Source organism: Nostoc sp. (assembly GCF_036917375.1).
GTDB lineage: Bacteria > Cyanobacteriota > Cyanobacteriia > Cyanobacteriales > Nostocaceae > Nostoc.
On record NZ_JBALDN010000098.1, the window covers coordinates 1 to 103,979 of the forward strand.

Genomic DNA, 103,979 nt, shown 5'->3' on the forward strand with positions numbered 1-103,979 from the left:
AGTATTTGAACTGGATGAATCCACCTTTGATCTCCGTTAACGAGTATTTGAACTGGATGAATCCACCTTTGATCTCCGTCAACGAGTATTTGAACCGGATGAATCCACCTTTGATCTCCGTCAACGAGTCTTTGAACTGGATGAATCCACCTTTGATCTCCGTCAACGAGTCTTTGAACTGGATGAATCCACCTTTGATCTCCGTCAACGAGTCTTTGAACTGGATGAATCCACCTTTGATCTCCGTTAACATTCTGACTTTTTACATCATTTGAAAAAACCAGCAAAAGACCTAACCCCCCATCCCCTTCTTTTGTAAGGAAGGGCGAAAATTCAAAGCCTCTCCCCTTCTACACACAAATCGAATTACCCCCCTTAATCCCCCCGATGTATTGGGGGGAAAAAAGAAATCTAGTTCCCTCCCCAATACATACGGGGAGGGTTAGGGTGGGGTAAAACCCTGGTTAATCAGCTATTTCAGACTTGTGTGTACGCAGTAGCCCTTAGACGAAGAAAGGTCAGAATATTCATTTTTGCATCCCGTACATTTAGCTTTTTAATCCCCAAATACCAAATACCATGCAAAATCGTAACTCAACAGCTACAAGCACACTAGGAAAACCATTCGTCAGTGCAACCACCAACCGCAGACCTTTTCTAGAAATTAAAGACGTTACTAAAGTCTATCCCACAAAAAAAGGCCCCTTTACCGTACTCGACGGCGTTAACCTCAACGTAGAACAAGGCGAGTTTATTTGCGTCATTGGCCACTCTGGCTGTGGCAAATCGACATTGTTAAATATGGTATCCGGTTTTAACTTTCCCACCTCCGGGCAAGTCTTACTCGAAGGAGAACCAATCACCCAACCAGGCCCAGACAGGATGGTTGTCTTCCAAAACTATGCCCTGTTACCTTGGCGAACTGCTTTTGAAAATATCTACTTAGCTGTTAACGCCGTTTATCCCAACAAACCACAAGCTGAAAAAAGAGCGATCGTCCGCGATCATCTAGCAATGGTGGGACTGGCTGATGCAATGGAAAAGAAACCAATGCAAATGTCCGGCGGGATGAGACAACGAGTTTCTATCGCCCGTGCTTTGGCGATTCGTCCGAAAGTCTTAATTTTAGATGAACCTTTTGGGGCGCTAGATGCCATCACCAAAGAAGAATTACAGGAAGAATTGCTCAAAATTTGGGGCGATAACCGTTGTACAGTGCTAATGATTACCCACGACATCGACGAGGCACTATTTTTAGCAGACAAATTGGTAATGATGACCAATGGCCCCCACGCGAAAATAGGCGAAGTTATGGAAATTCCTTTTTCTCGTCCGCGCGATCGCAGCCGCATCATGGAAGATCCCCAATATTACCAACTGCGTAACTATGCCCTAGACTTCCTCTTTAACCGCTTTGCCCATGATGACGTAGGTTAAGACTATGCTGTGGGGGCGCAAGGTCTTGCGCCCCTACGACAGGTGTGGTTCAAATACATCAAAACTGCTGTAATCGTCATTCATTTTTCCAGAATAATACCAGATGCTGGCGGTAAGAACCCTACAACTACGTCTACAAGTTATAAAGTATGTGTAGAGCGAGTATGTTGAGAAAAAATCTGTATGACCAGCTACCCAGAAACCGTAACTAGTAACGAATCCGTTAATGATTTAATCCGCGAGACGACAAGCATTAACCATGTTGAGGTAATTGAAAATGTCATCGACTCTTTGGAACAAGATGACAGTGCGATGGTTAGCCACACTCCAGAGGGTGGTTATCAGTGGAAGTTCAAATATGGAAGTGTGGAAGTATTTGTCCAACTCAACGGCACAACCGATGAAGACACAATAACGGTTTGGTCTGCGGTGCTAAATTTACCTGCCAAAAATGAACCTAAGTTGATGCGATATCTTTTGGAGTTGAACTGCTCTAGTACTTTTGAAGCGCGTTTCGGTATTATTGAAAACCGAGTGGTTGTAATATCGACACGCACCTTAGCAGAATTATCTCCTGGCGAAGTGTCTCGGCTAATTACTGTTGTGGCAACGATCGCTGATAATAACGATGAAGCCTTACAAACTGAATTTGGTGCAACTTAAGGATTTTTAGATTTTAGATTGGGCTATTGCTACATCCGATGTATAGCCATCCAGTTTGGGCGAATCTGCAAAGAATTTTTTCTGTATACCAATTAAAAAGCGCTTGGGAGTGTTGCCGTGTTTCCACCCCAGGCGCTTTTTATTTTTAACTTGCTCCTCACACAAATAAATAGTATCACCGCTTCAATCAAAACGGGAGTCTAGTAAGTGACACTTTTAAAACTGCACTGTCAATTGAATTTGGTTTATATTCCTTTGACTTGACCCCATCTGCTTTTTGGGCGCGATCGCTCCAGAAAGGCAGTTTGCTTGACAGACGCGATCGCGTCCAGGTTATGTGTTGGCTTACTGATTTCATTACACAGCCGCTTTATTGGTAATCACCAGCCCTCAAAAGGTGAGTTAGGGAGGATCTAGCCTTTACAAGTCGTAACATAACTAATTAAATAATTATTAAAGATATATGCATCCTTTAATTAATGCCTGAAACTTTTTAGTAATCAATCAAACTCTCAAATAAATATTAGCACTCAATGCTTGCAAGTGCTAATTAATAGCTGAAGTTTAACGCCTATGATATAGACTAAAACTGCACTTTCTGTAGATGCTTTAGTTCCTTTCCAGATATTATTTTAGAAATAGAAAAAACTAAATATTTCCTGTAAGTAATATAAAATAGGGAGTAGTGGCATGAAATACACTTTTGATATTGTAGGAATATCTCCACTTTTGCAGTTTTTTAATCAGCAACAGCAAAACGGGCAAAAACCACCCCACCAAGGTGTGGAATACTTGGGAATGCATACGTGTACGCTAGATACGTTTTTAGAATCGGTAGAATCAGTTCCAGCAAAGTGGGATTGGAATTTGGATCAAGTGGTAGATACCGTGATTAAGTTTTGGTTGAATAACTCAGACAGTATTCGTTATTGGAAAGTGCGTTTAAATGATGCTGGTAAGGATAATTTACTAGTCACAAGGTTGGCGGATATAACCGCCTTACAAGCTGAATTTGAATCCTTACTAGATAAGGAGTGGTGAAGAGTTCAGTAGAATTGAAAAAGAATTCAGGAGGGGAGCAACCTCTGCTTCGCCTCCAGTCAAAATCAATTATTTACTCTGTTATTCTCATTTTCAAGTATTTTGAGAACTTGGAGATATAAATTTTCGACTCTTTTTGTCTGAACTTCACCAAATGACGCATAGTGAGTTAAGCTAGGAGCGCCATTTACTTCAATAATTGTATAATCTTCCATTGGTGAGGTTATATCACTAGCAAGAATATCCACCCCTGATAATCTCAATTCCATATCTTTTGTAATATTTACTGCTAATTTTTTAAAATCAGGATGGATATTTTCAGTGAAATCTATTGCCTCACCTCCAGTTGATAAATTTGCATTATCTAAAAGATAAACTATATTATTCTTAGGTATAACATTACTAAAATTTAGCTTCCGCCTTCGCAAGTTTTTTTTGATTCTGTAATCTTCAAAATCTATAATTTCTTTTCTACCATTTTTGATAAAAGTTTCCTGCTTCTGTTCCATAAGTTGCAAAACAGTAGATTGACCGTCTCCGATGATAAATAAGGGGATTCTTTGATATGCCGAAACGACTTTATCATCAAGTACTACGATTCTATAATCATTGCCACTATAGAATCGCTCAACAATCAATCCTGAGATTTTTCGCAATATTTTCTTAGCTACTTGATAATATTCTTGCTTATTATGAACCTTGGTAACAAACATCCCTTGGCTAAGATTAATCGGCTTGACAATTACAGGAAATCCCAACTCCTTAGCATAATAAAATCCTGCATCTATATTTCTAGGATTAGCTATCTCTTCACATAATTCGTCACTAAAAAATGTTTTTCCTTCAGTAACTTTATAGCCAAATTTATTCAGAAAAAAGTTTGAAACTGCTTTGTCTTTAGCAATTGCAACTGAGCCAAAAGAATTAATACTAAACCTGGTATTACGAAAAAAGGTTTTATTGCCGTTTTTAAATGTAATCAATCCCATAAAAGTGCATTCTGGATCTATTAAAACTAATGCTCCTATTTCTTCTGCTATTTTTTGAATTATTGATGTTACAAATGGTGTTTTCATTATCGATAACTATAATTCAATCGAAAGAATTTTAACTATTTTGTGACAATTAGTCAAGAATGTTTAGTTGAAACAATTGCACTATATTTTATCCCTAAAACTCTAGTCAAAAGCTGAAGTAAAATTCATTTTTAGATATTTAAATAAACTATGAAAGTTTAATTATTCTCAAGTAACTATAAAAAATGTAAATGCCTGCAATGTAGCTTTACTAATCACACTATATACAAATTAAGAGTGTGTACGTGCTGATTAATTCTATGTACATTATTAATTTTCTCTTCAACTTCTAAATAGTATGTTTTTAGACATTAATGTTTGTTTTACCACTGATGCGGACTTTACTTATGTGTATGCATACAAATAATGCAAACTCAATAATTGCCAAACTTTTTGCTTAAACATTGTTGTGTCCTGGAAACAATTGCAAATTAAGGCTTTGAGATTCATTGCCACCTGAAAATTTGAACTTAATTGGTCTAAAATATAGCGCTCAGTGTTGACAATTTATTAATAATCGAATAACAAGGTGGCAGCAGCATTAAAAAAAGCGTTAGTGCATTCCTACCTAGAAACTAATTAACGCCCTTCATTAAACTTCATACGGTTAACATAATTATGCCAGAAAATACGGATAACAAAACTCCTCAATCAGACAATCAGACTATTGCGTATAAAGAACGTCTCAATTCTTGGGCGATCGCTCGTCAACTTCCTAATACGCAACGGGAAATTGTTGCTCGCTTCCGCAGTCGTTCTGATGCCGATGGCTATATGCGGCACCTTCCTCAAGAAATACCAGATGCTTCCTACATGGTTGTTTTTGATTGTCAACGCCAAGAAGCTGCAATTTAAAGTACAAGCAAATGGCACTAACCCTTGTTTTTAATCCAATATGCTTGGCTTAAGGGTTATTGGTGTAGATAATTGGTCTTTTAAGACGCGATAAATCAAGACGCGATAAATCGCGTCTCTACAATCTGGTTTTGTTGCTCATTCTAGACTGTATTAGTTTTGAATCTTTATTACCCTTTTCTTGCGATCGCAGGTGTAGTCTACTTAAAATTTGCGCGAACCACTATATTTAATTTGCTTTCCAGCGAAAGCCTCAGATCCCCAACTTCTTGAAGAAAGTTGGGGATCTTTTGGTTTATAGTACCTTGTACCATATTTTCTGCCGTTATTGCGGATATGACTTGATGCACACCTTGGACACTGCATAGCGATGTCTACGATGGTCACTGAGCTTGTCGTTCGCGGAGCGTCTCGTAGAGAAGTGCGGGCTACGCCTACGCTCAAATTCATGCTTCAATTATGCAACGCCCAAAATTGATACCAAAATCCTTCAATCCTTGCAGCTTATGCTTAGAGGATATTGTGTGGCATTTACTGAACTAATTGAGTGTTATCTTACAGAGGCAGCCAGACTAGTGCAACATATCAGCACAGCGATCGCAAGTCAGGATATCCAAACTATATGGAAAACAGCACACAAACTCAAGTCCAGCAGTGCTTCTATTGGAGCGATCGCCCTAGCTCACCTTTGCAAACTATTAGAAGTACAGGCACGCAGCAGTAACTTAGAAAACAATTTAGAATTACTTTCACTACTGTATCAAGAATATGAACAAGTTAAAACTGCCTTAGAAAAAGAACTCGCGAAGGAAGTACCATGAAAGCCACTGCTCAAGAAAGCCAATCTTTAGTTTTAATTGTTGATGATGAACCTTTTATTCGCCTGATACTGCGGCATTTCTTAGAGCGGGAAGGCTATCAAATAGTGGAAGCTCAAAATGGCATAGAGGCAATAAATGTTTTTAACCAATTGCACCCTGATATAGTACTCCTTGATGCCATAATGCCAGATATGGATGGATTCGAGTGTTGTACTCAGTTGAAGCTTCTGGATTGTAACAAGCACACTCCAGTTTTAATGATTACAGGACTTGAAGATCAAGAGTCAGTTGACCGTGCATTTGCAGTGGGAGCAATGGATTTTATTACCAAACCGATTCACTGGCCAGTTTTGCGACAACGGGTAAAACGTTTGATTCAGCAATCTCAGTTACAGCAAAAACTGGAAGCCGTAAATCTGGAATTGCAACGATTAGTTACTATCGATGGATTAACTCAAGTAGCTAATCGCCGACGGTTTGAAGAGTATTTTTACCAAGAGTGGCAGCGTCTAAAACGCGAGCAACGTCCGCTTTCTCTGATTCTTTGCGATGTTGATTTCTTCAAATTATATAATGATACCTATGGTCATCGGGTAGGCGATCGCTGTCTTCAGAAAATTGCCCAAGCTATTAAAGATATTATTAAACGTCCCGGAGATTTAGTTGCCCGTTATGGTGGGGAAGAATTTGCTGTGATTTTACCTAACACAGACACCAAGGGGGCGGCTCATGTTGCTGACCAAATTTGTGATGCTGTCCGAGCATTAGCAATTCCTCATCAAAATTCTCAAGTTAGTTCTCATGTAACTATTAGTGTTGGGTTTACGACAGAAATTCCTCAGCCAGATTCTGACTTAGAAGAAATGATTGCCGGAGCGGATCGAGCGTTGTATCAAGCAAAGGCAACAGGACGCGATCGTTTTGTGCAAAATATTTTACTACCCGAAAGTACAAATTTCCGCTAATGTGCCAACATTCAGTTATCTGCCCAATGCCCCATGCCCCATTTAAAAATCTACACCTCGTTTAAGTTCTACACCTTGATTAGCATAGTGTTTGTGGCAATAAACCTCTGAGTGGACGCTAGCCAAGTCGAAGTATGCTGGTGGATTTTGGCAACGGCCAGTGATAATAATTTCGGTGTCGCGGGGTTTGCGGAGTAAAGCTTGGACAATGGGTTCAACGGGGAGTAATTCTAAGTCAACGGTAGGATTGAGTTCATCGAGAATAATAGTTTTATACAATCCAGAGGCGATCGCAACTTTGGCAATTTCCCAACCTCGTTCGGCTTCTACATAATCTAATTCTTGTCGGGAATTTCGCCAGACAATCGCATCTCCACCGCAACGCTGATGATCCACCACTTCTGGATATGACTGCTGCAAAGCGGCGATCGCGGCGTCTTCTGTGTAGCCGCTACCACCTTTAAGCCACTGCATAATCAATACACGGGTAGACCCTGGATGATTAATTCCCCTACCAATCGCCTGTAAAGCTTTGCCCAAAGCACTAGTAGACTTACCTTTACCAGCACCAGTATAAATTTCAATCCCTTCCAGGAAGAGAGCTTTGGCTGTTGGGTGGTGATGAGGTTTCATTTCTGAGTGCAAATCTGCAATATCGAGCAATTTTTGGGGTGCGGCGCGTCCAGTGGCGATGATTTCCAACTCTTGGGGTTTGGATTTTAATGTCTTTACGACTTCATCCACTGGTAGCAAACCCAAATCCAGAACTGGGTTAATTTCATCTAAGACGACAACTGAATATAAACCACTAGCGATCGCACCTTTGGCGACATCCCAACCCCGCATTGCTTCATCTCGGTCAAAGGTGGTAATTTCCTCCGGACCAAAAAATTCCGCTCTCCCGGTGCGAACCTGGTCAATTAAATGGGGAAACCCGCGTTGTAAAGCTGCGATCGCGCCATCTTCGTCATAATCACGTTCTGGCCCTTTTAAAAATCGCAGCAGTAAAACACGATTAGAATTGCTAGGCGTATTTATTCCCAAGCCAATGGAGCGCAAAACCACCCCTAAAGCCGCTTGAGATTTACCTTTACCCAGACCATCATAGACGTGAATTTGACCAATAAGCCGTTCTTGACGCACTTGCGCCGTCCGAATTCCAATACCGTTCCTTGTCATCTCTGGAAAAGCTATAACTATGGCAGTCTTTAATCTTACCTAACCTCTTGTACTCTCAGATAGAGAAACTACCCCTCTAACGCCTCTGTACAAGGGTCAGTTCGATCTATTAACAATATCAATAGAGGAATACTGGCACACCCGCATAGTAAAGGACAAGAACAATGGGATAATTTCCCCCATCACCCTTACTATCCCAGTTATACTCACTACAGTTAACCCTTACCCGTAACCATTTATGCTTGACAATTGGATGCTTCCCAGGGTTTTTCCCATTGGTGGATTTCTGTTTGACTTTTTATTTGTACTGATTGCCATCCCCATCGAAGCTTATGTTTTGCATTCTCGACTAAAATTTGACAAAAAAACCAGTACTTTTTATGCAATTTCTATCAATCTGTTTTCTAGCGTAATTGGTTGGTTCATATTTTTTGTATCAGAACCAATGTTACCAATACAGGTGAAATCAGAATTAATTAACTATATGTTTTTTAATAATTTTAAATCGCCAAATACACAGCCTTTAATTATTTTAACTGCTTGTATAATTTTTTTTACTACTTTTTTGATGAAATTTTTCATTTTAAGGGTCTTGTTATTCTCATTAAATGAATCATTTGCGAAAAAGGAAGAGGAAGAGGAACCTAAAACATCTCAGCGCCTGCAACGGCGTCGTTTTACTACCCTTAATTTTCAAAATACTAATTTAGTTACAACTATACTAATAGCAAATTCTCTAAGCTATACTGCAATAACTATTATTTTATTATTTCGTTCAAAATAGCAAGAAATTACTTGTTTAATTCCGAGGATAAATAACGATCGATCGGGTGTAAGGAGGAATATGAATACGCTACTAAAAGATGTATTTGGGGTTTTTAAATTTGCTGAAGGGCTTTATGCAGGAATTAGAAAATTATTAGTTCCACCCAAAGCTTATTCTTGGCAGACATTTATTTATCTGAGTATTTTTTCTTGGATACTCTCATATTGTGCTACAGGTTATATCAAAGATATAATTGCCTTTTTCGGTTGGTTATTTTTAATTGCTGGTACAGCTTGGTATACAACAGAAGATCCTTTGAGGGTTCCTGGTACTTTTATGCCAGTCGGGGCAGTAATCACTGGATTCTTAGTGAGTGTTTTTGCATTCGGAGATCAACGAGACGTAATTACACCCAGAACAATCGTTTTTTGGCCGACAATTTCAGCACTAATTACAGCAATACCAGAGTTTATTGAAGGAAATGACACCGAAGCAAAAGCTCGAATTCCTAAGCCACAAGACCGCCAAAGAATCATAATTTTAGTTGCTAGTAGTATGCTTCTAAGTTGCTGGATTCAGTTTCACTTTGTGACAGATAATTGGTTACGACAATATCCCAGTTTGCAAGCAGATACTTTCAAACATAGTACCTTTCTTGTCAGAACAGAACCGGCAGTAAAAATTCCCCGAAACGGCGTTGTAATTCTCCAGAGACTTCAACCAATAGTAGTAGAGCAAATAGCCCAAAGACCTTGGTCAGAAGTAGAGAAATGGTTGCTAGATGCGAAACAGCGGGTAGGGAGTCTGGGTAGGGAAATCATTAAAAAGAACCTGAGTAAATATGAAGAGAAGGAACTATGGCGCGTTGAACCGCGTGTAACTAATACTAAGTCTGGATATATATTAGATTTATTAAGTATTTGGATAGGCCCGAGTTCTAACCCACGGGGCTATTACTTAAAAAAATCTTGTCGCATTGAACCACTTGCAGCAGCTACTAATTCAGAGAATAAGATTACAGTTGCAGAAATTGAATGCGATCGCGCCAGTAAATTAATTTCTGGTTCACCGCCTCCGCAGCAGTGAGGAATGGGGCAGAGGGGCAGAGGGGCAGAGGGGCAGAGGGGCAGGGGGAAGAATAATAAAATTACCTTTTTATCTTCTGCCTCTTCCCAATGACAAATGACAAATACTTCTCTACGAGAGGCTGCGCCAACGACTTCGCTCAGTACAAGTGACAAATGACAAATGACTATTAACAGAATTTTTGTATTGGCAAAGAATGTATTTCAGGAAGTGGTACGCGATCGCATCCTATATATTATTGGTTTTTATGCGCTAGTACTCGCCACTGCCTTCCGCGTCCTTCCTGAATTTGCAGCTACGGCTGAAGATAAAATGTTTTTAGACTTTGGGATGGCAGCGATGAATGCCATCGGGTTAATTATTACAATATTTATTGGTACGGGACTAATTAATAAAGAAATTGAAAAACGCACTATTTTAGTATTAATTGCTAAACCTGTTAGTCGCAGCGAAATTATCGTCGGCAAATACTTGGGTTTATCCGCAGTCCTAGCTGTGCTTGTGGCCACGATGACAGTAATTTATCTGCTATTTCTGCAAATTGGTAATATTCCTCATCCGACAGCAAGCATTCTAATTGCTGCAATTTTCTTATTTTTGCAGTTGTCATTAATTACTGCTGTGGCTATTACCTTTGGTGTTTTTACTGCTTCTCTGCTTGCGACTGTTTTAACCTTTGCGGTATATTTAATCGGAAATATTACTCAAGATTTAGTACAACTTGGTCGTCTTAGCCGTAACCCTGGTATGGAACGTCTAACTCAAGCTTTGTTTCTTTTCTTGCCAGATTTATCTCGATTAGATTTGAAAAATGATGCCGTTTATGGTCTGCAAGCACTACCTGACACCACGGCACTGATTATGAATGCTACTTATGGCTTACTTTATAGTGCCATGTTGTTAGCGATCGCTATTGCAATCTTTTCACAACGTGAATTTTAGACATTGGGCATTGGGCATTTGTCATTTGTCATTTGTCATTGGTTATTAATTCTTCTCCCTCATCTCCCCCATCTCCCCTGCTCCTCGGTCACTGAGCGTAGCCGTTGGCGCAGCCTCTCCAAGAGTTGTGCTGCCCCTCTGCCCCTGCCTATCCAAACTGTATTGTTTACACATCTACAAGGGTTGAGTGCCTTGGCTAGATGCTTTTTGTGCAATAGTTTTCAAGCGAGTTGCTCTGCTTTTACGGATACGTTCACTTTTGCGAACTCCACCAGCCATCTCATATTCGCGGCTATCTTTGCCATATTTAAAGCCGATTCCCATAAGCATTTTTTCAGAGAAACCACCCAAGGTTTGTTCTAACTCTTCAATTTCTACTTTGGAAGAGTCAAGTGCACCCGTAGGCAATACTGTTCGGTTAAGCATTTTTAACTTGAAATTGGGTTTGGGGAAAAGGTTAAGGGGTAAAGGTTAAAGGTTTTTCTTTTCCCTTTTCCCCTTAACCGAAAGGTATTGCACCCGTAGGGACACGGTAGTTCCCATTGGTATCAACTTAAGCAAAAAGCCTTTTCAACTCTCATTTTCAACCAGAGGCTAGAAATGCGGCTCCTAGCGGCTCTCTCTATCGCCAGAAGATGAGCATTTGCAGTTTCCGACTGGAAACGAGACAATCTAAAAGCTAGTTCTAGGCTGGTTTTCACACTAAGTTGCAATGAGTATTGCTGTGCCTCTACTGCATAGTATATTTATGTGAAAATAGCATCTAAACTTGTACAACAAAATCTGATGCAGTAAGAGTTGGCGCACCAGTCAGAGTTGCAAATAGACCGCCACTACCAAAACCAGCCGCACTGCCATTTTGGTTGTAAAATAACTGTCCACTCACAGCATCGTAGATAATTTTCGCTGTGCTGGTTCCCCCATTAGAAATGATTTGAAAATCACTCTTGTTACTAAAACCTGTTCCAGCAGTTGAAGTAATAGCATTAAAAGTAGTTTTATCCAGGATAATTTTATCGCCTTGGGAACTGTTGAAGTCAGCGTAGACGTAGCCCGTCGTAGACATCGCATCTACACCAACAGCAGTCGCACCAAAGGCTGCATCGGTGTTGTAAACGAAATAGTCAGCGCCAGCACCGCCGACAAGAGTATCATTGCCAGCACCACCGACGAGAGTATCATTACCAGCACCGCCTCGCAATAGATCGTTGCCACTCAAGCCGTAGATAATGTCATTACCCCCTTGAGCATTAATCACATCGTTGGAGTTTTCAAAACCTGTGATGCTGTTATTCAGGTCATTGAGGAATGTAACTGTGTTTTTGTTAAACAGAGTAGTTTGAGTAGAGTTGGCATCGAAGACATCAAAGCTGTCGGCGATGTTGGTTTGCCCATCAAACTCTATATTGCCAATCGCAGGTGTTGCTCCAGAAGCAGGCAGATTATCGAGGGTTTCTAATTTGAAGTTTTGCAGAGTGACTTTGGTATTAGCAATATTTTCAAAGGTAACTTCTAAGTTGTTAGCATTTTGAGTTAATTGCAGATTTTCGGCAGTTAAACCCGAACCGATAAATTGTAAGGTATCCAAGGAAGCAATCTCTGCCACAGACGGCTTTGTGCCTTTACCAATGCCACTAAAATCGGTAATGGTGTCATTGCCATCGCCAGGGCGAAATACAAATCTATCTTGACGGCTGTTGCTCGTCAGGGTATCGTTACCAGGAGTTACGGTCGAGTTAAGGGTATCGTCACTGTTTATATTCGTCCTCCCAAACACCACATAGCTTTGCCCAGCAGCATTTTTGCCGTTAGGGTCGGCACCAGTTGCCCCGATAATCAGGTCGTCAATGCCATCATTGTTGATGTCTCCCGCATTGCTGACTGACTTCCCTGATAAGTCATTTGCTGCTATGCCGTTGATTATGAAGCCATTAGTGCCATTCAGGTCAGACAGGTTAAGGGTGCCGCTACTGCCTACATTCGTTCCCCCAAACACTACATAGCTTTGCCCAGCAGTTTGTTTACCGTTGGCGGTGGCATTATATTCCCCAATAATCAGGTCGTCGATGCCATCACCGTTGATGTCCCCCGCTTTGCTGACTGAGTAGTTTGAGAAGTCACCTTTTGCAATAACGTTAATAAAAAAGCCGTTAGTGCCATTCAAATCAGAGAGGTTGAGGGTGCCGCCACTGCCCAGATTCGTTCCCCCAAACACTATATAGGTTTGTCCAACAAAATCTTTGCCGTTGCGGGAAGCATATTTTGCCGCAATAATCAGGTCGTCAATGCCATCGTTATTGATGTCCCCTGCATCGCTGACAAAGGAGCCTGAATCGCTATCTTCTGCAATGCCGTTAATTATAAAGCCATTATTACCATTCAAATCAGAGAGGTTGAGGGTGCCGCCACTGCCCAGATTTGTTCTCCCAAACACTACATAGCTTTGCCCAGGATCATCATTAGAACTCTCGGGGTAGAACTTTCGTGCCCCAATAATCAGGTCGTCAATGCCATCGTTGTTGATGTCCCCTGCATTGCTGACTGAGTAACCTAAGTGGCCATATTCTGCAATGCCGTTAATGGCGAAGCCGTTAGTGCCATCTAGGGAAGAGACGTTGAGGGTACCGCCACTGCCCAGATTCGTTCCCCCAAACACTACATAGCTTTGCCCAGCTTCATATTTGCCGTTGGGGGAGGTAAGAATTGCCCCAATAATCAGGTCGTCAATACCATCGTTGTTGATGTCCCCTGCATTGCTTACTGACTCGTCTGAGTAGTCAGCTCCTGCAATGCCGTTAATGAAAAAGCCATTAGTACCATCCAGAGAAGAGAGATTGAGAGTGCCGTCACTGCCCAGATTCGTTTGCCCAAACACCACATAGCTTTGCCCAAGATAAGAATTGCCATTCGGGTTGGCATTTGGTCCCCAAATAATCAGGTCGTCAATGCCATCGTTGTTGATATCCCCCGCATTGCTGACTGAGTTGCCTAAAAAGTCACCTTCTGCTATGCCGTTAATCAAAAAGCCATTAGTGCCATTCAAATCAGAGAGGTTGAAGGTGCCGCCACTGCCCAGATTTGTCCCCCCAAACACCACATAGTTTTGCCAAGCAGAATCTTTGTCGTAGGGGTAGACAGCAGATGCCCCAATAATCAGGTCGTCAATGCCATCGTTGTTGATGTCCCCTGCATTGCTGACTAAATAGCCTGAAGAGTCACCTGCTGCAATGCCGTTAATTATAAAGCCATTTGTGCCATTCAAGTCAGAGAGGTTGAAGAAAGGGTCAGCACCCGCACTACCGACAAGGGTATCATTGCCTGCACCACCGATAAGAGTATCATTGCCTGTACCACCTCTGAGTATGTCATTGCCACTTTTGCCGTCGATGATGTCGTCACCCCCCTGACCATTAATCACATCAGCAGAGTTGTCAAAACCCGTGATATTGTTGTTGAGGTCATTGAGGAAAGTCACCGTGTTCTTGTTGAATAGCGTAGTTTGAGTGGAGTTAGCATCAAAGACATCAAAGCTGTCGGCGATGTTGGTTTGCCCATCAAATAGAATATTGCCAAGTGCAGTTCGTGAACCGCTTTCTGGGAGGTTATCCAGGTTTTCTAGTTTAAAGTTTTGCAAAGTGACTTTCGTAAAAGCCACTTTTTCAAAAGTCACTTCTAAATTGTTACCATTTTGAGTTAATTGCAGATTTTGGGCAGTTAAACCCGAACCTTTAAATTGTAAGGTGTCGGCATTGGCGATCGCCGCTGATGTTGGGGTTGTGCCTTTACCAATGCCACCAAAATCGGCGATAGTATCATCGCCATCACCAAGGCGAAACAAAAATTTATCTTGACCGCCATTGCCTTTTATGGTGTCATCACCAGTCAACCCATTGATGATGTTGTTGCTAGGTGTGCCAAATAAGTTATCTGCATCGGCTGTTCCAGTTAGATTAGGAGAAGTATTGCTACTGGCAATATTCGTCCCCCCAAATACCACATAGCTTTGCCCAGCAAAATCTTTGCCGTTGGCGTCGGCACCAGTTGCTCCAATAATCAGGTCGTCAATGCCATCGTTGTTAATGTCCCCCGCATTGCTGACTGAGTTGCCTGATAAGTCACCTGCTGCAATGCCGTTAATTATAAAGCCATTATTGCCATTCAAGAAGGCGAGGTTGAAGATGCCGCCACTGCCCAGATTGGTTCCCCCAAACACCACATAGCTTTGCCCAGCATTACGGATGCCGTTGGGTTTGGCACCTGGTGCGCCAATAATCAGGTCGTCAATGCCATCGTTGTTGATGTCCCCTGCATTCCTGATTGAGATGCCCTCCGAGTCGTCAAATCTAGCAATGCCGTTAATCAAAAAGCCATTAGTACCATCAAGAGAAGAGAGGTTGAGGGTGCCGCCACTGCCCAAATTCCTTCCCCCAAAAACCACATAGCTTTGCCAAGGATAATTTCTGTCGTAGGGGTAGGGATTAAGTGCGCCAATAATCAGGTCGTCAATGCCATCATTGTTGATGTCCCCCGCATTGCTGACTGAGGTACCTGAAGAGTCATTGACTGCAATGCCGTTAATTAAAAAGCCATTAGTGCCATTCAAAGAAGAGAGGTTGAGGATGCCGCCACTGCCCAGATTCGTCCTCCCAAATACCACATAGCTTTGCCCAATACGATTTTTGCCGTTGCGTTTGGCACCCGGTGCACCAATAATCAGATCGCCAATGCCATCGTTGTTGATGTCCCCTGCATTGCTGACCGAGAAGCCTGAAAAGTCATTTTCTGCAATGCCGTTAATCAAAAAGCCATTAGTGCCATCCAGAGAAGAGAGATTGAGGCTGCCGCCACTGCCCAGATTGGTTCCCCCAAACACCACATAGGTTTGCCCAGCAGAATTTTTGCCGTAGGGTTTGGCATCTGGTGCGCCAATAATCAGGTCGTCAATGCCATCGTTGTTGATGTCCCCCGCATTGCTGACTAAGAAGCCTGATAAGTCACCTGCTGCAATGCCGTTAATTATAAAGCCATTAGTGCCATCCAGAGAAGAGAGATTGAGGCTGCCGCCACTGCCCAGATTCGTCCTCCCAAACACCACATAGCTTTGCCCAGCATTATCTTTGTTGTAGGAGTCGGCAGAAGATGCCCCAATAATCAGGTCGTCAATACCATCGTTGTTGATGTCCCCTGCATTGCTGACTGAGGTACCTGATAAGTCACCTGCTGCAATGCCGTTAATTATAAAGCCATTAGTGCCATTCAAATCAGAGAGATTCAGGCTGCCGCCACTGCCCAGATTCGTCTTCCCAAACACCACATAGCTTTGCCCAGCAGAATTTTTGCCATTGGGGTCGGCATAAATTGCCCCAATAATCAGGTCGTCAATGCCATCGTTGTTGATGTCCCCCGCATTGCTGACTGAAAAGCCTAGCTGGTCATTTTCTGCAATGCCGTTAATTAAAAAGCCATTAGTGCCATTCAAAGCAGAGAGGTTAAGCAGGTTGAATGATGAATTAGCCATGATTTTCTCAATTGTTTATTTGTTGTTAGTCAGGGAGTAAGCTTTAAGGTTTTACACTTGAAGTTGTTCTGTGTTCTAAGTAGGGGCCTATAGATATCATTGGTGTCAACTTAAGCAAAAAGTTAGTATAAGATGTATTACTAAGAATATCTATGTAGATATTCTTAGATTACATCATGGGTGCAAAACCACCAGCCAGTATTGGAAATTCGGATCTGCGTCAGTTAACACAAGCAGATACCAGCACCGCCAATTGAGGAAATCGAAAAATAACTCTCCTGCGAGCTTCAAGCCACTAAAATTAATCTGAGTTCGACGGATATAAATAACTCCACTTTGGATTTTAGATTTTAGATTTTGGATTTTGGATTGTGAAATCTCCATTGGATAAGTGTTTCAGTTTTCCATCTGTCGCAATCATTTTTCAAATTGGTATCACGTTAAAATTATGTTCAGGGAAAGATGAACAAAAAAATTGCGTCAGCGCAATAGTTTGGTTTTTTCACATCGTTTTACTTACAGTTTAAGCATTTTTAACTACAAGAAAAGCTGTGTTAACTACGGCTTGAGCATTCATAATCATAGAAGAAGCTGTGTTAATTACAGATCGAATATTCATAATTACAGAAGAAGTCCGTTAACTACAGCTGGAGCATTCATAATTACAAGAAGAAGCTGTGTTAACTACGGTTGGAGCATTCATAATCATAGAAGAAGTTGTGTTAACTACGGCTGAAGAATTACTTATAAACCTCATCTATGTTGAAACCTAGAGTTTTTAAAAAATATATTTTTGTAGGTTGGGTGGAGTGAAACGCAACCCAACATTACCACCAAATTTTATGTTGGGTTACGCTATCGCTGCACCCAACCTACAAAACTACGGTTTTCAAGGTAGACGAGGTTTAATATAATAAATATTTATAATTGATGCTGAAGCCGTATTAACTAAGGTTCCAAAACTTCTCGCTTTGTGCATTTTTAATTCAAAATTGGGTTTTGGGAAAAGACTAAGGGTTATAAGTTTTTTTCTTTCCCTTTCCTCTTCCCCAAAACCCGATAAGTATTGAGTTTCAAGTTTACTTATTTTGACTTCTAACTTTTGAATTCTGCTGTATCTCCTTTTCATGCTCTGCATGAAAACGAAATCACAAAATTATCTCACTTTGACAGAGCTATTTCTAGCTAATAAATAACTATCTGAGGTTGCTCAATTGTGCCATCAGGCATAATAGTATCCCCCAACTTCGCATAAATCAAATTTGTCTTCCAAAGGTTTGCTTTACTCAAGTTTGCTTTGGTTAAATTTGCCCATGTCAAGTCTGCACTAGTTAAGTTAGCCTCAGTCAAATTAGCTTCGAGTAATTTTGCTCCACATAGCTTTGCTCGTGTGAGATTTGCAAAACTTAAGTTAGCTTCAATCAGCGATGCTTCAATTAATTTGGCTTCACTTAAGTCTGCTTCTCTCAAATCTACATCACATAAAGAAGCACCCCAAAGATTACTACTTATGAATTTAACTCGCCATAAGAATGTTCCGCACAAATTTGCTCTTGTTAAATCAGCATTAGTCAAATTGGCTTCACATAAAGATGCTTCATACAAATTGGCTTCACGTAAGCTAGCTTGCATCAAATTTGCGCCACTTAAATTAGCACGAGTTAGAACACAGCCAGACAAATTTGCATCACGCAAATCTGCTCCGATAAAGTTAATACCATTTAAATTAATTCCTTTCAGGTCGATTCCCCTCAAATCACATCCACTGAAATCTCGGCGCTGAAAATATTTATTTGTGATTTGACTTAAAATAAATTCCTGTTGTTGAGCATAATTGTTCATGGTATTCACCTCTGGGTGTAATTGATCTCAAAGGTTGAGTGTGCTAGTTACCGCAATACTTCTCGCTTTGTGCATTTTTAATTCGGAATCGGGTTTTGGCAAAAGGTTACTGGGTTTGGGTTAAAGGTTTTTTATTTACCCTTAACCGAGAAGTATTGGTAGTTACCGTATATTGAGAGTACACCGCAAACGGAGATTAGCTCAGTAAAGAATCAAAAATAAATTAAAAGAAAATCGGCAATCACTTGAAAATGCGTTTTTTCAGTGGTTTTTAAAACAAAAAATGCTGACATAAGTCAGGAAATATTCATATAACAAGAGTCATTTGTCATTGGTACTAATGACAATGATTTCGATTTCCCGACGGCTTTTTATGAAAAGCCAGGGGATGAGTTAAGATTCAAAATTTTCATCAGTACTGAGTACTTCTCCTCACTTATTACCCAGTACTGATAGTGAAGGCATAACTCAACTTAGTTATGGAGTATCTTTTTGTTGCTTTCACTACTGCGCTTTTTGATTTACTTGTAACCAAATTTCTAAACTAGCAAGCAACCACAGCTTTACTCCATACCGACTCCAAGTATCTCCTTGATAGTTTAACCAATTACGAATTGGCAACTGGTTTAAGTAAGGAGCGATCGCTGCATTTCGATTGAGCAATAAATCTCTGGCTTCTTGCTGCCAATATTTCCGAAATCCTAACTGCACGGGCACCATCATCCCACTTTTGGGACGATGAATAATTGTGTCTGGTAAAATATCTGCGTTCGTCATTCGCGCAGCGTCTCGTAGAGAAGACGTACCGTAGGTAATCGCTTGCTTTAAAACTGCTTTTTCTTCCACTCCAGAAAGCTTATACTCTGGAGGTATTTCCATGCTTAAGTCTACTATTCGTTGGTCAAACAGAGGAGAACGACCTTGCAAAAGAGCAGCTTGAGTCAAGTTACTAACTTTGGTTAGAATTTGGTCAGCGCCTTTAAATTTGATATTCATTGCCATCAAACGATTCAGATAGCTAGCTTGGGAATATAAATCTTCTGCAAAAACCCAAGGCGCTGTTTGTACTGCTGTCCAAACTTCTGGTTTTAAAAGTTGCGGTAAGTCAACAGCACACTTTTGAAAGGAAATTAAATAAGCTTGCAATGCATCTTGATTAGTGACAGAGCCATATAAACTATTAATTAACATTGGCTGATTTTTTGGGCCGCCAAAACAGGGGTCGCCACCTTCACCATTTAAAACTACTTCTACACTTTCTCTCGCCAGCCGTCCTAGCAACAAGTTGGGAACAGTTAATGGGTCGCCAATCGGGTCATCTAAATAAGCCATTGTTTCCGGCAAACGCGACCACATATCCTTAAAAGTAATTTCTAAAATGTGGTGCTGTGTCTGACAATGGGATGCAACGAGACTGGAAAATTCTAACTCATTAGGACATTCCGAACCAAAATGAATCGAGAAGGTGTGGACTGGTGCTTTATGGAATTTTGCTACTAAAGCAGTGATACTGCTAGAGTCCAAACCACCAGAAAGAAAAACACCAACGGGTTCATTTGCTGGTGGTAAATATTCTTGAACAACTTGGTATAGGAGTTCTCGTAAGCGATCGCCATGCCATGCTAAAGGTCGATCGCTTGCTATAATCTGTTCTTGAAGTTGCCAATAAGTTGTAACTTTGTGGTCGGGAAATTCTAAAACGGTTCCAGGTCGTAGTTCTCGCACTTGTTCCCAAAGGGTTCGTTCGCCGGGAATAAAAGCACAACAAAGATAATCTCGCAACGCCACCAAATCTAAATCAGATGAACGATGAGGTGCTAAAGTTCTCAGTTGAGGCGCAATCCAACGAACCGAACCAGTGGTAGTATAATAGAGAGTACGAACACCGATGCGATCGCGAACCAATCTCAACACCTGTTTCTCTCTATCCCAAACCACTAGCGCAAACATCCCCACAAGTTGGCTAAGACTTTCATTACCCCATCGTTCCCAAAGATTGGCCACCAGTTGCAGAGAACTTCCTTGAAAGCTATCCGGTTCAATTCCCAACTTTTGCAGCAACTGCACTCGGTTAGTTAACCAAATATCACCAATAACAACAAATCTTCCTCTAGAACTGATTGCTAATTTCTCTGTCGGCAATTCCGAAGTTGTGCGTGGTAAAATTACAGAAATTTTTTCATCTTGCCAAGCGATATCTTCATAATTTGCATTAATTTTTCCCCACGCTACGCGCCAGCTTGAGTTAGTTTTGATGAATTCGATTTTAGGAGATTTAAGTTTTTTAAACGCATTAAATAGCATGGGAAATTTTCAACGCAAATCAGTAAGAACCCCATCTCCAAGCACCTAAAAGCAAGCGAGGCTAAAGTGTACGCACAAGTCTTTATGACCCTCTTCTAACTCCCCCTTGTCAAGGGCAGGGCTGATTCATTCTACAAGAGTAAGGAGTTTGTCAATGTCATGAGAGAGAAATCTTTTTGCCGCAATTGCTCAATCAGATTCGCACCCATGATTTTTATCCCCTCAACACTTGCTATTTTACCTATTTTAGGGAATGAAACAGCCCTGCCTTATAAAGGGGAGAAATAAGAAATTTGATTCCCTCACCTTTATAAGCTACGGTGTACACACAAGTCTGAAGTTGTTCAAGAATCTGGGTTTTACCCCATCTTAACCACTGCTTGAATTCAATAAACGACTACCCGAATTCAATAAACGACTACCCGAATTCAATAAACGACCACCCGAATTCAATAAACGACCACCTGAAATCAATAAACGACTACCCGAATTCAATAAACGACTACCCGAATTCAATAAACGACTACCCGAATTTAATAAACGACCACCTGAAATCAATAAAAGGGAAAAGGTTAAAGGGGAAAGGGGAAAGGGATGATGATTGTCGCGCCACAAGAGGCGAGGTTTTTACCTTCCCCATAAAATTTGGATTATTTCGCCCCACTTGCAGGCGAGGTTTTTACCTTTCCCCCTTCCCCTTCTTCATAAATGACCACCCGAAATCAATATATTTATTGCATAAATTCTCAAAACCTCACCTGAAACCCGATTTACTAAGGTTTTAGCTTTAGTTTTACCCCACCCTAACCATCACTGCGATTAAGTAGGTAATCTTTGGGATTTAAGAAGAAATTCGACTTGTGTGTACACGAGACCTCTTGCAAAAGTACTTTTTGCACTCTCGTGGGAAAAGGCTAAAGGGGAAGGGAAAATACAAAACCTTTACCCTTTCCCCCTTTCCCTTTTCCCGACTTCTGCAAGAAGTCGGTAGGCTTGCGGGGAGGGGAGAGAAAGCGCAACTTTGGCGAGGTGGGGTTCTTCGAGTTTAATAAGCAATCAAGCGACACGACATGAGGACGCTTTTGCATAATTCTGTTATCGCCAACCTTGAGAAATCAGGTCAAAATGAGCGAATAGTGAGTTTCAGCAAAACAGACTTTATTAAAAGATGCCGAAAATATCACAATCTTGGAAAATAATAAAGTAAGTCGAGTATCACAAGACTCACTTGATATCCTCATTTATTCTAGGAAAATATGACTCATTCTTTCCTTGAACGCCTGCGTAGTCCAGATAGCCCAGTCCTCGTTTTCGACGGGGCGATGGGAACCAACTTACAAACCCAAAACCTGACTGCTGAAGACTTCGGCGGCCCACAGTATGAAGGTTGTAACGAATACTTAGTCCACACGAAACCCGAAGCAGTCGCTAAGGTTCACCGCGACTTTCTCGCTGCTGGTGCAGATGTCATTGAAACCGATACCTTTGGCAGTACCTCCCTCGTGCTGGCAGAATATGACTTGGCAGACCAAGCCTATTACCTCAGCAAGACAGCCGCAGAATTGGCGAAACGTGTGGCTGCGGAATTTTCCACGCCAGAAAAACCCCGGTTTGTGGCAGGTTCCATCGGCCCCACAACTAAACTTCCTACCTTGGGACATATTGACTTTGACACCATGAAAGCTACTTTTGCCGAACAAGCAGAGGCGCTGTGGGATGGTGGTGTCGATTTATTTCTGGTAGAAACTTGCCAAGATGTGCTGCAAATTAAGGCGGCGCTGAATGCTATTGAAGAGGTATTTGCTAAGAAGGGCGATCGCCGTCCGTTGATGGTGTCTGTGACAATGGAAAGCATGGGCACAATGTTGGTTGGTTCCGAAATCAGTGCTGTGCTGACAATTCTGGAACCTTACCCAATTGACATTCTCGGTCTAAACTGCGCCACAGGCCCAGACTTGATGAAACCACATATCAAGTATCTGTCAGAACATTCACCTTTCATCGTTTCCTGTATACCCAACGCGGGTTTACCTGAAAACGTTGGCGGTCAAGCACACTACCGGCTAACACCGTTAGAATTACGGATGTCGCTGATGCATTTTGTTGAAGATTTAGGTGTCCAAGTGATCGGGGGTTGCTGTGGGACACGTCCAGAACACATTCAACAATTGGCAGAAGTTGCTAAAGACCTGAAGCCAAAAGTTAGACATCCTAGCTTAGAACCAGCAGCAGCATCAATTTACACCACACAGCCTTATGACCAAGATAATTCCTTCTTGATTGTCGGCGAACGTCTCAACGCCAGTGGTTCCAAGAAATGCCGCGATTTGTTAAACGCCGAAGATTGGGATGGACTCGTTTCAATGGCGAGGGCGCAAGTCAAAGAAGGCGCACACATCCTCGATATCAACGTCGATTATGTGGGACGTGACGGCGTGCGGGATATGCACGAATTAGTTTCGCGCATTGTTAATAATGTGACACTGCCTTTAATGCTTGACTCCACCGAATGGGAAAAGATGGAGGCGGGTTTAAAGGTTGCCGGTGGTAAGTGTTTGCTGAATTCCACCAACTACGAAGATGGGGAACCGCGCTTTTTGAAGGTGCTGGATTTAGCGAAGAAATACGGTGCTGGTGTAGTCATTGGTACTATCGATGAAGATGGGATGGCGCGGACAGCCGAGAAAAAGTTTGCGATCGCAGGGCGTGCATACCGTCAAGCTGTAGAATATGGCATACCACCCACAGAAATATTCTTTGATACCCTCGCGTTACCAATTTCCACCGGAATTGAAGAAGACCGAGAAAACGGTAAAGCCACAATTGAATCTATCCGGCGGATTCGTGAGGAATTGCCTGGATGTCATGTAATTTTGGGTGTTTCCAATATTTCCTTTGGTTTGAATCCAGCCTCGCGGATGGTTCTGAACTCGGTGTTTTTGCACGAAGCGACAACGGCGGGAATGGATGCAGCCATTGTCAGCGCTAATAAAATTTTACCGTTATCGAAGATTGACGCCCGCCATCAAGAAATTTGTCGGCAGTTGATTTATGACGAGCGGAAATTTGAGGGTAATGTTTGCGTTTACGATCCCTTGGGAGAGCTTACCACAGCGTTTGCCGGGGTGACAACTAAGCGCGATCGCTCCTTAGATGAAAGTCTCCCCATCCCCGAACGTCTCAAACGTCACATCATCGACGGCGAACGCATAGGCTTAGAAGAACATCTGAAAAAAGCCTTAGAAGAATATCCCCCTCTGGAAATTATCAACACCTTCCTGCTAGATGGCATGAAAGTTGTCGGGGAATTATTCGGTTCTGGACAAATGCAGCTACCCTTCGTCTTGCAATCTGCGGAAACCATGAAAGCGGCGGTGGCGTTTCTAGAACCGTTCATGGAAAAATCTGAATCAGGCAACAACGCCAAGGGAACCTTTATCATTGCCACAGTCAAAGGCGATGTCCATGACATTGGTAAAAACTTGGTGGATATCATCTTATCCAACAACGGCTACAAGGTGATTAACCTAGGAATTAAACAGCCGGTGGAAAACATCATCAACGCTTACGAACAGCACAAAGCTGATTGTATTGCCATGAGTGGTTTGCTGGTAAAATCCACCGCCTTCATGAAAGAGAACTTGGAGGTATTCAACGAAAAGGGAATTAGTGTTCCCGTGATATTAGGTGGTGCGGCGTTGACTCCCAAGTTTGTCTATGAAGCTTGTCAAAATACCTATAAAGGTAAAGTTGTTTATGGCAAAGATGCCTTTTCTGACTTGCACTTCATGGATAAATTAATGCCAGCAAAGGCAACTAATAACTGGGAAGATTTGCAAGGATTTTTGAATGAAATCGAAACGGCTGAAGTTTCGACAAATGGTAACAAAGAACCAAAAGCTACAACTGCTGAAGAAACATCTGCTGAACCAAAAGTAATAGATACGAGACGTTCCGAAGCTGTAGCTGTAGATATTGAACGTCCCACACCGCCTTTCTGGGGAACGAAATTATTGCAGCCTAGTGATATTCCCATTGAAGAAATATTCTGGCACTTGGATTTACAAGCTTTAATTGCTGGACAGTGGCAATTCCGCAAACCAAAGGAACAATCTAAGGAAGAATATCAGGCTTTCTTAGCGGAGAAAGTTTACCCAGTTTTAGAAAGTTGGAAACAGCGAATTATTGAAGAGAATCTGTTGCATCCCCAAGTGATTTATGGGTATTTCCCTTGTCAAGCTGAGGGGAATTCTCTACATATATATGATTCAGAGAACCAATCACAGCAAGTTACAACTTTCGAGTTTCCTAGACAAAAGTCGTTAAGGCGGCTATGCATAGCAGATTTCTTTGCACCGAAGGAATCGGGAATTATTGATGTCTTCCCAATGCAAGCGGTGACTGTAGGGGAAATTGCCACAGAGTTTGCTCAAAAGCTGTTTGCTGCCAATCAATATACTGATTATCTGTATTTCCACGGTATGGCGGTGCAGGTGGCGGAAGCTGTAGCTGAATGGACACATGCCAGAATCCGCCGGGAATTAGGTTTTGCTGCTGAAGAACCCGACAATATTCGGGACATCTTAGCACAACGCTATCGTGGCTCGCGGTATAGTTTTGGATATCCAGCTTGTCCCAATATTCAGGATCAGTACAAGCAACTGGAGTTATTGCAGACTGACAGGATTAACTTGTATATGGATGAAAGTGAACAACTTTATCCAGAACAGTCTACCACTGCGATTATTACCTATCACCCGTTAGCCAAATACTTTAGCGCGTAGAATCCTACTCGTTAAACCAATACGCTTGGTGTTAGTGATTTACCCTTAAAGATCCCCCTTCAAAGCCTCTGTTCTTCTAGGCTACGGTGTGCATACAAGTCCTTCTCACCCCCTCTAACTCCCCCTTGCTAAGGGGAGAACCGGATATTTCCCCCTTGGTAAGAGGCAGAACCGGATATTTTCTCCCTTAGTAAGCGGGATAACCGAATATTTCCTCCTTTAGAAAGCGGGATAACCGGATATTTCCCCCCTTTACAAGGGGGGATTAAGGGGGGTAAATCCAGAGTTTGGGCTTCATTACTTAAGATGTGTGTACACCGTAGCCTTCTAGGAGATGTATTGTATACAAACGAAACAAAGTACTGTTACTTTGATGATTGTTCCGGGAATCCTGTAGTTGTATACCCACCAAATTTGTTAATCTCTCAGCTTAGGTAGGCTTATTTATGCAACTCATCAGCTCGTTAGATATTAGAAATTCAGAATACTTATCAAAAAATCGCCTCATCAGTTATCATCACCAGTTGCGTCTAATTTTTTCGCTGGGTAATCAGGTAAAAAACGTTCTGGAAATTGGGATTTTTAATTCTCTGTTAACAGACATCTTGAAGAATAATGGATACAACGTCTCCACTGCTGATGTTGACCCCAGCCTCAAGCCAGAAATAATTTTGGATTTGACTACAGATTTTTCCTTACCAAAAGATAAATTTGATGCAATTGTCCTGTTTCAAGTTCTGGAACACTTTCCCTACGAACAGTCAGAAGAAGCATTGAGAAAACTTGCTATTGCAACCAAGAAATTTTTGGTGATTTCGATTCCCTATTGCACTCAATATCTCTCTTTTCAGGTGAAAACCTCTTTCTCAGGTAGACCAAGGCATTTACTATTCAATGTGCCAAAATTCTGGAGTACAACGCCAGTCTGTGACGAACACTGCTGGGAAATGGGTTTAAAAGGATATCCAAAAACGCGGATTTTAAACTCTGTTGCCAAAGCTGGGTTAACTGTTAAGCAAGAATTTATCGATCCTACTTATCCATACCATTATTTTTTGGTGTTGGAAAAGAATTCTAGTAATACTTAAACAGCAATCTGTGGGGAGTGGGGAGTCGGAAGTAGGGGAATCCGAATCAGAAAATGGCGGCAAACAATGCTCAAAAAACGAGCGATCGCCTAAGCTATGCTTTTAAAATCCTAATTGGTATCATGCCCTTCTGTGTTCTCCGGGTTTATCCTGGAAAACAGATGGCTAGGTTGTATTACCTACTATCATCGTTTCAGATACTAACATCGAAAATTACCAATTATGCTAGAACAAGGCACTATCAGTATTCATACTGAGAATATTTTCCCGATCATCAAGAAGTCGCTTTACTCAGATCATCAAATCTTCTTGCGGGAACTGGTATCCAACGCTGTAGACGCCATCCAAAAGCTAAAAATGGTATCCCGCGCCGGCGATTATGCTGGAGATATCGGCGAACCAGAAATTGAAATTGCCATTGACAAAGATAAGAAAACTCTATCCATCTCCGATAACGGTATCGGGATGACCGCAGATGAAGTTAAGAAATATATCAATCAAGTTGCCTTCTCTAGTGCGGAAGAATTTATTCATAAATATGAAGGCAAATCAGATCAACCGATAATCGGCCACTTCGGTCTTGGTTTCTACTCTTCCTTCATGGTGGCGCAAAAAGTAGAAATTGATACCCTATCCTATCAAGAAGGGGCGCAGGCGGTTCACTGGACTTGTGATGGTTCGCCAGCTTTCACTCTCGAAGAATCTTCCCGAACAACTCGCGGTACTACTATTATTCTCAGTCTGCAAGGGGAAGAAGAGGAATTTCTCGAATCTGCACGAATTAAGAATCTTGTCAAGACATACTGCGACTTTTTGCCAGTACCAATTAAACTAGATGGCGAAGTAATAAATAAGCAAAAAGCACCGTGGCGAGAGTCTCCGAGTAATCTGACTCAAGAAGATTATTTAGAATTTTACCGCTACCTGTATCCTTTTCAGGAAGAACCTTTGTTATGGGTACATCTAAATACAGACTATCCCTTTATCATCAACGGGATTTTGTATTTCCCGAAAATGCGACCGGATGTAGATGTTACCAAAGGGCAGATCAAGCTATTTTGCAATCAAGTTTTTGTTAGCGACAACTGCGAAGAAATTATTCCGCAATTCCTGATGCCGATGCGGGGTGTGATTGATAGTACCGATATTCCCCTAAACGTCTCGCGGAGTGCTTTGCAAGGCGATCGCACCGTGCGGAGAATTGGTGATTACATTGCCAAAAAAGTAGGCGATCGCCTCAAAGAACTTTTCCGCGACAACCGCGAACAATACATTAGCGCTTGGAAGGATCTTGGTACTTTCGTAAAATTCGGCGTTCTCAACGACGAGAAATTCAAAAAACAAATCGAAGATATCATCGTCTTCCGCACCACCGCCAAGTTGACAGAAAAACCTGCTGCTGAAACGCCAGTGGTTGAAGTCCAATCTTCAGACGGCGATGCTTGGCAAGATGTGACTCCTTCACCCAGTTCTGACTCAGCACCCAGCGCTCCCTATACTACGCTGAAAGAGTATCTAGAACGCAACAAAGAACGCCACGAAAATCGGGTTTTCTACAGTACTGATGAAGCAACCCAATCTACATACATAGAACTGCACAAAAATCAAGGCTTGGAAGTCCTGTTTATGGACTCCTTCATCGACACCCACTTTATCAACTTCCTAGAGCGGGAATATCAGGATGTCAAGTTTACGCGGGTAGATTCAGATTTAGATAATACTCTCCTGGAACAAGATAAAGATAAGGAAATTGTCGATCCCAAGACGAACAAAACTCGGAGTGAGACGATCAAAGAGTTATTTGAGAAATCCCTCAACAAACCCAAACTCAACATCCGTACCGAAGCTTTGAAATCAGACGATCCTCAAGGTACACCACCTGCGATGGTGCTTCTACCAGAGATTCTCCGTCGCCTGCGCGAAATGAACGCCATGATGCAGCAGGGAACAGCAGAGTTTCCCGAAGATCACATTTTGCTGGTGAATACTGCTCACCCGTTGATTCAAAATCTGGCAAATCTGAACCAAGGTAGTATCATTCAAGGTGACGGTAAATCGTCTACAGATCAGTTAGTCAACTTGATTTGTCAACACGTTTACGATTTAGCGCTGATGTCTCAAAAAGGATTTGACGCTGAGGGAATGAAATCCTTCGTCGAGCGATCGAATGAGGTACTCACCAAGCTGACGGAACAAGCAAGTAAGTAGTGCTGAGGGCTGAGTGCTGAGTGCTGAGTGGGAAGTTAGGAGTTAGGAGTTATTTCTGCCCTGCCCCCCTGCTCCCCTACTCATTGCTCATCTCCCCACTTCTGCTGCCTAAGACCTAAAATGGAAAGGCTGTATTAAAATAACAATCTGGAGATAGTAGCTATGTCCCGTCGCTGTGAACTAACTGGTAAGAAGGCAAATAACGCTTTTTCTGTTTCTCACTCCCACCGCCGTACAAAACGCCTTCAGCACGCTAATCTGCAAGACAAGCGGGTTTGGTGGGAAGCCGGAAATCGCTGGGTAAGACTAAAGTTGTCTACCAAAGCAATTAAAACCCTACAAATTAATGGGTTAGAAGCAATGGCAAAAGAAGCTGGCATTAACCTAAATCATTACTAAGTAATCTGGATTTCATAACCTGAAACTTTCGTAGGTTGGAATAATACGTGATTCGTAGGGGCGCACAGCTAGCTGTGCGCCCCTAATAGAACTCTTACAAAAGTGCTTTTTGCATTCTTGGGGAAAAGGGTAAAGGTTAAAGGGGAAGGGGACAATACAGAACTTTTTCCCCTTCCTCCTTCGCCTTTTCCCGATTTATGCAAGAAGTCTATTAAATCTTGAATGGCAGGCTTTATACAGCAGATTTAAAGGAAGGTGAGGTACACAAGCTAATTCTGTTATTTAAGTATAAAATAATACAATTTTTTAAGGTTTTTTAATAAAAGTTTTAGATCGCAAAGACGCGATAAATCGCCATTTCTACGAAAGACTGATTATTGTAGAGACGGCGATTCATCGCGTCTCTTGCTTGCCTTAACCACCAGAATACAGAATTCTGCTGTATATTTTAAATTCTGTTGGTAGCAAGAGAGAAATATAGGAATCGGTTTTGATTTGGATAACTTACTTGATTTAGCAGGTAGGAGGCAAGAGCAAGAAAGCTCTTTGAATTATACTGAGCTTTTTGACGTAATCAATATGAGTTCTTTACGTAATTTTTACACCACGGATAAATTCCGGCGTCTCTAAATATAAATACTTACCATTTTTATATTTTTCATAATTCAGATTAGACCACTATATACCCAAAATTAATTATAAATTGATTTTGTAATTGCTCAAAACTCTTAACAAGAGGACGAGATAGAGATTAATTGAATAAATAGAAAAAATGCCCGATCTTAAAGAACTATCGAACGAGGTAAACGAAGCATTGATAGTAAAGCTATGAAAGGAAATCCAGAAACTAAAAACCGCAGAGAAAACTACAAGTAATCAAGACTCTCCACTAACCAAGACTAGTTGAGCAATTACAAATAAACAAGGGAATACTGATACTAGGTAGTCTATTTTATTTATAATTTATGACAGCGAACAGTTATGAAACGTCGAATCACTTAGGCCTGCAAGAGTGTCACAAACAGCTACAGCTAACGGTTCAATATCAAAAAATATTGGCGAGGATTCTGGCTAAAATTCGCGCATCTGTAAACATCGAATCCCTATGTTCGACTTCTTGCCAAGATATTTGTCGGCAATTGAAGATTGAGCGAGTTGCAATCTACCGCTTTAATGAAGATTGGAGCGGTAGTTTTATCGATCGCTTGGGCTTTGCAGAACATCCTTGGGATGCATTGACTGCATTTGGACAGGACTTGGTGTGGCAAGATTCGCATTTGCAAGAAACCCAAGGCGGACGATATCGCAAAAATGAGCCGTTTGCTGTGGCTGACATTTACGATGCAGGGCACGCTCGCTGTCATATTGAAGTATTAGAACAGTTTCAGATTCGGGCGTATGCGATCGCACCGATTTTTATTGGTGCAAAACTGTGGGGAATGCTTGCAGCCTATCAACACTCTGCCCCTCGGCAATGGTGTCCTCACGAAGTCGAATTCTTTGCCCAAGCTGCCAGCCATCTTGGTGTGGCAATGCAGCAGGCAGAAAATTTAGAACAGACTAAACAACGCACAGCAGAACTGCAAGATGCGATCGCGCGGCAACGTGCTTTGACGGAAGTGGTAGGAAATATTCGCTCCTCTGTGAATCCCGAAATTATTCTAGACACTGCCTGTCAAGAACTCTGCAAACTCCTGAAGTTAGAGCGGGCAGCAATTTACCGCTTTAATGAAGACTGGAGCGGCGAATTTGTCAGCCAATTCGGCATGGTAGAGGCGCAGTGGGATAGAATCAATCCTTTTGGCAGAAATCTCGTTTGGCAAGATACCCACCTCCAAGAAACGAAAGGTGGACGCTACCGCAATAACGAAAGTTTTGTTGTCAACGACATCTACCAAGTCGGACACTCGCGTTGTCACATCGATATTCTAGAGCAATTCAAGATTCGGGCATATACCTTAGCGCCCATCTTCATCGGCCCAAAACTCTGGGGACTGATAGCAGCCTATCAACACTCCGGGCCGCGCCAATGGGCAAATTACGAAGTGGAATTCCTGGGACAAGTAGGGGCACAATTGGGAGTCGCGATTCAGCAAGCCGAAAATTTGGCTCAGTCGAAACAACAGGCTTCTGCCCTACAAGATGCGATCGCTCGGCAACGAGCATTAACTGAAGTAGTTGGGAAAATTCGTTCCTCTTTAAATATTGATTTAATCCTAAAAACTACTTGCCAAGAAGTATGTAAACTGCTGCGAGTTGAGCGGGTTGGCGTTTATCGCTTCAATGAAGACTGGAGTGGTGAATTCCTCAGTAATTTCGGTATGGTTGAGGCACAGTGGGACAGTATTAATCCCTTTGGCAAAAATCTCGTTTGGGAAGATACTCACCTCCAAGAAACCAAGGGTGGACGCTACCGCAACAACGAAAATTTTGCTGTAGAGGATATTTATAAAGCTGGACACTCGCGCTGTCACCTCGATATTTTGGAGCAGTTCAAAATTCGCGCCTACGCTTTAACCCCAATTTTTGTAGGACGGAATCTGTGGGGATTGCTGGCTGCCTATCAACATTCGGCACCGCGCCAGTGGGATAATGTGGAAGTGGAATTTTTGGGACAGGTTGCTAGCCAACTGGGAGTGGCACTGCAAAGTTCTCAAATGGTGACTCAAATTCAAACTCGCGCTGATGAACTGCAACAATCGGCTGAACAGCGCCGGATTTTATTTGATTTGGTCGTCAAAATTCGAGAATCGTTGGATTTGGAGACGATTTTTAAGACTACAGTACAGGAAGTGAGGCGATCGCTAAATACAGATCGAGTCGGTATTTTCCGCTTCGATCCGAATGTTGGTTTTTGTAGCGGTGAATTTATTGCTGAAGATGTCTTACCCAAGTTCGATTCTGCTCTCGCCGTGAAGGTGCAAGACTATTGCTTTGGCGATCAATATGCACCGCAATATCGTCAAGGGGAAGTGCAAGTAATATCTGATGTCAACAGCGTTGGCTCCAAAGTCCCTCATCTGGATGTGATTGAGCGATTCCAAGTCAAAGCACAGATTGTTGTGCCATTGATGGAAGGTGATGAACTGTGGGGGTTGTTGTGCATTCACCAATGCACCCATACACGTCATTGGGAAGAAGCTGAATTGGAATTTGTCACCCAAGTGGCGGCTCAACTCAGTGTAGCGCTGCGTCAAGCCAACTTGTTTCAACAATCTAGTTTGCTGGGTCAAACTCGTGAAGAAGCCAATCAACTCGCGCAGACACTGAATGAGCTGCGTACTGCCCAAATGCAAATTATCCACGCTGAAAAAATGGCTAGTTTGGGGCAACTGGTGGCAGGAGTTGCCCATGAAATTAATAACCCGATTAATTTCATCCACGGCAACTTGGAACACGCTCATCAATACACACAAGAATTGCTTCGCTATGTGGAGCTTTTTTGGCATCATTATCCCGATGCTGTACCAGAGATCCAAGAGTTTTTCAATAAAGCTGAAATAGAGTATTTATTCGAGGACTTACCTAAATTATTTCAGTCCATGCAGGTTGGTACTGAGCGCATTTGCGAAATTGTCACCTCTTTGCGGAACTTCTCACGCCTAGATGAAGCTGACTTCAAACCAGCAAATATTCACGAAGGTATCGACAGTACATTGATGATTTTGCAAAACCGCTTAAAGCCCTCAGCCGATAGCCTTACCATTCATGTGAGCAAAGATTATGGTACTTTACCTCTAATAGAATGCTATCCCGGTCAGTTGAATCAGGTATTTATGAATTTGCTGTCCAATGCCATTGATGCTCTAGAAGAACGAACCACGCAGGAATCTTCGGAAGCACTGGCAAAAAATCCCAGCAAAATCAAAATTTCTACCTCCCTGCTCAATAAAGATTGGATTGTCATTCGCATTGCCGACAACGGACTCGGTATAGATGAAAAAGTCCTCTCTCGACTGTTCGATCCATTTTTTACTACCAAGGTTGTCGGTAAAGGTACAGGACTGGGATTATCTATCAGCTATCAGATAGTCACAGAAAAACACAACGGCAAAATATACTGTCAATCTGAACTTGGCAAAGGTACAGAGTTTGTGGTTGAGTTGCCGATTCGTCAGGTAACAAATAAAAAACAGTAGTTAAAGTCAACGAGTTAGACCAGAAATAAGCAAAGAGGCAAAGTGATGATTTTTAGGCATTCATCTGAAAAATCATCACTTTTTTACTCAGCACTCAATACTGTTTTGGTAACAGCAGTATTACATAATTGTTTTACCTTTTCTGTTACCCAATCAACACGATCCTTTCCCCAAAACCTCTCACCTTCCACTACCCAAGTCGGGACTCCGGGACAGCCAAACTGTTCGTATTCTGCCAAAGCTGCCACTGCTGCAAGTTTTGCTGCTTCCCCGTAGATTAACTCAAGAATGCGATCGCCATTCAACCCAACATCATTTGCAACTTTCTTAATCACAGACTCATCGTTGACATCAAGTAGATCGATGTACGTCGCTCGAAAGAACGCGGTATCAAGCAAATGCTCCTTCCCAGTTCCACAAGCCGCGTAATACGCTCTGGCAGGAAGTTCTTCGCGACCAAACTTCATTTTCTCCCAGCGCTTGACCCACCTACCAAATTCTTCAAACTCCTTGAGCCGTATTTCAATGCCGTACTTTTTTGCCCACCGCAGACAATCTTCTTTGTGATAGGACGATAACACGGCGCTTTCACTTCGTCCTTGTAAGTCGGCTACCTTTATACCTCGTTCCTTTGGTATATAAATTGGTCGTCGTTGAATATCAACAGGTAAACCCTGCAAAGCTTTTTCGGCAAGAGCAATACCAATATATGAATTTGACGAGTGGTATATCGAGTAGGAGTATACTTTGATTCGCTGCGACATCTTGGCTACCGTAGCTACCTAAGTGATAAATAATTTTTGAATTTATTTTTGCTGAAGCTTGTATGTTCTACCCAGAATCCAGTCAAAGAAAAAGACTTTCCCAGTAATTTAATGCCCATTCAAATGAACGCTTATCAAACCTTTTACCAATTTGATATATCTCTTCCCAAGAATATACTTTTTTTGAAACTCTTTCCTGTGTGCCTGCTAAGTTAGAAATTACTATGTAGTATTTGCCTCGTCCATCAACCTGCTGCTTGAGTGTATCTACTACTCTACCTGCTGGTCTAAAAGTCATTTGAACATCATCAACTGCTGGTTGCTTTCTGAGCATTACTGCGGGATGACCTTCTGAGCATATACAGTCTCCTTCATCTTCAGGGTCTTGTTTGTCCTTGAAAAGAGACCACTGATGCCCAAAGTCACAGATATATGCTCTATATTCTTTCATATATTTTCGCTTTCCTGCGCTTTCTCAACTATTCCCACTAAAATTCTTACTTCATCTATAGTGTTGGGATTTCTCCCTTTGAAAAAATCAAAATTTACACTCAAAGGACAGTTTGCCAATTTAATAAAGGTAGGTATCTGGTTGCTACAGTCGCGGTGAAAAATACTAAGCTGGTAGATAGCACGTTAAAACTTTAGCGGAAATTCCAAATCGCATTCATCGGCGGTTTAGAATTCTCCATTGGCGAACTACCTGTAATTACATTATGTTTGATGCATTATCTGACCGTTTAGAATCCGCCTGGAAAAAACTGCGGGGACAGGACAAAATTTCTCAATCCAACATTCAAGATGCATTGCGCGAAGTGCGCCGCGCCCTGTTGGAAGCAGATGTCAATCTCCAGGTAGTCAAAGATTTTATTAGCGAAGTCGAAGCCAAGGCACAGGGAGCCGAGGTAATTACTGGCGTGCGACCTGACCAACAGTTCATCAAAATTGTTCATGATGAATTGGTGGAGGTGATGGGAGAAGAAAATGTTCCCATTGCAGAAGCCCAGGAACAGCCTACTATTATTCTGATGGCTGGGTTGCAAGGTACTGGTAAAACCACAGCTACTGCTAAGTTAGCCTTACATCTGAGAAAATTAGAGCGTAGCTGCTTGTTGGTGGCGACAGACGTATATCGCCCAGCAGCGATCGATCAGTTGCTAACGTTGGGTAAGCAAATTGACGTACCAGTATTTGAACTAGGAAGCGACGCCGATCCCGTAGAAATTGCAAGGCAAGGTGTAGAACGCGCTAGGGCAGAAGGTGTCAACACAGTCATTATTGATACTGCTGGTCGCCTGCAAATTGACGAAGATATGATGGCGGAATTAGCCCGCATCAAAGCAACCGTCCAACCCCATGAAACGCTGTTGGTGGTAGACGCAATGACTGGTCAAGAGGCAGCCAATCTTACCCGTACCTTCCACGAACAGATCGGCATTACTGGGGCGATTCTCACCAAATTAGATGGTGATAGCCGTGGTGGTGCAGCGCTTTCGGTGCGAAAGATTTCGGGAGCGCCGATTAAATTTGTGGGCGTGGGTGAAAAAGTCGAGGCACTGCAACCGTTTTATCCCGATCGCATGGCATCGCGGATTTTGGGAATGGGCGATGTTCTCACTTTGGTAGAAAAAGCCCAAGAAGAGTTTGACTTAGCTGATGCTGAGAAAATGCAGGAGAAAATTTTGTCAGCAAAGTTTGACTTTACTGACTTTCTCAAGCAGTTGCGGATGCTGAAAAACATGGGTTCTCTGGGAGGCTTGATCAAGATGATTCCAGGGATGAACAAGCTTTCAGACGATCAACTCAAGCAGGGAGAAACCCAGCTAAAGCGCTGTGAGGCAATGATTAACTCCATGACTCGCCAAGAACGCCACGACCCGGATTTATTAGCCAGTTCTCCCAGTCGGCGGCGGCGGATTGCTGCTGGCTCAGGCTATAGAGAGTCCGATGTCAGCAAACTGGTGGGTGATTTCCAAAAAATGCGATCGCTCATGCAGCAAATGGGTCAAGGCGGCTTCCCTGGAATGCCAGGAATGTTTGGCGGTGGCGGTATGGGCAACGCCTTTGCCGGTGCTGGTAATCGTCCCGCAGCCCCCGGATGGCGAGGTTATGATGGTGTCCCAGCCACGAAAAAGAAAAAACCCAAAGATAAAAAGAAAAAAGGCTTTGGGAATCTTTAGTTATTGGGCATGGGGGAGGCAGTGCGGTCTTCTCCCAAGGGGAGACGCCAAGGGCGATGGGGTCTCCCCAAGTGGAGCAACTGCCGTCATGGGGCATGGGGCATTGGGCATTAGTAATTTGCTAATGACTAATGACAAATAGCAGCAAATGCTAGGCAGTGCTAAAATTAGCATTTCGACCTCAGAATTTATCAGCAGAGGAAACTAACCCTCAATTTCTTGGCAGCAGCCAGATTTTAAGTTACTTCCTCACCAATTAGTTGCTAACTAATATCTAAACAACAGGAGAATGATTCTTCAACCATGATCAAACTGCGCTTGAAACGATTCGGTAAAAAGCGGGAAGCAAGTTACCGCATTGTCGCCATTAACAACCTCGCTCGCCGCGATGGCCGTCCCTTAGAAGAATTGGGATTTTATAACCCCAGAACTGATGAAGTGCGACTAGACGTTCCCGCCATCGTCAAGCGACTACAACAAGGCGCTCAACCTACTGACACCGTTCGTCGCATTCTAGTAAAAGCTAATGTTTTTGAGCAGGTCAGTGCAACAGCCGCATCATAATTTCGGAACAAAACTCCCCACAGCTAGCCCCAACTATGTTGAGCTGGTTCGGTTTTTGGTGCAGCCGTTTTTGGAATCTCCAGAGACATTAAGTGTCGATTGTGAAATTTCTCAGGCCCTGAACCGGGTTTGGGTTCGCATCGCCTTTGAAAGCGCAGATAAAGGAAAAGTGTTTGGTCGAGGGGGACGCAATATTCAGGCGATTCGTACAGTAATTGCCGCAGCCGCAGCCGCAGCTGGGCAATCAACATACCTGGATATCTACGGCAGCACCACTCCGGGCCGCGAGGGTATGTCTTTTGATGAAGAGACAGAAGAGCGATCGCCACCGCCGACTAAGAGAGAACCGCGAAATGATGGGCCTAAACCCATTGTTAAACCGCGCCTCCGCTAGGTTGAAACTAGAGAGGAAATCTGAGCGGTTGTTGTTACCTCCGCTCAGAATTTTTATAACGATGGAAAGTAGCAAAAAGATTTAAAAATCTTTTTTTGGACTCTTCACCAGTAGGGGCTATGCCCTCATCCCCAGCCCCTCTCCCAATATGGAAGAGGGGAGTAAATTCTCCAATTCCCCTTCTCCCATGTTGGGAGAAGGGGTTAGGGGATGAGGGCAAGCTGTACGCCCCTACGGACGATTAGTTTATTACAAAAATTTTTCAAAATGTAGGTAATAAAAACATAATTTCGCCGTTAGCGAGAAAAAATTAACCTTTGTCAAATACAGATCCTCACCAATTAAGAAATACTATGGCAGGTGCCTTAACAATTCAGCTGCCGAATATTACCAGTGCGATCGCTCTAGCCGGAGATGGAGAAGAAAATCTCAAAATGCTATCTCGGCAAACAGGAGCCGCTTTAGTGCTACGCGGACAGGAATTAGTGATTTCTGGAACTGAAAAGCAAATCGATCTGGCTTCTCGATTAGTGCGATCGCTTGAAGACCTCTGGATTAAAGGCAATACTATTTCCAGTGCCGATATTTTAACAGCCCGTCAAGCTATAGATAGCGATCGGCAAGGGGAACTGCAAGATTTACAGCGAGATGTTCTCGCCAAAAGTCGCCGGGGTGAAGAAGTCCGTGCCAAAACCTTCCGCCAGCGCCAATATATCGACGCACTCCGCAAACGCGATCTCACCTTTGGGATTGGCCCTGCTGGTACTGGCAAGACTTATCTTGCTGTTGTTGTCGCCGTGCAAGCACTCCTTGCCAACCAGTTTGAAAAGCTAATCTTAACTCGCCCTGCCGTCGAAGCCGGTGAAAAACTCGGTTTTTTGCCTGGAGATTTACAACAGAAAGTTAATCCCTATCTTCGCCCACTTTACGATGCTATTTATGAATTCATCGACCCAGAAAAAGTACCCAGTTTAATGGAACGCGGTGTGATTGAAGTCGCACCACTCGCCTATATGCGGGGACGCACCCTCAATAACGCCTTTGTAATTGTGGATGAAGCTCAAAATACTACACCCGCTCAAATGAAAATGGTTTTGACTCGTTTGGGTTTCCGTTCGCGGATGGTGATTACAGGCGACATGACACAAACTGATTTACCCCTTCATCAACAATCGGGTTTAGGAGTGGCTTTACAAATTTTAAAACACGTTGAAGGCATTGCCTTTTGCGAATTTTCCCAAAAAGATGTCGTGCGCCATCCCCTAGTTCAGCGCATTGTTGCGGCTTATGAACAATACGAAAAATAGGGACTGGGAATGGGGCATAGGGCATTGGGCATTAGTTATACCAATTTGAAAAAAGAATGCGACAAATAGACCATTTGTAGAGACGCGATTCCTCGCGTCTTTACCCAAGGATATGTTGCAATCATTAATTGAATTGGTATTATGAATCATCGTTTAACCAACGACAAATGACAAAGGACGAATGACAAATGAGCACAACATTAAAAGAATTTTTAGCAGCTTGCGAGACTTTAGGAACTTTGCGTTTAATTGTTACTAGCAGCGCTGCTGTATTAGAAGCGCGAGGCAAGATAGAAAAGTTATTTTATGCAGAATTGCCTAAAGGTAAGTATGCGAATATGCATACTGAAGGCTTTGAGTTTCACTTGAATATGGATAGAATTACTCAGGTGAAATTTGAAACAGGTGAAGCGAAGAGGGGTAACTTTACAACCTATGCCATCCGCTTTTTAGATGATAAACAGGAGTCTGCTTTAAGCCTCTTTTTACAATGGGGTAAACCAGGAGAATATGAATCAGGACAAGTAGAAGCTTGGGAAACTCTAAAAGAGAAGTATGGCGAAGTTTGGGAACCTTTACCAGCAGAAATTTAATACAGCTAAACTGATAGAGGTGGAGGAAATCGGATATCTGCACTGAACTGCTCGATATTAACGCTGCGATGAATCGGTAAAATATATTCTAAATTTTCGTGGGGACGGGGAATAATGTGGTGAGAAAGTAGCTCGCCACCGTCAACTCGCAGTACCGCATTTACTCCTGCTGTCACTGCTACATTCACCTCGCCTATAGTTCCTCGAATTAACACGGTAATTCGTCCCAAATCAGTGTTTTCATAACCAACAAGGGTTACACGGGCAGCTTTACACATAGCATCTCCTACTTCCACAGCAGTGGGAACGCCATAAACTTCAATCATGCCTAATGCCAATGTCATGCTATCACTATAAATTCGGGATAGGGCTAATTATATTACTACAAAGTTTTAATTTTTTATCGATAAATAATAAACATTAAATACAAAATTGCTAATGCTTGTAATGAAGGGAATTTGGAGTTTTTACTTGCTGTTTTTTTTCCTATTGTGGGGTGGTGAAGCTTTTGCAGGAGAGTTGTCTCAAAGGTTAGCAAATTTTCCCCAATGGGAAAAACTAACTTCAGTGCAATCGGCTTCGGGTGATTTGGTTTATCCTGAATGGATGGCTGGTACTTGGAAAGTTACAAGTACCTTAGTAGATTTAGCTGCGCCTTTAGCACCAGAGATTGTAACACCAGGGTTTGAAGGTAATCGCCGACAATTAAATCAACCTGTGAGTTTTGTAGTAAGATTTGTAAAAGAGCAACCATCTATTTCTGGGTTAAAAATACTTCCTCAGATAGGTTACAAATCCCCAATTTTAGTAGCGGATAGAGCATTTAATAGCTTGAATTTGGCAAGGGCTTATTTAGGGGATGAAGCAGTGTTATCAGTCAAAGTAGATCCAGATTCACCTAATCGTCAAATTACGTTCTTGCGTAGCAGTCGCCAACTAGTTTCTATTGTGACTGCACGCGCTACAGAAACTACCCCTGATGGCAATTTCATCACCACAGAAGTGTTTCAACAGCTATTTAAAGGCGGCTCACGCCCCTATTTAAATTCTGTAGAATCGACTACGGCTTATCATAAAGTTTCAACATCTAATCCGGCGATTGAAGCAGATCAAGTTACTGCTGTCTATCTTTCACCCCAAGATCCAGATTACTTTAAAGCGGTTTCTCAACCAGTTGCTCTCTATCGCTATCGCCTCGAATTTTTCCCTCAAGAACTACCAACTCCTCCCAAAGAGTGATTTGTCATCTAGCTCTTGACTACTTTGTAATGCGTTTGTAGTATATAGATTCCAAGTTTACGATCGCGCTCTTGGACGGTGTGCATCATGGCCAAATTTCAAGATATTGTCAATTACTTTCGCTCTTACTGGAAGCCGAGTGTTTTCAGTATTACAGCATCCAGCGTTTACGAAATTATTGATTTGGTTGTTCCTTACGCGATCGGACAGATTTTAAACGTTTTGTCTGCTCAACCCTTGGATAAACCACTTCAAAGTGCGATCGCAACTTTTTCTGACATCACCAATTACCCAGTAAATAAAACTCTATATTTAGGTGTATTACTGGGTTTAATTTTCGTTGTCACTGTAGTGAGAGCGCCAACACAACCCTGGTTAACCAACTGGTTTCATTGGGATATAGCCTTCAGATCGCGTCGAGAGAACAACGAAACAGCGATCGCCAAAGTTCTGACTCTCCCCCTAGAATTTTATGATGAAAATAACCCTGGACGTATTGCCGGCAGAGTAGCTAGAGGCGTTGCTAACCACACTTGGGTGTATCCCGAAATCGCCGGACAGTTGATTCCTAAACTGGCTCGTGTACTGGGAATTTTTGTATTTATCTTGTTCATTGAATGGCGGATTGCAATTTTATATTTAATTTCTTTTGTAATTATTCTCAGCTTCAGCTTGAGGAGTTTACAACAGCTAATTAGGTACGAAAGTCGTCTGGATAAGTATGGAGAGGACACCGAAAGCCACACTTCCGAATTGATTACCAATATCAAAACGGTGAAAGCATTTGCTACAGAAAGTAGGGAACTGAAACGGCAAAAGCAACGTTTGGATCGCGAACTATTGGTGCTTGATTATCGCATCCACAAAGGTTATACGATATTGGGTACTTGGCAAAGAACCGTAATTCAGTTTTGTGTATTTACAATTCTGGGTTTGACTTTAGCAGCAACAGTAAATGGAAGAATTTCTCTCGGTCACTTTGTCATGACCTTAACTCTTTCTAGCATGGCTTATGCCGAATTAGAACCTATTAGTAGCTTGGCAGAAGTTTTTGCCCGTCGTTATTCTTCCATGCTGCGGTTTCACGAATTTCTCCAAGAGCCAATTGCATCTGATTCAGCCAGTCTTTTAGAAGAGAGCAACCAGACAGATTCACCTTATAAATTTACTGGAAAAGTTGAGTTGTCACATCTCAGTTTTGGATATGATGCCAAGCGTCAAGTTTTACAAGATATTAACTTGTTGATTGAGCCATACCAAACAGTGGCATTAGTGGGACGTTCCGGTTCTGGTAAGTCTACTTTAGTGAAATTGCTGTTGCGATATTTTGAACCTCAAACAGGTCAAATTCTGATTGATGGTCAAGATATTCGCACTTTGGATGTGGGTAAATATAGACGGAGATTAGCGATCGTTCACCAAGAAGTAGACGTTTTCAACGGTACTATATTGGATAACCTCACTTACGGCAGACCAAATGCCAGTTTGGAGCAGGTTAAAGAAGCCTGTAGAATTGCCAGAGTCGATGAAGTAGTGCAGCACTTACCCCAAGGTTATTACACCGTCGTCGGAGAACGAGGTGTCAGGTTATCTGGAGGACAAAGACAACGCTTAGGAATTGCTAGGGCGTTGTTGGTGGAACCAGACGTGCTGGTTTTTGACGAAGCTACCTCTAGTTTAGATTATGAGTCTGAGCGTTCAATTCAGCTAGCGATGCGATCGATTCAGGGTACTTGCACCACCATCGTTATTGCCCACCGTTTAAGCACAGTCCGAGAAGCTGATAAAATTGTCGTTCTAGAGCAAGGAAAGATTGCAGAAGTGGGTAGCCACGATGAACTCTTGCGTCACGAGGGTATTTACCGCCGCTTGCACTCCCTGCAAGAAACTGGAGAACTCCTGAGTTAGGGGACATACAGATTTTTGATTGACCCTACAAATTAATCTGCTTGATTAAATCGACCTTATTGCCAATAAAGTCGATTTTTTTTTCAATTGTCCACAACAGTATTTTGTACAAAACTGTTTGACTACTATATAAGAAAAATTTTCACGATATATTTTTGTATTTTTACTTGACCAGATGCCCAAATCTCTTTGGTGTAGGTAGAAGCGGCTTGAGAATTAACCATTATTTGGCTGTTAACCCAACTGACTACAAGATTATTTTCTGGGAATGAGGCTGCGATCGCAACCAAGTTGCGAAGACACACAGCTTTATAAACTTTCCAGTCACAGCATCGTCTAATTACTCCCTTACCTCATATTTCTATAACAATCTTTTTAGTCTTACTTATTTATTATTGCTGGGAGAATAGAAACTGGGATGCATTGGTTTTCTTCGTTTTATCTGGATATTATAAGGCATTTCAAAAACTAATTCATTACCCATCACATAGTATTGAAATCGACGTTTGATCATATCGTTCAATTTAAAAGTAAAATCATAAAAAACGCTCGGATTTTTTGTGAGTTCTCTCAGTGCTAATAACCAATTTCCTTGTTTGAGAGGCAATAAAACTTGATAGTAATCTATATTTTTATTGTAAACTGTAAGATTATAAGATAGAGCACGCATTAAAGCTGGATTTTTTTTCACAACTTTTTGCTGCATGAAAGAACTAGTAGCTATGCAAGATTGATTTAGACGTTTTAATCGGCTTTCACGTACAAGAGAAAAAGAGCGTGAACGGTAGAAATAATAGGCTTCTGGCACTAGAAAAAAGCGAGCGCCATTAATTAAGCATTTCATGTCAAACCAAAAGTCCTCAGCTATACTTAGGGTTTCATCGTACTCAATGCTGTGTTTAACCAAAAATTCTCGTTTGAATATAGGCTTACTTAAACCAAGATGCAGCCCTATTTTGCCATAGACATCAGTCTCTACGAAATAAACGATATCAATTTGGAGAATTTTATCTATATGTTCTCCACTTTCTTGAATCAATGTACTCCAAGGAGATGTTGCCCCATCTTTAATAAAATAAACATCATCTGCAATCATATCTGCATTTGCTTGTTCTGCCAGCAACACAAGCTTTTCTAATCTTTCATGAGCATACCAGTCATCTGAATCAAGAACAGCAATCCATTCTCCTTTGGCTGCTCTGATAGCAAGATTACGTGCAGCAGAAACCCCAAGGTTTTGTGGATTAACTATCACTTTGAGGCGTCGATCGGTAAAACTCTTTGCAACTTCTACAGTTTTATCAGTTGAACCATCATCGACAACGATAACTTCAAGCTCAGTGAGTGTTTGATTTAAAACTGACTCTATTGCCTTCTTAATATAAACTTCAGTATTGTAGGCAGGAATAATTACAGAGACTTTAGGATTCATGGAACTAAACTCCTGACTAATCACTATATGTTGAGATTACAATGTTAAAATTCAAACGAAAATTTGTTGAAGTAAAATTCAGAAGTCAGAATCAAGACACTTAAGAATTCCTTGGCGTTCGCGTTAGCGTCTCTGAAAGAGAAGCCTTTGGTAGAGAAGAAGCTTTGTGCTCAATCGGGGATTTCAGCCCAGTAATGAATTCTTGATCGCCAAATTTTCTTATTTTGTGAGGTTCTCAAACCTGATGATTCATCCGCTATTATTACATAATTCAGAATAAATTCTGACTCTTGACAGATGTATTCTGTTTGATAATCATTTATTTTCCATAGCGTAATCATCAATGATTTTTACTTATTTACATTGCAGATAGGTGAGACATATTGTGATTTTTGTTTGAATAAACTACATACACGAGTTGTATAGTAGCACAACTGTGACTGCTGTTGTGAAAATTCAAAATTTTGACGATGTACCTGTTGCTTTTGCACGCTTTTGGGAACTTTTATGCATATTCCTTAGATTTTACTGTGTATGGATAGCCTGGTGATTGATGAATTGAATAAAAAGTAATGTTGGGCACATTTTCCACGGCTGCTTGTGTTGTGTTACTGTGATGTGTATGCCAGTTAAGCATTCCAACTCGCTTGATTTGTCCTATTTCTAAAGCATAAAGGGTAGCGATTGCGGCATTACAGAAAATGCAAAATCCCATTCCTTTATCTTTGAATGCATGGTATCATGATGGCCTAACCAGAACAAAGCTCGGTCTTCTCAGCTGCAAAACAATATCAACCTCATCCAACTAAGCATTCACAGTAAAGCAGGCAAATTTAAAGCTTTCGGGAGATATTTGTGTTGACTTAAAACAACCCCAATCTCTTGCAAAATAGGAGCGAACTTGCTCAATGTATTTGGTAGAATGAACTCGTTCAATATTTTTGATTGCATTTATAGAAGTGGAAGCATTTAACTATTGAATTTAATCTGCTACTGTTGAGTTTCTTAATTTCTCTACAATTGCAGTCAGTCGTTCTGGCTGCTTAGGGTACATATACCCTGTTTCATATTGAAGGAATTTTTCGAAGTAAATGATAGATAGAGATCGTTTAGTCTACAGATTTATACTGTGATTTTTTATTTAAACTGTCTTAATAGATAGAATTACTTGATCCCCAGAAATGAAGTTATAATCCTGGGGTTTTATAATGCGATCGCTTAGAAAAGTGGATTTAAAAAAGTGCTTATCTTGCTTTTTTGCTCTCTTCGGTGACAGCGCCAATCGTGTCTAATATTCGGTATAGCGACGCGGCGTATAAACCCAGATATTACCATCACGGCGCTTGATAGTTCGGGTTTTTGTGGAACCAACGAGAATAATTGTCCGCATATCAGCGCTTGCTGGCGTTAACTGGTCAAGTGCGATCGCTTTTACCGTTTGTCCTGGGCGACCGAGATTCCGGGCCAATACTACTGGTGTATCTGGTGTTCGATGTCGTAGCAAAATATTTCTCGCTTCTGCCAGTTGCCAAGTACGCTCTTTGGAAACTGGATTGTAGAAAGCAATGACGAAATCAGCCTCAGCAGCAGCCGCAATTCGTTGCTCAATCGCAGACCAAGGTTTCAAGATATCAGAGAGAGAAATAGCACAGAAGTCATGTCCAAGGGGCGCACCAATGGCGGCGGCGGCGGCTTGCATTGCAGAGATGCCTGGGGCCACATGAATGTCGATACTGTCCCATTCTGGTTTAGCATAGCGATCGCATACCTCAAAAACCGCTGCTGCCATTGCATAGATACCGGGATCGCCAGATGAAACTACAGCTACATATCGCCCAGATGCAGCCAAATCAAGGGCCATCTTTGCTCGTGCTTCTTCTTCGCGGTTGTCAGACTCATGCCGTTCCTTGCCATCAGCCAGAGAACCAATTAAATCTAAATAAGTTTTATAACCTACTAGGTCAGTTGCCGACTTGAGTATCTCCTTCACTTCTGGAGACATCCACAGGGAACCACCAGGACCCGTGCCAATAATTGCTAACCGTCCGCGTGGCTGACCGATGGTGTTAGGGTCAATTACTTGAGGGGCAATAGCGATCGCAATTTTAGCAGAAAGAGAAGATAAAGGGGATGCACCTGTGGCGGCGATCGCTACGGCTTGGGCGGGGCTATAACCTTGTGAAAGTAGACTTTCTAGCTGATTTGAGGTAAAAAAGCGGGTGGGCACTTTCAAGGCGCTAGCTACGGCGTGAATTGCGGGATCGGCTGCGGCAGTGATGGGTGCAAATATCCCGGCGACCGATGCTTTTTCTAGTTTGGTATCAGCTAGTAGCTGTTCTACTAAACCTACTGCATCATCAATCATGCCACTAATTGCGATCGCGATCGTTGCTGGGTGGTAAACAAGACAGTTGGCTGTAGGAGTCGCCAAACGTTCTGTAACTTGGATGGTCAAATCTCCCTTGGGATCTATCGGTAATTTACTATCGCTCAACCAAGGTGCTATTCCTTCGAGATTAACTTGCGCCCCAGCTAGCACATCTGAGATAAATTTCTTCGCATCGTCTGGGTTGGCTAAATGGTATCCAGGGGGAGGAGATAACAGCGTTGTGCCTAAACGTAAATCGCCTGTGGTCGTAATTGCAGGTTTGATATCCAGCGCTTCGGCAATGCGGCGCGCTAAATCGTTGACTCCACCAAGTCCGCCCAAAAGAGGGACAACAGCGCTACCATCTTCAGCCACAGCTAGCACTGGTGGTTCCTGTCGTTTATCTGAGATTACCGGAGCTAACGTCCTAATTAAAATGCCGGCAGCACAAATGCCAATCAGGGGCCTTCCCTGCATAAATAACTCGCGGAGCATCTCGCCAAAATTCGTGAAGCTGACATCAACTTCCGATGTGCGACCCTCTAAACCGTATAATGTTGCCCCTGGTAAGACGCTGATTATTTTGCGTGCTACTATCACGCTATTTTGACCCAGTATTACAATGGCAGGTGCAACGTTCATCATCATAAGTAGATATCTTGCAAAATTTGATATCCTTCAAATGAAACCATAGATTTAGACATACAGCGACTTTATGCGAGATGCGATACCAAAAAAAACAATAAGCCCTGACATAATAGCTTCTATTTTTCGCCGATGTAAAATCAATAGTAAAGTTATTATGTCTTTTAACAGCTTTTCTGAGGAAACGAAAGCTTATGTATTAGAAGGAGTAGCTTTAGCATCAGATGAAAAACCATGTATTTTGAGCTTTGTAAATTTGAATCATTGGTGCTTAATTACTAATGAAAGATTAATTTGGACAAATTATCAGGAATTTAATAATCTGCATTATGAGACTATTGAAACTGTAGATATAAATAAAGATAGTCTATTACGTTTAGGAGCATCCTTCAAAAGGCAGAATCAAGAAATAAATATAAAAACAGAATCAGGAGAAAACTTTATTGTTAATATAGGCGAAGCAGGTAGAAGTGTTTTTGCTTTATTAAAAGTTCTAGGCTGGGCTGTTGCTAAAAAAAAATACTGGCTTTAGCTGGCATTTGCAATTACCAGTTGAACGTTTTCGGGTAAAGAACGTCCTTGTTCTTTGTATTCCTCCTGAATCATTTCAAAAACATAGACAAGTTCAGCACGAGCTTCATCTGGCGTTTGTCCCCAAGCATGACAACCGGAAATCGCTGGTATATATGCGACAAATGTACCATTGTTATCAGGACGGATAACAGTGGTGTAGTCTTGTAAAGAATTCATGGGTATAGCCGCAAGTTTGTGACTACAAGCTGCTGTGTGTCTACGCCTTTGGGTAGGGGTGCGATGTCTAGACGATCAGTTAACAGCAAGGCAATGTAGAGGCGATCGCATTCTCTTAAAAAGTGCGTAGACGCAAAGCGGCTTGTCGTGAGACATCGCTTGTTAAATTAGAGATTGGGACTCCAACCAAATATTTAAAGAATTTCTGCCCCAATCCCCAATTCCAACTCAATTAGCTTTACGCTCTTTCAGCACTTGATCTAGCAAGTTTCTAGCAGGTTGTGCTTTAGCCAACGCTACTTGATGGTCATTATAAGCACGAACAAGGCGAGAAAGACTGCTCACACCTGTCTTGAGTTGCTCCAGTTCTTCACCAGCAACTAGTTCTCCATCAAGCATCCGCCCAATCAACGGTTTGATATCGCCCACTTCCTGCCGGACTTTTTGGAGCTTTTCTAAAGAACTCAATAAAGTTTTTAATGAGTTCAATATGTCGTCAATATCTTGGGCATCCTCCACTGGATCAGGCGGATTTTCAATTGCGATCGCATTTTTGTCTGAAGCTGTAGGCAATTCCTCTACAGACGTTTCACTTGTAACCCCGTTTGACCGTGCCATCAACGCTTCCTCAAGGAATTTTCCTCAGTGTATCGCTGATTTCAAGTTGCCAAAGATAGTATTGTTATAATTCGTTAAATAAATACTTGTACAAATTCAACTCTACGTTGCGATCGCAAAAGCAAAGAATTCCCTTAGCTACGGCCAACATATAAACACAGCAATAATGATAGATTTTGAACCTTGGGACAGGTTGTTGCGTCAGTATGTCGATCGAGAGGGTCGTGTAAACTATATTGCTTGGAAAACTGAGCAACCTCAAGCGCTAGCTGATTGGTTGTCGAGTCAAAAAAATCTGGCTTTTACATCTAATAGCAACACTTCTGAGCAATTGGCATTGTGGATCAACCTTTACAATGCGTTCACCATTTTGGCAATTTTAGAAAGATACCCGCTTGAGTCAATTCGTCCGCGAATCTTAGGTATTCCTAACTGGTTGGCTTTTTTGTGGTTCTTCCAACGTCGTGCTTATTATATATTTGACGAACATTACAGTTTAGCCCAAATAGAAAACCAAATTCTGCGGAATCAATTACAGGAGCCACGAATTCATTTTGCAATTGTCTGCGCTTCCGTTGGTTGCCCGTTACTGCGGGCTGGAGCTTATTTTCCTCAACAAGTTACTCAGCAGTTAGATGAAGATACCCGTCGCTTCATTAACAATCCTGAAAAAGTCCGTTATGACTCAGATAGTAAAACGCTCTACTGTAGCAAAATCTTTAAATGGTATCGTCAAGATTTTCTTAAGGTCAAATCCTCTATTCCAGAATATATCCGCTCCTACCTAGAAACAGACCTGCCAATAAATGCCTCAACGCCGATTTCCTATCTCTACTATGACTGGAGCCTGAATCAGCGAATATCTTGATAAAATTGTTTGAGAGAATTTGCATCAACGCCAATTCCCCACAAAAAACCGATATAAAGGTAGATTGCGTTTGCTTTCCAGCTACCCCATTTTGCGACGCGGCGATCTGAAGAGTGAACAATGCGGTTCACTAGATAAATACGTCCTTTTTTAACCAATCTCAGGCATAAATCTCCATCTTCCATAATCGGTAATGCCTCATCAAATCCGTTGCAATCCCAAAAGTCAGTGCGACGACAAAACATTACCTGATCTCCAAATAACAGGCGCAATCCTCGAAAAAATAAGTGAGGCTTAAATAGTAGTGGTGCATAGTAGGTTTTTAAATAATTATGTAGAGAGATGCCCCAGCGAGTCGTTTGAGATCCACTCATCAGAGAAATGAACCCCCCACAGGCAATGGTTGACTCTGCTAGAGTTTTCTCTATTACAGCGATTAGGTCATCCGGCACCCAAGTATCTGCATGAAGAAAGCAAAGAATATCTCCAGTTGCAGCCGATGCTCCGTAATTCATCTGAATAGAACGCCCACGCTGTTTAGATGAGAGAATTTGTACGCCTAGCGACTGATTGAATGACCCAAAGCATTGTTTTGCAACTGCCACTGTCTCATCATCGCTGCCACCATCTACTACTATTACTTCAAAAGCAGGCGGATTAAGTAAAGTCAATTGGCGCAATGTCCGCTCTAAGCTAACTGCTTCGTTTAAAGTAGGAATGACAATCGAAACTTGAGACATGCAGCTTAAGTAGTTTTATCGTTGCTTTTATTCTACTTGCTTAATGTTGACAAGCTCTTAATCCAAAGGTCAACACTCCTGAGCATGGTAAGTAGTTTTTAGCAGTTTTCCCCAGATTGCATTGTAAGGATGTACAACCTTTGTCGGACGCTCGTCTTGAAAGATCGGCCTGCCTTCGTTTGCCCACTGAAAAATTCCACCACTCAAGTTATAAATGCACTTAATCCCGGCTTTATCCAGTTTTTGGGCTAATTTTGCGCTCCGGTAGCCAACAGCACAGTACACAACAATTGGTCTATCTTGAGAAACTGTTGAAACTGCTGTTAAGTCATCTGTGAGAGGATCTATGCGTACTGCTGTTTCGATATGGCTTACTGCATACTCAGCTTGACTCCGTGCATCTAGTAATAATGGACGGGGCTTTGCAGAATCTAATAGTAATTGAGCTAATTGCTTACAATTAATTTCCTTAACAGTAGGAAACTGAAATCTAATCAGAAGTTTAAGAAAGTTAAAGGTGAGCGATCGCACTTGTGAAAAGACTCTCTGGTTGAGAAACAATACTAACGGGGACTGTGTTTAATATTTAAATATTTAGTAGGAAAAAACTCAACTCTCCAAAATAAACAGATAACCGATCGAGACTAGCTTATTTGCAAGTAAATATACTTATAATAATTACAGCATTTATTAATTACCTGCGATTATTTATGGCAATTCTTCAACTGATTGAACCTGAAGTTAAAAATCTGGGTGGTTTTTCTGCCCGCCGCAGTTTGCCATATCCTAATCGCCAAACGGTTGGGCCGTTTATCTTTTTCGATCATCTTGGCCCGTCCGTTATGCCCCCCAATCAAGGCATCGATGTCCGACCCCATCCTCATATTAATCTGGCAACGGTAACTTATTTATTTGATGGTGCTTTGATGCATCGCGATAGTTTGGGTACTGTCCAGGAAATCCAACCAGGTGCAGTTAACTGGATGACAGCAGGAAAGGGGATTGTCCATTCAGAACGCTCACCTGACTTTGATCGCAACCAAGAAACTACTATTCATGGCATTCAAACCTGGGTTGCTCTGCCTGTTGAACACGAAGAAACCGAGCCAACGTTCATTCACTATCCGGCTGAAATCCTTCCCACTTGGGAAGAGAATGGCGTTATCATCAAACTTATTGCTGGGCAAGCATTTGGCTATACCTCACCAGTAAAAGTTCTCTCACCTATCCTCTATTTAGATGCAGTGTTGTCTGCCAATACCCACTTCACTATCCCTACAGATTATTCACAAACAGCAGTATACAGTGTCACCGAGGGATTGAGGATTAATGATGAACCGATGGAGCAATATCGTCTTGCTATTCTAGAGTCAGGCGATCGGGTTGAGGTTTCTGCTATGGATGCTGCTCGATGTATTGTTATTGGCGGTGAGCCGTTAGGTACACGCTACAAATGGTGGAATTTTGTCTCTAGCCGGCCAGAGCGAATAGAGCAAGCTAAAGCTGATTGGCGCGACTCTCGTTTTGCTAGCGTGCCAGATGAAACAGAGTTTATTCCACTGCCAGAAGTAGTGACAGAAGCTAATCCTTTTTCATAAGTGTGTCACACTTCAACGCTCACTACCTCGCTTGAAGATGACCAAGTTTAACCCAAGTGTTTTATTTCCTCAAAGGCTCAAAAAAGACTTATTTTGTGAACCAAAGCACTTGTTTTGCGAACCAAAGTACTTGTTTTGTGAACCAAAGCACTTGTTTTGCGAACCAAAGTACTTGTTTTGTGAACCAAAGTACTGGTTTTGTGAACCAAAGCACTTGTTTTGCGAACCAAAGTACTTGTTTTGCGAACCAAAGTACTTGTTTTGTAAACCAAAGCACTGGACAAGAGGGAGCAAATTGTTGAAAGTCAGCGTCAGGAGTAGATAATTCAACTAAAGTTTTAGGTGTAAATAGATGCACAATGGTTTTAGGAGTAAACTGCCACTACTGCTGACATTCTGCTTATTTACTAGCTTTTTGCCTGCCTCTGGTTCAGTTTTATGTCCAGCCGTTGCCTCTGATGAATACTATAAAGTAGCTAGAAATTATGGCAGAGATGGACGCGCAGGAACCGATGGGCGATCGGGTAGAGATGGTAGCAGCGGTGAAAACCAAAATATTTTTGTCAATGGTTCACCTGTAAATCTTGACTTGTCGGGTAAAGATGGCGAAGACGGGGAAGATGGGGAAGATGGTTATCAACCTGACTGTGGTTTCCAACGCGGCAATCGCGTCAGCCATGATATAAACGCACCAGATGGCGGTAACGGCGGTAATGGTGGCAAAGGAGGAGATGGGGGAAATGGTGGTTCCCTCACAGTGTATTACAACAATTTGGCAGACTTACGAAATGTTTCTGTCCGGGCAACTGGTGGGGAAGGTGGGCGCGGCGGTAGAGGTGGTGACGGTACAGAGGGCTGTAACTGTCACAGACGAAGATGGGAAGTAAAAACCTGCCAGGGAACTCCTGGTAGCCCTGATTATAAATGTACTGAAAAGGTTTATCGATGTAGCGATGGTAGCGATGGGCGAGATGGCAGCGATGGTAGCGATGGTAGCCAAGGGCGCTTAGGAACTTTGAGTATTGTCAATAGCAAGGAACCTTTGGCGGCTGATACTCCAACTGTGCAGCTAGCAATTTCGGAACTGATAAACAAACAGTTCCAACTCTCGAAGAATAAGTGGAATCAACGCATAGGCGCAGCTTCTCTACTTGCGCCTGGTTCTGCGATCGCCGATGATTATCGAGAGTTTGAACAGCGTCTAGAAGAGGCTTTTCAAATAGTTTGGCAAGAAAGACAACCCATTACCAGCTTTGGCAATCAAGCTGTAACACTAAATTTAACTGATAATAAACAAGTAGAAATTACTTTTTCTGAGGAATTATGGGTTGAAGGTAACAGCAAAAGTGAGGCTAACTTAACAACATTTACCGTTAACCATGCCATTCCCAAAAAAGATGTCACTCGGTTAGCTGTAGCAGAGTTTGCCGATGCTGGACAAAACCTCAACTTAAAAATAGTCGATTTGGCAGCCAAGTCTGATGCTATTAATACTCAATTTCGCGTAAAATTCCGCGCCCAAGATAGCTTACACGGTTTTTCTGGCTACAAAACTGAATTTGAAGGAGATATTCCCACAGAACTTGTGACTCGTGATTACAACCGTTTTACTCTAGCTTTGGGCAAGCTAAAAATTCCTGACGACGCTTTACGCCCTGGTGTCAACGTTGATATTGAAGTCGTAGCAACTCGTTCTTTAGGAACACGTTCTGCCAAGCAAACTATTAGCTGGCAGGGTGCAATCCGCAAGCCTAGATAAAGTTTAAGAAGATTTTTTTCCATCTGAAACCATTTGCGAGAGAAGATAGGCTGCGAAATCTAGTAACTGATCCAGCAGAAAGCCAATGATGCCGATGTATAATATTTCTTGGATTATGTAATCAGTATTGCCAGCTTTATAAGCATCCCAAAGGGTAAAGCCAAGTCCTCTTGGGCCTGTTAACATTTCTGTGGCAATCACGATAAACCAGGCTACCCAAATGCTAACTTTCAAAGCATGAAATATATGAAAAATAGCTACTCGAAAGTTATTATTCTGTCTCTTGAAATGCCGCATCCCTATTGCTGTATTAATAATCATTGTCCAAAGAGTTCCCACAAAAACTACTACAATAGCAGCCGAGTCGCTCTCTTGAAACGCGATTAGAGCAATAGGTAGCAAAGCTATAGGAGGGATACTATGTGGTATCTGAAATATCAGCCGAAATAGCTGATAAATCATGCTATTTATCCCGATGAAATATCCGATAAAACTACCCAAAACAGCAGCTGGAATATAACCAACAAATAACCGTTGCAGGCTAGCTAAAATGTCTAAAAACATATTATTTTCTCTGCCTCAGTTCTCATGGAAAACATTCGGGAAATACTGCGGCAACAACACAAAACAGGGCTGAGAAAAATGTATTGGATGACACATTCTATTTTGTTGCTAAAAGATTTTTTATATCTTCTCCTCGTTAATTTTTAATTAAAAAACTTAGGTATTATTACGATGTGATAGTAGTAGTACAAAGAAGAGGTAAAGCTTGACTTGACTAAACTTTATCAGAAAAGCAAATTTTAATTAGTAAATTAAATACAATTTCTAGAATTTATCAAAGAAGGCAGTTATTGCTAGAGCTTACGTGCGTAGTTTACCGCACTTCTCTACGAGACGCTCCGCGTAGCTTGCTTCCCCGGAGGGGTACGGCAAGCTCAGTGACCACCGTAGGCATCGCTCCTTGATTATCTAAGCTGATAGAACGAGCCAAAAAAAGCCTTGAACGGCATATCAAAATCAATTGGATGGGTATTCAAACCCCAACCAATTGTAGACCCTTGTAAATAATGACACAGTTCGCTAGTTATCTTTAATAAAAGACGCGATCGCTTTTTTTATCGGAGAACCGGAATCGTCTCTGGTGTAATACGTAAGACCCTGATCGATGAATGCAGAGGTAGTATCTATTAACTGCTGAAGAATCTCGGAATTAGTATTATCTATTTCTTCAGTGACTTTTTCCCCTGTAAATTTATTTTTCCGCTCTTCTGGAGGTAAAACAATGCGAGGATCTTTATAAGTCTCTTTTGGTTTGGGTTTAAATGTCTCATTTAAGTCAAACTGAAGACGTAAGTAACGTTTAGATTCATATCCACCCATAATTTGTCGGCAAATCGTACTATCAATCTCAGATGTAGGTTCCATGAAGATGTTAGTAAGATTTTTAATCCAGTCTAAGCCTCTCCATTTGCTTATTTGCTTATATTGATATGGTTGACCAGTTTGACCTGTGCCAATAGAAAGGATAGAAATATCTTCCAATCGCAGATTATCTAGTTTATATTGTTGCTTGATTTCTGGAGATACTGAAGACTGGCTAATCCTCAGCGCTAAACTCAAAGCTGCAAGAGCAGGGTTATTAGCAGAAACTCCTCCATCAATGTGTGGGAATTCCCAGTCACCAAATTTTTGTTTATCTACAGGTTCTAATTTATATGGTGGAAAAAAAGTAGGTGCTGAGGCAGAAGCGGTACATATTTCCCATAAATAACAGTCATCGTACCATCTGTCTCCTGCATCGGGATGACAATTTGTAAAAAAGGTGGTGTTGCGATATAGCGTATCGTAGGCAAGAATCAAAAGAATAGGTTTTTCGATATCCTTGATTCTTGTGGATTTATAGGCATCTTTGAGGACACTAGTAATTCCATCATGAGTATATTTAGATGGAGAAAATACCTCAATAATTGATTTGATGATGGACGGAAAGTTTTTGTAGCGCTCTTTTCTCTCCAGAGGGAATATATCTTGACCTCTATTTTTATACATTTTAATGAGTTCATCACTCTCCTTTCCGAGAGCAATCCCTCCTGCTAATATCGAACCAGTAGAAGTACCAGCAACCATGTCAAAATATTCGTGTAAAAACTCTCCTTTTCCCTGAGTTCTAATTTCTTGTTCTACTTGTTGAAGTATTCGTGCTGCAACAACTCCACGAATACCGCCACCGTCTAAAGCCAAAATTTTGAAGGACATAGCAATTCTCTTTGATTATTTCTGTGGACAAGCATCATGAGATGAATCACAATCCGATTCCATTAGCTTGTTTACTCTTATCCGACTTATCCGACTTATCCGACTGGAAGAATACCTAAATTTTTTTTTAACGAAGTGCCTTCTCTACGAGACACTACGTATAGCTTGCTTTTTCGTAGATGGGGTATGCGTAGTCTAGACGCGATGAATCGCCGTCTCTACAATAAGTCAATAGACCTCTTGCAAAAGTGCTTTTTGCAAGAGGGGGAAAAGGGTAAAGGTTAAAGGGGAAAGGGACTTTTGCAGAACCTTTTCCCCTTCCCCTTTCCCCTTTTCCCGACTTATGCAAGAAGTCTAATGTTTTGTAGAAACGGCGATTTATCGCGTCTTTGTGATGATTGATCGCATCTTTAGCGATCTAAATAGGTAATTTGATCGCAAAAATGCAGTAGTTGTAGTTGCTGTAAATTCAGGGTTTTAGTAAGGTTAAATAAACATTTGCTACAAGAAAGTTAAAGCTTGACCCCGCACTTGCGTATTTACCTGGCCTTTGTCATAAACTATTTCACCGCCGACAATGGTGGTTTTAGCCCAGCCAGTCAGGTTCCAGCCTTCAAAAGGACTCCAATGGCATTTGGTTAAAAGTTCTTCGCGCTGGACTGGACGGTATGTGTTTAAATCTACAAGTACTAAATCGGCATCGTAACCAGGTGCGATCGCTCCCTTATTCGGAATACCATAAGCCACAGCTACAGCTTTAGACATCCAGTTCACAACTTGAGCAACGGTACACTTGCCCTCCATCGCCGCAGTTAACATCAAAGCGAGGGAAGTTTCTACCCCAGGCATTCCTGAAGGGCTATTGGGATATTCTTGAGCTTTTTCTTCTAAGGTGTGCGGTGCGTGATCTGTCGCAATGAAATCAATCACGCCATCGCGCAAAGCTTGCCAGAGAACTTCGTTATCGTGGGGCGATCGCAAAGGTGGATTCATCTGTGCTAATGTGCCAATTGTTTCATAAGCACTAGTATTTAACAACAAATGTTGTGGTGTCACCTCAGCTGTCACCCAACTCGGTTTCTCCTGACGCAGCAAATTTGCTTCTTCGGCAGTTGACATGTGGAGAATATGCAACCGACGTTGATATTTTTGAGAAAGTTTTAATGCTAGTTGGGTTGCCAGCAACGCCGCTTGATTATCTTGAATTTGCGAGTGAACGGCTGGATCGTGAATGTTGGCAAATTCTTGGCGGCGTTGGTTGATTCTAGCTTGGTCTTCGGCATGAACGGCAATTAAGCGATCGCCTTTGGCAAAAATCCCCTCCAATGCTGTTTCGCCATCAACCAATAACTGACCATGCATCGACCCCATGAAAATCTTAATTCCCGGTGTTGGCTTTGCTAAAAGCAAATCTGGTAAATTCTCTGCTGTTGCCCCAATAAAAAAGCCATAATTAACTAAGGATTTGTGTGAGGCCCGTTCTAGCTTGTCGTCTAAAGCCTGTTGTGTCGTAGTTAGGGGGCGCGTATTGGGCATTTCTAAAAAAGAAGTGACTCCCCCTTTAGCACAGGCACAACTAGCGGTGAATAAATCTTCCTTGTGTTCTAGTCCAGGTTCCCGGAAATGCACCTGCGGATCGATAACTCCTGGCAACAAAGTTAAGCCTTCTGCGTCAATTTCAGTGACTAGTGCTGTTTGGGAGATTTCTGGCGCAACTTCGACTATTTGGCGATCGCGCGTCAACACATCCCCAACCATCAGTTCACCATCGGGTAAGATTATGCGAGCGCGGCGAATTAGTAACATTTTTGGAGATGACATAGGGATAACCAAGTTTAGACAGCGAGCTATGTATTACAGAGAACCATGCTTTTAGGTTAAACTTATTCGCGATCGGAGTAACCAATTTTTGCCGCGCCTTAAAAAAAAGTTTATTTTTAACAACAGAGGCAGCAGGAGTTTAAGTCCCCCAGAAAATCTCCGATTTAGTGGACTGGAATTAGATAGGGGTGAACGCGAGAGCGTCTCATACAAAAGCCTCATCTAAATTCAAACCTCCTGCCCCCTGTTTGGTTGTTGAGTTTCGACTACGCTCAACTGCCGCGTAGTCGAAACACTGCCTCCTGCCTCCTTCCCAATCCACAATCTAAAATTGGTAGTCAAAATGCAAACATAACTAGGAAATTAAAATTTTCCCGTTAAGATTAACAGATAAAGTCTCACTAGGCGAGTTAATTACCTACATCTTTCGTTAAGTTAAGTAATTTCATGCATAATCAAGTGTCTGATAACAACTCTAGTCAACAACCCGATAATTCTTGGATCGCAGAGCTAGGTAGAACAATTGTATTGAGCATTGTTCTAGCTCTAGGAATTCGTACCTTTGTTGCTGAAGCACGCTGGATTCCTTCTGGTTCAATGGAACCGACTTTGCATGGTACGCCAAACCAGTGGGAGGCAGACAAAATTATTGTCGATAAGTTGAAGTATAAATTTGCTGACCCACAGCGGGGAGACATAGTAGTATTTTCACCTACCAAAGAGCTACAAAAAGAACAATATCAAGATGCTTTTATTAAACGTATAATTGGCTTACCTGGAGAGAAAATACAACTTAAGGATGGCAAAGTCTATATCAACGACAAACCTCTACCAGAAAGCAATTACCTCAGTTCTACGCAGACCACAGTCATTGATGTTTGTCAATCAGGGCCACAGCCACCTTTTTTGGCCAAACCCCAGACTATACCAGCCGATTCATATTTAGTACTGGGTGATAATCGTAACAGTAGTTATGACAGCCGTTGCTGGGGTGTTGTCCCCCGCCAGAATATTATTGGACGTGCTGTAGTTCGCTTCTGGCCTTTAAATCATGTTGGTGGAATCGATAAATCGCCAGTATATCCATAAATTAACAAACAATATTGCTCAAATAGCTCATTAACAAAAGAATTTTAGATTTTAGATTGGGGACTACTAAATCACCAATCTAAAATCCAAAATCCGTCTTGAAAATTTCAGTTCGCTCTTAGCATTGGCAAAACAAGACGCTTTCTATGAGACGCTGCGACTTTTTGCCAAATCTCAAATTCAATATTTGCTATGACGCCTTACCTAGCTAAGATTTTACTGTATCCAGTTAAATCACTGGATGGTGTTGAGGTTGAGAACGCTAGAGTTCTTGCCAGTGGTGCACTACAGTATGACCGTGAGTTTGCTATTTTTGACGAACAACGTAGATTTGTCAATGGTAAACGCCATGCTAAAATCCATTTACTAAGGGCGCAATTTGCACTCTTAAATAGAACTATCTCGTTGCAAATTCCAGATAGCGACTTACAACAAATTTTTCATCTGGATGAGGAACGGCAAGCATTAGAAGCAACTTTGAGCGATTATTTTGAGTTTGCTGTCACATTGGGACAAAACTCTTTGATGGGTTTTCCTGACGATACACACTCACTTGGGCCAACGGTAATTAGTACGGCCACTTTAGCAGAGGTAGCTTCTTGGTTTCCTGGTTTAAGTGTAGATGAAATGCGCCGTCGGATGCGTGCCAACATCGAGATTGATGGTGTACCAGCATTTTGGGAAGATCGGCTATTTAGCGAACAAGGTGATTTAGTCTCTTTTCGAGTGGGAGATGTAGACTTTTTTGGGGTTAACCCATGTCAGCGTTGTATAGTCCCAACACGCAATTCTTATTTAGGGGAAGCTTACCCAAATTTTCAAAAAATCTTTACAACCCAGCGACAAGCAACTTTGCCAAATTGGGTTGCTTCATCGCCTTTTAATCATTTTTATCGATTGAGTATTAATACTCAACTGCCCCCATCATCAGCCGGAAAAATTTTACAACTCGGCGATGAAGTTGACATAAATGTACAACAAAGTTAACATTTTGTCAAAATAAAAAATACAAAGTAAATTTTTTGTATTTTTTTTTGTTTATGCTGTGTATTTGCATAACAATTCTAAAATTGCTGTTAGTTAAATACAAGTTCTTGTACAAGTCCAGGGGTTTCCAGACCAGAAAATCAACACCTCAGCAATTAAAAATTAAATTTAGGATTGGTGCTAATGGCAACCTGAATTTTAGAATGGCATACTGGAGCTTATTGGTTAAATTTCAGTTCATCTGAGAAAATTTGTGGAAATATTGCCAGATAAGACTGAGCAAATTAAAGTGCTATGGCGTACCCACCTAGTCGGTTTCTATAGTGGAATACTCCTGTGCAAAGTTTGAAAATTAGGCGTTGGAGGAAGTCAGCCAGTCAAATAATTATAAGTATTTCGTACTATTTTATACTAAAAATATAAAATTTTCATAAAGAGCGATGTCTGCCGTAATTCTACTTATATAGAATGTAGCTAGCACGGCAAAATGCACCTAGTAGATGCTGGGGAAGAATAAAACTACAATGTTATCCAAACTTCAGCCCGTCAAATCATTTAATCGCTTAATTGGCAAAGTTTATGCCAAGATGCCCCTGAGATATGTTCTGATTGTGCCCTTTATCTTGCAAATTTGTGGTGCGGTGGGACTTGTGGGCTATCTTTCGTATCAAAACGGCCAAAAAGCGGTAAGGGAGCTTGCTACTCAGTTAGAAAATGAAATCTGCGATCGCATTGAACAGCATCTTAATAGCTATTTAACAACTCCGAAGCAAATTAATCAAATCAACTTAGATGCAATTGAGCTAAGTATGCTCAACCTTTCGGACTTTCAAACCACCGGCAATTACTTTTGGAAACAAATGCAGGTTTTCAATGTTGGCTACAACAGCTTTGCCAATCCCAAAGGTGAATTTATTGGTGTTGAGCGTCTAGATAATGGCCAGCTCTTAATTAATGAAGTTAGCGCCAAGCATGGTGTAGGCAAACTCTATGTTTATCCGACAGACAAGCAGGGAAATCGCCGCCATTTACAGCAAGTCAAAGATTACGATCCTCGCTCAGAAGCTTGGTATACAGATCCAGTCAAGATAGGCAAACGAGTTTGGAGTCAAATTTATCAATGGGAAGATAAACCAGAAGTTTTATCCATATCTTCCAGCTATCCTGTTTACGATAAAAATCGCAAATTTGTTGGGGTGATTAGTGTTGATTTGCTTTTGTCACAAATCGGCAAGTTTTTAGCTAAGTTAAAGGTCAAAGAGTCGGGTAAAACTTTTATTTTAGAGCGTTCTGGGTATATAGTGGCTTCTTCTACTAGCGAGCCACCATATACGATCGTTAATGGTAAAGGAAAACGTCTATCAGCATTAAATAGTCAAAATCCTTTAATTAAACTCACAACACAGTCTTTGATCGAACGCTTTGGCAGTCTTAAGTTGGTTGCGGGCAAGCAACAGCTAAGTTTTACCGCCGATGGAATGCGTTATTTTGTACAGGTAAAAAGCTGGAAGGACGAACTGGGTTTAGATTGGCTAATCGTGGCGGTGATTCCCGAAGGGGAATTTATGGAGCAAATTAATGCCAACACCCGCATCACGATTTTGCTGTGCATAGTGGCTTTTTTAGTGGCTACAAGAATTGGGATTTTAACTGCTCGTTGGGTAATTAAGCCGATTTTGCAATTAAACAGATCGGCAAAGAAAATTGCTGAAGGTGAATGGGAGGAAACACCAGATATTCAGCGTTCCGATGAACTGGGGGAACTAGCCAAATCATTTGAAACTATGGCAAAGCAACTCCAAGCATCCTTTAGTGCTTTAGAAGCAAAGAATGCCCAGATGCAAGTTTTAAATGAGGCGCTATCTCATAATCAAAGTCAGCTAACTCAATTTTTAGAAGCCATACCAGTAGGCGTATTTATCATCGATGCTGAAGGTGAACCTTATTATACAAATCAGATTGGTCAGCAAATTCTCGGTCAAGGAGCGATCGCAGAAGTTAAAGTCGAAGAATTGTCAGAGATATATCAAGCTTACCTTGCCGGGACAGATCGACTTTATCCCAGCGATCGCTTGCCGATTTTGAGAGCATTGCTTGGAGAAAGCATCAGGGTTGATGATATGGAAATTCGCTATTGTGGCAAGATTACTTGCATTGAGGTTTTAGGAAAGCCAATTTATGATGAATCGGGGAATGTGGCTTTTGCGATCGCCACATTTTTTGATATTACCCAACGCAAACAAACAGAAAAGTTATTAGCAGAATACAATCGCACCTTAGAGGCTCAAGTCAAAAAACGTACTGAAGAATTCCAGCAAGTTATCGAGCAGCTGCAAATCACCCAAGAAGAACTGATTCAATCGCAAAAAATCGCTGCACAAGAACAACAAGCAGCCGTTCGGGAAGCGGCGCGAAGTGCTGCCGCCAACCTCGCCAAAAGCGAATTCCTTGCTAACATGAGCCACGAACTGCGTACCCCACTCAATGCCATTCTTGGTTTTACCCAAGTCATGAGTCGAGATTATTCGCTATCTAGCGAACATCAAGAAAACTTGGCAATAATTAATCGTGCTGGCGAACATCTACTCAAGTTAATTAACGACATTCTCGAAATGTCTAAAATCGAAGCTGGCAAAATCACCTTAAATTCCAGCAGCTTTGACTTAATTCATTTGTTGAAAAACTTAGAAGAGATGTTGCACTTGCGTGCTGCATCTAAAAATTTAGAATTACTGTTTGAATATGCGCCAGATATTCCTAAATACATAGAAACGGACGAAAATAAACTGTGTCAAGTATTGCTCAACCTCTTGGGAAATGCGATTAAATTTACTGAGAAAGGGAGTGTGACGCTACGGGTGAGACTGGGGGTAGGGGAGCAGGTGGTCACTGAGCGTAGCCGAAGTGGGAGCAGGGGAGCAGGGGAGCAGGGGGAGCAAAATCTTTCTTATCCCTCTCTTCTGTTCTTTGAGGTACAAGATACTGGCTGTGGTATTGCCCCACAAGAACTTGACTTGCTGTTTGAGGCTTTTGAGCAAACTGAAATCGGCAAAAAATTCCAACAAGGGACGGGATTGGGTTTAGCGATTAGCCGTAAATACGTGCAACTGATGGGAGGTGATATTACTGTCAGTACGATGCCTGGTGTCGGTAGTACATTTGCCTTTGATGTTCAGATTGCTCTAACTTGTCCCAGAGAAATCCCGATACACCAAATTAAATCACAAATTAGAGCTTTAGCACCTAGTGAAAAGGTATACCGCATCCTAGTAGTTGACGATTCCCAAGAAAGCCGTATATTGCTAGTTAAAATTCTCACATCTCTTGGCTTTGAAGTTAATGAAGCTACAAATGGTAGTGAAGCGATCGCTAATTGGGAATCTTGGCAACCACACCTGATTTTTATGGATATGCGAATGCCAGTTATGGACGGTTATGAAGCCACAAGAATTATTAAAGCTAGAGAAATCGGGCATGGGAAAGCCAATACATCGCGGAGGTTCCCAAAATTGAAACAACTGGTGTCATCGAGGAGCCAGTACCTTGCAGGAGAGTTAACCGATTCAGGCGAGGGTGAGGTTCTGAAAGTTGTACGCAAAGAGTCTTCTGCACCAGAAACAACTGGTGTTATAGAAAATGATGCTTCTGGTGCGTCCACTTGGCGATCGCCGATGCCAACAGCCTTGGCTCCCCCTGACGACTTTTCTAAAACAATGCCAGATCGCTCCAATACAAATACAATCATTATTGCCCTAACTGCTAGCGCCTTTGAGGAAGAACGCCAGAAAATTTTGTCCATTGGCTGTGATGATTTTATTCGCAAGCCATTCAAACAGGAAGTATTATTGGAAAAACTGAGCAAACATCTGGGTTTAAAATATACCAATCAAGTAGAAACCACAAACGCAGTAGTTGTCGATCGAGCTACACAGATTTTTGTAAGTGTTGCCGAACTCCTGGGTCATTTATCACAAATGTCACCTGAGTGGCTCCAACAGATTCACTATGCCGCAGCCAGCTGTAGCGATGAACTGATTTTAGAGTTACTCAAAGAAATTCCATCAGATAATGCTCAACTTTTCCAAGTTCTCAGGGATTTAGCAAATAACTACCAGTTTGAGAAAATCATGGAATTGACTACAACAAACTTAGAATGAATTACGAGCATTTAGACCCTAATAAAAAAGATATTTTGATCGTTGATGATATGGCGGATAACCTCCGGGTTTTATCCTCCATATTGACAAGGGAAGGGTATAACGTTCGTAAAGCTTTGAACTGGCAAATGGCACTGACAGCCACTCAAACATTATTACCTGATTTGATTCTACTCGATATCATGATGCCAGAAGTAGATGGGTATGAAATTTGCCAGACCTTTAAAGCTTGGGATCTAACAGCCGATATCCCAGTAATTTTTATTAGCGCTTTAGATGATGTTTTTGACAAAGTTAAAGCCTTTAAAGTCGGTGGTGTAGACTATATCACCAAACCTTTTGAGTTTCAAGAAGTTTTAGTGCGCGTGCAAAATCAACTAGCATTGAGATCGGCGCGATTAGAAATATTGAAACTAAATGTTGAACTAGAACATCGGGTAAAACAGCGGACTGGAGAGTTAGAAAAAACTCTCCAAAAACTTCAACAAGAAATCGATTCTCGCCAGAAATTGCAGAGTCAATTGCTAGATATAGCATTGCATGATTCCCTGACGGGATTATCAAATCGAGTTTTGTTTATTAGGCGACTAGAAAATGCTCTAAATCGGGCGAAACAAGAATCTGGTTATCAGTTTGCAGTACTTTTTTTGGACTGCGATCGCTTCAAAGTTGTTAATGATTCTCTTGGTCATCCGGTAGGAGATGAATTGCTGATAGCCATTGCTCACCGCTTACAAGCATGTCTGATCCCTGTTGATACTTTAGCACGATTAGGCGGGGACGAATTTGGAATTCTACTAGAAAATATCCCAGATATCAATATAGCAATCCAAGTTGCAGAAAGGATTTTGCAACAGTTATCACTTGCTTTTCAACTTTCCAGATATGAAGTATTTATGAATGCCAGTATTGGCATTAGCTGGGGCAATAAAGATTACGATCGCCCAGAGTATTTGCTGCGAGATGCTGATACGGCAATGTATCGGGCTAAGGCTCAAGGAAAGGCCAACTATCACGTTTTTAATCCAGCAATGCATCAGGAAGCTATTCAGCTTTTAGAGTTAGAAAATGATCTGCGGAGGGCTGTTGAAAGGCGAGAATTCCTCGTTTATTATCAGCCAATTATTTCTTTGGTTACAGGCAGAATTTCTGGCTTTGAAGCCTTGGTGCGCTGGCAACATCCAATTCGTGGTTTGATTTCTCCGATAGAATTTATTCCTGTAGCCGAAGAAACAGGTTTAATTAATGCCATTAATACTTGGGTATTACAGTCAGCTTGTCATCAATTAAGCATCTGGCAACATTATCCAGTCACACCAGAACCTCTAACTATGAGTGTCAATTTGAGTGCAAGATTATTTTTGCAGCCAAATTTAGTACAACAAATTGACCGAATAATTGATGAAAATCAAATAAATCCGGCATATTTAGAATTAGAAATTACCGAAAGTGTAATTATGGAAAATACTGATGCAATCAAAATAATTCTTGAACAACTAAAGCAGCGAAAAATCAAGTTGATTATGGATGACTTTGGTACAGGATATTCCTCTTTAAGTTACCTGCACAGCTTTCCTTTAAATGCACTCAAAATTGATAAATCCTTCGTCAAACGGATGCAGGATAACAAAGAGAATATGGGGTTAGTACCAGCAATGATTGGCATTGCGAACTCAATGGGGATGAGTGCGATCGCGGAAGGTGTCGAAACACAAGAACAGTTAGCCCAATTGAGAAGTTTAAACTGTAATTTTGCTCAAGGATATTTATTTTCTAAACCCATAGAACAACAACTGGCTGTTGAGTTGCTCACCTCAGCACCTCAATGGTAGCTATCAAGTAGCACCTGGAAAAAATTTAATTTTCGATCCTTGGCTTATTATCTGTGAGTGCTATTTACTACAATACTTACAGAATTAATCAGCTTGCCAAAGGTAATAACTGGCCAATAGCTTCGATAATCTGCAAAACTCTCCAGCCACGTGAGAGTTAAACTATAAATATAAATATTTCGGTGAAATCGGTTAACAAATTTTAGGGTGATTTCAAAGAAGGATTTACTATCCTCAATAAATTATACGCATAACTTTTGATCAATAATGCATTTTAATCAAACTAACCATCAGAAAAGAAATATTTTGGTGGTCGATGATACCCCAGATAATTTGCGGCTTTTATCGGCGATGTTGACTGCACAAGGTTTTGAAGTTCGCAAAGCCTTAAACGGTAAAATGGCACTGACTGCATGTCAAATGGTTTTGCCCGATGTGATTTTGCTGGATATCAATATGCCAGGTATGGATGGCTACCAAGTTTGTCAACAACTAAAAGCTGACGATAAAACTAGTGAAATCCCAGTAATTTTTATTAGCGCTCTGGATGATGTTGTCGATAAGGTAAAAGCATTTGATGTTGGTGGTGTAGATTATATTGCAAAACCTTTTCATGGTGCAGAAGTGGTGTTGCGAATTGAAAATCAGATTAATTTACGCTTGCTCCAAGTTAAACTGCAAGAAAAAAACTTTTTACTCCAACAGGCTCTTGACAACTTAAAAGCCTCTCAAGTTCAACAGATTCAAAACGAAAAGATGGTGGCGCTGGGACAGTTGGTAGCTGGACTGGCTCATGAGATTAATAACCCGATCAGTTTTATTTATGGAAATCTCCAATATGCTGGTCAATATGTAGAAGACCTAGTGAAGATGATTGAGGTCTATCAGCAAGAATATCCCAAACCCACACCAAAAATTCAGCAGATAGCCAAAGATGTAGACTTGAATTTTATCATTAAGGATCTGCAAAATTTGATAGGTGCAATGTATAGAGGCTCCGATCGCATTCAGGAAATTGTACTGGCGCTACAACATTTTTCTCGGCATGATGAAGCAGAGATGAAACGGGTCAATATCCATGAAGACATCGAAAATACTTTAGTAATGTTACAACATCGGCTCAGGGAAACAGCCAATCGTCCGGCAATTGTTGTAGTGAAAGATTATGGTAACTTGCCCCTAGTCACTTGTTATGCAAGTGAACTAAATCAAGTATTTATGCATTTGTTGAATAATGCTATTGATGCAATAGAAGAGGGTGTAGAGAATGGAAAGTGGGGAGCAGGGAATCAATTTCCAGAAGAGGGAATGGGGAATCAATCTGCTCCTCCCTACTCCCTAGTCTCTACTCCCCAAATTTGGATTCATACAGAGGTGACAGACTTAAACGTAGTCAAAATTGCGATCGCTGATAATGGTCTTGGTATTGAAGAGTCGTTGCGATCGCGTTTATTTGACCCATTTTTTACCACAAAACCTGTGGGCAAAGGTAGTGGACTAGGATTATCTATTAGCTATCAGATTATTGTCCAAAAACACCGAGGAAATATAAGCTGTAACTCATCTGTGGGCAAAGGAGCAGAGTTTGCGATCGAAATTCCCATAGAGCAGCCTGATATCTCATCGCAATTTTCAAAATCTTAAAAGAATTTCTTTCCCAATAAATCTAATTAATCAATAATTCTGGTGCTACCAATCCTTTTTGAATAGCTAAAACTGCGGCTTGAGTGCGATCGCGTACTTCTAATTTCTGTAAAATAGCATGGACATGAACCCGCACTGTACCAGGGGCAATGTAGAGAATTTCAGCAATTTCTTGATTGCTTTTGCCAGCTGCTACCAGTGCCAAAATTTCTTGCTCCCGCTTCGTTAAAGGATTTTCTAGAGATTCCTCAGTTTTTGCAGACTGCACCGCCATCGAATTGCCCTCAAAAGCGGCTCTAATTTCAGTTGTTGCCGTTTGATCCCACCAAGAAGCGCCCGCAGCAACCGATCGCACCGCCAATATCAAAGACTCAGCCGGAATACCTTTAAGGCAGTAACCTTGCGCCCCAGCGGCAATTAACCGCGAAATCAGGGGTTTTTCAGAACGAGACGTTAAAACGAGAACTGGTAAATTTGGGTGCTTCTGCTTGATTTGGCGACAAGCCTCAATCCCGCCAATCCCTGGTAAACCAATATCCAGCAAGACCAAATCCAGAGGATAGTGATTGGCTAATTCTACAGCTTGTTCCCCATCTTCCGCTTCTGCGACAATCTCCAAACTGGTTTCTTGTTGCAACCGCATCCGCAAACCAAGCCGAAATAATTCATCATCTTCAACTAGTAAGATTTTTGTCATTTGTTATTTGTCATTTGTCATTAATTCTTCTGCCTCTGCCCCCCTGCTCCTCTGCCCCCTACTCCCCTCCCCACTCCTCATCTCCCCGGTGGTGGACAAGCTGGGAGTCGGAAAGCAAACAGTGCGCCGCGTGGTGAGCGATTCTCTGCCCAAATTGTACCCCCATGAGCAGTAATAATTTGCCTGGTCAAATAAAGTCCTAGCCCAGAACCGGAGACGTGGCGATCGCTATTTCCTTGATAAAATCTTTCAAATAAGTGAGGTAACTCTTTTTCGGTAATCCCGGAACCAGTATCGAGTATTTTTACCACTTGATCGCTAGAATAACCTTCAAATACTACTTCCACTTTACCGCCACGAGGGGTATGGTTAATGCCATTACTCAGGAGATTGCTGAAAACTCGCCCAAGTTGTAAAGAATCGCCGTTTACCCAGAGAAAGCTGCGAAAATCTGATTCACCATAGTGCAGAGAAATATAAACCTGACGTGTTCTTGCTAGTTCGCTCAGGGTAGCCACGATCTCTTCCGCTACCGTCACCAAGTTAACTGGCGACATCTGTAGTTTCAGCCCTTCGGCATCATTGCGGTAGACATCTAAAAGTGTTTGGACTAATTGCAATGTACTGGCATGACTACGAGCCATTGTTTGTAATACTTTTGCTTGCATGGGCGTGATTTCACCAAATTGCTCATTTTGAAAATATTTCAGCGTTTCAATTGCTCCTAATAAAGGTGTTTTCAAATCATGCGTTAAGGTAGAAACAAAATCTTCACGCATGATAGCTAGTTGTTCTTGGGAGCGTAATTGTGCTTGGGTATAAGCGATCGCTTCTTCGTTGCGGTGGTTGCGATCGCTTAACCAACCTGTCACCATCAACGCCAATACTGCAATTAACCGATTTGCCAACGTTGGAGAATTAATCATTTCTCCTCCGGGAACAAACAAATTCAATAATGTTAATCCTGTTGCTGCTAGAGTGATCCCCAAAACTGCTCTCCGATTCAATCGAGAATCTGCTAACAAAATCGTTCCTGTGTAAAGGTAGCCAAATACGTACTCTGGGGGTGTCAAATATTCTAGTATTATCACGGTCGCAAAGGCGATCGCTATTAATCCATAAGTCTTTCCACGCTCATTTATAGCTTCTTTCATAGTCAATAATCGACTCAACATCGTCATTTATGATTTATTAAAAATCATGATTATCCAATCTGTATAACTATTTAATTTACCAATTACGCTATATCTGGAATCTATATCTGCAAATGCCAACTTAAGAATTAACCCGAAAATTACGATTCTCCAAATGCAGCAAAGGAGGACTGGAGAGTGGAAACTGGGTACTTACCCACAATCAGCGAGGTACTACCACTATCTTCCCAATCTCTAATCCCATTAAGAAAACACTTTATGATATTTATATTCTTTGAAAGTAGCAAACTTGCAAAATGTATTGTATAAACAAATAGTCCTAAGTAGTGAGATAGATAAATTAAGAGTCAAAATTAAATATTCTTAACGAAAACTTTAATAAGTATCTAGATAGTCATAACTGAAAATATTCAGGAGTTATGTTAGCCGTAGCAGGACATTGAATCAGTACTGAGTCAAAAGTAGGAATTGTAAATATTTTTACTCTCAGATGAGGTACTTACATACTCGAAACTGATTTGATCCTGAGTGCGATTATTACTTTTTGTACTCAGTACTGTTTAGGGAAATCCCTTGAAATCAAATATTTCCACAGTTAATCTATTATTTCTCAGAATTGGCATAATACCACTTAAATTTAATTTAGCGCGAAATATATGGGACAAGGTTTTTTGCAAATTGGCTTAACGCTATGTATTGTCATAGCAATCACTCCATTATTCGGAAGATACATAGCGTCTGTCTTTTTGGGAGAAAGAACACTGCTTGATTTTTTAATGAACCCCATAGAGCGGAGTATGTTCGTATTTGCGGGTGTTCGGAGAAAAGATGACATGACGGGTGGGGAGTATATCCGGGCTGTACTCTTTTGCAACTTGATTATGGCTATTTCAGTGTATTTTCTGATATTTTTTCAGAGACTCCTACCCTGGAATCCAAACGGCTTCGGCGCGCCCAACTGGGATGTATTGCTACATACAACGATTTCATTTGTCACCAATACCGATCAACAACACTATGTAGGTGAGACAACCTTAAGCTATTTTAGCCAGGTAGCGGCTTTAGGCTTTTTGATGTTCACCTCCGCAGCCACAGGTTTAGCTGTGGGAATTGCCTTTATTCGCGGGTTAACGGGTAGAAGACTGGGAAACTTTTACGTCGATCTCGTCCGTGGAATTACGCGAATATTGCTGCCGATTTCGATTATTGGCGCGATCGCATTACTTATAACAGGTGTACCACAAACGTTAGCTGGGGCTATGGATGTGCAAACCTTAGAAGGCGGGACGCAATATCTGGCCAGAGGCCCGGTGGCATCCTTTGAAGCGATCAAACTTTTGGGCGAGAACGGCGGTGGCTTTTTTGGCGTCAACTCAGCACATCCCTTTGAAAATCCCAATGGCGCTTCTAACTTGATAGAAATGCTCGCCATGATTTCTATCCCAGCAGCCTTGATTTACACCTACGGTATATTTGCCAATAACATCAAACAAGCTTGGCTACTTTTTTGGATGGTATTTGTGATTTTTGTCATTCTGGTAGGAGTGACAGCTGTGGGAGAACTACAAGGTAATCCCTTAGTTAATACCGCCTTTGGATTAGAACAGCCCAATTTAGAGGGGAAAGAAGTTCGATTTGGTTGGGCACAAACAGCATTTTGGGCAGTGATGACTACCGCTACTATGTCTGGTGCTGTGAATGGGATGCACGATTCTTTGATGCCGCAAGGAATATTCTCGACTCTCTTCAACTTGTTTATCCAAGTTATCTGGGGTGGTCAAGGAACTGGAACAGCTTACTTATTTATTTACTTAATTCTCACAGTCTTCCTAACTGGACTCATGGCAGGACGCACTCCAGAGTTTTTAGGACGCAAAATTGAAAAGCGGGAAATCGTTCTCGCTAGTTTAGTGCTGTTGATTCACCCAATTCTAGTTTTGATCCCCAGTGCGATCGCTTTAGCTTATCCCATCTCTCTATCTGGAATTAGCAACGCTGGCTATCACGGTATTTCTCAAGTAGTTTATGAATATGCCTCAGCAGCAGCAAATAATGGTTCGGGTTTAGAAGGCTTGGGGGATAACACCCTATGGTGGAACTTGAGTACAATAGTGAGCCTAATCGGAGGACGCTACATTCCGATAATTGCCATCCTGCTGCTAGCTGACGGGATGTCTCGCAAACAACCAGTAGAAGAAACCCCTGCTACCCTGAGAACTGATTCTTTAGTATTTACTGGGATCGTGGCTGGAGTGACGCTGGTTTTGGGAGTATTAACTTTCTTTCCCGTTCTGGCTTTAGGCCCCATCGCTGAGGGTTTGAAACTAGCATCTGGCAGTTAGAAAAGTTATGAGTTATAAGTTTGAAATTAAGAAGATATCAAAAAGTAATTCAGGAGGCAGGAGGAAGGAGTAACCCAGACTTAAAAGTGTGAGATTCAAGCAAGAAAGGTTATATAGCTGTAGTCAGACATGTTAGGACAGTGTTGATTGCTCAAAGCCTGGAAGCAACTAGTAGTCTGCCAACCCAAAAATGCTAAGTGAGGACTGGGGAAAGGGGAAAGGGAAAAAGGTAAGGGATTTAAACCCTTTCCCCCTTCCCCCTTCCCCTTTACCCCGCCAAGTGAACTTGGCGAACTACTAGGTTTATACTCAGCACTGGCTCAACGCCTCGCTAACAGCACTCAGCTATATCTTGCACTAGGCGTCTCGTACCAGTATCTTATTTTTAACTGGGTAATTACTCAGAACTAAAGTTTTCATTCATACTTATTTCCTCCTGGCTCCTGCCGTTATCTTATAAATTATCCGGTTTCGTAGGATGCGTTACTAACGCATCCTACAGGTTGGATATTTTTTTATTAGAAGTTCCTATAACTCCTAACTCCTAACTTCTGACTCCTAAACTTTATTTATGAATCCAGTGGCAACTAACTTCAAAGCTAGACGCCCAAGTTCTCGTTCTGGCGATCGCCGCCAAAAACGTAAAAAGACTAGGGCAAATAATAAGTGGCTGTACTTAAGAGCAATTAGAGATGCTTTTGTCAAGCTCAACCCTAAGTATGCAATCAAAAATCCAGTAATCTTTGTGGTTTGGGTAGGGACAATCATCATCCTATTGCTAACGATCGATCCCAACCTATTTGGTCCAGCCCTGCAAAAAAACCCGCAAGTTTTTAACGCCTTGTTGTCGGGGATTTTATTCTTTACAGTTTGGTTTGCCAATTTTGCCGAAGCAGTGGCAGAAGGGCGGGGTAAAGCCCAAGCCGATGCCTTGCGGTTAACAAAGTTGGAGGCGATCGCTAAAAAACTTGCTGCCGATGGCACAATTAGTGAAGTTTCATCCACTAGCCTGAAACAAGGCGATACAATCTACGTCGTTGCTGGCGATATCATCCCCGCCGATGGTGAAGTAATCATGGGTGTTGCCTCAGTGGATGAATCGGCAATTACTGGGGAATCTGCACCAGTATTAAAAGAATCAGGCTCCGATGTTGCCAGTTCCGTCACTGGTGGGACGCGGATTATCTCAGACGAACTAATTATCCGTATTACTACTGACCCAGGTAAAGGCTTTATTGACCGAATGATTACCTTGGTAGAAGGGGCAGAACGCAGCAAAACACCTAATGAAATTGCCCTCACGGTATTGTTAGCAGTTCTCAGCTTAGTGTTTTTGTTAGTCGTAGTCACGTTGCCCGCACTTGCTTACTATGTCAACAGTCCAGTCAGTGTCCCAATTTTAATTGCCTTATTAGTAGCGTTAATTCCTACCACCATTGGCGGCTTACTAAGTACCATCGGTATTGCTGGTATGGATCGAGTTGCCCAATTTAACGTCATTGCCACATCAGGACGAGCAGTCGAAGCCTGTGGTGATATCAATACTTTACTTCTCGACAAAACAGGTACAATTACTCTCGGCAACCGTCTGGCAGAAGAGTTTATTCCCCTCAACGGTCATTCAATGTCGGAAATTGCTAATGTTGCCTGGGCAGCTAGCGTCTTTGACAATACACCAGAAGGAAAATCCATTGTCCGACTGGCAGAAAAGTTGGGCGCACGGTTTGATTTTGACTCTACTCAGGCAGAAGGAGTCAGTTTTTCCGCCAAAACCCGGATGAGTGGCACAAACTTACCTGGTGGGTATGAAGCCAGAAAGGGAGCAGTAGAAGCTATTAAAGGATTTGTCCGTTCCCGCAACGGACGCGATACGCCAGAATTAGATGCTGCCTACGAACGAGTTTCGCGCCTGGGAGGTACACCCCTAGCAGTTAGCCTAGATAACGAAATCTATGGAATTATTTATCTCAAAGATATAGTTAAACCTGGTATCCGCGATCGCTTTGAGCAACTGCGAAGGATGGGAGTGCGTACCATCATGCTAACTGGAGACAACCGAATTACCGCTTCTGTCATTGCCAAAGAAGCAGGGGTTGATGACTTTATTGCCGAAGCCACACCAGAAGACAAAATCACTATCATTAAACAAGAACAAGCAGCAGGTAAACTGGTCGCAATGACGGGAGATGGAACTAACGATGCTCCAGCATTAGCCCAAGCTAACGTCGGCGTGGCCATGAATACAGGAACCCAAGCTGCAAAAGAAGCCGCCAACATGGTCGATTTGGACTCCGATCCCACAAAGCTGCTCGATATTATTGGTATTGGTAAGCAATTGTTGATTACTCGCGGGGCATTGACAACATTTTCCATCGCTAATGATATTGCTAAATACTTTGCAATTATTCCAGTGATATTTGTCGCTGCTAATTTGCAAAGCCTGAATATTATGAATTTGACTAGCCCTAAATCTGCTGTACTCTCAGCATTGATTTATAATGCTTTGATTATTCCCGCTTTGATTCCCTTGGCATTAAAGGGTGTGAGGTTTAGACCGCTGACAGCTAATCAGTTACTCCAACGCAATATCTTAATTTACGGCTTAGGTGGGGTGATTGCGCCGTTTATTGCAATTAAGTTGATCGATGTACTGATTACACTTGTAGGTTTGGCTTAAGGATAGCAAAAGTAGAGACGCTGGGAAACGATCGCATCTTGACCAAAGTAAAATAATAAACATTTTTACTTTTACCTGTTGACAGGGGGGACAAGAAGAATATAAATAAACATCGTTTTCACTCGGCACTGCTTTGGCGATATCCTTTGTTTAGTCGCAATGGCATAAACAACATCTACCACTCGCTATTTCGATCTTGCTGTGCTTGAATGTGGTAACGGCCCCAGTTGTTTATGCTGTTGCTAACAGCATCTTATAATCTCCTGCTAGGTGGGCAAAAGAATTAAAAATTAAAAATTAAAATTAAAAATTAAATTCTAGGCGCAATTGGAAAACTTTTTATGGCTATTATTCGAGAAACTATCAGAGCAATTTTTATAACTCTAATGCTTTGGTTGTTGACTGCAATCATCTATCCGCTGGTAATTCTTGTAGTGGGTCAAGTTTTTTTGCCCTATCAAGCTAATGGCAGCATCATGCGGAATCTAAGTAATGAACCAATTGGTTCGGCTTTGATTGGTCAGGTGTTCACATCTGAGCGATATTTCCATCCTCGTCCTAGTACTGTTAGATATAGCCAAGGGAAAAAAGCCAAGCCAACTGGCATATCTGGAGCTAGCAATCTCGCTGCCAGCAATCCAGAACTACTAAAGCGGATTTTAGAACAGGCAGATAAATTGCGAGACGAAAATCTTCAACCAATAGCTGATATAATTTATACCTCTGGTTCTGGTTTAGATCCGCATATTTCCTTTAAAGCAGCACGGCAGCAATTGACGCGGGTTGCTAGTGCGCGGGGAGTAAAAGAAGATGAGATTTTACGTTTAATTAATAAGTATACTGATGACAGATTTTTATGGATTTTTGGCGAACCGGGAATCAATGTTCTCCGATTGAATTATGCTCTTGACTTGCAAGATATTAATCGTCAGCAAAATCAGTAAATGGGCATTGGGGATTGGCAATGATGGTTTTCCCATGCAATAGGAGTGCTAGAAATGTCAGATAATCCTAATACTGGTTCGGCTGGGAATGCGCCTTTAAATTCTGCAAGTTACTCGCTTTATCCGACACGACGGCGGGGTAAGCATAAAATCTTTATTGGTATGGCTCCTGGAGTAGGCAAAACCTACCGAATGCTAGAAGAGGGACACGCATTCAAACAGGAAGGAATTGATGTGGTCGTTGGGCTTTTGGAAACCCACGGACGCAAGGAGACAGCAGAAAAGGCAGAGGGACTGGAAATTATACCCCGTAAGCAATATCCTCGCGGTGAGTTGACGCTGACGGATATGGATACAGATGCTATTTTAAAGCGATCGCCCCAATTAGTTTTAATCGATGAACTTGCTCATACCAATGTCCCTGGTTCTCCACGCGAAAAGCGCTACGAAGATGTAGAAGTAGTTTTGGCAGCCGGGATTGATGTCTACTCCACAATGAATGTCCAACATCTAGAAAGTCTCAACGACTTAGTAGCTAGAATTACAGGTGTGGTAGTCCGGGAGCGCGTTCCTGACAGAATTATGGATGAAGCAGATGAAATAGTGGTAGTGGATGTCACACCAGAAACGCTGCAAGAACGGTTATTAGAAGGTAAGATTTACGCACAGCCCAAAATCCAACAATCCCTCGATAATTTTTTCCAACGCCGTAACCTGATTGCTTTGCGGGAGTTGGCTTTGCGGGAGGTGGCAGACAACGTGGAAGAAAATGCGATCGCCTCTACTCCCAACGGACAATTTTGTAATATTCACGAGCGGGTTTTGGTGTGTGTATCCACTTATCCCAACTCAGTACAACTGTTACGCCGGGGTGCGAGATTGGCTAACTATATGAATGCGCCACTTTATACCTTGTTCGTTGCCGATCCAGAACGCTTTCTCACCAAAGAAGAAAGCTTACACATCCACACTTGTGAGAAACTTTGTAAAGAATTTGAAGGTACTTTTCTTCGTGTTACTAACAGTAATATAGCTAATGCGATCGCTGAGGTCGCCGAGAGACATCGTATCACTCAAATTGTAATTGGAGAAAGTCAGCGATCGCGCTGGCAAATGCTCCTCAAAGGATCTTTGACGCAAAAATTGGTACGTTTGCTCAAAAACATCGATTTGCATATCATTGCCAGTGAAAAAATGGTTTCATCCAAATAGGGGATTAAATTTCCCCAAAAACCTCAGAAGTAAAGCTTCCATGCAAACCATAGGGGATATGATGCTTGAGATGTAGGCGAGCGATCGTTCCTTTAGAGAAATCACTAGCATCCAAAATTACCAAATCTGAGCGGTGATGGGCAGCATCATAAACCAAAGCTAATATCCAACCATCATCTTCCTTTTCAGAACCTGGGCGCGGGACAAAAATCGGTTCGCCTACAAAACCACGGGGTGCAGCACTCCAAAGCTGCCTTTTTCCAGACTTTAAATCAATTTTTAGCAATGCTTGTAAGGGAGCATTACCAGTTTCTGCATGAGCCGCACCTATATATAGATATCGATAAGAGCGTCCCACATTCGCCGGATGTATGCTGGGAAATTCACAACATCGGCTCTCAATCAATTCCCGCCGTACTATCCCATTCTTTAGATTCAGATAAAATCGCCAAAGTTGCCCAGGTGAAGAAGCTTCAAAATCAACTTGTCGAAAATCACTTTTGGGTTCCACTTCTGGTAAGTTTTGGTAACAAATGGAGTCAATCAAAACTTCCTCTCCTACCTCAAAAGCATTAACGTGGTGGAAGACGAAACCCGACTGAGTTTCCAGAGTTTTGATTTGTTCTTGCCCTGTTTTGGGGAAGCGGGGAATAATTAGAATCTGAGTTGGCTGATTTGGCTGAAATTTGATACATTCTCCTGCCGCACGTATTCCCAAAGCGAAAGGTATGGGATTAAATTTAACAGGATTTTGAAAGAAGATGCAGTAATTGGGAGTAATGACAAAATCGTGAATGAAACAGAAACCTGGAACCTTATGAGCGTGCTGTCTGACAATTTCACCCGCTGGGTTTAGCTCAAAAATATTAATAGTGGTAGATAATCCTGGCTTAATTGAGAAATTTACCAGGCAAGATGCACCGCCATCTCTATCGCAATTTTTTTCCAAACGGGGATGTGCCGCGAAAGCCTCACCTGGTGACAAAACACCATTAAAATATTCATTCCCCAAGGTTTCAAGAGTGTAAGGATCGAGGCGATGTGCTTCAGCCGCTTCCCACAGTGCTAGCAGTTTACCACCCCAATAGATCGCATTTGTATTGGCAATATTTTTGAGTTTGAAGTCAAAGATATTAGCTAGCCAACCACCGGGTTTTTGAGTACCAAAAGTACCACGATAGAGAATTTTTTTCGCCTTTTGCTCTGCTAAATAGCCAGTTGTGCGGACAAAGCGGTTACGAAAATGGGCACGACCATTGGTGAAAGTAATTTTGCTAATCATCCCATCCCCATCAAATGGGTGATGAAAAGGCTGCCCATTCACATCCAGCAAACCGGGGCCATTTCTAAACAGCGTTCCTTGTAATTGTTTGGGAATTTGTCCTTCTATATCATCAATCCAATAATCAAACTCTTCAGTGAGAGATTGATATCCTTGTTGCCAGTCTGCACGGGTGTAGGATTTTTCTGTAACTAAGCTTTCTTGAATTTGAAAATGCATGTACTTGGTTTTTTCTTGTTATTTGGCACAAAAATACGTAGCCGCTCAAAATAATTTATTTGCAGCTTTACTCAAACGAGAAGATATAGCGCTCACTCGAATTAGGGTGAAATTTACAGGAGATTTTAGGTTGATGAGATACACAACGATTTGTCTGTTATCCAGGTATAAAGCCTGTTTTACTCCTGTTAGCGCAGCCCATTCTAAATTCAGAATTCTGCTGTATTACCTTATTCCACTATTTCCGACTTTGATTCTCTTAGTACCAACTCAGACATCAAATCAGGCGAAAATAGTTGTTCCTCATTTTTGATTGTCTCAGTTTGCTCTTCAGCAGCAGGTAGCCATTTGATAAATGGTAGGGGTAATAGCGTGCTGAGGTTAGTAATTACCACCAAGAGCCAAAGTGACTCAAAGTTTGTTGCGGTGATCCCCAGCCAATATGTGATTAATGCCCCGAATGCATGGGAAACTGTTCCAGCTGAATTATAGATTGACATTAACAAGGCAAATAATGTCGCTTCCACACCAGAGGGACAAAGCCTTGCTGCTAGCACCATCACTTGCATAAAGGCAATTTTCCCCATCACAGTCAGAATCAAGCTATCACCCAAACTAAACCAGTGGTCATCTATACCCAATAGCCTGTTTGTGTGAGTCACCAACAACAGCATCGTCATCCCCAAAAGTGACGAAAGGACAGTACTCCAAGCAAAAATTACGCGAAAAGGAATGCTTTTGAGGAAACGTTGAAAAATCCAAACGCCTGCCAAAGAAGCGAAACTTCCCACCAAGTTTACTCGCCCCAAAAATTCTGGTTCAAAGTGGAGTTCGTTGGTAGAAAAGTAGAAAAAGGCTGAGTCAGCATTTGGGGTAGCTTGCCAGATGAAGATAAACGCCGTTGGTAGCCAAATTGTTTTTTGACTAATGGCTTGGCGTAGCTGCCCCAGTTGATGTTTTATTGGTAAAGGGTTGGTCTGATTACTATCTTCAGCATCTTTGCTAACGGGGGACTCAGCAATTAACCAAGCCACCCCTGAAACGATCAGCGGAAATAAAGCGGTAATCCCAAAGACGGTACGGGTAGTAAAGTATTGGAGGAGCAGACCGCTACAGTAGGCTGTTATTAAACCTCCGATCGCAGAAGCACCCCAGCACAGAGATTGTAGTGAACCAGCTTTTGCTTGCGATTCGCCTCTGGCTCGTTCTACAACTAGCGAGTCAACGATGACATCACTCATGGCGACACTAAGAGAACCAAGAGCGATCGCTAAGGTAGCTGCCCAGCTAGTATGAACTATTGTGGCCAGACTCATCCAAGAAGCAGTTCCCAGTATCCCGGATAAAATCAAGTAAGGACGGCGACGATAGCCAAATATAGGCAAGCCATCAGAGATAAAACCAAACATCGGCTTGATCATCCAAGGTAGGAAGACAATTCCCAATAGCGCCGATACCTGGACTGGACTCAGCAGTAGTTCATCTTTGAGAAAAAAGCTAACGGCTAGACGCGATAGCCCTAAAATTCCTTGGACAAAATAAACGGTGAGAATTGCAATTAACTCCGCATTAGGTTCATTACCCAAGAAGAGTTTTTGTGTTAATGAGTCTTTGACCTTGGACAAGCCAGATGATTGATCTACCATTCGATAAATATTTTTTAAATTTTGTTTACTTGTCTATCATATCGATTCGTTAAGAGGTGGGTTTTTTCTCACCTTTTCCCTTGGTTTCTTCTTTGAGTATTATTTAAGTCTTTTCTAACAACTTTTATTTCTTCTAGCAAAATGTTCTCGTTTATGAACGGCTATTCGCCTTTGAATTTGGGACATCAAATACAGTTTTATCTACTGCGATGATTTACTCTAATCATTTGTATTAAAAAATACATATAAACTGAGGTTACTGATTTGGGAACAATAAATTCAGAAATCACCAGGGTTTAGCAGTATGGTCAGCAGCATGGTCAGTATTCTCGGATACGACATAACTGAAGAAATCTACAATGGTTCCAGAACTCTAGTTTATCGGGGGTATCGAGAAACTGACTCATTACCTGTAGTAATTAAACTGCTAAAAAATTCATATCCCAGTTTCAGCGATCTGTTGCAGTTTCGCAATCAGTACACAATTGCCAAAAATCTTAACTCATCTGCGATCGCCCAAACCTACAGTCTGGAGGCGTATCAAAATGGTTATGCGTTGGTGATGGAAGATTTTGGTGGAATTTCTCTGAAAGATTATTTTGCTTCTTACCAGACGCTAGATATCAGGTCTTTACAAGAGTTTTTACAAATAGCGATTGCTCTGTGTGATGCATTAGATATTCTAATTCATCATCGGATTATTCACAAAGATATTAAACCCGCCAATGTTTTAATTAATCCAGAAACTAAAGAAGTTAAGTTAATTGACTTTAGTATTGCATCTCTGCTGCCACGAGAAACTCAAGTCTTGATGAGTCCTAATGTATTAGAAGGAACACTCAGCTATTTGTCTCCAGAGCAAACTGGACGAATGAATCGGGGGATTGATTACCGTACTGATTTTTATTCTTTAGGTGTAACTTTTTATGAGTTGCTATCAGGGAAATTACCTTTTAAATCGCACGATCCGATGGAATTGGTGCATTGTCATATTGCAAAACTTCCGCCAGTTTTAGGGGAGAGGGGAGAGGGAACAGGGAATAGGAAAGAGATTCCGCAAGTGTTGTCAGACATTGTGATGAAACTGATGGCGAAAAATGCCGAAGACCGCTATCAGAGTGCATCTGGGCTGAAATATGATTTAGAAAATTGTTTACACCAGCTAAAAGAAACGGGGGAAATTGTAAATTTCCCAATTGCCCAACGGGATGTGTGCGATCGCTTTATTATCCCAGAAAAACTCTATGGTCGCGAGCATGAAGTTGAAACTCTGCTCAAAGCATTTGAACGCGTTACCAACAATCAGACAGAATTAATGCTGGTGGCTGGTTTTTCTGGTATTGGTAAAACAGCAATTGTTAACGAGGTTCACAAACCCATTGTCCGGCAACGAGGCTACTTCATTAAGGGCAAATTCGATCAATTTAATCGTAATATTCCCTTCTTTGCTTTTGTGCAGGCGTTTCGAGACTTAATGGGACAATTGCTGAGTGAAAGTGATGTCCAATTGTCAACTTGGAAAAATAAAATTTTACAAGTGCTGGGCGATCGGGGCCAAGTCATTCTTGAGGTAATTCCCGAATTAGAACAAATTATTGGTCAACAACCACCAGCAACGGAACTTTTACCAAACGCAGCACAAAATCGGTTTAATTTATTATTACAAAGGTTTATTCAAGTATTCACTACCAAAGAACATCCCCTAGTCATTTTTTTAGATGATATGCAGTGGGCTGATTCAGCATCGATGAAGTTGATCCAGTTACTAATGAATGAGTCAAACTCAGGATATTTATTATTAATTGGAGCTTATCGGGATAATGAAGTTTTTCCTGCCCATCCATTAATATTGACATTAGATGAAATTGCCAAAGCTAATGCTACCATTAACAAAATTACATTAGCGGCCCTGAGTGAAGCTAGCTTAAATCAACTGGTTGCCGATACTCTAAACTGTTCGTTAGAAACTACAGAAATCTTAACCCAGTTAGTCTATCAGAAAACCAAGGGAAATCCATTTTTTAGTACGCAATTTTTCAAAGCACTACATCAAGATCGGCTAATTAAATTTGATTTAAATAGTGGAAGTTGGCAGTGTGATATTGCCCAGATGAAGGCGTTAGCTCTGACAGATGATGTAGTTGATTTTATGGTATTACAGTTGCGAAAATTACCAGAATCAACGCAAAATGTTTTGAAATTAGCGGCTTGTATTGGTAATCAATTTGATTTGGCAACATTGGCAATTGTTTCGGAAAATTCTGAAACCGAAACAGCAACATACCTTTGGAAAGCATTACAAGAAGGATTAATTCTGCCTCAAAGCGAAGTTTACAAATTCTATGTTGGGCGGGAAACACAGGATTTAGTACAAAGTTCGCTAACTGTAAACTATAAATTTTTACACGATCGGATTCAACAAGCAGCTTATGCGTTGATCCCAGAGTCAACAAAGCAATCCATCCATCTGCAAATTGGCCAACTGCTATTAAGCAAAATACCAATTAAAAAACAGGAAGAGAGAATTTTTGAGATTGTTAATCAGTTAAATATTGGTGTAAAGCTAATCAATCAACAGTCTGAGCGAGATCGATTAGCAGAGTTAAATTTGCTGGCTGGAAAAAAAGCCAAACTATCCACTGCTTATACGAATGCAATAGAATATATCAGTTGTGGTATTCAGCTATTGAGAACAGATAGCTGGCAACAACAATATTCACTCACATTAGCCTTGTATGAAGAAGCTGCTTCGACTGCCTATCTTATGGGTCAGTTTGACGAAGTAGAAGAGTTTGTTGAGCAAGTTCAACAACACGCTAAAGTCTTAATAGATCGGGTGAAATCGATTGAAATTCAAATTCAATCTTATTTAGCTCAGAGTCGTTTTGATGATTCGATTCGGACTGCGATCGCACTGCTAAATCTCTTAGGAGTGAAACTATCTCATCAAGCGAATAAAATACAAACATTACTCAATCTAGCCCAAACGAAATTACGATTTGTAGGTAAATCTCCTTTAAATTTGATTGATTTACCTAATATGACTGGGGACAAACAACTAGCAGCAATCCGAATTTTGGCTAGTACAAATTCCACAGCTTATATTGCTCGTCCAGATTTACTACCACCAATCATCTTGAGCGAAGTCAATTTATCGATGCAGTACGGTAATGCTGCCGCATCTGCATTTGGCTATGCCTGGTATGGATTGATAGAGTGTGGCATTCTGGGAAATATTGAGACAGGTTATCAATTTGGTCAATTAGCATTACAAGTTCTCGAAAAATTCCATAGCAAAGAATTCAAAGCTAGAACTTTCTTCATTGTTCAAACATTTATTAATCACTGGCATCAACCACTTAAAGATACAATTGCACCGTTAATTGAAGCTTATCAAGTGGGTTTAGAAACCGGAGATATTGAATATGCAGCTTGGGCTAGCTATAGCTGTAGTTTTCATGGATATTTGATGGGGCAAGAATTAGCTGAGTTAGAAAAACAGATGGGTGACTATGCTGAAGTCTACAGCCATTTTAGACAAGAAAAACCCCAGACGTATATTAATTCATTTCGTCAAGCAATCTTGAATTTGTTAGGACAATCTGCCGATCCCAGTTACTTATCAGGTGCTGTTTATGATGCCCAAACTATTCGTCTATTACAAGAGCAAGCAGGCGATCGCACTGGATTGAGCTTTAGCTATGCCAATGAACTGATACTTTGCTACCTATTTGAAAATTATACCAGAGCATCTGAGGCAGCAATTCAGGCAATAACTTATTTAGATGGAGTAACATCGGCAGCAGTTGTACCAATAGTTTACTTTTATGAGGCGTTAACCCAACTAATTATCTATCCAACGGCAACGGCTAACCAGCAAAAACAGATTCTTAAAAAAGTCACATCCCATCAGAAAAAGCTAAAAAAATGGGCGCATTATGCCCCAATGAATCATCAACACAAATTTTATTTAGTCGAAGCAGAACGGCAGCGGATTTTGCTGCACAAAAACAAAGCAATGGAATTGTACGATCGCGCCATAACTCTAGCGAAAGAAAATGGATATATCCAAGAAGAAGCCTTGAGTAATGAACTAGCGGCCAAATTTTACCTCGACTGGGACAAAGAAAAAATCGCCCAAATTTATATGCAAGAAGCTTATTACTGCTATGCCCGTTGGGGTGCTAAAGCTAAAACTGAAGACTTAGAAAAACGCTATCCTCAACTGCTTATTCCCATCTTAAAAGGGCAACTTAATCACTTTCAACTGAGTTCAACTATCGATGCATCATCATTTCCAAATCAAACCATCCACACAAATCTTTCTAGCAGCAGTATCTCTGAAGCCCTCGATTTGTCCACCATCTTGAAAGCGTCCCAAGCTCTCTCCAGTGAAATTCAATTAGAGCAATTACTCACTACACTTTTGCGAGTAGTAATGGAAAATGCTGGGGCACAAAAAGCAGCACTGCTGATACTCCAACAGGAAAGTTTATTGGTTGAAGCCATAGCCACTATTGATGAAGGAGTCACCCTATTATCTGCACCATTGTCAACCAGCGAAGACATTCCCATAACACTGGTAAACTTTGTCAAACACAGCTTCAAAACTGTTGTTCTGGATGATGCAACAGCAGAAACTGATTTTATCGCTGACTCATATTTTATGCAGCAACAACCTAAGAGTGTGTTGTGTACGCCGATATTAAATCAGGGAAAAATTATTGGGCTGCTATATCTAGAAAATCCGCTAACAATTGGTGCATTTACTCGCGATCGCACCGAAGTTATCCAACTGCTATGCGCTCAAGCTGCCATCTCTCTAGAAAATGCCCGCCTTTATCAAGAATACCAGAATTATGCTCATCAACTAGAGCGATCGCTGCAAGAACTTGAGCAAGCCCAATTACAAATGGTGCAAAATGAAAAAATGGCAACCTTGGGCAATTTAGTTGCAGGTGTGGCACATGAAATTAATAATCCCATTGGATTTTTAGAAGGCAGCCTCCACAATGCCGAAGAGTATACTCAAGACTTACTCGCCCATATCCAATTATTTAAACAACATTATCCCTCTCCTGCGATCGCAGTCATTGAGCATGGCGAAGAAATTGATCTCGAATTCTTGATTGAAGATTTACCAAAGCTAGTAAGTTCGATGAAGGTGGCTTCAGAACGAATTAAAGATATTAGTATCAGTCTCCGTACCTTCTCCAGAGCCGATACAGCCGAAAAAGTTGCTTGTAACCTCCATGAAGGGATTGAGAGTACTCTGTTAATTTTGAAGTATCGCCTCAAAGCTAACGAAAAACGTCCAGCGATTGAAGTCATCACCGAATACGGAAATTTACCACCTGTTAAGTGCTTTTTAGGACAGCTAAATCAAGTATTTATGAATATCCTTGCAAATGCAATTGATGCTTTAGATGCATCCATTGACGGGCGTTCTTTTGTCCAAGTGCAAGGCGATCGTCAGCAAATACTGATTCAAACCGAAGTATCTAGTGACCAACAAACGATCGTAATTCGGATTAAAGATAATGGCCCTGGGATGCCAGAGGAGATTAGATCGCGCATCTTTGACCACTTGTTTACAACGAAAGAAGTTGGCAAAGGAACAGGATTAGGATTAGCGATCGCTCGTCAAATTGTTGAGGAAACCCATAATGGAAGCTTGAATTGCAATTCTGTACTTGGTGAAGGAACAGAATTTGTCATTGAGATTCCAGTATTTTAACTCTACCTAACTAATACCATTTTTGATTTTAGATTTTGGATTGTGAAACATCCATTGGATAAGTGTTTCAGTTTCCCATCTATCGCAATCATTTTTTAAATTGGTATAAGAGGATGTTTTAAAAATATTGAGTGAATAGAATTCTCTACTACACCAACAAAGTCTATTAAATTAGGTTTGGGGAAAAGGTTAAAGAGTAAAGATGAAAGGTTTTTTCTTTCCCCTTCCCCCTTACCTTTTACCCTTAAACGACAAGTATTGGAATTGGTTTAAACGGACTAAAAATATTTTCTTAGTCCGTTTAAACCAACTTGAGCTATTAGCCTAAAAACAATTTTTTGAGCGGGTTTTATGCTTCGATTCTACACATATTCATATTGGGAATTAGGAATACTTAACATCTAGAAAAGGCAGTTGCTTGGAACTAGTAGCACCAATAACTTCAATACCTTGTTTGCCACGAATGCCGTCTACTGGCAGAGAAACTGTATAAGGTGCGGTCGCTGGTAGTCCGATTCCGGGCAAAGTGCCAACGACCTCAACTCCCCAATATTCAGGTTGCTGGACGTATACAAGTGGCACAAGATTCACTTCCAAATTCAAGTATGGTTTCGTTCCTCTAACAACTAAAATATAAGTGTCACTTACTATACCAGGACGAATTTCTGCTTCTTCAAAGTCAATTAATCGAGATGACTCTGGTTTTGGTAAAGCTCGGAATTGACTAAGACTTTGCTCTAATGTACTCATTTTTACTCCTGTAGAATAACTATGTTATTGAATCAACTAATTAAGGAGATAACAAGATATTTTCAATCTTGTACCTTCAACTTTTTAGCTTCTTAGTTAATTCATCAAGCTAGAAAGCGAAGTTTATGCAATGCCAACTTATTCTTTACATTTATTTATCAAGCTCAGAAATTACCATACAAGGTGGTTAATCTAGAAGAATCCTCGCGTTGGCAGTGATGTACCGTCGATCTCGTCGTTTGCGATCGCACGATCCTTGAAATCATCATAGTTCCTGCATTACCCGAATAACGATCTCGAACAGCTCGCGTGCAGAGATACCACCACTAACTTCGGCAATGGGGATTTGCAATGCACCCAGCCCTGAACGACAAATCGGTTCGACTAGATCGTAAGGAAGGATGCGATCGCGATCGTACCTACCCTTCTAGTTAGCATTGCCAGAAGAAAATAGCACCGATTGAGCTTTGAATATGACATAACTATTTTCTTTGCCTACTTACAGCAGTTTTCATGTATTTGAATCACACCTGTCGTAGGGGCGCAAGTCCTTGCACCCTTACTGCGTGGTCTATTTACCTGAAAATAGCTGTAAACAAGAAGCATATACTACGTTAAACGATATACAAATTGATTGTATGAAGAATTAATTAAGTGAAAGGGAATAAATTTATATATCTATAAGTACTAATTGACCTTTACTGCCATCTATATGAATATTATACTGATGCCAATTTAAAAAATTTTTGCTAATCATAACGCGCACTCTCTTGTATGTATATATATGGATATTGCATTCTTCTTTCAAATTGGCATGATTAAAGAAATCCACTATTTAATACGCTTTCATTTCCTGACGATTGTTTTTTTAATAAAAATCTATTTTTGTCCAAAATCTTCCAATATAATCCAGTTTCAGATTCACCGTCCTCAGTAGTTTCTTTGCGATGGCTAGGACAGGCTACGCCTACGCTATGGGAGTATGTTTGGTGGAGGTTATCCCTAATTAACTCTTGATAATTTGCCAATACCTTGGAGCGATCCGCTTTCAACTCCTGTAACTCATCGTCAGAACCTCGCAGCATAATCCCAGATTTCAAAAACTCTTACAGCTTGCTTATCTACTAGGGGCGATGACACGCTACACGAGCCAATAAACAACTGTTTAGCTGCTGTGTAGCTGCTGCATTCAGAATTATTAGTGGTTCTCAAGACATGAAGAATACATAAAGATAAATACTGAGATTATACCGATCGGCAAATAATGTAAAGAGTATGCAAAGATATGTCTTTAAGTGTGGACATCTCAGTAAATATTCAGATATGGTTATCAAAGTGTTATTTAGATGTTCCTTATTTTTAAGCTACACACCCACGGGCAATAGCCCACAACAATTGCATAAAAATTCTTTCCCTATCGAAAGTGAATTATTCTCTATATTTACGACAGTAGGGCTACGCTTTGATAAGAAATATGAAGTGTGGGTTTTAGGCATTCAAGCTTGATTTTTCGGCACTTTGTCAGTGATGGCTGGGCTGATCTGCGGATCGAGAATGATAAAAAAAGTGTGAAACCATCTGTTTTCCTAAATACACGCTCATAAATATGTACAATGCTTAAGGCTTAGATAGTCTTAACTAGCATTATTAACGGGTACACAAATAACGAATGAAAAAGGAAATAGGGAATAGGTAAAGACTTTAATGAACCTCCTGCCCTTCGGGTTCGGCAGTCCCCCATCGCCGGGAACCGCCAAGACGGGGGCTGCCTCACCTCCTGCCTTTTTCAAGTTAGTTAGACAAGTCCTGCTTACAAGCTCATCAATAGGGTAAATCTTCGAGAAAATTGCTAGCCCTCAAGGGTGACATAAAAGTATGTCGAAAGCGTCAACTCTCGGCGATTTCCGTGTGTCCTCAATCAACATTAACAACAAGTTAATAGCTGAAGTTACTCAAAATATCGATTCAGGAAGGTAAGAGTTATGGTGAATATCATTGGAACCAACGGTAAAGATAATCTACTGGGTACTCAGGACGCAGATACAATTAACGCTAAAGTGGGTGATGATATCATCGATGGCAAAAATGGCAACGACCTTTTAAGCGGTGATGCCGGAAATGATAGCCTCATTGGAGGTGCAGGCAATGATACTCTCCTTGGTGGTACGGATAACGACTCTCTCCGTGGTGGTACGGATAACGACTCCCTCCGTGGTGGTACTGGTAATAACTTGCTGCGGGGTGATGAGGGAAATGATACCCTTGATGCTTCCTATTCTTCTGGAAATAACATCCTCAGTGGAGATGCAGGGGATGACTACCTTGATATTAGCTATTCTGCTGGCAACAATACGGTTTCAGGCAAAGACGGCGATGATTCCTTTTACGCTGATGAAGTCCGGGGTAGAAACACTCTAAATGGAGGCGCTGGTAATGATGACTTCCATTTGTCCGCCTCAAAAACTGCCCCCTCTTCCTTAACGACTCAAAATATAAATGGAGAAACAGGTCAGGATTATTTGTCTGTATATTACACCCGTGCTACTAAAGGAATCACTTCGAGTTTCGATGCTGCTACTAACACTGGCTCAATTCGGGCTGGCACAAATCAGATTAACTACACCAATATCGAACAATTAGAAATTAGAGGTACAACCTACGCTGATTTTATTGTCGGAAGCAATGGCAACGATTTACTCTTCGGAGGCAGTAGTGGCAACGATTCAAATTATGGCAATGATACAATTTTTGGCGGTGAAGGTAACGATTACTTGAATGTTGATTATTCAACAAGCGATAACATCCTTGACGGCGGTGTTGGTAACGATCAATTCAGTGCTACCTCTTCAACAGGCGATAACCTAATCTCTGGTGGCGATGGCAGTGATAATCTCTCTGCGTCTAAGACAGATGGCAATAACACCCTCAACGGTGGTGCTGGTGACGATCAATTAGATGCTAACTATTCAACAGGCGATAACATCCTCAATGGAGGAGATGGCAATGATTCTCTTAGCGCCTCTCGCGAATACGACTATTCCGCCTCTTTTACATCCGGTGATAACACTCTCAATGGTGGTGCTGGTGACGATCAATTGAGTGTTAACTATTCAACAGGCGATAACATCCTCAATGGGGGGGATGGCAATGATTCTTTCTTTGCCTCTGGCTACTACGACGACAAAAAAGCCGAGGGCAGGTTTGGTAATAACATTTTCAATGGAGGGAATGGTAATGATTCCTTCTCTTTCGTCCTATATACTTCTCCACCTTCCTTAGCGACTCAAACAGTAGATGGTGGAACAGGTAACGATTTGTTGAGCGTTTCGTATATCTATCCTAGTGGGGGAATTATTTCGACTTTCAATGCTGCTACTAACACTGGCTCGATTAGGGCGGGCACGGATCTGATTAACTACAAGAATATCGAAGCATTACATATCTCAGGTACAGTTTACAATGACTTGATTGTGGGGAGTAATGGCAACGATACTATCTCGCTCTATGCGAGTAGTAGCAATGATACTATCGATGGCGGAAAAGGTGATGATTTATTGGAAGCCAATTATTACAGTAATTCTAGCGGGGGTGAGGGAATCACTTCGACATTCAATGCTGTTACTAACACTGGCTCCATTACATCAGGCGCGAATCAGGTTAGCTACAAGAATATCGAACGATTAAATATCTCAGGTACAGCCTACAATGATTTTATTGTAGGGGGCAATGGCAACGATACACTCGCCGGAGGCAATGGCAAAGATACCATAGATGGAGGGAAAGGTAACGATTTGTTGTCTTTCTATAACTATTCCATCGGTCAGGGAATCACTTCGACATTCAATGCTGCTACTAATGCTGGTTCGATTACAGCAGGCCCGAATCAGGTAAGCTACAAGAATATCGAACAATTAAATATCTCAGGTACAGACTACGATGATTTGATTGTGGGGAGCAATGGCAACGATACCCTTGCTGGGGGACGTGGAAATAACACGATTCTCGGCGGTGCAGGTAAGGATTACTTGAGTGCTGACTATTCAAATGGTAATAATTCGCTCTCTGGTGGTGATGATAATGATTCTCTTGATGTCTCTGGCTCCTACGACGACTACCGAGGCAATTTTTCTCTCGATGCTATCTCTGGTAAGAACACCCTCAATGGTGGTGCTGGTGATGATAACTTAGTTACTAACTATTCATCAGGCAATAACCTACTGAATGGGGGCGATGGCAATGATACTCTCACAGCCGCTGGTTCAGCCTCCTTATATTCCTCATACGGAGCTTATACTGTCTCTGGCAATAACACCCTCAATGGTGGTGCTAATGACGATCGCTTGATTGTTGACTATTCATCAGGCAATAATCTACTGGATGGAGGTGATGGTAATGATACTCTCACAGCCTCTGGCGCTTCTGGTAAGAACACCTTCAAAGGTGGCAAAGGTAATGATAACCTTTATGGAGGAGCTGGTATAGATACCTTTGTTTTCACTAGTTTCAATGAAGGCATTGATAACATTTATAACTTCAACGCGGCTAATGAACAGATTCAGGTATCGGCTGCTGGTTTTGGTGGCGGGTTATCGTCAGGTTTACTCTCAGCTAGCTCTTTTACCCTTGGAACATCTGCAACAACCAGCAATCAGCGATTTATCTATAACAATACTACAGGTGCGCTATATTTTGACCAAGATGGCAGTGCGGGTGGATTTGCTCAGGTACAATTTGCACAACTATCTGGTGGAGTGTCACTAAGTCAAAATAACTTGCTAGTTGTTTAATCCTTAACGCCACAGTCAAATAGAAATCTTCAGAATGCGAGGTGGTACGTTAAACACCTCGCATTCGATTCATCAATGGAATAATTAAACCACGCGGCAGAATAATTATTAGACCTCTTGCAAAAGTGCTTTTTGCACTCTTGGGGAAAAGGGTAAAGGTTAAAGGGGAAAGGGACTTTTGCAGAACCTTTTCCCCTTCCCCTTTCCCCTTTTCCCGACTTATGCAAGAAGTCTATTCTAATCAGTGCAAATAGGGAGGCGATGTGCTACCACCGCCCAGCTTTGGTAATGCGTTCCGTCTTATCCAAAAGCAAGCAGTTACCCATTTCTTTCAAGAGCGATCGCTTGTAAATTATTAAGAGATCGACAAAAAGCTTTAAATTGAGTATATCTATTCAGTTTAAATATAAGCTCTAGAAGTGTGTTGTCCAGAAAAAAAGCCAGTCAGATTGCTCAAGTCTTGAAGAGTCAGCAGAGAGCTAAAGAAGCTTTTAGCGTAGTACCAAGACTAATCAACCGTCGCTACGCACTCATAGCATTAATCCTCTGCTTGATAATTATTGCTTGCACTAACACATATCAATCCTCCCCTTCCCCACTTGATAAGTTATCCAGTGAAACTACCGATTTAAGGATTTGGTGGGATAAAGGTTTTACTCAGGAAGAAGATGAAGCTCTCAAGCAACTAGTTAGCCAGTGGGAAAAACAAACTGGCAACAAAATCAAGCTTTCTTTATATTCTACAGATGAGCTAACACGGAAGATTCAAAGAGAAATTCAGGCTGGCAACCTACCTGATATTGTTACCAGTTATACTGCCGATCGAGAAATTATTCCCCGTTTAAGTTGGGAAGGCAAACTAGCAGATATATCAGATGTAATTGAGCCACTTAAAAGTTTTTACCCGGAAAAAATTCTCAAAACTGTTCAGTCTTATAACAATGTTACTCAAAAGCGAAGCTACTATGCTCTGCCAATGAGCCAAGCAACTATTCACATTTTTTACTGGCGAGATTTGCTAAAGCAAATAGGTCGTAAGGAAAGTGATGTACCAAAAGATTGGGATGCTTTTTGGGAGTTTTGGAAACAAATCCAGGATGACTTGCGGACAAAACAAATACCAGATAAAAAACAGAATATTTATGGATTAGGATTTACCTTCGGCATTAGTTCTGCTGATACATACTACTTATTTGAGCAGATTTTAGAAGCATACGACGTGCAAATTTTAGATTCTATGGATCAACTCCTCCTTGACGCTCCGAAAGTGCGTCAAGGTATTATTAACAGTTTAAAATGGTACACAAATTTTTATCAGCAAGGCTACGTCCCACCAGATGCTGTAAATTGGTTGAATCCAGATAATAATCGTAGCTTACTTAATCAAAGCGTGGTTATGACTCCTAACAACTCGCTTTCAATTCCTGCTGCTGTACGGCAAAACCTTGATACATATTATCAAAAGCTTGGTATCTTAGAGTTTCCAAATAAACCTAATGGCTTGCCAATGCGCTACTTAATTACGGTTAAGGAAGCGTTTTTATTTGCCGATTCTCAGAAACAGAAACTAGCCAAGGAGTTTCTTGCATACTTAATACAACCAGAAGTGATGGGAAATTATCTCAAGGCTTCTGGAGGTCGTCATTTACCAGTTTTAACATCAGCGTGGAAAGATCCTTTTTGGAAAAATTCCAAAGATCCCTATCTCTCGACTGCCATTAATATATTTCTCAACAGAGAAACTCGCCCATTTTATTTTGTCCAAAACCCAGCCTATAGCTTGGTTTTAAAAGATAATGTCTGGGGTAAGGCGCTCAATCGAATTGTTGTAGATAAAATTTCTCCAGAGCAAGCAGCTGATGAAGCGATCGCCCGAATTAAGCAAATTTTTGAGCAATGGCAGTAAGCTTTTATAAATATGACATTTAAAACAAAAGCTAGTCAAATTGCTAAAGGCTTTCATAATCAGCCGCAACATTACCATTATCGCAGATATGTGTTCATCGTATTCACACTCAGCTTGATAATTATTGCTTGTACTAACACCTCTCCATTAAAACAATCTTCAGTCACCCACTCGCCTACTGACAACACAGTTTTAAAGATTTGGTGGGATAAAGGTTTTACTGTCGATGAGGATGAAGCAATCAAGCAATTGGCGAGTAACTGGGAAAAACAAACTGGTAATCAAGTCAAGCTTTCCTTCTATATCGGCGATGAGCTACCGCAGAAGGCGCGTAGGGCCATTCATGCGGGTAATCCACCCGATATTATGATGAGTTACGGCGCTGAGAGAGCCTTGAATCCGCATTTGGCTTGGGAAGGGAAACTGGCGGATGTAACGGATGTAATTGAGCCAGTCAAAAATCTTTATCCTGAATATGCCCTGCAAGCTGTTAATTATTATAATAATGCTGCAAAAAAACGAAGCTACTATGCAGTTCCAATCAATCAGGCAACAGTTCACATTTTCTACTGGCGAGACTTGCTAGAGCAAATAGGTCGCAGTGAAAGCGATATCCCCAAAGATTGGGATGGTTTTTGGCAGTTTTGGAAACAAGTGCAAAACAAACTGCGGGCAAAACAGCAAAAACAGGATATTTATGGATTAGGTTTTCCTTTTTCTACTGGAGCTTCAGATACCTACATCTTTTTTGAGCATATTTTAGAAGCATACGATGTGCAAATTCTCGACTCAGAAGGTAAACTCGCGATCGACGAGCCAAAGGTGAGACAAAAAATTGTCCAGGCATTAGATTGGTATACCAAATTTTACCAACAAGGTTATGTGCCACCAGATGCACTCAATTGGTTAAATCCAGATAATAATCGCAGCTTGCTCAACCGTATGGTTGTGATGACTCCTAACAACACCCTCTCAATTCCTTGCTCTGTGCGCCAAGATCCCGACACCTATCGCCATAAGCTTGGTATTTTAAAATTTCCCAACAAACCCAACGGCAAGCCAATGCGTTATCTACTCACACTTCGGCAAGCAGTTTTGTTCGCCGATTCCCAACAACAGAAAAAAGCTTTGGATTTTCTTGCATATCTCACCCAATCACAGGTGATAGGTAAGTATCTGAAAGCTGCTGGAGGTTGTAATTTACCTATCATCAAGACACTTTGGCAAGACCCATTTTGGAAAAACCCGGCTGACCCGCACGTTTCAACTGCCGTTAAGACGGTAACGGAAGGTTCAACGCGGTTGTTTTATTATGTCCAAAACCCGGCATACAGCGTAGTGTTAGAGGAGAATATCTGGGGAAAAGCTCTTAATCGAATAATAGTAGATAAAATTTCTCCAGAGCAAGCAACTGATGAAGCAATTAAGCAGATCAAACAGATTTTTGCCCAATGGTAATCAATAATTATTTATATTAACTAAAGGAATAACCTATCTACATGAATAATAAAAAAGATAAATATCTTTAGAATAAGAAACAAGTTGTAAATATATGAACTTCTGGAATCAGCACCTAACTATTAAAGTTGCCAGTTCCTTCTTATTCCTATCCTTGGTAACTGTAGGTGTAGTAGGAGGATTTGCTTTTCTCAATGCGAGGGAAGCTTTGAAACAAGCTGCTTTTGAACGACTCAGTGCTGCTGCTACCCTGAAAGAGGAAGAAATTACCCGTTGGTTTGAAGACCAAGAACGAGATTTTCTCTTAGTAACTCAGTTTCCAGACGTACAAAATAATTTTCAAATCCTTTTAAATTCCAAACCCACCGACGCAAATTATCGTAAAGCTTACAAAGTCCTCTCAGATTATCTCGCAAACATGGCTACAATCAAGCCAAGTCTGGGAGAAATTTCCATTCTTGACCGGAGCAATCGGATTATTTTATCTACTAACAAACAGCGTGAAGGTCAATATGAAATTTCAGCTAATATCACCTATATTGAACAAATTCAACCAGGAGACTCTTTTGCCCCCATCTTTTATGCCTCACCGATTACTGGTAAGCCATCAGTGACTTTTGCAACCCCTCTACGTGATGCAGCCAAGGTACGTCAAGGTATTCTTTTAGCCGATCTCAATTTAGGCAGAATAGATCAAATTGTACGGGAACGTACAGGCTTAGGTAAGAGTGGAGAAACTTATTTAGTTGGTTCTTTAGTAACTAAAAACGCTTTTATTTCAAAAGATAAAGATAAAACACCGGACTTTTCTCAAGGAGTTAGTAGCCAAGGTATTGATGCAGCAATGGGTGGAATTAGTGGTCAAGGACTTTATCCTAACTATGCTGGAGTGTTAGTAATTGGAGTATATCACTGGCTCAATGACCAAGACCTAGCCTTAATGGTGGAGATGAACCAGGAAGAAGCCTTTGCGCCGGCTCGACGATTAGCAGGGACGATGATGCTAGTGGGATTCTTATCAATGGGATTTCTATTGATTGGAGTGTCTTGGCTAACGCGACAGTTAAAAATCTCTGGCGAACAGTTAGAGAATTACAGCCATAGATTAGAACTAAAAGCCAAAGAAGCCGAAACTGCCAACCGTGCCAAAAGCGAATTTCTCGCAAACATGAGTCACGAACTTCGTACTCCTCTTAACAGCATTCTTGGCTTTACTCAGCTAATGATGCGCGATTCTTCTATCAATGCTTCTCAGTTGGAACATTTAGAAATTATCAGTCGCAGTGGAGAGCATTTGCTAACTTTGATTAATGATGTGTTGTCAATGTCCAAAATTGAGGCGGGTTTGACGACACTGAACAACAATAGCTTTGACTTGTACACTCTACTTGATTCACTTGAAGAGATGTTTCAAATTAAAGCAGAATCTAAAGGTTTACAGTTGATGTTTGAACGTAGACCTGAAGTTCCTAGATATGTGCATACAGATGAAAGTAAATTGCGTCAAATCTTGATTAACCTCCTTGGTAATGCTATCAAATTTACTCAAGAAGGTGGTGTTAGTTTACGAGTTCGGATGAAGGAAGAAAGTAAGCTACAGCGACAAGAAGAAACACAAGTAATAAAAAACTCTCGCTCCTCATTCTTCTGGCTTCATTTTGAAGTCGAAGATACCGGGACAGGGATTGCACCTGCCGAAATTGAAAAGTTGTTTAAACCCTTTGTTCAAACAGAAGCAGGTCGAAAATCTCAGCAAGGAACAGGTTTGGGTTTAACTATTAGCCAACAATTTGTACATCTAATGGGGGGAAGTATTACTGTTAGCAGTACTTTGGGTCAAGGAACGATTTTTTCTTTTGATCTCCAAATTAGTTTAGCAGAAGTAGCTGAAGCTCCAATTCGACAGCTAAAACGACGAGTAATTGGTTTAGAGCCTAATCAACCAAAATACCGAATCTTAGTAGTTGAAGATAAATGGGAAAATCGCGAACTCTTAGTCAAGATGCTAGTATCCCTTGGCTTCGAGGTACGTCACGCTGAAAATGGTCAAGAAGGGGTAACTCTTTGGGAAACTTGGGAACCACAACTAATTTGGATGGATATGCGGATGCCTGTAATGGATGGGTATGAAGCTACTAAACAAATCAGAGCTACTTTAAAGGGTCAAGCTACTGTCATTATTGCCCTAACTGCTAGTGCTTTTGATGAGGAGCGCTTTGTGGTTTTATCGGCTGGCTGCAACGATTTTGTACGTAAGCCGTTCCGAGAGGAAGTAATCTTGAATATGATGTCTAAATATTTAGGGGTGCGCTATGTATATGCGGAGAAACCCCTTCAAAAAGACGAATTTGCCGAAAATTCCGACCTGAAAATTTTATCATTAGAAGAGATGCTGGCTCAGATGCCTACTGAGTGGGTAGCACAGCTCCACCAAGCGGCACTGTGTACTGATGAAAAGCTGATTTTTAGCTTGCTTGAGCAAATTCCTGAAGAATCTGCTGTTTTGACAAACACTCTGTCTGATTGGGTTAATAACTTTCGCATTGATAAAGTTATTGATTTAACACAATCGTAAAAAATGATTTTTGAATCAGAATTCAGAAGTCAGAATTTAGGAGTCAGAACAAGAAAGTGGGGGATTGATATGATATCCGCTTGATTACTTATTAAACGCATCTGGCGTGTGGGGTGCAATGACTGGGGAAATCATAACTAATTAGCCAGACTTGATATGAGATCCGCCACTAATTAAACATCACTAAATTTTCGTGTCGTGAATGCACAAAAATATTTGGTGGGGATCTTAAACCCATTCATTCACCAGTCGGACTCTAATTCAATTTGGAATTCTGATTTCTGGCTCCTGAATTCTTTTCTGATAAATTATTTCTAATAAATATGGATAACCATCAAGTTCAGCTACCAAAAGCAAATATTCTTGTTGTTGATGATACACCTGATAATCTGCGACTTTTATCCGCCATGCTAACTCAGGTTGGCTATGAAATTCGGAGAGTGATTAACGGACAAACAGCTTTGAAAACAGCACAAGCTGCACCACCCGATTTAATTTTGCTTGACATCATGATGCCAGAAATGAATGGTTATGAAGTCTGTCAACATTTGAAAGCCTCAGAGAAAACCCGCGACATTCCGGTGATTTTTATTAGCGCCTTGGATGAAGTTTTTGATAAGGTAAAAGCTTTTGCAGTCGGGGGAGTGGATTATATTACCAAACCTTTTAGTGAAGAAGAGGTTTTTGCCCGTGTAGAAAATAACTTGACTATCCGAAGGTTGCAAAAACAACTGACCCAGCAAAATATACTTTTGCAGCAGGAAATTAGCGATCGCCAAAAAGCAGAATCAGCACTGCGCCTCAGCCAGTTTTATCTAGATAAATTTAAGGATTCTATCTTTTTTGTCAATTCGGATGCCCAGCTTGTTTACGTGAATGAAGCCGCCTGTCGTCATCTTGGCTACTCCCGCGCCCAATTGCTGACCATGACTGTTTACGATATAGATCCAAATTTTTCGACGGTTGCTTGGCGATCGCACTGGGAAGAAGTTAGACAAAAAGGCTCTCTCACTTTTGAGTCTAGTCAACGAACTCAAGATGGTCAGGACATAGCCGTGGAAATAACTGTCAATTATCTGGAGTTAAACGGACAAGAGTACCATTGTGCTAGTGTCCGCGATATCACCTCCTGCTAACACCATTTCAGCAAGCCAATAAAGTGTTTTGTATCAAAACCGTAAATGAATAAGTAGTTTGAGACTGCCGGAAGATACCTTTAGTCAAAACTTCTAATCCAAAACTGCTAACACAGGTGGGAAAAGAGATTTTTCCTGACGTTACTGACATTTTTTACATAAATTAATAAAACTTTGACGGCAAAATTCCTGACGAATTATGACTTTTTCATGCTGTTAAAAAGTAAGTGATTCACTTAAATTAAAGGTATGGTGAAAGTAAACTTCAATCCAAAACCTTAAGAACGTCTAATAAGTAGGAGCAGAACGGAAAACCCCAACAGTAACAGGTTCTTCTGATTTGCATTTTACATTTAATTATGTCCTCCTACTGAGTTGATTATGTAGATTGAATTGAGTCGGTGAGCAAAAGGGTATTGCCCATTGCAACTATAGCGTTATTAACTCTGATATCTGACAGATAGTGACAGCATCAAAAATCAAGCAAAGAGATGCTTTGTAGTGTATCAAGCCAGCAAAGTATGCGGAAAAAATAAACTTGAGGAAAGAAAATAAGATGCGAAAAAATAGTATAAACCAAAATTTTATCCCGCCTGAAGAAGCAATTCATCGCTGTATTCAAGCATCTGAGCAAGGAAATACCAATCGGGTGAGCAACAACTCTTTGACTGTAGAAGATGTTACTACTGATTTAGACATTCAGAGTCATTCACTACCAGTAAAACAGGAAGTCAGGCATCTATTGTTTAGCACCTCAGTTAAGAAGGATCTAAATGAACAGCTAGCATCCTTAGTTGCCCAAGCCCGTAAACATTCACCTGGAAGCCCTCAACGTCAGAAGCTGCTCACGCAAATTATTCGTTTGACACAAGGTAAACTCTGGAAGGAAAATACTCCCTACTATCAAGACGCACTGCAACAAACTTGGTTGTATTTCTGCCGCAACGTTTGTGATGGTCTGACAGCTCAAGCCTATGACTCCACTCAAGGTAGTGTAATTAATTGGCTAGATGCTTACCTAAAACGCAGACTACAAGACTTTTATCTCAACCAAAACCGGGAAAAAGCCACAACAGTCTCCTTTGGGGTTCGTCAGTTTAAGTCGGGTGAGATTGATGAAACTATTGACCCGATAGATAATATACCAGCTGCCCCCCAAGCGCCTCCCATTTTGGAAAACCTGGAGATATGGGTGGAGACAGACTCGGATATGGAACTACGTAGTACTCACATTAAAGGGCGTCCAGACGTAAATTGTCAGGTATTAATTCTCAAACGCTTACCCCCGGAAGTTAGCTGGAAAGAATTATCTAAAGACTTTGGGCTGCCAATTGCGACATTAAGCAGTTTCTATCAACGGCAGTGTCTACCACGCTTGCGGAAATATGCTGAGATAGAGGATTTATTATAAATGCTATTTGGGCATGAAAAAATAAGTACTACTAGCGTACTCTCTCTCAAAGAACGTTCTAATAATGTCCGTTGCAAACTTGATACCTTAATAAAGTATCGACTGAAATAAAATACCAATAATTAGACCAACAATTCCAGCAATCAAATCGGCACAAAAGAAGTAGAAAAGCAATTCAAAACTTGCTTGATATTTTGGGTATATCTGAAATAAAATATTGCCCAAATCGCTCCAAGCATTCCTAAAATTCCTGTTGAAATCGTTACGATTGCTATAACACTTTGAGTTTGCATTTATCTATGTATAGTATTATGAGCCGTAAAAGTTTCTAGTTAAACACATAACATAAAAAATCGGAATTCGACAAAAAATTAAAAAATACGCACGAATCATTGTCCTACTCATGGGTAATGTAGTAATTGCTTTGAGGTTACTGAACAGTGCTTTTTATACTCAAAAGTCACCATTCCCAATCCTAAAACAACTATTAATGCCCAACCGAACGCGCCTAGAAAAAATAATCTTTGAAATCTAGCTGCTTTTTGCTCTTGAACGAGTCTAGCTTTAACTTCTTTAGTTCGTTCTGCTTCTAACCATGTCTCAACTTCTCGCCGATCGCATTCTTGGCTAGCTGCTAAAAACTGATAATCTAGATCGCTCAAGCTTTTGCCTTGTGACCAAGCTAGCGCTTCATGTAAAGCTGTCCCGCGTAATAGTCGGGAATTATCACAGCGCTCTGAGGCTACCCAAGCGTTGAATGCTTGAGAATATGGCCGTAATTTTGCTAATTGTTTTTCTACCCAAGTTTGGTTAAAAACCTCTTCATAAATCCGATTCTTTACTATTAGTTGCCCTTGCTGCTTGGTTACTAACCCCGATAACAGCAGTTCTATTTGTTCTTCTCCATCATCACTAGCTATCTGAATTCCTTGTAAAATTTGCTGGTACAATCCTAGTAAACCTCCAGCACGCTGTTCATTGATTAGCAGGCGATCGCGGATTGTTTTCAAATGCTCTGGATCGTCTTTTGCCTCCCATTTTTCAATAATATGGGTTTGCACTAGTTTTTCTAAAATTAATAAGGGGAATTGGTAATAAAAATTTATCAGATGTTGATTAATAATTGGTAAGTGGTTATCCAATTTATAACGCTCATCAACTTCTATACTTCTGTGTTCTTCAACATTTTTGCTTCCACAGGTTCTTTCTTGCACTACTATCTGACATAGTTTTTGAGTCAAAAATGGCTGACCATTTGTCCAAGCTAAAATTTCTTTGAGAACTGCCATCGGATTAGCTACTTTACTTTCTAAACCTGCCGCTAATGGCTGAACTTCCGACAAATTAAAACCGTGCAGTTCAATAGATTTACCAATATTAAATGGGGTGCAGTTGCGATCGGCAATCAAATCTGAAGGGGTTGCGACTCCGAACAGCGCCCAAGTTAGACGGTTATATTCGGGATTTTCGGCTCGTTGATTGTAGCATGAGCGAATCAAAGTAAAAAAATCGACTACCGGGAAATTCAAGCCTAAAACACTATCAATTTCATCAATAAAAATAAATATTTTTTCAGTTTTTAGTTCGACTAACAAAATGTCTTCAACAAATTGGCTCAATCGCTGTAATGCAGGTAAATCTTCCCGCTCCGACCACCAAGCTTTTATATTAACTTTGCTAAAGAGATTAAAGCTCCTTAATAAGTCAACCACTATGCCCTTATACCATTGAGCAGGAGTAATATTACCGTTGCCGATGCGAGTCATGTCGATAGATGCACAACTGTAGCCTGCTTGTTCTAATTTATGCCTCGTTTGTAATCGCAAGCTAGATTTCCCCATCTGGCGGGAACTAAAGACATAACAAAATTCACCTTGAATTAAAGCATTATAAAGTTCAAAGTCAGCCTGCCGTTCTACATAGCTAGGAGCATCAACTTTGAGACTACCGCCAATTTGATATTCGTACTTATTCATAGCGTTTAGGTTAATTGCTCTTGGAAATATAGCTGATACAAATCACAGCTAGGCATTGCCTGATTTCCTTCAAGTTTTACCAGACCCATACTTTCTAATTTATAAGCAGCGATCGCTTCTAATTGCACACTTGTGGGAGAGGTAACTACCCGTTTGAGTGCGATCGCGAGTTCTGGATGTTCTTGGAGATTGGCTAGATGATGGCGTAAATAGTTGCTATAAATGCCGGCAATTGTGGGAGCCTCTTGTAATAGCTGCTCTAGAGTTACTGTTTGATTTCCCAGGTTATAAAGAGCCAGACGAGCTAAATAAGGATGACCGCCAATCATTGCTCGTAGCGGAGCCAGCTTTTCCAATCCTTTCTCACCTTTGGCCCAATCCAGTCCATGACGTACTGCCAAATCCTGCATCTGCTCTAAACTAAATTCCGGTAACTTAATCGGCAGTCCCACATTGAAAGGTGATTGATTAATATCTAGCGGGATATAAGCTTCAGTGGCATGAACTACTACTAATCGGAGTTTTTGCCAGATTTCTAATTCGGAAGCATCTTCATACCAAGAACGCAGTAGCGGCAGAAAATCTTTAGAGATTTCTGGATACTCGAAAATGCGATTCACTTCATCCAAAGCTAAGACCACCGGAGCGTCAATTTTTTCTAGCAAATACTCCTGTAAATACAATGTGCAGCTAACTTTGCTACCAATATCCTCATCCCAATAATCATCGAGTCTGATTTCTAGGTTCAACTGCCGACTGACGTTAGCACAAAACCAGCGTAAGAATTTTTCTAAGCTAGTGAAAACTTGACTATCTGCCCGCTGTAAACCAATCTGTACAGTGTGTACCCCAGTCTGTTTGGCATGAGTAAGAATTCTGTGCATTAGGGATGTTTTTCCCATTTTGCTAGGGGCTTTGATTCTGATTAGGCTTCCAGGTTTATTGATTTCGGTATAGGTGCGTTCTTCAATTGGCGGACGCTCTATGTAAAAAAAGGAATTTAGGGGCACTGAGCCACCAGGATTTTCTAAAAAGTCGGGATTAGAGACTGGGGTTTTTCTCTCATCTTGTTTTTCGATTACCAAAGAAGACGCTGATATTCCATCTTTGGCTCTGCTTGTTGGCTGAGACTGTCTCAAAACTGCTGGCACAGGTTGTAGTTGTTCTGACAAAACGCTATTTTGCGCTCGCCGTCTCAATACTGAGCGAAAATTACTTTTTGTCACTTCCTCCCCGAAAGCTTGTGAAAGTAGCTTCCATAACTTAGAACCAACATCTTTTATATAATTGGCATCGTAACCACAGCTTTCGGCGATATCTGGATAAGTTTGTCCTTCCCAAGCTTTACGAAATATGATTTCTTGAACATCACTTAAACCATGTTCAAGAAATGTATCTAAAATTACTAGTGCTTCTTCTATATTCATTTTTAAAAAGAATAAAGTTTGTTTTAAATAAGACTTTAGCGGAATTTTTCAGACTTTTTTCAGTATTTACTTAAATTTAAACAGTTAACTTCATTTCCGCCTGCCATTTTCAGGTCTTAAGGAATGTCAAAAAATAAATTCTCCAATACTCCAATAAATAGACTTCTTGGCATTTGTCGGGAAAAGGGGAAGGTGGGGTTCCCTCTGGGGATAAGGGGTGGGGGAAAAGGTTTTGTATTGTCCCCTTCCCCTTTAACCTTTACCCTTTTCCCCAAGAATGCAAAAAGCACTTTTGCAAGAGGTCTAATGTAGAGAGGGTTAGCGACACCGTAACGTACTCTGTACAATTTACATATAGCTATCGTTCCGGTGCTTGTTTATTCTAATTAGCACCCTAAAGGATCGATAGCTTTCTTGTGAATTGGCTCAATTAAAAACTGTTTGGAGTATTGCTCTATTGTATTTGCAGTTTATTTCTCGTTCCCAGATTGGAATCTAGGAACACCAGCAACGAGTGTAAGTAGGAGATGATTATGCCGAGATGGAACGCAGAAAAAAAACAAGCGTATCGAACCGAGGTAATTCAACGCATCACCGCAGCGATGCCCTCAGTAATGCAGGAATATGCCTCAATTAATTGGGAAGAGGAACTCAAAGGCTACCATACTGAGCATGAATATTACCCTGACTATATCCACGCTCCCATTCATGGGTCAACTGATTCCTACACCAATCCTCAGTCGTGTTTAGCCTGGGATGCTGCGATGGATGCCATTATTCCCCTCAGCCACAATGTTAGTTGTCAGCAGTTGCGCGAGACAATGGCTGAACTAATTCCTCAAGACGCTCAAATTGAGACGGTGCTAGAGCTTGGTGCAGGTACGGCTGGTGGAGCGCTAGCACTGGCACAACGGTTTCCACAAGCCACTTTTCGCATTACTGATGTTTCACCTTATATGCTGGTGATTAGTCAGCACAAGTTTAACAAGGCTGGATTTAGCGAGAGGGCATCCTTCGAGCAGGTGGACGCTCGTAACACTGGCTACCCTGACAACTCCTTCGATCTTGTCACATCATCACTACTCTTTCACGAGACACCTAAAGAGTGGACACCTAAGATTCTGAAGGAGATGTACCGGATTACCAAACCCGGAGGTTGGGTACTATACGCTGATACTTATCGGGGTGAATACGCCCTCAGTGCTTCTTTTCAAGAACCGTGGTTGGATGACTTTATCCATTTCAACTTCGAGTATGAGTTTGCGAAAGCAGGTTTTACAGAACTCAATTACATCCGCTATGCCGTGGGTTTGTGGTATATGGTTGGCCGGAAGCTAGAAATGTGAGGAAAAAACAATAGACTTCTTGCATAAGTCGGGAAAAGGGGAAGGGGAAAAGGTTCGTATTGCCCTCTTCCCCTTTAACCAAAACCTTTTCCCCTCTCTTGCAAAAAGCACTTTTGCAAAAAAGACTTCATGAGCTGCGCTCACAAGGAACTTTACTAAGATATGAGCAAGGTAAAAAAGTTTCTCGATAAGTATTATTTAAGCAAAAGCGATCGCCCCATCCCACCCTACAGCTGCTCCATCTTAATCCCCGCCACTTCCAGCATCACCGTTGTAATCGGCACAAGCCGCCCCACAGTGGTGTAATGACTATTCCTTACGGGTGTTGTAGTCGAGCGCTCCCGAAACCGCCGCATGGTGATGTGAAACCACTCCCGCGTCTTTGGCATTGGTAGCCTGTACAGTTGGCGAGTGTTCACGAAGTAATAAAACAGCCAGTCTGCCTCAGTGTACATAAAGCAGCCGGGGGTTCCCTTCTTTAGATTGCTATGCGTCTCGAAGAACAAGTTACGAGTCTTGTTCCACCTGTCGCCCTTAATCTCAATCAAAATTTCGCCACTGTGCGTTGTACAGATGAGGTCAATATCTCTGCACTGGTAGCCTGGGTCATTTTCAACGTTAACAACACTAATAGTTTCTGGTTTGGAGAGCAGCCAAGCTTCCATATC

Annotated in this window: 74 protein-coding genes and 1 pseudogene; 45 read left to right on the top strand and 30 right to left on the bottom strand. The window is 41.5% G+C overall.

The annotated features are described in order from the left end of the window. From V7K45_RS26680 to V7K45_RS26690, 3 genes are all read left to right on the top strand, one after another. A partial coding sequence (locus V7K45_RS26680) for a hypothetical protein (RefSeq protein WP_335008011.1) occupies positions 1 to 275 on the top strand: 275 nt, incomplete at its 5' end. A gap of 304 nt (positions 276 to 579) precedes the next feature. Continuing rightward, positions 580 to 1,437: a nitrate ABC transporter ATP-binding protein gene (locus V7K45_RS26685; RefSeq protein WP_335008013.1), complete on the top strand. Its 858-nt coding sequence runs from the start codon at positions 580 to 582 to the stop codon at positions 1,435 to 1,437. Positions 1,438 to 1,620: 183 nt separating this feature from the next. Then, a complete protein-coding gene (locus tag V7K45_RS26690) occupies positions 1,621 to 2,100 on the top strand; it encodes a YbjN domain-containing protein (protein WP_335008015.1) in 480 nt (159 codons plus the stop codon). A 187-nt stretch (positions 2,101 to 2,287) separates the two neighbouring features. On the opposite strand, the gene V7K45_RS26695 is transcribed toward V7K45_RS26690, so the two are convergent. Then, positions 2,288 to 2,458 (bottom strand): hypothetical protein, encoded by a 171-nt coding sequence (locus V7K45_RS26695; RefSeq protein ID WP_335008017.1) that lies wholly within the window; start codon positions 2,456 to 2,458, stop codon positions 2,288 to 2,290. Between the two features lie 332 nt (positions 2,459 to 2,790). Here V7K45_RS26695 and V7K45_RS26700 point away from each other — a divergent pair, with 332 nt between their 5' ends. Next, positions 2,791 to 3,141: a hypothetical protein gene (locus tag V7K45_RS26700; RefSeq protein ID WP_335008019.1), complete on the top strand. Its 351-nt coding sequence runs from the start codon at positions 2,791 to 2,793 to the stop codon at positions 3,139 to 3,141. Between the two features lie 65 nt (positions 3,142 to 3,206). Here the strand turns inward: V7K45_RS26700 and V7K45_RS26705 are convergent, their stop codons facing one another. Beyond that, positions 3,207 to 4,217 (bottom strand): cyanophycin synthetase, encoded by a 1,011-nt coding sequence (locus tag V7K45_RS26705; RefSeq protein WP_335008021.1) that lies wholly within the window; start codon positions 4,215 to 4,217, stop codon positions 3,207 to 3,209. A gap of 618 nt (positions 4,218 to 4,835) precedes the next feature. Here V7K45_RS26705 and V7K45_RS26710 point away from each other — a divergent pair. The 3 genes from V7K45_RS26710 to V7K45_RS26720 all read left to right on the top strand — a co-directional run bounded on the left by V7K45_RS26710 (position 4,836) and on the right by V7K45_RS26720 (position 6,858). Then, positions 4,836 to 5,072 (top strand): hypothetical protein, encoded by a 237-nt coding sequence (locus V7K45_RS26710; RefSeq protein ID WP_335008023.1) that lies wholly within the window; start codon positions 4,836 to 4,838, stop codon positions 5,070 to 5,072. Positions 5,073 to 5,596: 524 nt separating this feature from the next. Next, positions 5,597 to 5,893: an Hpt domain-containing protein gene (locus V7K45_RS26715; RefSeq protein ID WP_335008025.1), complete on the top strand. Its 297-nt coding sequence runs from the start codon at positions 5,597 to 5,599 to the stop codon at positions 5,891 to 5,893. Further along, a complete protein-coding gene (locus V7K45_RS26720) occupies positions 5,890 to 6,858 on the top strand; it encodes a PleD family two-component system response regulator (RefSeq protein WP_335008027.1) in 969 nt (322 codons plus the stop codon). Before V7K45_RS26715 ends, V7K45_RS26720 begins: the two co-directional genes overlap by 4 nt. Positions 6,859 to 6,900: 42 nt before the next feature. Here the strand turns inward: V7K45_RS26720 and V7K45_RS26725 are convergent, their stop codons facing one another. Continuing rightward, positions 6,901 to 8,037, bottom strand: coding sequence for a cob(I)yrinic acid a,c-diamide adenosyltransferase (locus tag V7K45_RS26725; RefSeq protein WP_069068662.1), 1,137 nt, complete (start codon positions 8,035 to 8,037; stop codon positions 6,901 to 6,903). A 238-nt stretch (positions 8,038 to 8,275) separates the two neighbouring features. On the opposite strand from V7K45_RS26725, the gene fraC reads away from it, so the two are divergent. The 3 genes from fraC to V7K45_RS26740 all read left to right on the top strand — a co-directional run bounded on the left by fraC (position 8,276) and on the right by V7K45_RS26740 (position 10,831). After that, positions 8,276 to 8,821, top strand: coding sequence for a filament integrity protein FraC (fraC, locus tag V7K45_RS26730; protein ID WP_335008029.1), 546 nt, complete (start codon positions 8,276 to 8,278; stop codon positions 8,819 to 8,821). 60 nt (positions 8,822 to 8,881) lie between these two features. Then, positions 8,882 to 9,889 carry a septal junction protein FraD gene (fraD, locus tag V7K45_RS26735; protein ID WP_335008030.1) on the top strand — a complete coding sequence of 336 codons (1,008 nt, stop codon included), beginning with the start codon at positions 8,882 to 8,884 and terminating at the stop codon, positions 9,887 to 9,889. A gap of 162 nt (positions 9,890 to 10,051) precedes the next feature. Beyond that, positions 10,052 to 10,831 carry an ABC transporter permease gene (locus V7K45_RS26740; protein ID WP_335008032.1) on the top strand — a complete coding sequence of 260 codons (780 nt, stop codon included), beginning with the start codon at positions 10,052 to 10,054 and terminating at the stop codon, positions 10,829 to 10,831. Positions 10,832 to 11,005: 174 nt separating this feature from the next. Here the strand turns inward: V7K45_RS26740 and V7K45_RS26745 are convergent, their stop codons facing one another. The 4 genes from V7K45_RS26745 to V7K45_RS26760 form a co-directional block, all read right to left on the bottom strand. Then, the gene (locus tag V7K45_RS26745; protein ID WP_442942055.1) at positions 11,006 to 11,257 is read right to left on the bottom strand and encodes a hypothetical protein; all 252 of its coding nucleotides are present in this window, start codon (positions 11,255 to 11,257) and stop codon (positions 11,006 to 11,008) included. Between the two features lie 337 nt (positions 11,258 to 11,594). Continuing rightward, positions 11,595 to 16,349: a beta strand repeat-containing protein gene (locus V7K45_RS26750; protein WP_335008033.1), complete on the bottom strand. Its 4,755-nt coding sequence runs from the start codon at positions 16,347 to 16,349 to the stop codon at positions 11,595 to 11,597. Between the two features lie 1,185 nt (positions 16,350 to 17,534). Next, positions 17,535 to 18,191 carry a pentapeptide repeat-containing protein gene (locus V7K45_RS26755; protein ID WP_335008035.1) on the bottom strand — a complete coding sequence of 219 codons (657 nt, stop codon included), beginning with the start codon at positions 18,189 to 18,191 and terminating at the stop codon, positions 17,535 to 17,537. 504 nt (positions 18,192 to 18,695) lie between these two features. Continuing rightward, entirely contained in the window at positions 18,696 to 20,495 is a 1,800-nt protein-coding gene (locus V7K45_RS26760; RefSeq protein ID WP_335008037.1) for an asparagine synthetase B family protein, read from the bottom strand. Positions 20,496 to 21,751: 1,256 nt separating this feature from the next. Here V7K45_RS26760 and metH point away from each other — a divergent pair. From metH to V7K45_RS26785, 5 genes are all read left to right on the top strand, one after another. Then, positions 21,752 to 25,279 carry a methionine synthase gene (gene metH / locus V7K45_RS26765; RefSeq protein WP_335008039.1) on the top strand — a complete coding sequence of 1,176 codons (3,528 nt, stop codon included), beginning with the start codon at positions 21,752 to 21,754 and terminating at the stop codon, positions 25,277 to 25,279. A gap of 446 nt (positions 25,280 to 25,725) precedes the next feature. Then, positions 25,726 to 26,367, top strand: coding sequence for a class I SAM-dependent methyltransferase (locus V7K45_RS26770; RefSeq protein ID WP_094350733.1), 642 nt, complete (start codon positions 25,726 to 25,728; stop codon positions 26,365 to 26,367). 222 nt (positions 26,368 to 26,589) lie between these two features. Then, positions 26,590 to 28,575, top strand: a complete 1,986-nt coding sequence (gene htpG, locus V7K45_RS26775; RefSeq protein ID WP_335008042.1) for a molecular chaperone HtpG — start codon at positions 26,590 to 26,592, stop codon at positions 28,573 to 28,575. A gap of 162 nt (positions 28,576 to 28,737) precedes the next feature. Then, complete coding sequence (rpmB, locus tag V7K45_RS26780; protein ID WP_322683189.1) at positions 28,738 to 28,974, top strand: 50S ribosomal protein L28; 237 nt, start codon at positions 28,738 to 28,740, stop codon at positions 28,972 to 28,974. Positions 28,975 to 29,939: 965 nt separating this feature from the next. Further along, on the top strand, positions 29,940 to 33,113 hold the full coding sequence (locus tag V7K45_RS26785; RefSeq protein ID WP_335008047.1) for a GAF domain-containing sensor histidine kinase: 3,174 nt from the start codon (positions 29,940 to 29,942) through the stop codon (positions 33,111 to 33,113). Between the two features lie 83 nt (positions 33,114 to 33,196). On the opposite strand, the gene V7K45_RS26790 is transcribed toward V7K45_RS26785, so the two are convergent. Further along, a complete protein-coding gene (locus tag V7K45_RS26790; protein WP_335008049.1) occupies positions 33,197 to 33,877 on the bottom strand; it encodes a DsbA family protein in 681 nt (226 codons plus the stop codon). An 82-nt stretch (positions 33,878 to 33,959) separates the two neighbouring features. After that, entirely contained in the window at positions 33,960 to 34,328 is a 369-nt protein-coding gene (locus V7K45_RS26795) for a hypothetical protein (RefSeq protein WP_335008051.1), read from the bottom strand. Between the two features lie 265 nt (positions 34,329 to 34,593). On the opposite strand from V7K45_RS26795, the gene ffh reads away from it, so the two are divergent. The 5 genes from ffh to V7K45_RS26820 all read left to right on the top strand — a co-directional run bounded on the left by ffh (position 34,594) and on the right by V7K45_RS26820 (position 38,915). Further along, complete coding sequence (gene ffh, locus V7K45_RS26800; protein ID WP_335008053.1) at positions 34,594 to 36,057, top strand: signal recognition particle protein; 1,464 nt, start codon at positions 34,594 to 34,596, stop codon at positions 36,055 to 36,057. A gap of 303 nt (positions 36,058 to 36,360) precedes the next feature. Next, positions 36,361 to 36,621, top strand: coding sequence for a 30S ribosomal protein S16 (rpsP, locus tag V7K45_RS26805; RefSeq protein WP_292783039.1), 261 nt, complete (start codon positions 36,361 to 36,363; stop codon positions 36,619 to 36,621). After that, positions 36,584 to 37,015, top strand: coding sequence for a KH domain-containing protein (locus V7K45_RS26810; protein ID WP_335008055.1), 432 nt, complete (start codon positions 36,584 to 36,586; stop codon positions 37,013 to 37,015). Before rpsP ends, V7K45_RS26810 begins: the two co-directional genes overlap by 38 nt. A gap of 353 nt (positions 37,016 to 37,368) precedes the next feature. Further along, on the top strand, positions 37,369 to 38,322 hold the full coding sequence (locus V7K45_RS26815) for a PhoH family protein (protein WP_335008057.1): 954 nt from the start codon (positions 37,369 to 37,371) through the stop codon (positions 38,320 to 38,322). 188 nt (positions 38,323 to 38,510) lie between these two features. Further along, entirely contained in the window at positions 38,511 to 38,915 is a 405-nt protein-coding gene (locus V7K45_RS26820) for a ChuX/HutX family heme-like substrate-binding protein (protein WP_335008059.1), read from the top strand. 5 nt (positions 38,916 to 38,920) lie between these two features. On the opposite strand, the gene V7K45_RS26825 is transcribed toward V7K45_RS26820, so the two are convergent. Next, complete coding sequence (locus tag V7K45_RS26825; protein ID WP_335008061.1) at positions 38,921 to 39,259, bottom strand: carbon dioxide-concentrating mechanism protein CcmK; 339 nt, start codon at positions 39,257 to 39,259, stop codon at positions 38,921 to 38,923. A 94-nt stretch (positions 39,260 to 39,353) separates the two neighbouring features. Here V7K45_RS26825 and V7K45_RS26830 point away from each other — a divergent pair, with 94 nt between their 5' ends. After that, positions 39,354 to 40,154, top strand: coding sequence for a DUF6816 family protein (locus V7K45_RS26830; RefSeq protein WP_335008063.1), 801 nt, complete (start codon positions 39,354 to 39,356; stop codon positions 40,152 to 40,154). Positions 40,155 to 40,241: 87 nt separating this feature from the next. Then, positions 40,242 to 42,062, top strand: coding sequence for an ABC transporter ATP-binding protein (locus tag V7K45_RS26835; protein ID WP_335008065.1), 1,821 nt, complete (start codon positions 40,242 to 40,244; stop codon positions 42,060 to 42,062). A 125-nt stretch (positions 42,063 to 42,187) separates the two neighbouring features. Here V7K45_RS26835 and V7K45_RS26840 read toward each other — a convergent pair whose 3' ends face one another. The 4 genes and pseudogenes from V7K45_RS26840 to cobJ all read right to left on the bottom strand — a co-directional run bounded on the left by V7K45_RS26840 (position 42,188) and on the right by cobJ (position 46,507). After that, a complete protein-coding gene (locus tag V7K45_RS26840) occupies positions 42,188 to 42,367 on the bottom strand; it encodes a hypothetical protein (protein ID WP_335008067.1) in 180 nt (59 codons plus the stop codon). A gap of 80 nt (positions 42,368 to 42,447) precedes the next feature. After that, positions 42,448 to 43,494: a glycosyltransferase family 2 protein gene (locus V7K45_RS26845; RefSeq protein ID WP_335008069.1), complete on the bottom strand. Its 1,047-nt coding sequence runs from the start codon at positions 43,492 to 43,494 to the stop codon at positions 42,448 to 42,450. Between the two features lie 505 nt (positions 43,495 to 43,999). Further along, positions 44,000 to 44,218: pseudogene (locus tag V7K45_RS26850) on the bottom strand (histone deacetylase); the annotation flags it as partial. A 564-nt stretch (positions 44,219 to 44,782) separates the two neighbouring features. Further along, entirely contained in the window at positions 44,783 to 46,507 is a 1,725-nt protein-coding gene (cobJ, locus tag V7K45_RS26855; protein ID WP_442942059.1) for a precorrin-3B C(17)-methyltransferase, read from the bottom strand. 157 nt (positions 46,508 to 46,664) lie between these two features. Between cobJ and V7K45_RS26860 the strand changes: the two genes are divergently transcribed. Then, a complete protein-coding gene (locus V7K45_RS26860) occupies positions 46,665 to 47,039 on the top strand; it encodes a PH domain-containing protein (protein WP_335008073.1) in 375 nt (124 codons plus the stop codon). Here the strand turns inward: V7K45_RS26860 and V7K45_RS26865 are convergent. Both V7K45_RS26865 and V7K45_RS26870 read right to left on the bottom strand, forming a co-directional pair. Next, positions 47,036 to 47,257, bottom strand: a complete 222-nt coding sequence (locus tag V7K45_RS26865) for a type II toxin-antitoxin system HicB family antitoxin (protein WP_335008075.1) — start codon at positions 47,255 to 47,257, stop codon at positions 47,036 to 47,038. The two genes, V7K45_RS26860 and V7K45_RS26865, sit on opposite strands and share 4 nt — an antisense overlap. Before the next feature lie 228 nt (positions 47,258 to 47,485). Further along, positions 47,486 to 47,875, bottom strand: coding sequence for a hypothetical protein (locus tag V7K45_RS26870; protein ID WP_335008077.1), 390 nt, complete (start codon positions 47,873 to 47,875; stop codon positions 47,486 to 47,488). 166 nt (positions 47,876 to 48,041) lie between these two features. On the opposite strand from V7K45_RS26870, the gene V7K45_RS26875 reads away from it, so the two are divergent. Next, positions 48,042 to 48,743 carry a DUF547 domain-containing protein gene (locus V7K45_RS26875; protein WP_335008079.1) on the top strand — a complete coding sequence of 234 codons (702 nt, stop codon included), beginning with the start codon at positions 48,042 to 48,044 and terminating at the stop codon, positions 48,741 to 48,743. Here the strand turns inward: V7K45_RS26875 and V7K45_RS26880 are convergent. Together V7K45_RS26880 and V7K45_RS26885 are read right to left on the bottom strand one after the other, a co-directional pair. Beyond that, positions 48,728 to 49,483, bottom strand: a complete 756-nt coding sequence (locus tag V7K45_RS26880; RefSeq protein WP_335008081.1) for a TIGR04283 family arsenosugar biosynthesis glycosyltransferase — start codon at positions 49,481 to 49,483, stop codon at positions 48,728 to 48,730. The genes V7K45_RS26875 and V7K45_RS26880 overlap by 16 nt on opposite strands. Positions 49,484 to 49,552: 69 nt before the next feature. Beyond that, a complete protein-coding gene (locus V7K45_RS26885) occupies positions 49,553 to 50,044 on the bottom strand; it encodes a rhodanese-like domain-containing protein (RefSeq protein WP_335008082.1) in 492 nt (163 codons plus the stop codon). 149 nt (positions 50,045 to 50,193) lie between these two features. On the opposite strand from V7K45_RS26885, the gene V7K45_RS26890 reads away from it, so the two are divergent. The 3 genes from V7K45_RS26890 (at position 50,194) to V7K45_RS26895 (ending at position 52,840) form a co-directional block, all read left to right on the top strand. After that, the gene (locus V7K45_RS26890; protein ID WP_335008083.1) at positions 50,194 to 51,081 is read left to right on the top strand and encodes a pirin family protein; all 888 of its coding nucleotides are present in this window, start codon (positions 50,194 to 50,196) and stop codon (positions 51,079 to 51,081) included. A 95-nt stretch (positions 51,082 to 51,176) separates the two neighbouring features. Continuing rightward, positions 51,177 to 51,383, top strand: a complete 207-nt coding sequence (locus V7K45_RS33095; RefSeq protein ID WP_442942057.1) for a DUF1720 domain-containing protein — start codon at positions 51,177 to 51,179, stop codon at positions 51,381 to 51,383. A gap of 50 nt (positions 51,384 to 51,433) precedes the next feature. Continuing rightward, the gene (locus V7K45_RS26895) at positions 51,434 to 52,840 is read left to right on the top strand and encodes a collagen-like protein (protein WP_335008084.1); all 1,407 of its coding nucleotides are present in this window, start codon (positions 51,434 to 51,436) and stop codon (positions 52,838 to 52,840) included. Between the two features lie 3 nt (positions 52,841 to 52,843). Here V7K45_RS26895 and V7K45_RS26900 read toward each other — a convergent pair whose 3' ends face one another. The 3 genes from V7K45_RS26900 to V7K45_RS26910 all read right to left on the bottom strand — a co-directional run bounded on the left by V7K45_RS26900 (position 52,844) and on the right by V7K45_RS26910 (position 56,920). Then, on the bottom strand, positions 52,844 to 53,404 hold the full coding sequence (locus V7K45_RS26900) for a nitrate transporter (RefSeq protein WP_335008085.1): 561 nt from the start codon (positions 53,402 to 53,404) through the stop codon (positions 52,844 to 52,846). Positions 53,405 to 53,923: 519 nt separating this feature from the next. Then, a complete protein-coding gene (locus V7K45_RS26905; protein ID WP_335008087.1) occupies positions 53,924 to 55,099 on the bottom strand; it encodes a patatin-like phospholipase family protein in 1,176 nt (391 codons plus the stop codon). A 501-nt stretch (positions 55,100 to 55,600) separates the two neighbouring features. Continuing rightward, on the bottom strand, positions 55,601 to 56,920 hold the full coding sequence (locus tag V7K45_RS26910; RefSeq protein ID WP_335008089.1) for a dihydroorotase: 1,320 nt from the start codon (positions 56,918 to 56,920) through the stop codon (positions 55,601 to 55,603). A gap of 447 nt (positions 56,921 to 57,367) precedes the next feature. Here V7K45_RS26910 and lepB point away from each other — a divergent pair, with 447 nt between their 5' ends. From lepB to V7K45_RS26935, 5 genes are all read left to right on the top strand, one after another. Beyond that, complete coding sequence (gene lepB, locus V7K45_RS26915; RefSeq protein ID WP_335008091.1) at positions 57,368 to 58,009, top strand: signal peptidase I; 642 nt, start codon at positions 57,368 to 57,370, stop codon at positions 58,007 to 58,009. 192 nt (positions 58,010 to 58,201) lie between these two features. Further along, positions 58,202 to 58,996, top strand: coding sequence for an MOSC domain-containing protein (locus tag V7K45_RS26920; protein WP_335008093.1), 795 nt, complete (start codon positions 58,202 to 58,204; stop codon positions 58,994 to 58,996). Between the two features lie 524 nt (positions 58,997 to 59,520). Further along, on the top strand, positions 59,521 to 63,153 hold the full coding sequence (locus V7K45_RS26925; RefSeq protein ID WP_335008095.1) for an ATP-binding protein: 3,633 nt from the start codon (positions 59,521 to 59,523) through the stop codon (positions 63,151 to 63,153). Continuing rightward, positions 63,150 to 64,985, top strand: a complete 1,836-nt coding sequence (locus V7K45_RS26930; protein ID WP_335008097.1) for a GGDEF/EAL domain-containing response regulator — start codon at positions 63,150 to 63,152, stop codon at positions 64,983 to 64,985. The genes V7K45_RS26925 and V7K45_RS26930 overlap by 4 nt, the downstream gene beginning before the upstream one ends. Positions 64,986 to 65,252: 267 nt before the next feature. Then, entirely contained in the window at positions 65,253 to 66,629 is a 1,377-nt protein-coding gene (locus V7K45_RS26935) for a hybrid sensor histidine kinase/response regulator (protein WP_335008100.1), read from the top strand. A 22-nt stretch (positions 66,630 to 66,651) separates the two neighbouring features. Here the strand turns inward: V7K45_RS26935 and V7K45_RS26940 are convergent, their stop codons facing one another. Next, entirely contained in the window at positions 66,652 to 67,326 is a 675-nt protein-coding gene (locus V7K45_RS26940; protein WP_335008102.1) for a response regulator transcription factor, read from the bottom strand. A 77-nt stretch (positions 67,327 to 67,403) separates the two neighbouring features. After that, positions 67,404 to 68,501 carry a sensor histidine kinase gene (locus V7K45_RS26945; RefSeq protein ID WP_335008140.1) on the bottom strand — a complete coding sequence of 366 codons (1,098 nt, stop codon included), beginning with the start codon at positions 68,499 to 68,501 and terminating at the stop codon, positions 67,404 to 67,406. A 635-nt stretch (positions 68,502 to 69,136) separates the two neighbouring features. Here V7K45_RS26945 and kdpA point away from each other — a divergent pair. The 4 genes from kdpA to V7K45_RS26965 all read left to right on the top strand — a co-directional run bounded on the left by kdpA (position 69,137) and on the right by V7K45_RS26965 (position 75,655). After that, the gene (gene kdpA / locus V7K45_RS26950; protein WP_335008104.1) at positions 69,137 to 70,822 is read left to right on the top strand and encodes a potassium-transporting ATPase subunit KdpA; all 1,686 of its coding nucleotides are present in this window, start codon (positions 69,137 to 69,139) and stop codon (positions 70,820 to 70,822) included. 571 nt (positions 70,823 to 71,393) lie between these two features. Continuing rightward, positions 71,394 to 73,499, top strand: a complete 2,106-nt coding sequence (kdpB, locus tag V7K45_RS26955; RefSeq protein WP_335008106.1) for a potassium-transporting ATPase subunit KdpB — start codon at positions 71,394 to 71,396, stop codon at positions 73,497 to 73,499. 341 nt (positions 73,500 to 73,840) lie between these two features. Continuing rightward, positions 73,841 to 74,443 (top strand): K(+)-transporting ATPase subunit C, encoded by a 603-nt coding sequence (gene kdpC, locus V7K45_RS26960; RefSeq protein ID WP_335008108.1) that lies wholly within the window; start codon positions 73,841 to 73,843, stop codon positions 74,441 to 74,443. Between the two features lie 54 nt (positions 74,444 to 74,497). Continuing rightward, positions 74,498 to 75,655, top strand: a complete 1,158-nt coding sequence (locus V7K45_RS26965) for a universal stress protein (protein ID WP_335008110.1) — start codon at positions 74,498 to 74,500, stop codon at positions 75,653 to 75,655. Positions 75,656 to 75,659: 4 nt separating this feature from the next. Here V7K45_RS26965 and V7K45_RS26970 read toward each other — a convergent pair whose 3' ends face one another. After that, positions 75,660 to 77,156 (bottom strand): carotenoid oxygenase family protein, encoded by a 1,497-nt coding sequence (locus V7K45_RS26970; protein WP_335008112.1) that lies wholly within the window; start codon positions 77,154 to 77,156, stop codon positions 75,660 to 75,662. 230 nt (positions 77,157 to 77,386) lie between these two features. After that, positions 77,387 to 78,802, bottom strand: coding sequence for a folate/biopterin family MFS transporter (locus V7K45_RS26975; RefSeq protein ID WP_335008114.1), 1,416 nt, complete (start codon positions 78,800 to 78,802; stop codon positions 77,387 to 77,389). 304 nt (positions 78,803 to 79,106) lie between these two features. On the opposite strand from V7K45_RS26975, the gene V7K45_RS26980 reads away from it, so the two are divergent. Next, positions 79,107 to 84,539, top strand: a complete 5,433-nt coding sequence (locus tag V7K45_RS26980; protein WP_335008116.1) for a trifunctional serine/threonine-protein kinase/ATP-binding protein/sensor histidine kinase — start codon at positions 79,107 to 79,109, stop codon at positions 84,537 to 84,539. Positions 84,540 to 84,923: 384 nt separating this feature from the next. On the opposite strand, the gene V7K45_RS26985 is transcribed toward V7K45_RS26980, so the two are convergent. Both V7K45_RS26985 and V7K45_RS26990 read right to left on the bottom strand, forming a co-directional pair. Then, positions 84,924 to 85,289, bottom strand: coding sequence for a hypothetical protein (locus tag V7K45_RS26985; protein WP_335008118.1), 366 nt, complete (start codon positions 85,287 to 85,289; stop codon positions 84,924 to 84,926). Positions 85,290 to 86,107: 818 nt separating this feature from the next. Beyond that, a complete protein-coding gene (locus V7K45_RS26990; RefSeq protein WP_335008120.1) occupies positions 86,108 to 86,374 on the bottom strand; it encodes a hypothetical protein in 267 nt (88 codons plus the stop codon). Positions 86,375 to 87,271: 897 nt separating this feature from the next. Here V7K45_RS26990 and V7K45_RS26995 point away from each other — a divergent pair. From V7K45_RS26995 to V7K45_RS27020, 6 genes are all read left to right on the top strand, one after another. Next, positions 87,272 to 90,076 (top strand): beta strand repeat-containing protein, encoded by a 2,805-nt coding sequence (locus tag V7K45_RS26995; protein ID WP_335008122.1) that lies wholly within the window; start codon positions 87,272 to 87,274, stop codon positions 90,074 to 90,076. Between the two features lie 421 nt (positions 90,077 to 90,497). After that, positions 90,498 to 91,982: a sugar ABC transporter substrate-binding protein gene (locus tag V7K45_RS27000; RefSeq protein WP_335008124.1), complete on the top strand. Its 1,485-nt coding sequence runs from the start codon at positions 90,498 to 90,500 to the stop codon at positions 91,980 to 91,982. 12 nt (positions 91,983 to 91,994) lie between these two features. Beyond that, positions 91,995 to 93,440, top strand: coding sequence for an ABC transporter substrate-binding protein (locus V7K45_RS27005; protein WP_335008126.1), 1,446 nt, complete (start codon positions 91,995 to 91,997; stop codon positions 93,438 to 93,440). Between the two features lie 94 nt (positions 93,441 to 93,534). Beyond that, positions 93,535 to 96,015, top strand: coding sequence for a hybrid sensor histidine kinase/response regulator (locus V7K45_RS27010; RefSeq protein WP_335008128.1), 2,481 nt, complete (start codon positions 93,535 to 93,537; stop codon positions 96,013 to 96,015). A gap of 323 nt (positions 96,016 to 96,338) precedes the next feature. After that, positions 96,339 to 97,151 carry a response regulator gene (locus V7K45_RS27015; RefSeq protein WP_335008130.1) on the top strand — a complete coding sequence of 271 codons (813 nt, stop codon included), beginning with the start codon at positions 96,339 to 96,341 and terminating at the stop codon, positions 97,149 to 97,151. 742 nt (positions 97,152 to 97,893) lie between these two features. Continuing rightward, positions 97,894 to 98,562 (top strand): sigma-70 family RNA polymerase sigma factor, encoded by a 669-nt coding sequence (locus V7K45_RS27020; protein ID WP_335008142.1) that lies wholly within the window; start codon positions 97,894 to 97,896, stop codon positions 98,560 to 98,562. 401 nt (positions 98,563 to 98,963) lie between these two features. On the opposite strand, the gene V7K45_RS27025 is transcribed toward V7K45_RS27020, so the two are convergent. Further along, a complete protein-coding gene (locus V7K45_RS27025) occupies positions 98,964 to 100,538 on the bottom strand; it encodes an AAA-like domain-containing protein (protein ID WP_335008132.1) in 1,575 nt (524 codons plus the stop codon). Positions 100,539 to 100,543: 5 nt separating this feature from the next. After that, positions 100,544 to 101,965 (bottom strand): AAA-like domain-containing protein, encoded by a 1,422-nt coding sequence (locus V7K45_RS27030; protein WP_335008134.1) that lies wholly within the window; start codon positions 101,963 to 101,965, stop codon positions 100,544 to 100,546. 533 nt (positions 101,966 to 102,498) lie between these two features. Here V7K45_RS27030 and V7K45_RS27035 point away from each other — a divergent pair. Continuing rightward, complete coding sequence (locus V7K45_RS27035) at positions 102,499 to 103,311, top strand: class I SAM-dependent methyltransferase (RefSeq protein ID WP_335008136.1); 813 nt, start codon at positions 102,499 to 102,501, stop codon at positions 103,309 to 103,311. 227 nt (positions 103,312 to 103,538) lie between these two features. Here the strand turns inward: V7K45_RS27035 and V7K45_RS27040 are convergent, their stop codons facing one another. After that, positions 103,539 to 103,700, bottom strand: coding sequence for a hypothetical protein (locus tag V7K45_RS27040; RefSeq protein ID WP_335008137.1), 162 nt, complete (start codon positions 103,698 to 103,700; stop codon positions 103,539 to 103,541). 99 nt (positions 103,701 to 103,799) lie between these two features. Here V7K45_RS27040 and V7K45_RS27045 point away from each other — a divergent pair. Next, positions 103,800 to 103,979: hypothetical protein (locus tag V7K45_RS27045; RefSeq protein WP_335008139.1), on the top strand; the 180-nt coding region annotated here is incomplete at its 3' end.

Coding starts and splice junctions, on each gene's coding strand:
- cobJ (WP_442942059.1), bottom strand. CDS start 46,507: ATGATGAACGTTGCACCTGCCATTGTAATACTGGGTCAAAATAGCGTG.
- V7K45_RS27030 (WP_335008134.1), bottom strand. CDS start 101,965: ATGAATATAGAAGAAGCACTAGTAATTTTAGATACATTTCTTGAACAT.
- V7K45_RS26825 (WP_335008061.1), bottom strand. CDS start 39,259: ATGACATTGGCATTAGGCATGATTGAAGTTTATGGCGTTCCCACTGCT.
- V7K45_RS27015 (WP_335008130.1), top strand. CDS start 96,339: ATGGATAACCATCAAGTTCAGCTACCAAAAGCAAATATTCTTGTTGTT.
- V7K45_RS26980 (WP_335008116.1), top strand. CDS start 79,107: ATGGTCAGCAGCATGGTCAGTATTCTCGGATACGACATAACTGAAGAA.
- V7K45_RS26820 (WP_335008059.1), top strand. CDS start 38,511: ATGAGCACAACATTAAAAGAATTTTTAGCAGCTTGCGAGACTTTAGGA.
- V7K45_RS26760 (WP_335008037.1), bottom strand. CDS start 20,495: ATGCTATTTAATGCGTTTAAAAAACTTAAATCTCCTAAAATCGAATTC.
- V7K45_RS26930 (WP_335008097.1), top strand. CDS start 63,150: ATGAATTACGAGCATTTAGACCCTAATAAAAAAGATATTTTGATCGTT.
- V7K45_RS26705 (WP_335008021.1), bottom strand. CDS start 4,217: ATGAAAACACCATTTGTAACATCAATAATTCAAAAAATAGCAGAAGAA.
- V7K45_RS26925 (WP_335008095.1), top strand. CDS start 59,521: ATGTTATCCAAACTTCAGCCCGTCAAATCATTTAATCGCTTAATTGGC.
- V7K45_RS26905 (WP_335008087.1), bottom strand. CDS start 55,099: ATGTCCTTCAAAATTTTGGCTTTAGACGGTGGCGGTATTCGTGGAGTT.
- htpG (WP_335008042.1), top strand. CDS start 26,590: ATGCTAGAACAAGGCACTATCAGTATTCATACTGAGAATATTTTCCCG.
- V7K45_RS26750 (WP_335008033.1), bottom strand. CDS start 16,349: ATGGCTAATTCATCATTCAACCTGCTTAACCTCTCTGCTTTGAATGGC.
- lepB (WP_335008091.1), top strand. CDS start 57,368: ATGCATAATCAAGTGTCTGATAACAACTCTAGTCAACAACCCGATAAT.
- V7K45_RS26970 (WP_335008112.1), bottom strand. CDS start 77,156: ATGCATTTTCAAATTCAAGAAAGCTTAGTTACAGAAAAATCCTACACC.
- V7K45_RS26785 (WP_335008047.1), top strand. CDS start 29,940: ATGACAGCGAACAGTTATGAAACGTCGAATCACTTAGGCCTGCAAGAG.
- V7K45_RS27005 (WP_335008126.1), top strand. CDS start 91,995: ATGACATTTAAAACAAAAGCTAGTCAAATTGCTAAAGGCTTTCATAAT.
- V7K45_RS26900 (WP_335008085.1), bottom strand. CDS start 53,404: ATGTTTTTAGACATTTTAGCTAGCCTGCAACGGTTATTTGTTGGTTAT.
- V7K45_RS26995 (WP_335008122.1), top strand. CDS start 87,272: ATGGTGAATATCATTGGAACCAACGGTAAAGATAATCTACTGGGTACT.
- V7K45_RS26700 (WP_335008019.1), top strand. CDS start 2,791: ATGAAATACACTTTTGATATTGTAGGAATATCTCCACTTTTGCAGTTT.
- V7K45_RS27010 (WP_335008128.1), top strand. CDS start 93,535: ATGAACTTCTGGAATCAGCACCTAACTATTAAAGTTGCCAGTTCCTTC.
- V7K45_RS27040 (WP_335008137.1), bottom strand. CDS start 103,700: ATGCCAAAGACGCGGGAGTGGTTTCACATCACCATGCGGCGGTTTCGG.
- V7K45_RS26895 (WP_335008084.1), top strand. CDS start 51,434: ATGCACAATGGTTTTAGGAGTAAACTGCCACTACTGCTGACATTCTGC.
- V7K45_RS26830 (WP_335008063.1), top strand. CDS start 39,354: ATGCTTGTAATGAAGGGAATTTGGAGTTTTTACTTGCTGTTTTTTTTC.
- V7K45_RS26695 (WP_335008017.1), bottom strand. CDS start 2,458: ATGAAATCAGTAAGCCAACACATAACCTGGACGCGATCGCGTCTGTCA.
- metH (WP_335008039.1), top strand. CDS start 21,752: ATGACTCATTCTTTCCTTGAACGCCTGCGTAGTCCAGATAGCCCAGTC.
- V7K45_RS26740 (WP_335008032.1), top strand. CDS start 10,052: ATGACTATTAACAGAATTTTTGTATTGGCAAAGAATGTATTTCAGGAA.
- kdpA (WP_335008104.1), top strand. CDS start 69,137: ATGGGACAAGGTTTTTTGCAAATTGGCTTAACGCTATGTATTGTCATA.
- V7K45_RS26935 (WP_335008100.1), top strand. CDS start 65,253: ATGCATTTTAATCAAACTAACCATCAGAAAAGAAATATTTTGGTGGTC.
- V7K45_RS26940 (WP_335008102.1), bottom strand. CDS start 67,326: ATGACAAAAATCTTACTAGTTGAAGATGATGAATTATTTCGGCTTGGT.
- V7K45_RS26920 (WP_335008093.1), top strand. CDS start 58,202: ATGACGCCTTACCTAGCTAAGATTTTACTGTATCCAGTTAAATCACTG.
- ffh (WP_335008053.1), top strand. CDS start 34,594: ATGTTTGATGCATTATCTGACCGTTTAGAATCCGCCTGGAAAAAACTG.
- V7K45_RS26815 (WP_335008057.1), top strand. CDS start 37,369: ATGGCAGGTGCCTTAACAATTCAGCTGCCGAATATTACCAGTGCGATC.
- V7K45_RS26865 (WP_335008075.1), bottom strand. CDS start 47,257: ATGAATTCTTTACAAGACTACACCACTGTTATCCGTCCTGATAACAAT.
- V7K45_RS26985 (WP_335008118.1), bottom strand. CDS start 85,289: ATGAGTACATTAGAGCAAAGTCTTAGTCAATTCCGAGCTTTACCAAAA.
- V7K45_RS26710 (WP_335008023.1), top strand. CDS start 4,836: ATGCCAGAAAATACGGATAACAAAACTCCTCAATCAGACAATCAGACT.
- kdpC (WP_335008108.1), top strand. CDS start 73,841: ATGGCTATTATTCGAGAAACTATCAGAGCAATTTTTATAACTCTAATG.
- V7K45_RS27025 (WP_335008132.1), bottom strand. CDS start 100,538: ATGAATAAGTACGAATATCAAATTGGCGGTAGTCTCAAAGTTGATGCT.
- V7K45_RS27035 (WP_335008136.1), top strand. CDS start 102,499: ATGCCGAGATGGAACGCAGAAAAAAAACAAGCGTATCGAACCGAGGTA.
- V7K45_RS26725 (WP_069068662.1), bottom strand. CDS start 8,037: ATGACAAGGAACGGTATTGGAATTCGGACGGCGCAAGTGCGTCAAGAA.
- fraC (WP_335008029.1), top strand. CDS start 8,276: ATGCTTGACAATTGGATGCTTCCCAGGGTTTTTCCCATTGGTGGATTT.
- V7K45_RS26810 (WP_335008055.1), top strand. CDS start 36,584: ATGTTTTTGAGCAGGTCAGTGCAACAGCCGCATCATAATTTCGGAACA.
- V7K45_RS26910 (WP_335008089.1), bottom strand. CDS start 56,920: ATGTCATCTCCAAAAATGTTACTAATTCGCCGCGCTCGCATAATCTTA.
- V7K45_RS26745 (WP_442942055.1), bottom strand. CDS start 11,257: ATGCTTAACCGAACAGTATTGCCTACGGGTGCACTTGACTCTTCCAAA.
- fraD (WP_335008030.1), top strand. CDS start 8,882: ATGAATACGCTACTAAAAGATGTATTTGGGGTTTTTAAATTTGCTGAA.
- V7K45_RS26720 (WP_335008027.1), top strand. CDS start 5,890: ATGAAAGCCACTGCTCAAGAAAGCCAATCTTTAGTTTTAATTGTTGAT.
- V7K45_RS26845 (WP_335008069.1), bottom strand. CDS start 43,494: ATGAATCCTAAAGTCTCTGTAATTATTCCTGCCTACAATACTGAAGTT.
- V7K45_RS26795 (WP_335008051.1), bottom strand. CDS start 34,328: ATGAAAGAATATAGAGCATATATCTGTGACTTTGGGCATCAGTGGTCT.
- V7K45_RS26770 (WP_094350733.1), top strand. CDS start 25,726: ATGCAACTCATCAGCTCGTTAGATATTAGAAATTCAGAATACTTATCA.
- V7K45_RS26755 (WP_335008035.1), bottom strand. CDS start 18,191: ATGAACAATTATGCTCAACAACAGGAATTTATTTTAAGTCAAATCACA.
- rpmB (WP_322683189.1), top strand. CDS start 28,738: ATGTCCCGTCGCTGTGAACTAACTGGTAAGAAGGCAAATAACGCTTTT.
- rpsP (WP_292783039.1), top strand. CDS start 36,361: ATGATCAAACTGCGCTTGAAACGATTCGGTAAAAAGCGGGAAGCAAGT.
- V7K45_RS26790 (WP_335008049.1), bottom strand. CDS start 33,877: ATGTCGCAGCGAATCAAAGTATACTCCTACTCGATATACCACTCGTCA.
- V7K45_RS26685 (WP_335008013.1), top strand. CDS start 580: ATGCAAAATCGTAACTCAACAGCTACAAGCACACTAGGAAAACCATTC.
- V7K45_RS26945 (WP_335008140.1), bottom strand. CDS start 68,501: ATGTTGAGTCGATTATTGACTATGAAAGAAGCTATAAATGAGCGTGGA.
- V7K45_RS26890 (WP_335008083.1), top strand. CDS start 50,194: ATGGCAATTCTTCAACTGATTGAACCTGAAGTTAAAAATCTGGGTGGT.
- V7K45_RS26870 (WP_335008077.1), bottom strand. CDS start 47,875: ATGGCACGGTCAAACGGGGTTACAAGTGAAACGTCTGTAGAGGAATTG.
- V7K45_RS26880 (WP_335008081.1), bottom strand. CDS start 49,483: ATGTCTCAAGTTTCGATTGTCATTCCTACTTTAAACGAAGCAGTTAGC.
- V7K45_RS26690 (WP_335008015.1), top strand. CDS start 1,621: ATGACCAGCTACCCAGAAACCGTAACTAGTAACGAATCCGTTAATGAT.
- V7K45_RS26990 (WP_335008120.1), bottom strand. CDS start 86,374: ATGCTGCGAGGTTCTGACGATGAGTTACAGGAGTTGAAAGCGGATCGC.
- V7K45_RS26835 (WP_335008065.1), top strand. CDS start 40,242: ATGGCCAAATTTCAAGATATTGTCAATTACTTTCGCTCTTACTGGAAG.
- V7K45_RS26965 (WP_335008110.1), top strand. CDS start 74,498: ATGTCAGATAATCCTAATACTGGTTCGGCTGGGAATGCGCCTTTAAAT.
- V7K45_RS26875 (WP_335008079.1), top strand. CDS start 48,042: ATGATAGATTTTGAACCTTGGGACAGGTTGTTGCGTCAGTATGTCGAT.
- V7K45_RS26975 (WP_335008114.1), bottom strand. CDS start 78,802: ATGGTAGATCAATCATCTGGCTTGTCCAAGGTCAAAGACTCATTAACA.
- kdpB (WP_335008106.1), top strand. CDS start 71,394: ATGAATCCAGTGGCAACTAACTTCAAAGCTAGACGCCCAAGTTCTCGT.
- V7K45_RS26860 (WP_335008073.1), top strand. CDS start 46,665: ATGTCTTTTAACAGCTTTTCTGAGGAAACGAAAGCTTATGTATTAGAA.